This is a genomic window from Dyadobacter crusticola DSM 16708, from assembly GCF_000701505.1.
GTDB lineage: Bacteria > Bacteroidota > Bacteroidia > Cytophagales > Spirosomataceae > Dyadobacter > Dyadobacter crusticola.
Map to the genome: position 1 here is coordinate 57,672 of NZ_KL370786.1, position 82,381 is coordinate 140,052.

Genomic DNA, 82,381 nt, shown 5'->3' on the forward strand with positions numbered 1-82,381 from the left:
TCGCCCGCTAAAGAAAATCAAATTGGTACAGTCCACAAGAAAGCAGGCCCTGACTCCGACCATTACATTGGTGAGGAGCTGGGTAGCCTGAAAGCTTCACCGAACGGACGGTTGCTGGCAGCGGCTGTTTTCGGGCAGGAAAGCAGGCCTTTTGAACTGTATGATTTTGACAATCAAACCGGAACAATCTCGAACTTTCGAAGTTTGGGTAATTTTGCAGAACAGTACAGCCTCTCATTTTCACCTGATAATTCTAAATTATACCTGTCGCTCTTCAATGATCACGGCGCTTTTCAGTTTGATTTAAAAAAGCCAAATACTTCTCCATCGCAAATTCTCAGTCCGGACATAAAGAACGATAATCCAACTTACGTGGGCGGCTCCATGCAGCTTGGGCCTGATGGAAAGTTGTACATGGCCTGCATTGACCGTACAGGCTTGCTGGTAATCAATTCTCCCAACAGTAACATTGGTAACATCGATGTAAATGAACTTCATTTGGATTTGAAAGGCGGAAGGATATATCAAGGCTTGCCCAACTTTTTACAGTCAACATTTAATACCTCTCCGGAGCTGCCTTATAGCCCGGAAACTTCCGACTGTGGCCAGGATTTGCTCGTATTTCCTAATCCTTTGATAGGGAACAAGTTCACAGTTCAAATGGACAGCGCAGCCTGGCGACCGGCTTGCAAGCTCCTCCGGTTTAAAGCATATGTGGTTTCCGGTACTGAGCTGCTTTCAACAGATTATCAGATTAACGACAATTTCGAGGTCGACGCCACTTTCTGGCCGGCTGGATTATACATCCTGGTTTTCGAATACCCCCATAAAAGCGTGATCAGAAAGCTGGTGCGATTGTAAGCTGGCGCGATCTTTTTATCCCTCTGTTTCCGTGCCGCAAGGTACTCTCGTGCCTGGTTCCGGCACCTGCCTCTCCCATTGATTCCAAAACTTACACTTCGTCTTCATCCAAACAGCGTTTTTATGAGCAAAAAATTAACCAGCGATTCGCCGGATCTATCCAGATCGGATCTGTCCAGACCGGATCTATCCAGAAGTGAACGGGAGCATGATTCCAGACGTGACTTTCTTAAAAAATCTTCTATTCTAACTGCCATAGCGGTTGCACCATCTGCCGTTGTCAAAGCGGCTGAGTACGGTCTGGGTGGGAAAATCGCGGAGGCATTTGAAACAATGCCCGTCAATATGACCGTGAATGGCGTCAAAAAGCAACTTGCGCTTGAACCGCGGGCAACACTTTTGGATGTGCTCCGGGAGCAGCTGGATCTGACTGGGACCAAAAAAGGCTGTGATTACGGCCAGTGCGGCGCATGTACGGTGCATGTGGACGGTCAGCGGGTACTTTCGTGCCTGAGTCTGGCTGTGATGCTGGAAGGAAAGGAAGTCACTACCATTGAGGGACTGGCGAAAGGGGAGGAGCTGCATCCTATGCAACAGGCATTTATCAAGCACGATGGGTTTCAATGCGGGTATTGTACGCCCGGGCAGATCATGTCTGCCATCGGGTGCATCAAAGAGGGGCACGCTGAAAATGACGATGATATCAGGGAATATATGAGTGGAAATATCTGCCGGTGCGGGGCTTATCCCAACATTGTCAATGCAATTAAGGAAGTGAAAAACGGAGGGCTGAAATCATGATACAATTCCAATACGAACGCGTTACAACCTCCAAGGCGGCAGTGAGCGCATTGTCAAACAGTGCGAATGCAAAATTCATTGCAGGCGGTACAAACCTGGTGGACCTGATGAAGCGGAATGTCATGTCGCCCAGAAAGCTGATCGACATCAACGGTGTTCCCCTGAAACAGATCGAGCAAAAGAACGGGAAAGTTACCATTGGCGCTTTGGCGCTCAACGGGCAGGTCGCCGATAACAAGCTGATCCTGGAAAAGCACCCGCTGCTGTCGCAGGCATTAAATGCAGGTGCTTCCGCGCAGATCAGGAATATGGCAACTGTGGGCGGGAATATGATGCAGCGCACACGTTGTCACTATTTTTATGATACCGCGCTTCCATGCAACAAGCGCGAGCCGGGCAGCGGCTGCGGAGCTTTGCAGGGTTTCAACCGGATGCATGCCGTTTTTGGCGCCAGTGAACATTGCATTGCAGTTCACCCGAGCGACATGAGCGTGGCGCTGGTGGCACTGGATGCAACTGTGCTGGTGAGCGGGCCGAAAGGCGAAAGGCGCATTCCGTTTGCAGAATTTCACCGTCTACCGGGCGATCATCCCGAAAAAGATACCAATCTGCAACCCGGCGAGCTGATCACCGCCATTGAAATCCCCGATAATGTTTTCAACAAAAACGCGCATTATTACAAAGTGCGGGACAGGGCTTCCTATGCATTTGCATTAGTATCCGTGGCAGCTGCCCTTGATGTAAATGGAGGTACAATCAGGGAAGCCAGGCTGGCAATGGGCGGAGTAGCGCACAAGCCCTGGCGGTTGACGGAGGCAGAAAAATCGCTGGCCGGGAAACCGCTCAACGAGGAGAGTTTCCGGCAGGCAGCAACGATAGCAATGCAGGGCGCGAAAGCATACAAATACAATGCTTTTAAGCTCAAATTGGGTGAAAACGTGATTGTGGAAGCATTAAAACAAGCTGCTCAGAAGGCGTAAGCGGTTCCTAAAACAAAGAACATGATGGAAGAATCATTTTTCGATAAGAAAGACTATAAACCGCTGGACAGGGTAGACGGTCGCCTGAAAGTGACAGGCGCGGCCAGATACTCCGCCGAATACAACCTGCCCAACCTCGCCCACGCTGTACTGGTAAGCAGCAGCATTGCAAAAGGTTCTATCAAAAGCATCGATTCAAAAGCTGCCGAGCGTGCGCCTGGGGTGATCGCGGTGATCTCTCACGTGAACGCGATTAAGGTTCCGGGCTACCAGTCCAATGACGGGCATCCTTCGGAGCCACCGGTCGGAGGGCAGCCGCTGCGTGTTTTTATTGATAATAAAATACATTCAAACGGACAGCCCGTTGTAGTAGTTGTGGCAAATACTCTGGAAAAAGCCCAGCACGCGGCAACGCTGGTGAAAATCCAATATAATAAAGAGCAGCACAAGACTGATTTTGATTCGAATGTAAAAAGCGCGGTACTGCCGGGGCAGGCGAAGAAAAACCCGAAATCGCCAACAGCCGACTACGACAGAGGGGTTGCAGATGCGTTCCAAACTGCGCCATTCAAAGTAGAGGCAGAGTACGTTTTGCCAACAGAAGTGCATAACCCAATGGAGTTGCAGGCTATCACCGCGCATTGGGAAGCAGATGACAAGCTGACGATCTACGATAAAGTGCAGGGTACAAAGCCTACCCAGGCGAATTTTGCCAAAGAATGGAAGATACCCGAGCAGAACGTGAAGGTAATTGCCACTTTCGTCGGCGGTGCATTCGGGAATGGTTTGCACAACTGGCCCCACGAAACGGCCGCCATTATCGCCGCAAAACAGGTAAAGAGGCCGGTAAAGCTGGTTCTGACACGTGAGCAGATGTTTACGATGGTAGGGTACCGCCCCCGTACCTGGCAGAAGATAGAAATGGGTGCGACAAAGGATGGAAAGCTGGTGGCCATCAATCATCACTCGATTGGTCAGACATCCAGTTACGAGGAGTTTACCGAATCGACATTGCAGCAAACGCGCATGATGTACGCTTCGCCCAATGTGAGCACGCGCTACCGCATTCTGCCGCTCAACGTAGCTACACCTATCTGGATGCGCGGCCCCGGAGAGGCAACGGGCGCTTTCGCACTGGAATCGGCAATGGACGAAATGGCGCATGCGATCGGAATGGACCCGGTTGATTTCAGGCTCAGTAACTATACCGAAACTGATCCCGACAAAAACATGCCGTGGTCAACCAAGTACATGCGGGAATGTTACGAGGAGGGAAAAAAGCGGATTGGCTGGAATAAGAGGAAGATGCAGCCCGGCTCGGTCCGTGATGGGGAGTGGCTGGTAGGCTACGGAATGGGGACAGGTACTTTCGGGGCAAACCGCAACGCGGCTACCGTCAGAGCTGAGCTGGATATGGACGGTAACCTGGTTATGCAATGCGCTATTACAGATATAGGCCCGGGAACCGGCACCGCAATGGTGCAGATCGCCTCCGACAGGACAGGTATCCCTACTGAAAGGATTGTTTTTCAGCTGGGTAGCTCCGAATTCCCGAAAGCCGGCAACCAGGGCGGCTCTTCTACGGTAAACAGCGTAGGGCCGGCTGTGCAGGCTGCTTGTGACGCGCTCAAACAGCAGCTGATCACAATGGCGGCTGCGACTTCAGAGAGTGATTCAGCTTTCAGAAATGCTGCCGCAGGTGACCTGATGCTGGACGATGGGCAGCTGCGCCTTGGAGGGAAATCCGGGAAAAAGGTGACGATCAAGGATCTTTTTAAACAAAATAACATCAGCAAAATAGAGGCAACACAGGAGTCCAAACCTGATGATAACCGGACTAAATATTCGATGTACGCCTTTTCAATGCACTTTGCGGAGGTTCATGTGCATCCGTTTACAGGGCAGGTCAGGGTTAAGAAAATTGTTTGCTGCGCAGATGCAGGTACGATCGTTAGTCCAAAGACTGCTGCCAGTCAGATGATCGGCGGCGCAACAGGCGGGATCGGAATGGCGCTGACGGAGGATGCGGTGATGGACCATCGTTTCGGTCGTTATGTGACCAAAGATTTTGCAGATTACCACGTACCGGTACATGCCGACGTGCCCGATATCGACGTATATTTTGTTAATAAACCCGATCTGCTGGCTGATTCGGTCGGCAGTAAGGGACTTGGGGAAATCGCGATCATCGGTGTCGCGCCTGCCATTGCGAATGCAGTTTTCAATGCAACCGGCAAGCGAATCCGTGAGCTGCCGATTACACCGGACAAATTGATCTGAAAACCAAGAAGAGACGGGCAGCGATACCCGTCTCTTCTTGGTTAATACAAAATGAATGCAGCTTTATTCATCATCACCTTTTACGGGCTCCATCATTTTGTGCATGGTAACCGCAACAGCTGTGTCAGGCATAATGTGGCTTGACGCCACCATTGCTTTGTTCTTGAAACCTGACACGATTTTGTCATCACCGGCCATAAGCGCCTTGTAGCCATCTTTTGCAACTTCGGCAGGATTAGCCAGTGAACCTTCTTTGACCATCCGTGCATCTTCCTGGTTTGCTTTGCGGAAGAAATCAGTATCGGTAACCCCGGGAAGTAATGCGGTAATGGTCACATTCGTGTCTTTCACCTCGTACCGAACAGCTTCTGTGAAAGAGGTGACAAATGCCTTGGTAGCATGGTAAACTGCCTGCAATGGACCGGGCATTTCACCTCCAATAGAGGATACATTCAGGATCTTCCCTTCGTTACGGGCCACCATTTCTTTCAAAAAGCATTTCGTTAATGCCACGTATGCGCCGATATTCAGCTGGATAATGTCCAGCTCACGGTTGATGTCTGTTTCAATAAATTCCCCGTACTGACCCTGACCTGCATCATTTACTAGTGCATTGACAGTAATTCCCCGGCGTTTAACTTCCTCATAAACCTCAAAAGGCGCATCTCTTCTGAACAGGTCGGCGGTGATCGGAACCACATCCACCCCATATTGCTGGCTTAATTGCGATGCTGCATTTTGCAGTTCATCCTGGTTGCGTGCAACAATTACCAGGTTGAAGTTATCCTGGGCGAACAGTTTGGCTAGTTCGAGCCCGATCCCGCTCGTAGCTCCGGTGATCAGGGCATATGGTTTGTCTGACATAGTTGTTGATGATTAGTAATGACTATTTTGCCCCGCTTTATTAAAACCTTGCCAGGGGTGACATCATACAATAAACAATGTACGTTGCGTTAGTAAGTGACTGCTACCAACTTCTGAAAAATGAAGATCATATTGCTGCTGCTCTTAATTAGTACAACTGTACTCGCGCAAGAGCGTGCTCAGATCGATGTCCGATCCGTGACACTCCATAGTCCGGCGAGGCAATCGGCCGGCGTGCTGCTGGGCGCGAGTATGAGTGATTGTACAGAAGCTGTGGGCCCGCCCAACCGCATTTCCGACTATTACTCAGAAATTGAGGAGGATACCATGAAGGTTTTTCATTACGGAGAAAACCAGTTGTACTTCCTCCACGATAAGCTGGAAAGCTGGTCGGCTCTTCTCGATTTCAGTTATGGATTGAGGCAATGATCTGGTCAATGTTATCAAACCTGCGGGATCTCTTCGAGTACCTTGCTGGAAACAGGCACAGGTTCGCTCGCGCGGCGCCTTTTCAGATAGCGCACGTGCATGATACCGATAAGCAATGCAAGAATCCCCTGTACAAATACCGTAGCCTGCACACCGATATGCTGAGAAATGTAGCTTACCAGCAAGCTCCCGATCGGCATTCCGCCCGAGTAGGCCATCACGAAAATGCTGATAACCCGTCCCCGCATGGTCGGCGCAACCAGTGTCTGTATGAGCGTGTTGCTGATCGTCGTTTGCGACATCATTCCGAATGCGCCGATTGCGACAAAGGCGAGCGCCAATGGATAAAGGGTAGTGTAAGAAAATAACATAAGTCCCGCAGCAAAAACAAATGTGTTGATCGCCAGTATCCTGCTGAGGTTGGTTCCCGGTTTCAGGGTAGCGAGAAAAATGGCGCCGATCAATGCGCCGCATCCTATCGCACTGTCCAGCAGACCGAATGTGGATGCTGTTCCCCGGAAAATATCTTTGGCATAAATCGGCATCAGACTGGTAAATGGCAGCAGCAGCAAGCTTACCAGCGCCAGCATCGTGATAATGTAACGGATTTCGGGTGTTTGCCGGATGTAAGTTAACCCTTCTGCAAGTTCGCCGAGAATGTTTTTGGTGTGCTTGACTGCCTCAAACCTGGGCAGTTTGATCAGCAGCAACGAGCTGATTACCGCAATAAAACTCGTGGTATTGGCCGCAAAGCAAGCCACTTCCCCAAAACGCTCGATAGCAATACCTGCAATCGCCGGTCCGATGAGTTTCGATAAGTTCACCATCGACGAATTCAGGGCGAGTGCATTAGGCAGGTTCTTCTTGTCATCGACCAGCTCATATACCAGCGACTGCCGCGCCGGCACGTCAAATGCATTGATCAGCCCGAGAAACACGCTCAGGGAGATGATCTCCCAAACAGCGTAATTGTCAAAGAAGACGACCAGCGTCAGCGCAAGTGCCTGGACCATTGACAGAATCTGCGTGATTAGCAGCACCTTGTACCTGTTGTAACGGTCTGAAACCACTCCGCCCAGCGGGGTAAGTATTGCGGATGGAAAAAGCGTCGCGAAAATGCTGACGCCCAGCATGAACTTGGAATGTGTCAGCGAGTATATTACCCAGCTCACTGCGGTTTTCTGCATCCACGTACCTAAAAGAGAAATGGTTTGTCCGACAAAGAACAGCTTGTAATTCCGGCTCTTGAAAGCGCTTAACGCGACTATGTTCATGAAGTTTGCTGATGTATTGACCCTTCCGCTACCCCGGCGCGGACTGCGCCTTAACCAGACAAAATCCGTTCCTACCGAAAGCTTAACATCAATCCCGGTGCACAAAACAGCAGGAATGGAATGGCATGAATATTTAACTTGTGATTATTTCAATTCAATGACCATCAACAAACTTTAAGATACAGCTATGTTCGACGAACTATTTAACATGATCCAGCAAAGCGGCCAGCAGGCTGTTGTCAATAACAACCAGGTTCCCAACGAACACAATGAGGATGTGCTGCGCGAGGCACACACTGCCGTGGTTAATGGACTGGGTAACATGCAGGCTCCTGATCAGGTAAATGGGCTTGTCAATTCGGTACAAAGCGGCTCGGCTCAAAGTAACCCGGCAGTACAGCAGATCTCCAACAACTTCATGGGCAGCATCATGCAGAAGTTCGGCATCGATGCAGGCACTGCATCTTCCATTGCAGCAGCAATCATTCCGATCGTGATCAGTAAAGTGGTTGCAGGGAAAAGTGCGCAGGGCGGCGCCGGCGGATTTGACCTTGGCGGCTTGTTGGGCGGCTTAACCGGCGGGACTTCTTCGGGCAGCACCCAAGCCGGCGGCCTCGGCGGAAAGATCAGCAGCATTGGCAGCAAGTTCGGGCTTGATAAGGACAGGGACGGCGATGTTGATTTAAATGACCTGACTAAAATGTTTAAGTAAATCGGTCAGTTTCAGGAGTCGCCGGGCCCGGTAAGTATCCTTACTTATACTAGGATCTGACTCCTGAAATGCTTTCCCCAATTCCGCAGCTCATTCAGCAGGTCTTTGAGAGACATACCGAGCGGCGTTAATGCGTACTCGACAGCAACCGGCATGCTATCATAAAGCGTGCGGGTAATCAGCTTATTTTCTTCCAGAGCCTTCAATTCCTGTGACAGCATTTTTGGTGAAATATCCGGGATATCCCTGTGTATTTCACCAAACCGTTTGCTCCCGTAAGTCAGAGAAATGACAATCGGAATTCTCCATTTACCCTGAATCACCTCCATGGCGTCTCTGGCTGCTTTCAGCTCATACTGGCAAGTTGGTTCTGTACTTTTCATCTCAATATCTGGTTACAGTTACCTGCCGGTAAGTACTTACCAGCAGGTAACAACTATCTTTTGGTAAGTGAATGTAGATAGATTTGCTTCATTATCTAACAAAACAGTAAGTAAATCATGAAGCAAGCTATTGTCATTTTCGCCATGTTCATTGCTGCCAACAGTTTCGGGCAGAGCCGCAAACCCCGTACCTTTTTGCTGGTACACGGCGCCTGGTCCGGCGGTTGGGATTATGCGGCGGTTGATTCCAGTCTGCGCGCAAAGGGTGATATCGTATATCGCCCTACATTAACCGGCCTGGGAGAGCGGGTCCATTTGTCCAATGCAAACATCAATCTCGCTACTTTCGTCACAGATATCGTCAATGTGATCCGCTACGAAAATCTGCACGACGTCATTCTGGTGGGACACAGCTTTGGCGGGATGGTCATTTCAGGAGTGGCGGAAATTGTGCCCGAGCGGATCAGTCAGCTGATCTACCTGGATGCAATGGTACCCGATGACGGTCAGAGTGCAAAAGACGTGTGCGGGCCGCTTTGGGATTCGATGATGGTGCCTTTTGTAAAAGACAGCCTTGTTCTTTACCCGTTTGGCCAGGCAAGCGCGCAGGTGCCGGGCGATGTTCCGCAGCCGCTTAAAACTTACACCGAACCAGTGCGCATTACCAATCCGCTGGCAGCCAAGATCCCCGCCGCATTTATTGTAATGACAAAAAACGGTAAAAGCAGCGAACTGAATGATCCAATGGGCTTGAATAAGGCGCGTAAAAGAGGATGGAAGATTTTCAAGCTCGAAGGCGGCCATTATGCAATGCGTGAACAGCCCGAAAATTTGGTAAGAAAACTGCATGAAGTAATGGAAAGGGGAAAGTAGGAGCGTTTTACTTCCTGGCACTGGCATAGTTCTAATATCAGCAGTGGTATCACGACGCGGAACAGCCAGTGCCAAAAACAGCAAATGCATCATCAAACCAACCCAAATGGCTTTTCCCCGGACACGGAAGCGCCTCTTTCACCAGAAGCCTTCCAGGTAGAAGTGCAAACCACCGCTTTTTTACAAAATCATCTGTATACCATTGAAGAAAACCCTTTCCGGACTTTCTGGATGGCAGGATTTGAATGCAGTGATCAGCTGAATTCGTCAGGAGACCGGGTTGATCTGCTGGAAGTTACCGGACATCTGGATTTGGTGCGGGAGGATTACAACCGCGTTCGTTCGCTGGGGATCCAAACCGTGCGGGAAGGAATCAGGTGGAGCGTGGTGGAATATCTGCCTTACCATTACAATTTTGACGCTGTCGCAGAGATGATGCTCGCAGCAGATGAAACCGGCATTCAACAGATCTGGGACATTTGTCATTTTGGCTATCCCGCTGATCTGAGCCCATTGCACCCGCATTTTACACCAAGGTTTGTAGCGCTTTGCGAAGCTTTCACTGTTTTTTATACCAACCGATATCCGGACAAACCCTTGTTCGTGACCCCGGTTAATGAGGTAAGCTTTATTTGCTGGCTGGGAGGAGAAGTGGCTGGTACTGTGCCCTATGCTGTCCGGAACGGTTGGGAAGTAAAGTATGCATTGATGCGGGCGTACATTGCAGCCGCGAAAGCAATGAAGCAGCTCAGTACGCTCGTCAGGATTGTAACCACCGAGCCGCTGGCGAATGTGGTACCCGGCATTGATCCGACTGAGATGGAAATCGCCCGGGCGGCCATTGAAAATGAATACCAGTTTCAATCCGTGGATATGCTTTGCGGGAGGATCTGTCCCGAACTCGGCGGTAGTGAAGACCTGGTGGATGTGCTGGGTTTCAATTACTACTATAATAATCAATGGGTAGCCGACGATCATACATACCTCGGTTGGAATGATGCAGTTCCCGACCCCAGGTGGCGCCGGTTGGCCGATCTGCTTGAACCTGTGTACCAGCGCTACAACAAGCCCATACTGCTTTCAGAAACCAGTCACCCCAAAGAAGACAGGCCGATCTGGATTGAGATGATAGCAAACGAATGCGCCGAGCTGATCAGTCGCGGCGTTCCTTTACTGGGTGTTTGCCTGTACCCGATCATCGACCGCCCTGATTGGGATAACCTGGATATCTGGCATCATGCGGGCATCTGGGATACGGATTTTGAGAGTAAGCACAGCCGCATTTTGCACGAGCCGTCGGAACGGGCGCTCCTTGCAGCGCAGCAGATTGTTGCCGAAAGCAGGAAAATAGCGCGGGCATAATAATTGGATTACAGCAGCGTAAGGCGCATTGCGCCCCACTATCTATCTAAAACCAGACTAATACATGAACAATTACACAATGCTGCAATTCTTTGAATGGTACTATCCCGCGGACGGAAGTCTGTGGAACCACTTTGCAGCAGAAGCCGAGCGTCTTAATTCAATGGGTTTTGACGCTGTGTGGCTGCCTCCGGCACACAAAGGAATGGAAGGCGGCAAATCCTCCGGTTATGATTCTTACGATCTATACGATCTCGGCGAATTTGATCAGAAAGGCTCCGTGCGGACCAAATACGGAACAAAAGAAGAGCTGATTGCAGCTATTAAGAGAGCCCAGGAAGTGGGGTTAAACGTATATTCTGACATTGTGCTCAACCACATGGGCGGGGCCGACGAGAAAGAAACAGTGACTGTTCGGGAGGTTACGCCTGAAAACCGGAATGAGTTTGTAAGCGAGCCGAAACAGATTGAAGCTTATACCAGGTTTACCTTTCCGGGCAGGGCTGGCAAATACTCCGATTTTATATGGGATTACCAGTGTTTTTCAGGGGTTGATTATAATGCGACGACGGAGGAAACCGCCATTTACAGCATTCAGAATGAATACGGCCACGGCTGGCAGGATGTGCTGGATCTTGAAAACGGCAATTACGATTACCTGATGCTTTCTGACATTGATTTCAGGAACCCTCACGTACGTGAGGAGTTGAAGCGGTGGGGAGAATGGTATTATGAAACGGTGGGAATGGACGGATTTCGTCTGGATGCGATCAAGCACATGGACCCGCAGTTTTTTGTAGAATGGCTGGACCACCTGCGCGGCAAATATAACCGAGAATTTTATACAGTAGGAGAGTACTGGGCGCCTTACGATCTGCCTTCAATGCATAATTATATCGAGTCAACAGGCGGAAGAATTTCGCTTTTTGATGCGCCACTACAAGCCAATTTTTTCCGGGCTTCCAAAGAAAGGGAGAATTTCGATCTGAGGTCGGTCTTTGAAGATACCCTCATCCAAACGCGCCCTGAACTGGCGGTAACGCTCGTTGAAAACCATGATACCCAGCCTTTGCAGTCGCTGGAACAAACCATCGAGCACTGGTTCCGGCCGCTCGCGTATGCATTGATCCTGCTCAGGGAATCGGGGTATCCGTGCGTGTTTTACACCGATTTATACGGGTCAACGTATAGCGATGAAGGGAATGATGGACAGCAGCACGATATTACCCTCGAAAAACTGGAAGGTCTTGAAACGCTCTTGTATGTGCGCAGAAACATATCGTACGGCCAGCAGACCGACTATTTTGAAGCGCAGGATAGTATCGGCTGGGTTCGCGGCGGCGATGATGCGCATGAAAACTCAGGCTGTGCGGTAGTACTTTCCATTGGCGGCGACACTGCGCGAAATATGGAAATAGGCGAAAAGCACGCAGGAAAGACCTTTGTCGACTATATGGGGCATTTTGATCACGAAATAACAATCCCGGAGAACGGCTGGGCTGAGTTTCCGGTCAAAGGCGGCTCGGTGTCGGTTTGGGCGTTGAAAATGCAGTAGGGAAGTAATGCGTGCCGGCAAGCCAGTGATGTGTTATGGCACGGTATTTAGACCTTCCAGCCACATATTCATTCATCCGCAAAAAGACCGGCAATCTCGCCGGCAGGTTAAAAAACCAAATCACATGAAAATATTACTTTATGCAGACCTGCAAAAACCGCATCAGGAAGCGCTTGTCGAGCAGCTGCCGAAAGACGCAGAAGTTATTCTGAAAGAAAACCTCTCAGATGATCAGCTGAAAGAGGCAATCGGTTCTGCGGATATCCTGATCGGTAATCCGCCGGTGGAACTTCTTGAAAGCGCAACCGATACGCTCAAATTCTGGCAGCTTGAAAATGTTGGTTTTGAACAATATAAAGATCTTGATTTTCAGGGTAAAGTGGCAAATGTGGGCGATATGTCAGCTGCTTCGTGTGCGGAGACCATCGTAGCAGGGATCCTTGGATTTTACAGGGGAGTACATATCATGGTCAAAAACCAGCTTAAAAAGCACTGGGAAAGCGAGGCTGTCGAAAGCAGGCTGTCGCTGCTGGGAGAAAAACAAGTGATCATACTTGGTTCGGGCACGATTGCGCAACATGTAAAGAAGATCCTGGAAGCTTTTGAATGCAAAATTCAGATGACCGCCAAAAGTGATCCGGAAGCAGATATCCACTCGTTTGAGGAATTGTTGGCCGCACTGCCTGAGGCAGATCTGATCGTGAATACATTACCGGGCAACCTGGATAATTATGTATCCGAAGAATTCTTTGGTGCGATCAAAGAAGGCGCGCTTTACGCCAATGTAGGCCGGGGAAATACAACCGACGAAACGGCATTGATCGAAGCACTGGAAAGTGGAAAGCTGCTCGGCGCGGTACTGGACGTGACAGAAGTGGAACCTTTGCCGGAAGATTCGAAATTGTGGGAATTGGAAAATGTGATACTTACCCAGCATACAGGAGCAGCTCACAAAAACCGAGACCGGGATAAGGTCAGGAAGTTTGTGGAAAATGTGAAGCAGTTCCTGGACGGGGGAGAAGTGGAAGATGAGGTGAAGCTTTCTGACGGATATTAAATGCAATTGGAACTTATCAACGGTCAAACCAGCGCTTGAATGCGGGCGCTTTTTCGCGACTGATGTCAAGTTCGGTATTCAGCGGAGATTTCAGGCGCACGGAGAGTTTCTGATTTTCGTGCGGTGAAATACTTTGTACTGCATGCATATTGATGATAAACTGGCGGTTGGCCCGGTAAAATTGCTTCGGGTCGAGCAGTACCTCGATATCGTCGAGCGAGTTGTAATCGAGCAGGTATCTCTCGCCTGCAAAAGTCTGCAGATAGTTGAAGTTATCCCGGTAAAAACATGCAATATCCTTTGTATCAACAGGAACCCATTGATGGCGGACGCTCACAAGGAATTTTTCCTTGAATGCTGATTGCTGCATTTCGGGATTCGCGAGCATCTTAACGAGCTGGTCAAGGTTGAGAGGAAGTACCGGATTTACGCGGGTATTTTCCCTGAACTTGTCCAGCGCTTTTTTTAAGTCGCGTTCCATAACCGGTTTCAGCAGATAATCAATGCTGTTGACCTTAAATGCGCGGATCGCGTATTCGCTGTATGCGGTTGTGAAGATGATCGGACATTTGAGTGCGTAAAAGTCGAAAATATCGAGGCTGATCCCGTCGCTGAGCTGCACGTCCATAAAGATCAGGTCAGGTTCCGCATTTTCCAGGAACCATTTACGCGCGGTTTTCAGGCTTGGTAAAATTGCCGCGATCTCGATATCGTCGGCGAGCAGCGTGATCTTTCGTTCCAGTTGCCGTGCTACCAATGCTTCATCTTCAATAATTACTGCTTTCATTTCTTAAAGTTTCAAAGTTCAAGGTAATGTCTGGTCGGGTTTTACCAGCGGTACGTAAATGTGGAATGCTTGTTCAGTTTCCGTCCATCGCACAGACCGACTGGATAGAAACCGGTACAGCGATTGCAGGTTCTTCAATCCCTGCCGGTTACTGGTTTCAACAAACTTCTTCTTTTGCAAATTATTCTCTACAACCAGGCATTCATCCTCAATCCTGACCGTAATGACCAGCGGCTGCTCGGAGGACATACTGTTGTGCTTGATCGCATTGTCAATGAGGTTTTGAATGGTAACCGGTGCGATGAGCCAGGAGTGGTAAGGTGGGTCAATGTTTATTCTCACATCAAGTCCCTCCTGAAAGCGTGTTTTCTGAATGTGGATGTACTCCTGAGCAAATTCCATTTCCTCCGAAAGTGTTACCAGCTCGTTGTTCTGATTTTTGAGAATGTACCGGTAAGTCCAGCTTAATCCTTCCAGGAAATGGCTGGCTTTCGGCGCGTCTTCCCAGATCAGGCTGTCCAGCGAGGTGAGTGAATTGAACAGAAAGTGCGGGTTCAGTTGTTGTTTGAGGCTTTCGAACATCACCAGTGTTTTCTCCTTTTCGAGCTGATTAGCCCGTTCTTCCAATGCAAACAAGGTTTGCTGTCGCTTTTCGATCATCCGGATGCGCCTTCTGAAAAGATAGTAAGTGACAGCGACAATGGAGATCAATGCAAGCAGGATAAACCAGGGCCGCTTCCAGTAAGGCGCAGCAATGTTAAAGTCTATTTTATCTTTTGTGTAAAACCACTTTTTCCCATCCAAACTGGCAGCTGCCTGAAACGAATACCGGCCCGGCGGCAAAGAAGAAAACCGGACTGCATTGTTTGAACCGTTTGCAATCCATTCACTCTGAAGTCCGAGCAGGCGGTAGCGGTATTTGATTTTCTGCGGATTGAGATAGTAAGCTGCTACAAAGCGGATTTCCAGTGAATTCTGGTCCCAGCCAAGACTTACCGGCGCGACAGGCGCTTTCGTTGTACCCGAATTCGCCGGATTTCGGCGATAACCAGGTGTTTGAAAAACCGAATCATTTTCATTGACCCGCACATTGGTTACAAATACTTTGAGGTCGGTTTGGTTGCGGTTGATTTTTTCAGGATCAAAGAAGTTCAGACCATTATTGCCGCCCCAGTACACGACGCCATGATCTGCCTCATAAATGCTTCCGGAATTGAAGCGCTTGTTCTGTACATTATCCCAGATGTCAAACCATTCCAGGTTCTGGTCTGCTTCGCTGAACCGGTAAAGTTCCTCATCGGCCCCGATCCAGATTTTGCCGGTCTTGTCACGGTAGAGCAGCATAATTTGCGAGTTGCGCAATGCGGGGACAATGGGCTTTCGCACTAAGCCGCGTTTCGTCCGGGTTATTTCAAACAAACCTACGCTGCCTGCCCAGATGGTCGAGTCGTTTTTGGCTAAAAGTGCGGTAACGAGTCGCGATGGGCTGAAAGTGGTGTCGCGGTAAATGGTCCTGAAAGCTCGGTCGAGGTATAGCAAGCCTTTGTAGGTCCCGACCCAGATATTGCCCGACTTTTCAGTCAATGCAGTTTGCAAAATGTAATCAGAGCCTGTAAAATGTAACTCGCGTATGCTGTACGAAGGTTTTTCAATGAGGTAACAAGCAGCGTCGCCCAGCACCAGACTGCCGCTTTCGGTTTTGTGGATTGCGTAAATATGGTCTTTCCCGATTTTTTGTTCCAAAGCTTTCTGCGACGCACTTGATCCGTAAACGGGTTTCCTGAAAAGCAGGGTTTTCGGATCAAGGATCAATGGGCCGCCGGCGGCCGGGCCCGCTATTAAATTAGCTCCGTCAAACTGCAATGCATATACAGCAGGAAACCTGAATGGGTCGCCGGGCTGCTGTCCCGGCATTCGTCTGGTCAGCTTCCCGGTACGCGGGTCGAGCTTTGAAATACCTTCCGCTGTCGCAAGCCAGATATTACCCTGGTCGTCGCCGGTAATTGCGCGAACGTTATTGTTTTCTTCGGTAAAATCTTTCCCGTAGGTTCTCAGCCAGCTGATTGAATGCCGGTGCGGACTGAAAAACAGGATACCCTGCTTGGTGACCATCCACATAAGCCCGTCTGCATCCAGGTGACTGGCGTGGATTTCGCTGGCAGGTAGCTGGTTGCCGTGGAAGTACAGTACGGTACGCCGGAACTTACCCGTCTGCCGGTTATAGAGGAAGCTGCCCTTGCTGGTTGTCACGAGATCAAGCTGCCCGCGCAGCGGCAGCACCGAATTGACCACCAGGAAGTGCTGATCGTCTGGCTCGCCGGGAACATCAATGGCAATGGGACGGATTTTTCCTGTTCGGAAATCCAGCTCGAAAGTCTGCAGGCTTGCATTCGTGGCCCATAAAATATGGTTTGAAACGGGCGTGATCCTGGTTACATCGCGAAATGCGATTTTACGTACAGTCCCCGTCTTGAAGTTGTAGGCATAGAGCACGTTCGTGTTTCCGATAAATAGCTCATTTCCAAAACGCGCAAAGATTTTCCGGTAAAAGGCTTCGCCGGCGAGCCCGGCAACTGAATGCGGCGCAAATGCATTTACTATTGGATTATATTGGTACAAGCCGCGGCCCGAAATGATCCATATCCGGTTGTCGGGCGTGACCTGTAATACATTGAATTTGGTAGCGCTCTCCTGCATTTCAATCTGCTGAAAACCTGCCCGGTCGTTTTTGAAAACGCTGACTGAACTTTGACTGCTAAGCCAGATCTGACCACTTGTATCCATCGCCATATCCAGGTAATCTTCGCCGGCTGCTTCGAAATGTGTGACAGTTTTGCCGTCAAATCGCTGCACGTTTCTCCGTGAAAGCAGCCATAAAAAGCCATTTTTGTCTTTGATCACTTTGTGAATATCGCCCGTGCGGATTCCGCTGCCCTCATTGAGCATCTGTACGTTGAAGTCGGGCAGCTGCGCATTGGAGAGGTCGGCGATCAGTAGCAGAAAAGCGGTTATTAGTCGAAAATGCATGCGGCTACCCGGTTGATGCAGGCTCCCCAGGCCCGCTCGGAATCTGCGGTCCATTGGTTGCCAAAAGCTCTTTTTAATGTCCATAACCAGCAGGTGGCCAATTTTTCAAAAAGGGGCTGGTGCATTTCAGGCAAGTCTTTGATCAGGTTCTGCATCAATATCCTGAGCGATTCCGGCCGGTCTATCCGGCTGAGGATGATGCTGATCGTCTCGGTCAGTGCTACATTCAGGTCGGCTGCGCCAAACTCTTTACTTATCTTTTTCACAGGCCCCTGCAGTTTGGGATAGTCCAGAAACAGTTTTCCAAAAAATACATCTCCCATCATATCCGGCCGGATGTTCCTGAGGCTGAGCCAGTCTTGTTTGATAATCTTTATTTGCTCGATAGTGGGTTGAGCTTTGTTCATTAATCAAGAATATTAAATCCGCTTGAATTTTGCAAAACGGCGGGGTGCTTCCAACGAATTTATTATCAACAGGATAAAACAGGATCCGGAGCGTAGCAAATCCGGCACAAAGCGCATTTTCCGGCTTCAACTTTCATTATCGGAGCATTTTCAACGCTTCCTTAACGGATCACATCATCTCATCTGCGATTTCATGCGCTTCGTAAACTAAAATTTCTCCGCCGGCAGCACGCCATGATAGTTTTGGAGCATCAAAAATTCAGTCACATCTATATTAAACAACAAAGAGAAAATGAAGGAATTAGCCAAACTCAGAAAAATCACTTACGTATGTATGTTGCTGCTTTTCAATGCATGCGGCGAAAAAAATGAGCCTAAACCAATGGGCACTTTGATTTCGTACACCAACCTGCGCGACGACCATTTTGATCGCATCGACATCCTCGTAGATGGGAAGGTCAGGGGATTTATCACAAAGCCAACCACCGACAAGCCGGTATGCTGGGCGGAAAATTCAGCAACGGTAAGCAGCATTTCACTGGAAGCAGGCCGACACACAGTAGCTGCAAAACAATACCTCGCAGGTGAAATGGTAGGAGAGTGGGACGAGGATGCCATTGATATTACGCTCGATAAATGCAACAAAATACGCTGGACAGAGTAGCGATTGAACAATTACGAAAAACCTAAAACGATATTCTATTTGCCATGAAACCACTTTATTTAGCGCTAATCGCATTGCTGTTGGCCCTGCTCGCAGGTGCGCAAACGTCGACAATCAATTACCAGGGCGTAGCGCGCAGCCTCGACGGAGAGCCGCTTCGGTTTACCACCATCGCAATCCGGCTTAGCATTCTCGCAGCAAGCGGAAACACGCTTTACACGGAAGTCAAATCCGTGCAGACCAATGGCTTTGGTTTGTACAATATCTCAATCAATGACGGGACAGGAACCCGCGAGGGGCTTTTCGGGAATATCGACTGGTCTGCGCCCAGGTTCTTGAAGACAGAGATCGATGTTGAAAACGGCTCGGCTTTCACCGATCTTGGCACAACGCCCATTCAAAGTGTACCTGGCGCATTGGTTGCCCGGAATCTGGAAGGTGTTATCAATCCGGTCGAAGGAGATATATTGGAATTTCGGAATGGGAAATGGGCGCGCAAGCCGAAAAGCAAGCGGTACCACGTGGCCGGCATAGGCAATTACAATCTGGGTCAGGCTGTGTCGTTTGTCGGTCCCACGGCGACTGTCACAATCGAGCGAGACAATCCTACTATTACCATTCACATGACCCGGATATTCGGGTCTTCGATGCCCGACGGAGCGGGCGGACTGCTCCTTAACCTGGGTTACCGGAAGCAGGGCGGTTTTCCTTACGAATTCGACAATTCTCACCGGCTTACCGGCGTGCAGGTGGGCGGTATCATCCGAATGCCGGTGACGCTTTCAGGGACTTACCAAACCAATTTTCTGGAAGGAGAAACCTATGAGCTTGGCTTGATAGGGGCTGCGTTTGAGTACGAGAACTGGAACAACAACGGCAAGTCAATCGGCTACGTGGAAGTAAGCTAGTGAGCGTTCCACCTCTTTGTTTTCCCCAAAATCGTCAAGCAATGAAGTACTTTATCTCTTTGTTATTCTGCCATTTTCCTCTGATCGCTTCTGCTCAGCTAGTCAACAGTCACGCGCTGACAAGCTCGGGCGGCAACCAGGGACAAATCGGGGAACATTATTTCGAATACAGCCTGGGCGACCTGTTCACTGCCACCGGGCAGACAGGCAGTATGTACAACACCACCGGCATTATCCAGCCCGTAATGGGCCCCGCTGCATTGCCGGTGACACTGATCAGCTTTGAAGCAGCAAAGGAGGGTCAATCGGTTGAACTTCAATGGGCTACTTCTCTTGAAATCAACAGCGACAGATTTGATATTGAGCGGAGCACAACCGGGAAGGATTGGATCAGGCTCGGCTCTGTGAAAGCTAAAAACAGGGAAGGAAACAACACTATCACACACTATACCTTTTCGGATTACGAACCTTCCGGGGGGACTAATTTGTACCGTTTAAAGATCATTGATCACGACGCGAGCTTTACGTATAGTAAGATCCGTACAGTTGGAATAGAAATTGAACTCAGCGTTTATCCCAACCCCGCCTCTGATAAGCTTTTTAACAGAAGCGGGAATTGGAACCAGGTAAAATCAGTATCGATGGTGAACCTGAGCGGCAGAACGGTTTATTACTCAGCTGGTCCGGTCAGCCGGGAGCTTTCGCTAACGCATTTGCCAACAGGCAATTACACTGTTCAAATCACAGGAACAGGTTGGGAGATACGAAGAAAAGTGGCAGTAGCCAGGTAGTTGCGCCGCTGGCCCTAGCCTTCTAATGCATTGATAACCTGGGTGGTAGATACGACGGTCGCAAACTCTTCATTTAACTGTGCCAATGCGGTTTGATGCATTGTTTCGCCGTCGTAGTACTGTCCGTTGATACCCTTTTTACCAAAAGTAGCCGTGGCATCTGCGACTATAAAGGTTTCATAACCGTAATTTCCTGCCATTCTTGTCGTGGTAGAAACACAATGGTCGGTTGTAAGTCCCGCGATGACGAGCGTGTGAATTCCCTGCTGATCCAGCAGTTCTTTCAGATTCGTACCAATGAAAGAGCTATTGACAGATTTCTGAACGATCGTCTCACCTGGAAGTGGTTGTACAATTTCCTGGAACTCATGCCCGGGACTATTGATGCCATGTTTTGCGTCGGGGTTTACAGAGATATGTTGAATGTGGAAAAGCGGCAGCTGATTGGTGCGCCAATAATCAAGTAGCTTTTTCGCATTTTCTTCTGCATCCGGGTTATTTCGCGTCCCGCCCCAATAGGCTTGGTCTTCAAATGCTTTCTGAATATCGATCAGGATCAATGCGGGTGAGTCTGCTTTACTTAGGTTCATATAACTAATTTGATGTATTCCGGATAGAGGTTAAAATTCTATTTCCAGATCAAAAAACGTCTTCTGAGAGACAAGAACCAAGCACGAGTTAGTTAGCGAAGCCGAAAGGGTCGGTTTTGTAGACAGGTAGCACGATTAACTATTAAAAGGTTTGCCGTTTTTAAATCATCGGAAAGGGAAATGTCTGTGCTGATATCAAACTAATTTTACATAATTTTGAAGAGTTCATACTTCAACTCTTCTATCTATAATGAAATTTTTTACCTCCACAGAATCAGGTTCATTACCCAAGAAATCCTATCAAAAGCCGCGGCTTAAAAAATTGGGCAGCGTCGTACAACTTACAAAGTTGGGTAAGCTGGGGTCGCAGTTCGACGCCAATGAGCCCACTAGCAATAATTTTTCTGACGATTAAGGTTTTTAATTATAAATCTATCTTAGTAAAATCGGTTTGCTTTAAAATTCGTCAAACCACGTCAGAGATTATCCTGGCGTGGCTTGCCGAAAGAGTCCAGCCAAATGGATAGATAGATGATGCGGGAAACCTGCCAGATATAGCGCGGTTTTAGTTTGCCGTGAATGCGCTTGTTAAATACCACTGATACCATTCCGCTGAAAACCTGCCGGTCTACTATTTCCCAGATCGGGTGTGCGGGAGATGACATTTGTGGCCAGGCTGCGTTGTATAACTGCTGTGCCGCATGCAATCCATATTCAATAAAATTCGCTTTAGTATTCCTTGTCTGCACGGACCGGGGAATGATGCCCTGCATACCGTGCCTGATCAAGCCGCGTCCGCGTCCATTATCAAAGCTCAGGTTCACCGGCGTTGCCAGACATAGTTCAATTACATTCTTATCATAAAATGGAAATGCATACTGGTGCCCATAATATGCGCCGATATGGTTGGTCTGTTCATTGCAGATGACATTGGTGTGGTTCACTATCCCTTCTAGCGAGATCCCCTGGTCGGTCCGGATCGCATTCACAAGTCCCTGTGTTGATCGTTGTGCGCGCGGCGTGATCTGCTGCTTGAATTCCCGTGTTAGTGCGTCGGTGCGCATGGTGGGAGCGACCGGCTTTTTGGCGATTTTGTCAAATACAAAAGCGATGACAGCCTTTTCTGAAATGTTCAATTTTCGCTTGTATTCCCTCATTTTGGAGAGAATGGAAAATAGCGGCTCTTTCCGATAGCGGCTCCGGAAATCCCGAACAAGAAGCGAGAGCATGTATTTATCATAAAACACCTTACGACTTTCTCCCTCAGCAAACGACCGTTGTGTATTGTGATCGTAGAACTGCTCGCACGCGATCTTAAAAGCACTCAGATCGCCTGCTTGCATCAGCTCGTCGAGATAGTCGAAGCCGGTTGTCGCTACATTATCTCCCCCGTGGCCTGTCAGGATTAAATCACATCCCAGCCTTTGCAGCTCGTTTGAGATACTTAAATGGAAGCTGGAAGGCATAATGAACTGTTCAGGACGGTCGAAAATCGTATTGATCTTCACGATTGACCCCAGTACATCGTCCAGGGGAGTTACGCGGTGGTGATTGGTGTGCCACTGATTCACTACATCCTGAACAAAGCGTTCTTCTTCCGCCAGCGGCTGGCCCGTATCAATCTTGAAAGTGTTCAAAGCCGGCCTGCCTTGTTGCATCAAAGCCGATTGCGCTATGCAGGTCACTGTGGACGAATCCAGCCCGCCGCTCAAATGCGACCCGATGTTTTTTTTGTTTGCAGTTCTGCTGGTGACAGCACTCGTAAAAATGTCCCGGAATGAAGAGGAATAGTCTTCAATTCCGCCCATTTGATAAAATTTTTGAAAGTCTGGCTGCCAGTAACGTATTTCTTCCGTTTTCTCTGCGCTTACCTTTAAATAATGTCCTGGCAGAACACTGTAAACATCTTCATAAAACGTCTCGGCACCGTAAGGCAGATTCGTAACGTGCCAGGTAAGGTATTCCCGGAACTTATGCCTGTTGGGCCTCACCGGTACTTCATACAGTACATTCAATGCTTTGATTTCTGATGCAAATGCAAAAAAGCGGTTGGGCTGATGTACATAATAGAGCGGCTTTACGCCGAGTATATCCCGGGCACAGTACAGGGTTTGTGCATTACTATCCCACAACGCTAATGCAAAGTCCGCATTCGGCTCATCGAAAGCCGCAGGACCTTTCTGTGCATAATGGTTGGCAAATGGAGAGTTGGGGAAAACGCTGGAAAAAACATCCGCATCAGCAACTGCCGAAACGCGGCTATCATTTGTTGTCTCGACCGGCCCGCCGAATGTCATCAATACCCCATTTTCAATGTGGCTGGTGGCCAAACTACCGCGGTGCCCAAGCAATGCAGCTATGTTGTTAATGTCGGCTGGCCTGACCTCCTGGCCGTCAAATCGTATCATTCCGGCGATTCCGCCCATGTTGCTGCAAGTTTAATTGGGTCAGCAGCTGCGCCCAGACGATTGCTGCTCCATTTCACTCACAACGCGGATGGTCGCTTTATCTGAGTCGCGAAGCAGTGACTACAAAAGGCAAAGGTGTTATAATCGTCTTTTCTAATGAAGGTGAGGTTAAAAAATAGCCTGACACGTAAATGGCAAGGCTGTCCTGAGCAAGATTTTCAGGCAGATTGCAACTGCCCCAGGCGACGCCGTTCGATGCGAGCAACAGGCTACCGGTTGCCAGTCCGCCGCTTAGTCGCACAATTACGGGCGCATCAACTACCTGATTAGCTCGTTTTAGACCATCGAACCTACCTTAACATTTTGATACCGCAGGGTCGATTTTATCTTCCTTGCATTGCGACAAACTTAACAGGATTATCAAAGCGAGTAAACAGGGTTTCATATTTGGTGTCTGTTTAGAGAAATGTTGAAAGTACGTGTACTTGTGGCTCATAGAGTTTCCGATCTCATTGACCCATTTGAATCAGCTTTCGTTGGAACCTCAGAGGCAGTAGGCTCTTACATGCCAGTGCTTTACGAACTAACAAACTATCACCGCCATGATCAGAAACTATTTCGTTATCGGGTACCGGAACTTCCGGAAAGGGCATGTTTATTCGTTGATCAATCTTTTCGGTCTTGCAGTAGGTTTATCCAGTGTGATGCTGATCATCGCTTACATAGGTTACGAGCTATCATTTGACAGGCATTTTCCTCATTCAGACAGGATATACCAGCTCGTCATGGAATCGCGGGAGACCGATCCGATCGTCAGGACGTTACAAACGCCGGAGCTGCTGGGAAAAACCTTAAATGAGGAATTTTTTGAGGTTGAAACATCTACCGTTCTGTATCCATACAAACATACCTATCTGGTCAACAACCAGCCGGTGGAGCTCAATTTTGCACTTGTCAATCCTACTTTCCTTTAAGTTTTTGATTTGCCAGTCTTGGCAGGCAACAAGGCGGTGGCTTTGAAAGACGAGTCGGGCATTGTGCTGAGTAAGTCAACCGCGGAGAAGCTTTTTCCAGGGACAGATGCACTAGGGAAAACAATCAGCCGGAAATCATTCGGCGGAGGCGACACATATGATACATATACCGTAACAGCCGTGGTCGGGGATATCCCTGCAAACTCACATTTTTATGCCGAAGCTTTTGCGGCGCAGCCTTTTGGCAAAAAGACGCTGGATTTTACACGTTATTCCTCATTGCCGCAGTATGTGCTTCTAAAATCCAACACAGACGCACGCAAGCTGGAAGCGAAAATGCAGTCTGTTTTGGCTAAATACAAGCTTGCCAGAACAACGCATATTGAACTGCTGCCTTTGATTGACATTCATTTGCGGGCCGGAAAGGTAGATTTCCCCGATATGAAACTGAGCGACGTTCGCTACATCTATATTTTTGGTTGTGCCGCATTGCTGATCCTGCTGATCGGCTGCATTAACTATGTAAACCTGACCACCGCCCAGGCCTTGCAGCGCGTGAAAGAAGTGGGTATCCGCAAAACTTTGGGAAGCGGCCGGTTGCAGCTTGCGTTTCAGTTTATCGGAGAATCGTTTCTGTTTTTTATTGTTGCAAATGTGCTGGCACTTGTCCTTTCTGTTGTCGCTTTGCCGGCTTTCAATCAAATGTTGCAGGTTAACCTGCCAATCAGTGACCTGTTTGGATTTCAAAATATTTCCCTCTTTCTAGCTATTGCATTGGTGTCGGGCTTGCTGGCGGGCGCTTATCCTGCCATGTTTCTGAGCCGGTTGCAGCCTGCGGGCATTCTGAAAGATAAAAATGGCGGTCTCAGGATCAATTTCAGTCTGCGCAAAATCCTGATTGTTTTTCAGTTCAGTATTTCCATTGCGCTTATTGTTGCTACCATGATCGTCTGGCAGCAGTTGAAACTGTTTCATAGCCGCCCTTTGGGTTTTAATAAAGATCATTTGCTCCTGCTGCCGCCCATTCACCTCGACAATAAACCCGAAGCATTTAAAGCAAAGTTGCTGGACAATCCGAACATAATCTCAATCAGCCTTGCAGAACTGGATTTAGGTGATAAAATCGGCAATAGTTCAAGTATGTCAGATCTTGATGATAGTACGCGCAGGCTGGATTTCGGGTTTGTTTATGGTGATTCCGATTTCCTGAAAACAATGGGTATAAAGCTGGAAAGCGGCAGAGATTTTTCAAGCCGATTTCAGAGTGACAATGTGAATTATGATTCGCTGTATTCGGCCTCAAACAGCAAAAACGCGGATGAATGGCTCTATAAGCAACCTATTATCATTACAAAAAGCCTGGCAAAAGCGCTGAGGTTGAAAAATCCAGTGAATGAAGTAATCAGGCTTGGCGCATTGCAGGGAACGGTAATCGGTGTGGTCAGGGATTTTCAGGTGACCACATTGAAAGAGATAAGCCCTCTGCTGGTATACAAGCCGAAACAGCAATGGTTTAGCACAACCACTTATATCCGCCTTAACAACCGGAACATTCCCGAAAGCATTGCCTACATTGAAAAAGCCTGGAAGGAGTTTTTTCCTGATCGTCCATTCTCCTATTCTTTTGCCGACGACAAACTGCAAAGATTATATCAGACCGAAAACCGCCTGGCTTCCATTTTCAGCGCATTTTCCCTGCTGGCGATTGGGATTTCGACATTGGGCTTGTTCAGTCTGGCTGCATTGATGGTGAAACAACGCACCAAAGAGATCGGAATCAGAAAGGTTTTGGGCGCATCGGTTTCCGGCATTGCATTGCTGCTCTCCCGGGAGTTTATCATCCTGATCCTGGCGGCTGCGGTAATCGCTTCCCCGCTTGCCTGGTATGGAATGGAGCAATGGTTGCAGGATTTTGCCCACAGGATTGATATCCACTGGTCTATATTCCTTGCCGCCGCGATACTTGCATTACTTACCGGTGTGCTGACGGTTTCTCTTCAGACAATCAGAGCCGCTAGGTCCAATCCGGTGAATGCGTTGAAGACCGAGTAATTGATCGCGATGCTGTGGTGATTTTGAGCGCGGGTACGCTTTTTGTTGTGTTTTGTACAGGCTGTGCCTGTTTTGTTGGCACAGTAAAATTAATCACCACATAACAACCATTAAAAATGAAAATCGCATCAGCATTCATGACACTCGCAACCGTAGCAATGCTATGGGGCTGCGGGTCCAAATCGACCGAAACAACAGACACTACTGACTTTGCCGACAGTACCAACGAAGCACTAACCGACGGCGACTCGGCATCGGCTGTTGCAGAAGACGACACTGAATTTGCCGTTGAGGCAGCAAACGGTGGGCTGGCAGAAGTGGCACTAAGCAAAATTGCTCAGGAAAAAGCTACCAATCCAGAAGTGAAGGAGTTTGCAAAACAAATGATAACAGACCATTCGAAAGCAAATGAAGAACTGAAAACGATTGCGATGAGCAAAAACATCACGCTACCTACGGCTCCTAATGAAGAGAAGCAAAAAGCAGCATCTGATCTTGGCGCTAAAAGCGGAAGTGATTTTGACAAAGCTTATATCGCGCAGATGAAAAAAGACCACGACGCAACCGTGAAACTTTTTGAAGATGCTCAGAAAGAAGTGAAAGATGCAGAGCTGAAAGCTTTTATCGACAAAACTTTACCTGTTATCAAAGCACACGCTGAGCACGCGAAAGGTCTGGACAAGACAAAATAACATCCGGATAATTTGATATGAGCTGGCAGTCACGGTTGTGGCTGCCAGCTCTTTTTTTGTCCAACTGATCGGCATTCAACGTTAATGGCCTTATGTTGGAAATATTTCTTATTATTATCTTATGATGAGAGAATATAATTCTATTGTCAGATCGCTTTTGAGGATATGCTTTAACTCCGTTTAAAATGAAAACAATCTTTATGACTATGTTGCTGGCAGCGCAAATGATGCATGTTGCTGTGGCCCAGACCAAAAATGCAACAGCGCCTCCGCAGGCGAAGACCGCGAACGGCACAGTGGAAGGCGTTCTGGAAGCGTCGGGTGTGCGGGCATTCAAGGGAATACCCTTTGCAGCCCCGCCGGTAGGTGAGTTTCGCTGGCGTGAACCGCAACCGGTAAAAAACTGGCAGGGTGTTCGTAAAACAGTTAAATTCGGCCCGCGCGCAATGCAGAATGCAGTATTCGGAGATATGGGCTTCCGCTCTGATGGAATGAGCGAAGATTGTTTGTACCTCAATGTATGGACGCCGGCGAAATCGGCGCATGAGAAACTTCCCGTGCTGGTATATTTCTATGGCGGCGGCTTCGTAGCCGGTGATGGTTCCGAGGGACGCTACGACGGCGAAAGTATGGCTAAAAAAGGCATTGTGAGTCTGACAGTCAATTACCGCCTGGGCGTCTTCGGCTTCTACGCTTCCGAAGACCTGACCAAAGAATCACCCAACAAAGCCTCCGGGAATTACGGGTACCTGGATCAGGCTGCTGCACTGGCCTGGGTGAAAAAGAATATCGCTGCATTCGGGGGAGATCCTGATAAGGTAACTATCGCAGGAGAATCAGCTGGTTCGCTGTCGGTAAGCGCATTGATGGCGTCTCCACTTTCTAAAAACCTGTTTTCTGCCGCAATAGGCGAAAGCGGATCCGTGCTGGGCACATTGCCGCCGGTACCCCTGGCGCAGGCTGAGCAGGCAGGTGCAAAATTCAACGAGCAGGTTGGTAAGAAATCTTTGGCAGAAATGCGCGCGATTCCCGCCGAAGAATTGCTGAAAGCAACAGCTGGCCAGGGTGTACCCCGGTTTTCATCTGCGGTAGACGGCTACTTCTTTGCTGAGCCGCCACTGAAAACCTTCCAGGAAGGGAAGCAGTCGCAGGTGCCACTTTTAGCCGGCTGGAATTCGGAGGAAATGAATTACCGTATGATTTTGGGTAAAGAAGCGCCCACGTTGGACAATTACACCAAAGCGGTTCAAAAGCTTTACGGCGAGCAGGCCGATAAGGTTTTGAAAGAATATGCAGCTTCCTCGGACGCAGAAGTGGAACAAGTGGCTACTGACCTCGCAGGCGACCGCTTTATCGGTTTTGGTACCTGGAAATGGATTGATCTGCAAAGTAAAACCGGCGGCGGAAAGCCTGTTTACAGATATATGTACGGCCGCCCGCGTCCTGCTATGAGCGCAGAAGCTGGAAATGTAACTGCGAACCTGGCCGGCGGCGTTTCGAAGAGTACGGAACCTGCGGCCAAAGCGCCATTGCCCAAAGGTGCGGTGCATTCAGCCGAAATTGAGTACGCAATGGGCAATTTGTCGTACAACAAAGTGTACGCCTGGACACCGGAAGATCATAAAGTATCGGCCACAATGCAGGAATACTTCGCCAATTTCATCAAAACAGCAAACCCGAATGGAAAAGGCCTGCCGGAATGGCTGCCTGTGAAAGCCGGCGAGAATGCAAAATACATGTACCTGGATGTAGACAGCCGACTGGAAACTGAAAAGCACCGCGGCCGCTACGTTTTAATGGATGAAATGGCTGCCAAAAACTAGCCAAAACAGATTGCTGCGCCGATCCTGATCAATGGAAAGAAGACCTGAATTGCACCGGTGAAACCTGCGTTTTCAATTTGAACAGCCTGCTGAAAGATTGCGGATGTTCAAATCCCAGATGGTACGAAACTTCGCTGATCGTCATTTGGGTAGTCGATAAAAGTTCTTTTGATTTTTCGATCAGCTTTTGATGGATATGCTGCTGTGCGTTCAGCCCCGTGAGCGAACGCAGCATATCACTCAAATAATTGGGCGTGTAATGCAGCTGTTCTGCCAAATACTGAACGGTAGGAATGCCGCTTTCAAGTGACTTTTCATTGTCAAAGTATTCGTTCAGCAGATCTTCCAATTGTTGAAGCAAGTCACTGTTTACCGATTGCCTGGTCAGGAATTGGCGTTTGTAAAAACGTTTGGCGTAAGTCAGCAGGAGCTCCACCTGGGAAATAATGACTTCGTGACTGAAATCATCGATCCTTCCATTTAATTCCTGGCCGATGATCTGGTAAATGGCAAGCATTGTGGCCCTTTCCTGTTCAGACAAATGAAGTGCTTCGTGAATGGCGTAAGAAAAGAACCCGTAGGTTTTGATCTTGCGGGCGAGGGGATATCCCTGTAAAAAATCGGGATGGATGATCAGTGAATAGCCCTCGCTATCCTCATACGTATCTCCGCCCCCCAAAAGCTGGTTTGGCGCAACAAACAGCAGGCTTCCCTCATCAAAATCATAGTAGCCCTGTCCGTATTTAAACTTCCCGCCGAGCTTCGTAGTAAATGAGATTTTGTAAAAATCCATGATATAGCTCTGCGGAAGCTTCGACAATTCAACTTCCTCTTTGGTAGCATCGATCAGGCTGATCAATGGATGAACAGGCCCGGGAAGATCCAGCATCCGGTGTATCTCGGAGATTGTCTTTACTTTCCTGATGACCGGCGTTTCAGTTTTCATATTGGAAGATACTTAACAGGACCGGCAGCAGTTCAGCCGCCGGTCTTTGATTTATTTACAATTCAAATGTTTGGGATAAAGTTCTGGCTTTGATCACCAGGGCAAAGCGCCGTCGGGGCCTGTGAAAGTAGCAGTTGGTCCATCTTTTTCGAGCGCCACACGCACCGGCTCGCGCGATCCTACCTCAACAGAATCGGTACCCTGGAAATTGTTCAGGGCAGTGGCAGTAAATCCGGGACTTACCGCATTGACTTTGATGTTTTCCTTTTCCAATTCAATTGCAAAAGCCATAGTTACCGCATTAAGGGCGGTTTTGGAAGCCGCGTAAACCACGCCAAAATGATCACGGGCCCAGCAAGCCGGATCCGAAACCCACGTGAGCGAGCCCAGACCGCTTGATACATTCACAATGCGCGCATTTGCAGATTTTCTGAGCAGGGGCAGCAAAGCCTGCGTGACGGCGATCACCCCGAAAACATTAGTCTCCCAAACGGCACGTACCTCGTCGAGGGATGCTTTGGTGGCGCGGCCATCCTCGGTTGTTTCCTCCAAAGTGCGGCCTGGCTTTCCGGCGTGCGCTATTGCTGCATTGTTTACCAATAAGTCGAGGCGGCCGTGCTGCTTTTCAATCTGCGCTGCTGCCGCACTGATCGTCGCTTGCTGGGTGACGTCCAGTTCAATGGGAAATGCATTACTGCCCATCTCAGCAGCTGCTTTTTCTCCGTTGCCCAGCTTACGCGACCCTACATATACAATATAATTGTCAGCCGCCAGCGCCTTTGCGATCTGAAAGCCCACGCCCTGGTTAGCGCCGGTTACAAGTGCAACCAGCTGATGATGAGTTGAAGCTCCGGTTTGATTTTCCATAAATGTGAATGATTAATGAACAATGCAAAATTCACGAATCACTACACGGCCGGAATAACCGAATCAAGGACATTTGTAGCCTAAATATCAAATCCGAACTTCTTCTTCTTGTATGGTTTGATGGTTTTCGAGGCCATTATCAGCCTCTGGACTTTGACCAGATCGTCGTCGCTAATCTTTCCGAGATAATTAGCAGGATCTGATTGCAAAGCTGATTTGATATGATCAATCCGCTCTTCATGCAAGTCAGTACAATCTATGTACGATCTATGATCCAGGTATTTGCGGCCTGCAATATCAATTGGTATATGAAGACTCTTTAATTCATCTGAGAAATTCACGTTCTCATTCAATGCAGTGTTTATCAGGACAGTAGCCAAACTGACCTGATCATTTCCAATCGCAACAATGACAAATCGTTTTTCCTTCGGAGGAACAGTCCATTTCAGAAACAGCCTTATCACGCATCCAATCTCAACATTTCGCTCGGCAAACTCTTCTCGAAAGCTTTCAGGAAAGTGATCCCCTAAGCTCATTTAAACATTTGTTTTGTTTCAAGATTTTCTTGCAGGTAATTCAGCGTGTCCTCACTTGCGCCTCCAACTCTGCCGATTTCCAAAATGTCCATTTTATGGTTCAGCTTGACCGCATTGTAAGCATCGTCGTGGGATTTATCAGTTCGTTCCGAAAACGTCAGACTGCCAAACGAATCAATCGAATTGTCAATGCATAACATCTCTGATTCTGATAAATAGTTGAGGTTCGGCTCCGACACAGCTTTGAAAGAGTGTTCGCCGACCAACGTGAAATAGCTACTCCAATCTCCACTTGGAACGCTTTTCAATATGTCATATGCGTTCGATGGAACAGGTCCATATTTCATGGCAACATAGTCGTCATTAAGCAATGTTCTGCCAAAACGCCGGATGTGCTCCTGTTCTGCGAAGTATAAGATCTTGAAGATCTTATGATAGTCGGCAGTACCTAGTTTGGAAATGACATAAAGGAGAATGTTAATTAACTCCAGACGTCTCTCATCAATCTTCATAGTTATTAGCGGTGTATTAAAGCATTTAGAATAATATTTGGCGAATGGGTAAATCGCAGCTATTTACTTCTGGACGGGCTCTTGCCGGTATGCTCTTATGAAACAAAGTTATTGTTATTAATGGATTGTTAACAATCGCGCAAAGATTTATTAGCCACTTGCCGCTAACACCCCCCGCGGTTGTCCCAAAACCCCACGTAAGTTCTTTTAAACTATAAATAGTTTTGTGCGTATGATACCTTTTTAAACAAACAAAACATTGAAAATGAGAAAGCTGGTTTTATTTGCGCACATGTCGCTGGATGGTTTCGCGGGCGATCAAAATGGGGGCCTGGGCTTTCTGACCTATAATGAAGAGCTGCGACAATTCGCCGACGAGCTGGTTAAGACGGTTGGTGCACCTGTTTACGGCAAAAACACGTACCACCTGATGGAAGGGTACTGGCCCACTGTTTTGAACGATCCCAACGCAGACGCGCATTCGCTTGCGCACGCAAAATGGGTGGAGGAGGTCCCGAAGTTCGTTTTCTCGACAACTTTGGAAAGCGCAGATTGGAACAACACGACGCTGATCAGGGGCAATGTAGTGGAAGAAATAACCAGACTGAAACAGCAGCCGGGCAAAGACCTGGTGATATTCGGCAGCCCCGGACTGGCAAAAAGTTTAATGAATCTTGGCCTGATCGACGAGTACCAGCTGACCCTCCATCCTGTAATATTGGGACAAGGAAACAGCCTGTTCGACGGCAATACGCAAATAAGCAATCTTAAATTGATAGCTTCAAAAACGTTGAATTCTGGCGTTGTAACACTGCATTACACCAACCGCTAAAACAGCAAATCGCATTTAATCCGCTCATCGTGCCGGCAACTTCGTGCTACCTGCCTTTCGACCGGATCCGGTTTACAGCAATACCTTTTGAATGCATTGCAGTCACGAGGTATTGTTCGTTTTTTGCGCCGCGTAACAATGCGCTGGAACGTGCATCGCCTTCGAGGAGCAAGCCGCTTTTTGCGGGAGTTTGGGGTAAAAATCCACCTTTGCCGTTGCCGAGCAGCAGCAGGCCCGTCGAAGCATCCTGCCGGCCCATATTGACTTCATTCGGGTAGAAATTACCGGTCAGGATCACGTCGGGGTTCTGATCCGCATTCACGTCGGTGACCACAATGCCGAATACGGGAGCCACCTGTGCTTCAATGGGCAGAGCCTTCACTTCAAACTTCCCATTTCCTTTATTCTCAATGTACGCGCTTTGTAAAAAGGTCGCCTGTGCTGTGTACGCGTCTTTTTTCTCGTCGGCAGTCAGCAGCTCATCATATGTTGCTTTGGCGTAATCAATGTAATGCGGGTATTTCCTGCGGAACTGGATCACCTGCTGGTTCAATGCATCGCGCGGCACGCTGGGGTAGGCGATACCCTGCATATAGTAGCCCATCAGCGGATCAAAAGTGCCGTCATTGTTGAAATCTTTGGCGGTCACCGTTACCGGTTCTTTTACCGATGCGTGGTAAAATGTGTTGGTACCTTCATTGCCGGCGATGAAATCAATGTCGCCGTCGCGATCGAAGTCGCCCGCAGCCAAACTGTTCCACCAGCCGGAGTAGGATGCAAAAGCGTTTACGGCCGATTCTGATTCCTGAAATGTGTTTCTCTGGTTTGTGAATATGCGGACCGGCATCCATTCTCCGGCGATCACAAGATCGTCGCGGCCGTCACCGTCGGTGTCAGTCCATAATGCAGCGCAGACCATCCCCGCCGAAAGCAGCTCGGGGCAATGCGATTCTGTAATATCGGTAAATGCAAGCTTGCCTGATCTGGAATCATTTCGGAGCAAGTAACTGCGGGGCGGGAGCGGGTACTTGCCGGGGATCATGCGACCGCCGATAAACAGGTCAATGTCACCGTCTTTGTCAAAATCATTGGCTGCCACGCACGAGCCACTTACCGAAACGGGAGGAAAAATCCCCGGCTCTGCAAGCTTGAAATTCCCATTGCCGTCATTTAAATACAACTGAACTTCGTAAAATGCACGGTCACTTTCCGGCCGCTCGCTACCGCCGTTTACCACAACCAGATCCTGGTCTTTGTCTCCATCCGCATCGAAAAAGGCCGCCGAGATATTCTCATGCAGCGAATCCTCTGCGATTTCACGCTTCGTAAATGTCCCGGAAAGCTCCTGAAAGTAAATGCAGGGTTTGCCTTTCAAATAACTTGCTCCGGCAAAAATATCGTCTAAACCGTCACCATTCGCGTCGCCAACCGCCAGTGCAAAACCGCTTTTTGAAAGCATTTTATGCAATGCGGCAGTCTGCTTGAAGTCGATGAATGGCGATTTTTCGTGCCGGAAATCGATCTTCAAATGTTCGCTAACATCCATAAAAAGCGGTTCCGATACACTTTCAACATATTGAGGCAGGTCGCCCGCATCTTTTTGTGCCAGGCGCAAATGCTGATTCGCAGCTATTTTGTACAGTTTCTGCGACTTCCCGCCCGGCCAGGTTACCAGCAAACTGTCGATCGTTTTGCCACTCCCGAAACCAAAATGCAAGCCAGCGCCTACCGAGGAGATAAAGCCGCGCGTCACGTACATTTCAGCGAATTGGACCTGCTTTCCCTGCCAGATCGTCACGCTGCCGCCAATACCCGCCAGGTTACCTTTATTACCTTTCAGTGAAATAGAAAGAAAGTTGCCCTCCGCTTTTTCCCGGCTTTGATTTTGGTAAATAAATGGGTCTGAATCAATATTATTAACTACCAGATCCAGGTCTCCATCCCCGTCCAGATCGGCGTAAGCGGCACCGCTTGAGTAGGATAGCTCATCCAGTCCCCACGCTTTGGAGGTATTTTCAAATGCGAGGTTACCTGCATTTTTGTAGGCGTAGTTCGGGATTTTCACCTCGGGTACTTTTTGTATCAATTCCAAAGCATTCTGCTGCTTGAAGTTGTTGGTACCAAAGCTTGAAAAGTCTTCTTTGAACTGGATGAAATCGCGGTCTGTCACGTCGCGGCGGTAGCCGTTTGTAATGAAAATGTCTTTCAGTCCGTCGTTGTCGTAATCGGCAATGAGCGGCGCCCAGCTCCAATCCGTTTTCGAAATGCCCGCCAGCAACCCGATTTCCGAGAACTGCGGGGCGCCGTTTTGTTTGTCAAATGTGGCGAGGTTGAGTTGCAGCATATTCCGCATGTATTGCAGCTGGTAACCATACTGCTCCGAAATGCTCATTTCTTTGCGGTCGTAATCCTGGCCCGCGAGCATTTTCTTCTGTCTCAGGTTGTCCTCAGGCAACATATCCAGCTGGAAAATGTCGGGATAGGTATCATTATTAACGTCCGCAATATCCACGCCCATTCCGAACAGACTGGTGTGCGCGGTCGCTTCTTTGATCACATTCCTGAATGCAGGCTTCGTGCCCGCGCCGGCATTTAAATACAGCATATCGCTGCTGATGAAGTCATTAGAGCAATAAATGTCGGGGTAGCCGTCTTTGTTCAAATCGCTCACCGCCAGCCCGAGGCCCAGACCTTCGTATTTTACGCCGGCTTCACGGGAAATGTTGGTGTACCTGGGCAGGCCATTTTCACCAAAACCTTCATTGATATAAAACTTGCCTGTACTCGGGTAGGAGCCGTCGTGATATGTTTTTCGGATAAAATTCGGGTTTTGCAGATCGGGCGCGGTGTTCATTAAGTAAGCATCGAGGTCACCGTCCAGGTCTGCGTCGAAGAATGCAGTTTGGGTGGTGAATGCATTGTCATTCAGGCCGTAATCTTGCGCCAGCTCTTTGAAAGCAGGTATTCCGTCGGCCCCGTTTCCCTGGTTGACAAAAAGCAGGTTTTCGGAATCGGGCATTTTCAGATGTCTTGCGACGCTGATATAAATGTCGAGCAGACCATCCTGATTGATATCCACCATCGAAATGCCGCTGCACCAGCGACTGGTAGTCACCCCGGCTTTTTCAGTTATATCCTCAAATTCCCATTTTTGAGATACCGTATCAATTTTACTTAAATACAACTTGCTGCTCACCTGATTGCCGCCGAAGAAAATATCCGGCTTGCCATCCCCATTCACATCCCCGATCCCCACGCCACCGCCATTATAGAAATTGGTGAAGGTAAATGGGTTAATGGAATCGTTGGGTGTGAGTTGGTTAATGAAATTGATGTTTGTTTCGGTGGGAGTGTGGGATAGGAAAAGCGTGTCCTGCTTCTTGCTGCATCGGGCAAAAAGCAGGAACGTTAAAAAGAACAAGCAGGTTAAACGGAGTTGTCTTTCCATATCAAATGCCCCCTTTTGTCACCCTGAGCGCAGTCGAAGGGCTTGTGCAGAACGCTACCAGCATTGTGCAAAGCTAGTAGCATTGGACAGATTTCCTTCGACTGCGCTCAGGGTGACAAGGAGGCGGCCAACTTAGTTTACTAACATTAACTCCCTCAGTATCCCGGATTCTGGTCCTTCGCTTCGATTTTGGCATTGTTATCCACTTCCTGCTGCGGGATGGGCAGCAATTCGTGTTTGTTGGCCTGGAAATAGGCGATCGGTTCTGATTTCAGCTTGTTGTTTTTTCGCCATCTCAGGATATCACGGTTGCGGATCTGCTCGCCGCTGAGCTCCACCCGCCGCTCGTGCATCACCGCCGCAAACACCTGGTCTTTGTTACTCACCGGGTATTTCGCAGTAGGGTAGGCGGGCATCGAAACGCTCTTGCGGGCGCGTACCATATTCAGGTATTTCACCGCATTCGGGATGTTGCCAAGCTCGTTTTCCACTTCCGCCAGGGAAAGAAGGGTTTCCGCAAAACGCATAATGCGCTGATTGATCCCGCCGGTCAGAAACGATTCGTTCATTTTGTACATCAGCGAATATTTCTGCCAGCTTACCTTTTTTGTTACACCGTCCACCACCGACGAACTTCCGTTCTGCTGTCCGTCCGTGAGCGTGGAATTACCGTTGTTATACTTCTCGCCCGTGAAATAAAACGAGTCGTCATAGCGCGGGTCGGTCTTGGGATCTCCCTTGGTTGTTTTTTCAAAATCATTGAGCAGCGAATTGGAAGGGATCACATTCCGCCAGCCGATCGCCGAATACTCCTGCGTCCGCACGGTTTCGGTACCTGCTGTTGCGCCATTTCCGTCGCCGTCCCAGTTGTACACCCCGCCAGAAGGATAAAAGTTGACTTCGAAAATGGATTCTTTGTTGAATTCGGTCTCTTCCAGGAAGTTGTCGTTGTAATTATCCACCAGCGCATACACATTGGAATCGTATACTTTCATGAGTTCCGTTTTTGCATTGGCATAATCGCCCTGCTGCATGTAAACCCTGGCCAGCAGCATTTGTGCCGCGCCTTTGCTTGCTCTTCCCTGGTTTGCCGCATTGTATGTAGCAGGCAGCTGTCCCTGTATCTCCTGCAATTCTGCAATCAGGAAGGCATACACCTCGGCCTCGGCTGATCTGGGCAGGCTGCCGTCGACGGTTTGTACATAGTTTTTGTACAAAGGCACGCCGCCCCACATGCTCACCAGCTCGTAATACGCGTAAGCGCGCAGGAAGCGGGCTTCCGCGAGGAGGCGGGCTTTGTCAGCTTCTGCAATGTCGGCTACTTCGTTGGAGTTATCTACCACGGAGTTGGCGCGATGGATCAGGCGGTAATAAGCCTGCCAAACGGTGCTCATGACCGAGTTACCACTATCGTGCGTGCCGAGCAGCAGCTGGTTACGCGGCGTTTCAAGCTGCCCGCCTCCTGCCGCCGCATCGTCGCCGCGCAAGTCGTGCAGGAAAAACCATTCTCGCGCAACCAGGTTGTTGGATTTGAGCATCGAGTACACGCTGGTAACCGCGCTCGTGAGTTCCGCGCCATTTTTGTAAAAGTTATCGACGGTCACGCCATTCGGATTGGTCTTTTCCAGCACATCTTCGTTGCAGGAAAAGGTGATACCGAGTAAAAGCAGCGACGCTATGATGATTTGTTTTTTCATTTCAGTGCTTTTTCAAATGTGGTTAAAAGCCAAAACTTAATCCTGCCTGTAAGGTTCTTGGCTGCGGGTACATGCCGTAGTCAATGCCGTTGATCAGCTGCGTACCAGTCGCTGTGGACGAACCGTTTGCGCCGATCTCAGGGTCCAGACCGGAGTACTTGGTGAAAGTGAGCAGGTTGGTTGCCGACACATATACGCGGGCTCTTGTGATGGTATTCCGCGTCAGCGCCGACAGTCCTTTCGATGGAATAGTGTATCCGATGCTGAAATTTTTGATGCGCATATAAGAACCATTTTCGATGAAACGGTCGCTCGTTTTACTGTTATTGTTCGGGTCGCCGCTCACTGCACGTGGTACGTCAGTATTGGTATTCTCGGGTGTCCACGCATTCAGTACGTCAGTTCCCGCATTGAACAGCCGTAGCATTCCCTGCTCGATTACCTTGGTACCGTTGTATATCTTGTTACCCTGAACTCCCTGCAGATACAATGTAAAATCGAAACCCTTGTAGCTGCCGCCGAAGTTGCCGCCATAGCTGAACTTTGGAATAAAGCTACCCAGGTATTCGCGGTCGCTGTCATCGATCAGCCCGTCGCCGTTGATGTCTTTGAAGCGGATATCGCCCGGTGCTGCGGCTGGCTGGTACTTGGTCTGATCGTTTCCATCAATCGCATTGGCAGCATCGATCTCACCCTGGTTCTGGAAAATACCGTCTACTCTCCATCCGAAGAACGACTGGATCGGGTGGCCGGCTTCGGTTTTGGTAATGTCGAAGCCACCGAAATCGTCGTTTTTTCCGGAGAAAATCGTAGCGCTCTGTGTTGCCAGACTAGTTACCCTGTTTCTCGTAATATCCAGGTTGACAGAAGCATTCCACTTAAAATCGCCATCGTTTTTGTTGTAACCCAACTGGAATTCATAACCCCAGTTTTTCATCTTGCCAATGTTGGATAAGGGGGCAGACGAATAGCCCAGCGAGTTTGGAATGGGTACTTCGAGCAAAAGTCCGTCGGTATTGCGGTTGTAACGCTCGGCAGTGAATGTAATGCTGTTATTGAATAAGGCGAGGTCGATACCAAGATTGGTCATCGCCGTACTTTCCCATTTCAGCTCGGTGTTGCCAAGTGCGCTGAAGTACGATCCGAGCAGTTTGTTTCCGCCAAAGTAATAATTGGAATTGTCCGCCTGCACGAGTGACTGCCACGCATAACTTCCTATTCCGTTGAAACCGGTTTGTCCATAGCTCGCGCGGATTTTCAATTCAGAAATAGCCGGAACCGTTTTCAGGAATTCCTCTTCGCTGATCCGCCAGCCTAGCGAGAGGGAGGGGAAGGTACCCCATTTGTTGCCTGGCGCAAACCGCGAAGAACCATCGCGGCGGATAGATCCGCTGAGCAGATATTTGCCAGCATATTCATAGTTCAAGCGGCCCACGTAGGAAAGGAGCGCACTTTCGTCCAGCGTACTTGTAGCATTGGGATTGGAAATCCCTTGCATCTGGTCAATGTCATTGTTGGGCCGGTAACCCGATCCGTTCAATGTATTGGCGCGGAAAGTCTGCTTATCGATGATCGCTGTCACATTCAAAAGGTGTTTACCAAATGTTTTATCAAAAGTCAGCTGATTGGTAACCACCGGCGAGTAGTAGCTGGTCCTTCCGTTGCGGATTTCAAATTGTGTCCGCGACTTGTACCCGTCGTTATAGATTGGAAATTGCTCATTAGACAATGCGCTCACCACATCAGCCCCGAAACTGAACCGGTAACGCAGAAAGCTGGTGATATTCAGCTCGGCGAACAGGGAGCCAAGCAGTTTAAGGCGCTGATTACGTGTGACATCCATTTGTGCGATGCGCAATGGGTTATCGGGATCACTTCCGTCGGCTGCGGTGGGGGAACTGTACCCGCCGGGTTTTGTAGGATCGGTCACCGGCCAGTAAGGAAGGTTGCGGATCGCCTGCATTACCAGCGTCCGTCCGCCGCCAAAGCCTTGTTCGCCGCGGCTGTTATCGTAGGAGAAAGTAAGTGTCTGCCCGATTTTCAAAAACTTGGTGACCTGATGGTCCGAGTTGACGCGGAAATTGGCGCGTTTGTAATTGGTACCCACCAAAATACCTTCCTGGTCGAAATAGCCGGCAGAAGTAAAGAACCTCGATACGTTATTTCCGCCACTTACCGAGATTTGGTGCTGCTGAATGGGCGCTTTTCGGAATAGCACATCCTGCCAGTCCGTCTGCGTCTGCGCAAAGGTTTGCGTAGCACCTGCATAAATCGGCTCGTTGAGGTTAGAAAGCCTGCCGGGCAGCGCGATACCCGCATTGCCGAGCAGAGATTTGGCATATTGAATATACTGCTCAGTATTCAGCAGATCGAGCTTTTTCCATGCGGACTGTGTGCCAAAATACGTATCCACATTTACATGCAGCTTTCCGTCCTGAGAACCTCTTTTCGTTGTGATAATGATCACCCCATTGGAAGCGCGTGACCCGTAAATGGCCGCTGAGCTTGCATCTTTCAGCACTTCAAGGGACTCGATATCCTTCGGGTCAAGATTGTTGAGGTCGCCGGAAGGGATTCCGTCGATCACATACAGCGGCCCGGAAGCGTAGTTAATAGAGCCGACGCCACGAATTCGGACAATCGGCGTCTGGCCCGGGCTACCATTGTTGACCACACGCACACCCGGCACGCGGCCTTGCAGCGCCTGTTCCGCACTTACCACAGGAAGTGCCGTCAATTCCTTGGGCGAAACCGAGGATACCGCGCCGGTCAGTGACGACTTTTTCTGACTACCATAACCAATAACGACCATTTCTTCGAGTGCCTGGTTCTCGGTGGCGAGCTTCACATCAATGCGGGTTTGGGAACCTACCTCGATTTCCTGTCTGCTGTAACCAATAAAGCTGTACACCAGCACACTATTTTCCGAAGGCACCTGAATGGAATACTCGCCATTCGTATTCGTGCTGGTACCCACATTGGAACCCTTCAAGGTTACGTTCACACCCGGGAGCGCTTCACCATCTTCGGAAGTAACACGCCCTGAAACCTGCTTGTCGGCTGCTTTCGCAAATGCAATGTTTACGGATGCGATCAAGCACAGCGCCAACAATACCCAAGGCCTCACATTCTTCAAATACGACTGTACATTGTTTCTCATAGGATAATGGATATGGACTAAAAGAACAAAAACCTGTATTAGTCAAAGGTTGTACGATTAAAATAAAATCTCAACCCTACACCTATCCTATGTCACTATATGTTGATCAAATTGAACATTTGTTATAGTAATTCTCACAAAAGTGCTGAATCGCCGGATGTAGCTGGAAGCGGTTTTCGCCTGGATTGGATGTATTCGGAAGGCAGCATACCGAATTTTGCCTTAAAGGATTTGGTAAAGTAGTTGGGCGACGCGAATCCGGCGGCATAAGAGATTTGAGAAACGTTGAGGTCACTCTTCTCTGCTAGCAAAGCTGCTTTTTCGAGTTTGATGGTTTTGATAAATTCAATGGGCGTTTGTCCCGTCATTTCCAACAGTTTACTATATAAAGTCCCGCGACTCATTCCCAGCTGCTTACTCATTTTTTCAACGCCGAGCTCTGCGCTGTTGGTCAGGTTATCGTCAATGTAGGTGAGGATACTTTTCAGCAGCTTTTGATTTCCTGAAACAATCTCAGGTTCGGGCCTGATAATATCGATCTGCTTGGAATATGTGCTTTTCAGGAGCCTGTTCAGCAGGAGCAGGTTGTTGATCTTCGCATTTAAAATGTCGAAGTTGAAAGGTTTGGTGAGGTAATCATTTGCCCCGGAGCTCAATCCGCGCAGCTCGTGCTCCTCGCCGGTAGAAGCAGTAAGCAGGATCACGGGGATGTGCGCGGTCCGTTTGTCGGATTTAAGCTTGCGGCTCAGCTGGATTCCGTCCATTTCGGGCATGGCGATGTCGCTGATGATTATCTGTGGGTGCTGTGCAAGCGCTTTTTGCCAGCCCTCGAAGCCATTCGCCGCTTCAATGATCTTGTAATTGATTTCCAGATTACTTTTCAGATAATGCCTGAACTCGTCATCGTCCTCGATGATCAGAATGTCGGCCGGCATATCCGGCAGCAACTTTGGTATTTCAGGCGAAGTAAGCGCTGCGGGCTCGCGCAGCAGATCTGCATCCGAAGCAGGTACTATTATTTCCCTCGACGCGGATGCATTGAAATTTTTACAAGGCAGTTCTACAGTAAATGTGCTTCCCTCCCCGGGTGTGCTCTTCACTTTGATAAACCCACCATGCATTTGCACAAACTCCCTGACGATCGACAAGCCGATCCCGCTTCCCTGGTTTAAGACCGTCGACGAATCGTTTTGATAAAACCGCTCAAAGATCTTTTCAAGTTTGTCTGCCGGAATGCCCACTCCGGTATCTGAAATGATGATACTCAGCCACCGGTCCCAGCCGGCCCTCGCGTGTTCTGACATCAGGAGAGTCACATTCCCGCCCCTCGGAGTGTGTTTGAATGCATTCGACAGCAGGTTCAGGACAATGCGTTCCACTTTGTTGGCGTCGAAATCCATTTCCAGGCTACCAATCTCATGTGTTACTACAAACTCAATTCCTTTGGCTTGCGACAGATACCGGAATGACTCGGCCGTTTCGCAAACGAAAGAAACGATCTCGCCCGGCGTGGTTTCAAGTTGTGATTCGTGTTGTTGGAGGTTCTTGAAATCGAGCAGCTGGTCGACCAGGTTGAGCAGCCGCTTCGCGTTGCGCCGAATTCCCTGCAAATGCGGCGTATTTTCGGCTTCCGGGCCGCGGTTCACCAGGTGGTCCAGTGGCGCGAGTATGAGTGAAATTGGTGTCCTGAATTCATGGCTGAGGTTAGTCAGAAACTTGATTTTCATTTCATCCAGCTCTCTTTTTCGTCTGGCTTCTGTTTCCAGTTCTTCCTGCCTGAACTTCTTTTTAAGCTTCCGAATACCTCTGTGCCGCATCAGCAGCACCAGGCCAGCGAGAATTAAAATATAAAATATATAGGCGTAAACAGTCATATAAAATGGAGGCTCAACCACAATTTGGAGCGAGGTACCAGGTGCATTCCAGGTACCGTTCTGGTTTTTTGCCTGTACTTCAAACCGGTAAGTTCCCGGATTAAGGTTGGTATAGCCGGCTGTTTTAGCGAGTCCCGCATAATGCCATTCATCGTCAAAACCAATCAGGCGGTGGCGGTACATGGTTTGCGTAGCGTCGGAGAAATTAAGTGCCGCGTAGGTGAGGGTAAAATTTTGTTTGTAGTCTAATTGAATGGATTTTGCTACTGAAATGTGTTCGGCAAGAATATTCGAGTCAGCGGGTGTAATGGACTTGTTGCCTACGCGGAGTTCTTTCAAAATCACCGGAATCCGGTTGCTGTTCTGCCTGAGCAAGCGGGTATCGAGATAGTTGAAGCCACGAATCCCGCCGAAAAACAACTGATTGTCGCGCGTCCGGATACCGGCCCCCAAAACGAATGTATTGTCTTGCAGCCCATTGTGCTGCGTGTAGTTGATGAACCTTTTCGAAGTCTGGTCCAGGTAACTCAGCCCCTGATTGGTACTTACCCAGATCCGCCCCTGCGCATCTTCCAGTATTTTGTTGATTACTCCGCTGATAAGTCCCTGTTTTTGACCAAAAATCGAAAAACGACGCGTTTCCGGATTGTACTTCGCCAAACCCTCACCACCGGTGCCCACCCAGATATGTCCTTTACTATCTTCAAAGAGCGACAGCACATTGTTACCCGGCAGCGTACTGTTCAGTTTGTCGTAATGAATGGACTTATTTTGTTCAGGATCAAAAATTGCCAGCCCTGTTCCGTGTGAGCCGATCCAGATGTTGCCATTCCGGTCTTGTAAGATGTCCCGGATGTATCCGTTCAGCGGAATGGGGCGCTTTGCAACCGGCGTTCTTTCATCAAAAAGTCTGACGAACTTTTGTGTCTGCGGATCAAATACATTCACGCCGCCGCCGTTCGTACCGATCCAGAGCTTCCCGGTCCGATCGGCTTTCAAACAAAAAATATCATTGTTGCCGAGCGAGGATTCGTCCGCTGTCCACGTAAACTGCTGGTACCTTCCCGTGGCAATGTCCAACTGAAAAAGTCCGTCCTGGAACGTACCGATCCACAACTTGTCGCGGGCTGCTTCAAGCGATAAAACCGCGAGGCCCGAAGTGGCCAGTTTGTTTTTAGGCAGCAGCGGGACTCTGGTGAACAGGCTTGTTTTGCGGTGATACAGGTTTAATCCGCCGCCGTCGGTACCGACAAACAGATCGCCGTTTTCTTTCTCGGCGAATGCAGTCACGAACGGCGCAGTCAGTCCGTAAGGGTCGTAAGTGTCTGAGTTTTTTAAGCCGAAGATTGTGAGGTTTTTATCAAACTTGTTGACACCGCCTTTGTAGGTACCCAGCCAGAATATCCCCCTGTCATCAATGAGAATGCTGCGGACCGACTTATTGGTCAGGCTGTACGGATTGCGTGCGTCGGGTGCGTAGCGGGTTACTTTTCCCGTCCCGGTGTTCATCACGTTCAATCCGCCGTCGGTGCATATTAAAATTGTTTCGGGGCCTTCCGCAGCCACGGCGTAGATCATGTTGCTGCTGATCGTCTCTTCGTTATCGGCCTGGTATTGATAGGATTGAAGCAGTTTTCCGTCTGATGCCAGTTTATACAAACCATTAAATGTACCCACCCAGATATGTCCCAGCCGATCGCCGTAAAGCGCTTTGATCTGACTGTGATCCACGGATGCATGAGAGATTTTTCGAAAACGGTCTGTCTTGAAATTATAAACGAACAAACCGTTAGCGGTACCGACCCACATTTGACCTGCATGGTCCTTGTAGAGGCTTAAAACGAGCTGATTCCTGATCTCAGCGGGAACGTCGGCGCGCTGGCTCATGCGTGTGAGCTTGAATGTGACCGGGTCAACCCACACCAGTCCTTCAATGGTACCAACCCACAACTTGCCAGTGGGATCGCTTGTGATCGCCGAGACACTTTCATTCACACAAATGCGTTTGAACGCGTCCTTTTTCCTGTTATACAAATTAAGCGCCCCCTGAATTGTACCTACCCAGATCCGTCCTGCCTTGTCTTCGTGCAGGGAAGTGATATCATTGGAGGCGATGCTGGCCGGGTTCGCGCCATCGTTCCGGTAAACAGTAAATTCTGTCCCGTCATATTTGTTCAGCCCGTCATCTGTCCCGAACCAAAGTAATCCGTGGCGATCTTTAAGAATGGTGTGAACGGTGTTTGAGGACAAACCGTCTGCCGAAGTGAGCGCGGTGAAATTCAGCTGCGGACCATTTGCATTCACCTGCACCATCGAAAACAGGAAGGCGGCAAGAGAAATAATTATACAGGCATATAATTTCGACATGGCACTGATTATTTATGGCCTAAATAGCGGTAGAATGACCTTTTTTGAACATTTGTGATATTACTTTCAACAAATGTGTTCAACAATACAAACGCTAAGGCCTACATTTGCTCATTGATAAATTAAAAAATTAATCGGAAAAATGATGGGTTTTCAATCCCTGTAATAGAAGTACTATGACTGAAAAATATATTGTCACTTTGACAAATAATATGTTAAAAAGATCTTTGGCGCTCGGCCTGATGCTGTCCGGCGCGTACCTGAACCCAGCCGACGCACAAAACGCTTCCGCGAAAATCAAGCCGCTGGTTACCGATTTGTACACCGCAGATCCGTCTGCGCATGTTTTCAATGGAAAGATCTACATCTATCCCTCGCACGACATTGAAGCCAACGTACCGCAGGACGACGAAGGCGGACATTTCAATATGCGCGACTACCATGTTTATTCAATGGACAGTCCGACCGGCAAGGTTACTGACCACGGGGTTGCATTGGATTTGAAGGATATTCCCTGGGCAGGCCGGCAGTTGTGGGCGCCGGATGCGGCATTTAAAAACGGAACTTACTACCTGTATTTCCCTGCCAAAGACAAACAAGACGTTTTCAGGATTGGTGTTGCGACGAGCAAATCGCCGACAGGACCATTCAAAGCACAGCCCGAGCCGATCCCGGGCAGTTACAGCATCGACCCGGCTGTTTTTACGGATACCGATGGGACTACCTATATGTATCTCGGCGGGATATGGGGCGGGCAGCTGCAGCGCTGGCACACAGGAGCGTATGATAAAAGTTTATCGACTGATTTAGGCAAAGGCCACGAAAACGAGCCTGCGCTGAGTGCCAAAGTGGCGAAAATGAGCAAGGATATGCTGACGTTCGAAGAGCCGCTGCGCGATGTGCAGATCCTCGATGAGAACGGAAAGCCGCTTTTGGCAGGTGATAACGATCGTCGTTTTTTTGAAGGCGCCTGGATGCACAAGTTCAATGGTAAATATTATTTCTCGTACTCCACGGGCGACACGCATTTGCTTTGCTACGCCGAAGGCAGCTCACCTTACGGTCCATTTACTTACAAAGGGGTGATTATGAAGCCCGTTGAAGGCTGGACCACGCACCATTCCATTGTTGAGTTCAAAGGTAAATGGTATATCTACTACCACGATGCTGCTTTATCCGGCAAAACGCATTTGCGCAATATCAAGGTGCGGGAGCTGTTACGGGAAAAAGACGGTTCGATCCGGACGATAGAACCCTGAAAATTTCTGGTTTTGCACGCGAGATCGGCGGGGCAGCGGGCTTTTGTAAAAAGTGCTATCGTACATGCTTGCCAACAAATTCTTAAAAAGCTCAATTCAATCTGCTATGTTAATCGAAAGACGTGATTTCCTGTCCACATTGTCACTAGCGGGAGCGGCAACGCTATTTTCTGGCAACCCGCTTTTCGCTTCGACCAACCCGAAAAAAGATAAACTTGGCATCGCGCTCGTCGGCCTGGGCTATTACAGCACAGACCTGCTAGCACCTGCGCTGCAAATGACCGAGAAATGTTACCTGGCCGGCATTGTGACGGGCACACCGTCCAAAGCTGAGACCTGGAAGACCAAGTACAACATCCCGGAAAAGAACATTTACAGCTACCAGAATTTCGACAAGATCGCCGACAACCCGGACATTGACATTGTGTACGTGGTACTGCCGCCTTCCATGCACCGCGAGTTTGTTGTTCGTGCTGCAAAGGCTGGAAAACATGTTTTTTGCGAGAAACCAATGGCGCCTTCGGTGGCAGATTGTGAAGCGATGATCAGTGCTTGCAAAAGCAATAAGGTGAAGCTCGCGATCGGGTACCGCTGCCAGCACGACCCAAATATCCAGGCTTATATGAAAGTGGCCAAAGACCAGAAGTTCGGTAAAGTGAAAATGGTGAACAGCGCAGCCGGGTATTTCGACGCGCGTACCGATCACTGGAAACAAAAGAAGTCGCTGGGTGGTGGCGTAATGGGTGATATGGGCGTGTATGCATTGCAGGGCGCGCGACTCGCAACAGGCGAAGAGCCGATCAGCGTAATTGCGCAGGCTTCAACCACGCGGCCGGACATTTATAAAGAAGTCGAAGAAACGATGATGTTTATGCTGGATTTCCCGAGCGGTGCGCGTGCGGCCTGCCAGACGAGCTTCGGCATTAATATGAACTATTTGCAGGTCAACTACGAAAAGGGCTGGCTGAAAATGGAGCCACAGTCGGGGTACAATGGAAATAAAGGCAGCATGTCGGATGGTACCGTAATCAATTTCCCGATCAAAAGTCAGCAGGCGAAACAAATGGACGAAGACTGCCTTGCGATCATGAACAATACGGACCTGATCGCGCCGGGAGAAGAAGGTTTGCGCGATATCCGGGTTGTGGAGGCGATTTACAAGTCGGTAGCTTCCGGGAAGACTGTTAAAATATAATTCGTGAACCGGTCTCCACATTGTCTTTTCGTGCAAATCAGTATTTCCCATTTATGAAGTTTAGTATTCTTTTTTCTTTTCTGCTGCTTATTTCAAGTTCTGCTTTCTCTCAGCAGAAGCTTCTAAAACTTTGGTACAACACGCCTTCCGGTAAAACCTGGGAGAATGCGTTGCCGGTGGGTAATGGCAGGCTGGGAGGGATGGTGTATGGTAATGTGGCAGAGGAAAGGATACAGCTGAATGAAGGCACACTATGGTCTGGCGGGCCGAACAGAAATGATAATCCCGCTGCATTGGCTGCATTGCCGGAGATACGCAAACTGATTTTTGACGGAAAACAAAAAGAGGCAGAGAAGCTGGCTAACCAGGCGATTATTACAAAAAAATCGCACGGGCAAATGTTCCAGCCTGCCGGGGAGCTGCATTTGCATTTTAATGGTCAGGATCAATATGAGGATTATTACCGCGAGCTGGACATCGAGCGGGCTGTTGCCAAAACAACCTACAAAGTAGACGGCGTAACATTCACCCGCGAAGTACTGGCTTCTTTTCCCGATCAGGTGATCGTCATGCGGCTGACTGCCGACGAGCCAGGGAAGCTGAATTTTTCAGCTTCCTATTCGTCGCTGCACAAACAGCCGGAAGTGAAGGTTACCTCGGCAAAGGAATTGACGCTGGCAGCGAGGGCCGCGGATCATGAGGGGGTTCCGGGGGTAGTAAAGTTCAAAACGATTACGCGTATCAAAAACGAAGGCGGCAGTGTCTCTGCAAACGATACTGCGCTTGTGGTTAAGGATGCAAATGCGGCCGTTATCTTCATTTCGCTTGCCACGAATTTCACGAATTACCAGGTAGTGAGCGGGGATGAGAATGCTTTGGCCAAAGGTTATTTAGATAAAGCCTATACTAAATCCTGGGACGCGCTTCTGAAACAACATGTCGCGGCTTATCAGAAGTATTTTAACCGCGTAAAGCTTGACCTCGGTACCAGTGATGCTGCGAACCTGCCGATTGACGAGCGACTGAAAAACTTTCGCAATGTGAATGATCCTGCATTGGTGACACTGTATTACCAGTACGGACGTTATCTGCTGATTTCCAGCTCGCAGCCGGGCGGACAGCCTGCCAACCTGCAGGGAATCTGGAACAATAAAATGATGCCGCCCTGGGATAGTAAGTACACGATCAACATCAATGCACAGATGAATTACTGGCCGGCGGAGAAGACGAATTTGTCGGAGCTGCATGAGCCTTTTCTTAAGATGGTGAGCGAATTGTCGGAGACTGGTCAGGAAACGGCGAGGGTCATGTACGGCGCGCGGGGCTGGATGGCGCATCACAACACGGATATCTGGCGGGCAACCGGCGCGATCGACGGGGCGTTCTGGGGTATGTGGATCGCGGGCGGCGGTTGGACGAGCCAGCATTTGTGGGAGCATTACCTGTATACCGGCGATAAAAAGTTTCTCGCCAAGATTTACCCGATCCTGAAAGGTTCGGCTATGTTTTACACCGATTACCTGATCGAACATCCGAAATACCACCGGCTGGTGACCAACCCGGGCAGCTCGCCAGAGAATGCACCCGCAGCGCATGAAGGCTCTTCGCTGGATGCGGGTACCACAATGGACAATCAGATCGCATTTGATGTGTTCAGCTCCGCTATTAAAGCGGCGGAGATCCTGAAAAAAGATGCTGCATTCACCGATACACTTCGCCAGAAGCGCAAGCAGCTGCCTCCGATGCACGTAGGCCAGTACGGTCAGTTGCAGGAGTGGCTCGACGATGTGGACGATCCTAAGGATGATCACCGCCACGTGTCGCATTTGTACGGATTGTTCCCGGCGACACAGATTTCAGCGTACCGTACCCCCGAACTTTTTGCTGCCGCGCGCACCACATTGACGCACCGGGGCGACGTATCCACCGGTTGGAGCATGGGCTGGAAAGTGAACTGGTGGGCGAGGTTACAGGATGGAAATCATGCATTTAAGTTGATCCAGGACCAATTGACACCACCGAGCAATCGCGGCGGAGGAACTTACAATAACCTTTTCGATGCACACCCGCCGTTTCAGATCGATGGAAATTTCGGCTGTACTTCCGGGATTACGGAAATGCTCATGCAAAGTGCCGACGGTGCGGTTCACTTGCTGCCTGCTTTGCCAGATGTCTGGAAGGAAGGCAGCATAGGCGGGCTGCTGGCGCGGGGCGGTTTTGAGCTGGTCAGCATGCAATGGAGCGGGTCGAAACTGACGAAAGTGGAAATCCGCTCGAAGCTGGGTGGTAACCTCCGGTTGCGGGTTCCCAATGCATTGAAACTCGCAGACGGAACATTGAAAGAGGCTTCCGGAGAGAATACGAATGCATTTTACCAAACCGAAAAAACAGCGCCGCCGGTTATTTCTCCAAAAGCAAACAAGGAACCATCTACATTGAAAGAAACACTGCTCTACGATTTGCCGACGAGGCCGGGAAAAGTGTATTCGTTTATAGCCCAATAACCCCTTTTTACCTGCTGATCAATATGTACAGGCTTTTTCTCAGGACTGTCTTTACCTGCTTTTGCCTTGCGGCATTGCAAGCCGCTTCGGCGCAGTCCATTACTTTGGTGAATCCGATACTGACCGGCTTTTATCCCGACCCGAGTGTGGTACAGGTCGGCAAGGATTATTATCTGGTAAATTCAACGTTCTCTTATTTCCCAGGTATCCCTGTTTTTCATAGCCAGGACCTTAAAAACTGGAAGCAGATCGGTAATGTGATTGACCGGCCGGCGCAAATGGATTTCATGGGAGAGAAGCTGACGCGCGGACTTTTCGCGCCAGCGATCAGCTATCATAACGGCACCTTTTACGTCACCTGCACCGACATTGACCATGACGGGAATTTTGTAGTAACTGCTAAAAACCCGGCTGGCCCGTGGAGCGATCCGGTACGCATTCCGCAAGTCCGCGGGATTGATCCCTCGCTGTTTTTTGATGAGGATAATAAAGCCTATATCGTTTACAACAGCGACGCACCCGACCACAAACCGCTGTATCCGGGACACCGCACGATCCGCATCTATGAAATGGACCCGGTGACATTGAAGGTGATCGGAGTGGAGAAGCAGCTGGTCAATGGCGGGGTGGATCTCAGTAAAAAGCCGGTCTGGATCGAGGCGCCGCACATTATGAAGCGCTTTGGCTGGTACTATCTGTATGCGGCCGAAGGCGGCACTTCTGTGGACCATACCGAGGTGGTTTTTCGCAGTAAGTCTGTCTGGGGACCTTATGTTCCTTACGAGAACAATCCCATTTTGACCCAAAAAGACCTGCCCGAAGACCGCAAACACCCGGTTACCTCCGCGGGCCACGCCCAGTTTGTGGACGGGCCGGATGGTAAAACGTACGCCATTTTTCTGGCAGTGAGACCTTATGAAGGAGATTATTACAATACAGGCCGCGAAACTTTCATTGCGCCGGTGACCTGGAAAGACGAGTGGCCGATCATTAACCCGGATACCAAAGAAATCCAGTATCAATACAAAGCTGCATTTGCAGAGGTGAAACAGCCGGGCGCACGTCCGCAGGCCGGGAATTTCAGCTATAACCTCACTTTTGAGAAATCATTGGATCCGGCATTGCTCTTCATGCGGACAGTCGACAGCAGCTCTTTTTCACTTTCTGCGAAAAACGGGCTGACGCTCAAATTGAAGCCCGAAACCATCATGGACCTGGGTAACCCTTCATTCATCGGCAAGCGCCAGCAGCATTTGTACTGCACGGCCGAAACCGAGCTGAACTTTTCGGCGCGATCGGAACAAGAGAAAGCGGGCCTGACGATTTTCCAGGACGAGCGCCATTTCTACCTGATCAGCAAATCCGTGGACCAAAACAAACCTGTGATCCAGCTTTTTAAAAGTAACCCGAAGGACAAAGGAATGGAGCTGGTTGCTCAAATGCCGCTTGCGAATGTGGCTGCGGCGGTGAAGCTGCGCATTGTGGCCGAGGGCGGAACTTACAGTTTTTACTTTTCCAAAGGTAATTCCTGGCAGCTGCTCAAAGACAAGCTCGACGCCAAGTTCCTGAGTACCAAACAAGCGGGAGGATTTATCGGCTGTTTGTTTGGCATGTACGCCACTTCATCCGGGGAACCAACCACCAACTCAGCCGCATTCAAATACCTGAAATACACCGGAAATGATCCCATGTTCGGGAAGGTTTCAAAGTAAAGTTCAGCAAGATTATCAATTGTTTCAAATTCATTTCTATCATTCAAATCATATGCAAAAGTCAGTATCCGTATTGTTCCTGTTTTTGATGCTGCTGCTCGCCGGTACGAAGTCTCACGCCCAGTCCAACTTTACCAGCAAAACCATCGGTGTGGGGGTTGTAGTAAGTGACATGGAGCGTTCTATGGAGTTTTATGTCAATGGGATCGGCATGGTGAAAACCGGCAATTTTACGATCAATGCAGAATTTGGAAAAAGGGGCGGCTTAACAGGCGGTGAAGCCGTCGAGGTCAATATTCTGAAACTGGAAAACAGCCCCGAAGGCACGGATTGGAAATTGATGAGTTTTGGTAAAAAAGCAAATCATCCCAAGTCGAAATTCATCCAGGATGACACAGGTCCGCAGTACATCACCATCCAGGTTAAATCCTTGAAGCCCATCATTGCAAGACTGAAAGCGCAGAATGTGACTTTCCTTGGAAGCACACCTACGCCGCTGACCAAGGATTCGCACTTCGTCCTGGTTCAGGATCCGGACGGCACATTTGTGGAACTGATCGGGCCTCTCGAATAATAGATCATCAATAAGCTAACTTCCAAACCCATGAAACGACTTTTATCCATTCTAATGTGCCTCGTGCTGCTGGCTGCCGCGGGCCAGGCGCAGCAGATTTCGAAGGAAATGCCCAAAGGTTACGATACGGCGCAGGCCGGGGTTGCAGCGGGGAAGATTGATACGGTTCAGTATGATTCGAAAACGGTTGGGAACAAGCGTAAAGCGCTGGTATACAAGCCGCCGGGTTTTAATAAGAAGAAAAAATACCCGGTACTATATCTTCTGCACGGCATTGGCGGCGATGAAAAAGAATGGCTGAAAGGCGGCAACCCGCAGCTGATCCTGGATAATTTGTTAGCCGAAAAGAAGATCGAACCGATGATCGTGGTGATGCCGAATGGACGCGCCATGAAAGACGACCGCGCGACGGGCAATATCATGGCGCCAGACAAAGTGGAGGCTTTTGCAACCTTCGAAAAAGATCTGCTCACCGATCTGATCCCGTTCATCGAGAAAAAGTACCCGGTACTCACCGACCGTGAACACCGCGCAATCGCTGGCTTGTCGATGGGCGGCGGGCAGTCGTTGAACTTTGGACTGGGTAACCTGGATCAATTTGCCTGGGTGGGTGGGTTTTCTTCTGCTCCTAATACCAAGAAGCCCGAGGAGCTGATGCCGAATCCGGAAGAGGCGAAAAAGAAATTGAAACTGCTCTTTATTTCTTGCGGCGATAATGATCGGCTGATCACATTCAGCAAACGCACGCATGATTACCTTTTTGAAAACAATGTGCCGCACGTGTACTACATAGAGCCGGGCGTACATGATTTTAAGGTTTGGAAGAATGGGCTGTACCTATTTTCACAGTTTTTGTTCAAACCTGTCGACGTCGCTTCTTTGCCGAAGTACACCATTCTGGGCACGCCTGCTTCTACCAATATCCGCAATGCGCAGTACCCGCAGATTTTACCTGACAACCGCGTGGTATTCCTCACCAAAGCGCCCAATGCGCAGAAAGTACAGGTGGATTTGGGTAAAAAGTATGATATGGTTAAAGATACTGCGGGCTTCTGGTCGGTTACGACGGATTCCATTGGCGAGGGTTTTCATTACTATTCCCTGCTGATCGACGGCGTCGCGCTGGCTGACCCGGCGAGTGAAACGTTTTACGGGATGGGGCGAATGGCGAGCGGCATTGAAATTCCTTTCCGTGACGGCGGGTACTATGCCATGCGCGACGTGCCGCATGGTGATATCCGCATTAAAAAGTACCTGTCGAAAGGCAGCAATACATGGCGCGAAATGTATGTGTACACCCCGCCGGGCTACGACCAGTCTACCGAAAAGTATCCCGTATTATACCTGCTGCACGGCGGCGGTGAAGACCAGCGGGGCTGGGCAATGCAGGGCAAAACGAACCTGATCCTCGACAACCTGATCGCGGAAGGAAAAGCGAAACCGATGATTATCGCGATGCTCGATGGAAACCAGGGCAGTCCGATGGGACCGGGCAGTATGGCCACGGCGGGTGATGGTTTTCTCAAAGCTTTCGAAAGTGAATTGAAACAAGGCGCCATTCCTTTTGTCGAAAGCACTTTCCGCGTGCAGGCCGACGCTGCGCACCGGGCACTGGCTGGCTTGTCGATGGGCGGGATACAAACCTTGTATGCTGGGGTTAAAAATACCGATATGTTCTCGTCGCTGGGCGTTTTCAGCTCGGGCTGGTTTGCCAATAATGATGCATTATCAGGCCCGCATTACCAGTTTGCGAGAGACAATGCGAAGACGATCAACGGCAATCTGAAAAACTTCTGGATTTCGATGGGCGGAGAGGAAGATATTGCTTACAAAAACTGCAAGATCATGCTTTCGAAATACGATGAACTCGGGATCAAGTACCAGTACAGCGAGTATCGCGGGGGACATACGTGGCCAGTGTGGCGGCACGATTTGCACGGGTTTGCGCAGGTGGTGTTTAGGTAGCAGTCGGCTTTTGGCTGTTAGCTGTTAGCTGTTAACCGTTTGCTGTTTGCCGTTTGCATTTTTTGTCGCCTGGCGGCTTGTGCGCTCAGTGTCACAGAGCATTGTACTTTAAAAAAAGCTAATAGCTAACAGCTAATAGCCTCAAACAAACCAAACTATGAAAAGATCAACAATGACCAGCAACTTACTTTGCGGACTTGGTTTCGCTTTTATGCTTTTGAACCAAAACGATGCGTTGGCGCAGAAGACTTTGAAGGAGGCTTACAAGGATTACTTCCCGGTTGGGGTGGCAGTTTCGCACCGAGGGCTGACGGGGCCGGATGCTGAGTTGATTGTTAAACAATTCAGCAGCGTTACACCCGAGAATGCAATGAAAATGGGGCCGATCCATCCCGAAGAAAACCGCTACAACTGGCAGGATGCAGACGCGATCGTGGCATTTGCAGAAAAGAATGGATTGAAAATCCGCGGGCATACGCTATGCTGGCATAACCAGACGCCCCGCTGGTTGTTTACAGATCAGGAAGGGAGACAGGTTACGAGAGAAGTACTGCTCGATCGCCTGAAGCAGCATATCAATGCAGTGGCGGGACGCTATAAAGGAAAGATCTACGCGTGGGATGTGGTGAATGAAGCTGTGCCCGATACGAGCGAAAGCATTTACCGGAAGTCCAAGTTTTACGAGATTATCGGGGAGGATTACATAGAAAAAGCATTTGAATACGCCCACGCCGCGGACCCGAATGCAAAGTTGTTTTACAATGATTATAATACCGAAAGCGCCAAGAAACGTGAAAAGATATTTCAGCTCTTAAAAAAACTGAAAGCAAAGAATGTACCTGTCCACGGCGTTGGTTTGCAAGGACACTGGTCAATTTATGAGCCGACTCAGGCGGAACTGGAAAAGTCGATCTCCCAATTTGCCAGCCTGGGACTGGAAGTTCAGATTACGGAATTGGACGTTTCCGTTCACCCGAAAGAACACGAAAGGCGCGCTAAAAAAGAGACGGACAAAGGCGAACTGACGCCCGAGATGATCACGAGACAGACCGCCCAGTACAAAATGCTGTTTGATGTTTTCAGAAAATACAAAGGCACATTAACGGGCGTCACTTTCTGGAATGTATCGGATAAAACCACCTGGCTAGACAATTTTCCGGTACCGAACCGCAAGGATTATCCATTGCTTTTTGACCAAAATTACCAGCCGAAAGCTGCATTTGAGCAGGTTGTGAATTTTTAGGTTTGTTTGTCAGACTTGTTTTTTACTTCAAAGTACATTGCCAGTTTTAAATAGGCACACTTAATTACCCCGCACAAAAAATAACCCCGACCATTCCCGGCCGGGGTTATTTTTGCTCTTTTTGTCGCGAGATCAATTCGGATCAGAATTGCTTTTCTTGTCTTTGCGCTTCTTCTTACTGCTCTTATCTGACATATCGGATGTTCCTGCATTGTTGTTTCCGGCGCTTTCAGTCAGAGTGCTTTTGTCAGCATCCACGCCGGATGTGGTCGACTGACTTCCGGTAGTGCCGGTTCCCTGCGTATTGCTGTTGCTTTGCGTGGCGGGATTGGTATTGAAAGGGCTGCCATTCTGCTGTCCTGTGGGATTGATGGCGTTGTTTGTAGTGCTGTTGTTCTGAGTTCCCGTCGCAGCGTTGTCCTGCGTGCTGCTGTTGCTCTGCGTCGCCGGAATGTTGTCCTGGTTAGTATTACGCTGTCCGGTAGGATTGATGGCGTTATTAGTAGTGCTGTTGTTTTGCGTTCCCGAAGTGGAGCTTCCCTGCTGGGTTGTGGTGCTGGTTCCCTGTTTCGGCGTAGTCTGATTGGTTGTGCTTTGTGCGTAAAGCGTTCCGCCTGCTAAGAGCATTAATGCGGCGATTCCTGTTGTTAACTTCTTCATGATAAGTATGATGTTGATGAATACATAAGCCTTATCAATTACCGTTCCAGCAGTACTTCCCCACTTTTCAGATTGCCGGAAAGCGCATATAAGTGTTGAAATGCATGATCAAGGACGAATCAAGGAGGGGCAACTGGGTTGACGCGGTTGCCCCTTTGCTTTGATACCTGACTGCGGTTTACTTCACGAGTGTTGCTTCCAACTCCACGCAGAGCGTTTCAAAAAGTGTTTTTACTTCGACTACCGTTGAAACTTGCTTGATTTCATTCTTGGCGATCCACGCTGCGAATGTGTCGAAAACCGAGAAAAATTCGGGGTGGTTAGTTGTGTATACATTCAGGCGCGCGATGTTTTTGAGTTCGTATCCGGCCTGGCTTACTACCTGTTCGAGATTGTGGATAGCCAGGAGCAGCTGGGTGCGCATATCTGCATCGCTCGATGTTCCGTCGGGGTGCACTGCTGCCTGTCCTGCGCAGTATAAGGTGCTTTCAGCGTGCTTTACTTCCACGCCCTGGTTGTAGGAGCGTTCGTCCTGCCATTTCCAAGGGTTAATGATCGTTTTTTCCATTTTAAAGCTTGTTTGATTTCCGGTGCAAACCTAGCGATCACATCGAAAACCATCCCGTGACCTACATCACGACTTTGGTGTGCGGTAAGTCACATTACAGGTCCAGCCTGCTGAGCGTCTCGCGAGAAACACCCAGGTAAGCAGCAAGTTGCGTCTTGGGGAGGCGCTGCAGCAATGCAGGATGCTTTTGGACAAACTGCTGATAGCGCTCCTGGGCGCTGGACGTCATTAAAGAAAGAATACGGCGCTGGCCCGCAAGAAAGCCGGCCATTACTTTTTCCAGAAAAAAATGATCAATCTTGGGCAGACCGGCGCGTAATGCATTGAAATTGTCCAGCGACAAACACAATGCTTCCGTATCTTCAAGACACTCCATGGAAAGCGTGGCCTTTGTGCGATTGTAATAGGCTTCAAAATCATTGTCCCACCAATCTTCCATCGCGAAGGCGAGAATGTACTGTTTGTCGGTTTCTTCGTCAGTATACACCAGCTTCGTAAGCCCCGAAAGCAAAAAATAGTTATATGGTACCAGCTCTCCCTTCTGCACCATAAACTGGTGCTTTTTAAACTTACGGTAAACAAAATGCTTCTCAACGAATGCAAATTCCTCGTCCGTCAAGGGCAGCAGCTTTTCGATATGCTGCCGCAGCGATTGAGCTACCCACATTTTTTCGCCAGCCTCGCTGTTATCCTTCATTTATGTATATTGGTTGAAAGTTTAATGCGCGGTAATATGGAAGATTTACCTATAAAAAACTATAAATCTGCACTGGGACCTGAGCTGTCCGTTTCAATGTCGGGTTTGCTGATGATCATCAGCATATTGGTGATTTCGAAAGGAAGCTGGGCGGGTTTTGTGGTCGTAGCGGTTATCGCTGCATTCTTTCTGCACTTGTTTTTCAACACTTATTATCAAATCAAAGGAGATCAGATCAGGATCAGATCCGGGTTTCTGATGGATAAAACAATACCTGTCAAATCAATTACTAAAATCTCGGAAACGAAAAGCTTGCTGAGTGCTCCTGCTCTGTCTCAAAACAGATTAGAATTAAGATATAACCGGTTTGACCGCCTTATCATCTCGCCCAAAGACAGGACCGCTTTCATCGCCGATCTTCTCAGGATTTCAGAACATATTGATGTTCAAGTTCCGTAGCCCGCAAAACAACATTCCTGATTCTGATATAAGACCTTCTTCTGTTTTGATATAATGCTAAGATGCCAGTGGCGGAGGGAAAGCAAATTTTGTGGAAGTCAGGAAAGGCCGGCAATCTCAGAATGTGACAAAAGTATCCACGGCATTGAATTTGGGGGATAGAATTGTTACCAATCCGAGAAACGATTTAAAAATGGAGCAGCAATCTAAAAAACCGAACCCAAACGATCATCTCGCCAACGAGCGCACATTTCTGGCTTGGGTCCGCACCAGTATCGGCATCATGGGTTTTGGCTTTGTAGTAGTCAAATTTTCGCTTTTTGTCCGGCAGATTACCGCTGTGCTGGGGCACCAGGCTGAGGCTCCATCTACGGGTTACTCTCCGGTAATCGGGATTCTCCTGGTCGGCTTGGGTGCTGTGGCTACCTTGTTCTCTTATGTGCGGTACCACAGCACCAAGCGACAGCTGGAAGCAGGGCAATACTACCAATCGTCCCTTCTGATCCAGTTGATGACCGGCGTAATTTTCCTGGTGAGCGTGCTTTTAATATTTTACCTGGCAAAAAGTATTTAGCAGGTTCTTGTTATACACTCAGAAGGTCCAGGTTGCCTACTTCTCTTCGTGAAAGTTGAAAAGCACCTTGTCGTCTGTATCAATCCTCAGCATGTCCAGGCATTTGACACCATATTCATTTACAAAAGGCTCACAAGCAAACTTGGCTTTGAACAAGGTTCTCGAATCAAAGTCTTTCTGCGTCAGCGCTTTCTTTGTTTCGCTGCCATAATTGATCACCCAACGGTCGGTTCCGGTTACCGGGTGGAGCTCGATCGTCTTGTATGTGACATTGTTGCTGAGCGTCGTTTCACCTACTACCACTGTGCCTTTTGTCTCTGTCCACACCTGGCGCGTTTCGCCTGCCGAAGATGTCGCTTTGAGGTACAGCAATGCGGTATATGTACCATCTTCATTGAAATCATAAAACATATAGCTGCCGCCCGCACCGTCTTTGTAGGTTGAATTGTAGGAATCGTAAAAGTTGGTCGCAGACAAAATTCCAAATTGCCAGTACTTGGTAGGGGATATCAGCTCGGCCGGAACGGGTGTCCGGGGTGAATTGCCGTAATCGACAGACCCGCCGTCCGGCCCCAGGTCCGAATCTTTTTGCTTGCAGCTGACAGCAGATAATAATAGAAGAAGACTTAAAATGGATACTGAAATTTTCATGGCTATAATAAAAATGAATTTTCACATTGAATTAGATTCGAAACTTGCTGTATTAAACTCCACAGCATGCGTCGCGAAGGTGATCAGGGCAAAGTGATATCAAACTCCCCGCTGAATGAATTGGGCGACGGGTTGCATTCATCTTCGCTGTGCGCATCCAGCAATGCGCCGGTGAAAGTGCCCTTAGCGCGCTTGCCTGCCACATATTCGTCGATCTTAATCTGTCCCGTCGTAGAGTAGTAGCCGGATTCGGCCGGGCAGATTTTGGCAAAATAGTTATTGAACAGCTTGCCGTTAATCTTGTATTCCACCTGGCTCACTCCATGGTAGTCGGCCATATCTTGTTTGTAAGGGTACGTTCCGGCTCCTGATCCATAAACGCTCAGCGAGAGATAATCGGCTCCCGAAGAGCCTGCATTGACGGTGATCGACGAAATGGACCCGAGTTTTCCCTCCGAAAACCTTGCGTCGCTGTAAACTCTGGTCACCCCGTTAAATGTAAGTTTCAGCGTCGTTTTCCCGGAAGCGGGTTCGTCATTTTGCTGACAGGCGAACAGGCTCAGCAAGGCGAGCGTAATCAGATTAAATGTAATTTTCATGGCTAATAAATGATTTGTGATTTATGCCGCAAAAGTACCATCAGCTCCAACACAGCGCATTCACATAAAGATGTGATATTATCCAACCGCAAATTGAATTCACACGAACATGTGAGTGGCAATATTTTGACGGACACGTACATTTGCCCCATGGCATCTAATATCCTCATTTACGAAGACAACCGGCAGCTACGCGAAGGACTGGAACTGCTGATCGCCGGAACAGCCGGTTACCATGTTTCGGCTGCATTCCCGCATTATGGCAACATCGTCGAAGATGTGAAAACGCACGATCCGGACCTGATCCTGATGGACATCGATATGCCCCCGCACAGTGGTATCGAAGGTTTGAAGCAGCTCAGGGCAGCCCGGCTCTCCAATAAAGTGGTCATGCTGACGGTTTTTGACGATAATGAGCACGTATTCGAGGCAATACAGGCAGGTGCGGAAGGGTATATCCTGAAAAAAACGCCTCCCGGCAAACTGATTGAATTCCTGGGCGACGCATTGAACGGAGGCGCGCCGATGACGTCCTCCATTGCGATCCAGGTACTCAGGATGGTATCCGGCGCGCATCGCGGACCGAAGCAGGACTTTGAGCTTTCTGCAAGGGAGCAGGATGTGCTTGAGTTGCTGGTGGAGGGTTACAGCTACAAGCTCATCGCCGACAAATTGTTCATTTCACTGGATACCGTGCGGTCGCATATCAAGAAAATTTACGAAAAGCTGCAAGTCAATTCGAAAAGCGAGGCGGTAGCGAAGGCTTTGAAAAACCGGTAGCAATCAGAAGTTCAGCCGAATGCCTTTGCTCCGGCTCCGCAGACTGGTATTTAGTGGAAACCTCAGCATTACATCCGTGCCGTTTTCAGGGGATGAAGCGATTGTCAAATTGCCCGCCAGGGTTCCTGCCCGCTTTTTCATGTTGGAAAGACCGTTTCCGTCGGTGGCCGAGGTCACGTCGAAACCCACCCCATTATCTGTCACCCGCAATTCTATCATCCCATTCCGGTAATGCAGGCCGATCGCCACCTGCGTTGCATGCGCGTATTTGGAAATGTTGTTCAGTGCTTCTTTGTAAACCAGGAAGAGGTTGCGCCGGTCGTCCATCCGCAGTTTCAGCATCCGGTCATTTTCAGTATTGTCAAAGGTAAATGCAATTCCCTGCGGCTCGAAAACTGTCGCGGCATATTCCCGCATACGGGCTACTATCCGGTGCAGATAATCATTGTCAGGCTTGATGCTCCAAACAATATCGTCCATTGCATCCATCATCAGGCTGCTGCTGGTGCTGATCCGGCCCACATATTCCTTTTCACGCTCCTGAGCCGGCAGCAATGTATTTGAAACGACTTCACTCAAAATGGAGATCGATGTCAGGTTTGAGCCCATATCATCGTGCAGGTCACGTGCAACACCTTCCCTGATTTTTTGGATGGCGAGAATGCGTTTGAGACGCAGTATATAAAAAATGTAAAATGGCAATACTGCCGCCAGGACCAAAAGTGCAGTAAACCACCAGGTTTGCCAGAATGCGGGCTTAATGCGGATCGGCAGCTTTGTAATATGTGGAGAAAAAAGTCCGTCCTTATTCTGAGCCCGTACATTGAAAACATACTCACCCGGTTCCAGGGACGCAAAAGTGGCCGAGAAATTGTTTTCAGACCTGATCCAGTTGGTACCTGCTCCTTCGAGCCGATAATAGTAGGTGGGTTGCGGCTCGCTGCCGTACGCAAACCCTGAAAACGTGATCGTGATGAAATTCTGATCGTGATCCAGGATTACCTTCCCGGCTTTTTTGAGCGAGTCTAGTGGGAGGAACTGATTGAAGAGCTTAAAATCGGTAATCGTAACATCCGGTGCCGGTCGCGCGGAAACCATTTTGGCAGGATCAAAAATGACAAAGTTCTTTTCCGCACAAAATGCAAGCCTGCCGTCGGGCAACTTCGTAGAAGTGAACATGATATTTCCATAATTGGACATATTCGCCAGCCCGAGGCTATGGTCAAGCAAGTGAACCTGTCCCGTTTTCAGGTTCATTCTGCAAATGCCGGAAACAGTCGAAAGCCAAAGCTGCCCCTGCGCATCCTGCTGCACAGACGTAACCACGCCTGCCGGAAATCCATTGTACATATTCAGATTTCGTGCTCTTCCCGTTTTTAGGTTTAATAAATCAAAATTGGCGGTAGTTACCACCGCGAGCGTGCTGTCGTCGATCGGCAGTAAGTCTGAAACCCGGTCGGTTGTAGTTCCATTCCGGCTGCTGTTGTAATGCTTTTCTACACGCTTTGTGATGGTGTTATATTGATAGATACCTTGCCCGTCCGTCGCAATCCAGAGAATTCCTTTCCCGTCATTATACAGCTTTACAATAGGGTGGTCAAAATCTGCGATCTGCTGATAGCCGGTTCCGGTTTGCCTGATCAGTAACCCTGTGTGCGTTCCAAACCAAAGATCGCCTTCGGCACCCGCCGTAATTGACCGGATAGTAGCCTGCTTAAAGATGGCCGGATTGGTGAATGTGGAGCGGTTTCTCTGCCGGTCGAAATAAATCAGCCGCCCGTGCTGGCAGCCCAGAACCAGCATTCTGGAAAGGGGATCTTCAAAGATGTTCCATACAAATTTGTACCAATTATCCGCTGGCGGCACGCCCCGGTAAATGGCCTTCATCATTGCATCGTCTTGCCTTAACCGGAGCTGCGCATCGTATTGCAACGCCGTCACACCGCTTCCCCAGCTGCTAAAAACCAGTCTGTTATCGTGCAATGCTTTCACGCTCGTCAGGTTTGCGCCTTTCAGGTTGGTAATAGTGCCGTTTCGGACGTGATTTCCCAGGATAGCCATCGTATACAGACCATTGTCGGTAGCCAGCCACAAATTCTTGTCGCGGTCTTCGAAAATCTGACGGATCTGTTTGGCATTGATCCCGAAGTCTGCGTTCGAAGGGTCATAAAAAGATTCGAAACCCGCGTCTTCATCTTCTAACATATTGAAGATATCTATCCCTAACGCCCAGATAATCCCCTGCTTTTCCTCAAAAGATGTTATTTCAAAATAATTGGAATGCGACGCGGGCTGGCACTGCAATGGTTTCGCTTTCGGCTGCATTGGATCGATCAGGAAAATGCTCCCCGACGAAGCCTGCTCCGGCCAGTTGTGAATGATCAGCCGGCCCCGGCTATCAAGCAGGAAGTTGGTAATGCCCTGTATGAATGCTGCCTTTCTGAGTGTTGGTTGAAATTCAGACACGTCAGCCGCGGCGAAGTAACGCTTTTTGTCGGCACTGAATACCCCTAAACCACTGGTCGACCCGATCCAGATATTGCCAGCCGCGTCGCTCTGCAATGCAGTTGGTTTTAATGTTTCCGGGTAGTCAATTACAGCAGGGTTGACTTCAAAAGCATTTTTAACATGATTGTAGACGAGGATTTTCTCCCCGTAAATCATCAGAAAAATGTTCCCTTTCCGGTCGCGTCTCAGCTTGTAAGCATATTTGGATGATTGCGGCCCACCCGCAGGCACCGACGTAGCCTGGAATGTAAATCTCTCGGTGTCAAACCTTCCGATCTGAGTTCCCAGGCGAATGAGCAATTGCTTTCCATTGCCGATACTGAGCAGCTCATCTACCGGAAGCGGCGGGATCCTGTCGGGCCCGTCGACCCGGAACTGGTGGAAACTGTTGCCGTCAAACCGGTGCAGGCCATTCGGCGTACCAACCCACATATAGCCGTCGGACGTTTGAGCGACACAATGGATAAAGTTTGTCCGGAGCCCGCCATCTGCATTCACCCGGCTGAAATGGACTTCAAAAGCGAGGGCAGGGGGGCCTTGCGTGAAGAGCAGGGCACTTAAAAGCAGGATCCACGCAAAGGCTTGTTTTAGATAGAATATCATTTTGCGAGTAGAGGCAATGAAAAGCAGGAACTGTTGAGCGGTTTTAGTCCCGCAAAATTACAACAGTGATTAGGAAGTATCACGCTGATTCGGCAAGGACCTTTTTCGCGAGCAGAACCAGTATTCTTCACGGGCGTGCAGTTCAGGTTCGTTCAGGTGGGACTTACCACATCGGGCAATTATTGATATTGCGAGATCGCGGTTAATAAGAAGTGGATAGCCTCGTATTGCCAGAAACAAATCGGGTGATTATAATAGGCGAAATTTCAATCGGTATAAATTAAGACGATATTATTACAAATGACTTTTAACAGTGACATTCTTAACAAAATAGAACAGGATCAGGCAATTGCGCAATTGAAACAATCGGGAAAGGAATTCATGGTTCTTTTTGAAAATAGCCTGCTATCCATGGAAATATATAAGCCTGATTTAATCGACAAACAATCGCCGCACGACCGGGACGAGTTTTACATCGTTATTTCTGGTACGGGAAAATTCACATTCCGCGATCAAACGACCACTTTCAAGCCGGGCGACTTTCTTTATGTACCCGCATTCGCCGAACACAGATTCATAGATTTCACTGATGATTTTATCTGCTGGGTATTTTTCGTTGGCGATAAAGTAATGCGGTGAAACCGGATCGGGATGTTTAATGTACTTACAGCCAATGCTATTCAGGTTGCAAACGGAGCAGAATACGAATGGAATAAAGATGCGCAGCATGATCCATTTGCATTCCTGAATGGCTTGGTGGATTAATCAGATCTTCAAACGCGTTCTGCTACTTTACGAAAGATCTCAGATACTCCAAACCTGTGGTCCAGGTGAGATTTTCGTACTGTTTATTGCGTAACCGTTTGTGCTGGGTCGAAAACATGGAATACATGTATTGCGCCTGCTGCCATTTCGCGTACAATTCGTGTTCTCCGGCAGGGTTATCAGCTCTTTGCTTTTTGATAAACTGAGCAAATTCTTCCAGGCTTGACAGCTGTTGCAGCCTGAATTCCTGACCTGTTATCTCTTTTACGTCCGCCCATAACATGGCAGGACTTATCTGAAAGCTTGCAATCTGTAAGTCTCTTGCTGCATTATCATCCAGAGCTACTTCGGCTGTAAATGCAGCGGTATCATCCATTGTGGTGAAGTCCAGTTTCCAATCAACTTTCTCTCCCCAGTAAGCGATGCTTTTATCTTTTAGGTTTAATACTGGCGTATTGTATTTTAATATGTCAGCAAAGGCGCCATTGAAAATAGAAGAAGCTTTAATGTCGGTGCTATCAATGTAGCTTTTGAAATCTCGTCTTAGATCAAAGTTCCTGTTTTCTCCCGGTACCAGATCATTGTAATCCGTGCAAAAATCGGACGGGATAAATCTCGGAACACCTGCCTGCAAGGCACCATCCAGGATCCGTTTTTGCAGATCTACAATTACATCGCCCAGACCAGCCAATGCGGAAACCACACAGTGAATGCCCGCACAAGCTTTTGCGATTTCATCTACATTGTCCAGGTTCGCTTCAATGATCTTAACACCTGCTTCTTGAAGTGTTTTTATTTTTTCAGGATCAGTGGAATGCCGCACAAGGGCAATCACATCTGCATCTCTTTTGACCAATTCCTTACAAATTCGGTTCCCTAAATTCCCCGTAGCGCCAGCTACTAAAATTGCTTTTTTCATCATTTGGTTTTTAAAAAATCTGATCCTGCTACGCTAAAAAATTGAGTACAGCCTCTATTACCGCTTCCGGCTTTTCTTCAAACATGTAATGCCCGCTATCCAGCATTCCGATAACGTTTACATCTTTCGCAATGTAGGGTAACCCCATTTTCATATAGTTGTAGCTCACATAGCTGCCAATTCCCAACACCGGCATTGTAAGCTGGCCGTAGGTTTTGGAATCTTCGATATCCTGTGTAAATGATTGGTACCAGGCATTGGAAGCCCGGATGTTATCGGCCAGATTGTAAACGGATGCATAAACCTGCCTCTCGAATGCACTCATTTTCTGATCATCAATCATCACATATTGAAAGAGCCAATCCATCAGAAAGTGGAAGCGGCCTTCTAAAATCTTTTCCGGCAATTCCTTCACCTGGTTGAACCCCATCCACCAGGCATAAGGCATGTTGGCGTCCATCTTCTTTTCAAATGTGCCGGGATACGGGATAAGTGGCATTTGCATCATTCCCTCACTGGGGTGGGCGCCGTCTAAAACGATCAACTTTTCAGTGAAATCGGGATAATTGAAGGCGAAGCTCATAGCCACCATACCGCCAATGTCATGGCCCATGAGATGGACTTTCGTGAGTCCGAGTTGCTGGACCAGTTCGAAAATGTCGGTTGCCATGGTTTTCTTGTCGTAACCTGATACCGGTTTTTCCGAGCTTCCCATTCCCCTGATATCAACGATAATGACCGAAACTTCTTTGCAAGTTCTATGGCTACGGGCAGATACGAATACCAGGTTTGCGGCCAGCCGGGCAGGCAAATTAGTGGTGTGCCGCTTCCTCCCTCCACGTAATGCAATGTTACGCCGTTGACTGTTGCGTACGCATTGGTGAAGCCCGGGAAGTGCTTAATCAGTTCTTCGTCAGAATACTGATCCTGAACTGTGTTTGTTGTGTCGTTTGTTTGCGTCATTGATTTGATTATTGAAAGCTCAAATGTAGACGACCTACGAGGCGGGAAAACTACCAAGTGGTAGATAAGCGCATTACCGGATGTTTTTTCTGATCCTGCTCAACGCATTGGGTGTTATGCCCAATATGGCAGCTAGCTGTTTAACTGGTATTTTTTGTAAAACCTCCGGGTTATTCATGAATTCAAGGTACCGCTCTTCTGCTGTCATGGTTTGAAAATTCAGGATCTGATCGATCATTCTTACAGAAGTAGCCTCCCAGATTTTTCTCCCGAATTCTTCCCAGACAGCGACATGCCCGTACAAAAAGTCCATGTCTTTTTTATCAATCACCACCAGTTTTGAATCTTCAATTGCTTCGATATTGAACCTGGACGGTTTCTGCGGATTGAGGCTGGAAATCTCTGTAAAGAATTCATTTTTGAAAGAAACCCAGGTGGTGTTTTCCTGGTCGCCGAGGTTATAGAAAAAGCGTATTCCGCCGGATACAATAAAAAAGTACTGACTGGCAATCTGACCTTTGCGAAGGATCATTTTTCCCTTGGGTACCTGTCTTTCGCTGCACCTGGAAAGTACCAGTTGCAAATCCAGATCATCTATCCAGATAATTGTTTTAATAAATGCTACGAATTCTTCCATTGTGAAAAGTGGAGATACCTATTTGTTTTTGCTAATAAATTCCTTGCATAGCATTGCAAAATGCTTGGGGTCACTAAACCAGGGATCGTGTCCCGCAACTGGAAAGGTTTGCAATTCAGCATTTGGAAATAGCCGCATATACTCGTTTACCCAATCATAGTCACGGCTACGCGTTCCATTAAATATGAGAATCGGTACATGAATTCGAGCCAGGCTGTCAGCAATTGGCGCCGACATCAAACTGGCTATAGGCTCATGAAGTTGAATGCCTGATTCGACTTCCAGCATCTTCGAAATAACCATGGTGTCGCGTTCAATTATACCGCTCGGGCTTAGAGAATCAATAAGCGCGTTTTCTATCATAGGCTGCTTGTGCGGTTTGTTATATTTAAACTCACTATGCCTTTTGTACGGCTTTCCCTGTCCAGTCCATCTTACAGTTCCACTTAGAATAAGGCCTTTAACACTCTTTGGATAAGTATGAACGTAGAGCATCGCAAGTAAGCTTCCTCATGATGATCCGGCTAAAAATATTTTCTTTCTAGGAGCCAAGGTCGTAATAAGCCTTCGCAAGTCCTTCACATGATCCTGCCATGTGTAGCTTTCGCCGCGTTCACTTTTGCCACAGCCTCTCTGATCATAGTAAATGAGAGTAGCGCTTTCACTTAGCAGATCAAGCTCTGGTCGAAGATACTCGTGATGACATGCCGGCCCTCCATGTAGCACTACTACCACCTCGGATTTGTTGCCAAGCTTCCAATAAGTTAGTTGCGGATGACTTTTGATTAGTCCCTCCTGGCAGAATGCGGAACACAAACTAGCCAAGATTAAGAGGATGGACAGTATTACCTGCATTGCTAAGGAGTTTGATTTTTAGTCAATATAGCCGATCCAATGATTTTGATTCAAGCCAGGGTCTGCTTTTTTACTCAGTCAGTTTCTACGACCTCTTACGCAGCTGTCGATGTAATCCGCTCAATCTTAGAAGCATGTTAGACGTAGCCGATGCAGTGGAGTCTGCATGACCAATTTCGATAAGATTTAGCGATTCTTTATCACACTTTGAAAAGCGCTATGTGAGGATATGGTGGTCGAAGTACAAAAGCCGGCAGAAGAAAATCGCTCTAATTATTTGCTGGCTGATAGTACCGGGATATCTGAGCAGTGTGTATCGCGCAGGCATTCAGCTCTATTTATGAGGAGAATGGTGTTGACTTTTCCAGGTGATCGACCGTTGACTGTTTGTGACCAAGGATTAAAGAAAATGGAAGCTGGGGTTAACCTTTGGCTGCAAGAAATTGCCCTAAGATCTAATTGCGCTTATCACCAGGGCACAAAAAGGGTCAATTTCCGAGATGAAATTGACCTTTTGCAGAGGGGAAGAGATTCGAACTCTCGATACAGTTACCCATATACTACCTTTCCAGGGTAGCTCCTTCAACCACTCGGACACCCCTCTATTAAAAAAATGTAAGCACTTGCAGAGAGGAAGAGATTCGAACCGCGCGGCGGCCGCTCACGATGCAGTTACCCACATACCACCTTTCCAGGGTGGCCCCTTCAACCACTCGGGCACCTCTCTATTTTGTGGTTACGGGGTGCAAATATAACAAAGCTGATCTGTAATACAAATCTGGGATCGAATCAAATGCTCATTTCTCCCCGTAATGGCGTTCCCAGCAGTTCTACACACTTTTGGTAGTCAGTTTCAAGTCCGAAAACAAACATCATCTTCGTAATGGCAGCTTCGGCTGTAATGTCAGAGCCGCTTACTACACCCGCTTGCTGCAGGTACTTACTTGTTTGATATTGTCCCTGCGATACCCGGCCTCCGTCACATTGCGATACGTTAAATATCACGATCTCCTTTTCAATGGCCTTGCTGATCGCACTCAGGAACCATATATCGGTAGTCGCATTGCCGGCACCGAATGTTTCCAGCACAATACCGCGCAGGCCTTCAATGCCCAGAATTGCTTGAACTACCTCAGGACTAATGCCGGGAAACATCTTCAAAAATGCGACGCGGGTATTCAGGGAAGTGTGGACAAGCAATCCAGCGTTCTCCTGATAAGGTTTAATGTAGGGTAAATTGTAGTCGATACGTACGCCTGCCGTGGCGAGTAAGGGATAGTTTTCTGAGTGAAATGCATTGAAGTCAGAGCTCTCTTTCTTTTTCGAGCGGTTGCCGCGAAGCAGTGAGGAGTTGAAGTAAATGCAAACTTCTGCGATGATCGGGGTTCCGTCCGCATTTCTCGCAGCCGCCAGCTCCAGTGCCGTAATCACATTTTCTCTTGCATCCGAACGCGCCACGCCGATCGGCAGCTGCGCGCCTGTGAGTATCACAGGTTTGTTCAGGTTTTCCAGCAAATAACTCAGCGCCGACGCCGTGTACGCCATTGTATCTGTCCCGTGCAGGATTACGAAGCTGTCGTACTGATCATTATGCGAGCCGATAATCTGGGCAAGCTCAATCCAGATATCCGGGTTTACATTGGAAGAGTCAATGGGTTTTGGCAGTGAAAGAAAGGTGATCTCAAAGTCAAGCCGGCTTATTTCCGGGACTTTTTCAATAATCTGCTCAAAGTTGAACGGCACCAGCTGCTTGTCGCGGGTCTCGTAAACCATTCCCAGCGTACCGCCGGTATAAATAACAAGTACAGAACCCGAAGTAGGTGCTGGTGAAACAGGATTGATGTGGATTTTAGAATAACTCATATTTGACTTACCTGAGAAGACTTTGCGCGTTTTGGGTAGTCGCTGCAATGACTTCCGTTTTTGTAATTTGTTTCAAATCGGCCACGCGCTGGGCTACTACTTCGATGTATGAAACCTCATTGCGTTTGCCGCGGTAGGGGACAGGCGCGAGATACGGCGCATCGGTTTCCAGCACCAGGTGTTCCAGTTCCACAAATGGGATTACCTGATCGAGTCCGCCATTCTTGAAGGTAGATACGCCGCCGATGCCCAGCTTAAAGCCAAGTTCAATCGCTTTTTTAGCTTCGTCGAGATTTCCGGTAAAACAATGGAATATCCCTTTCAGACTGCTGTCGCCAAATTGCTCGATCAGCGCTACTGTTTCCCAAAATGCATTTCTGCTGTGTATGTCGATCCAAAGATCGTGCTTTCGGGCAAGCTCGCATTGATACAGGAATGCCTTTTCCTGTTGCTCCCGGAATGTTACATCCCAATACAAATCCATCCCTATTTCACCCACAGCGATAAAAGGATATTTAACCAGCCATTCCTCCATAATCAGTAACTCCTTTTCGAAGTCATCCTTGACGTAAGTCGGATGCAGGCCAATCATCGGCAGACACTTACCCGGATAATCCCGGGCGAGTTCCATCATCGGCGCGATTGTACCCGAATCACAGTTTGGCATCCATATCTGCTCTACACCAGCTGTCCAGGCGCGTTCCAGCATCTCGGACCGGTCGTCGTTATAGTCGTCGCTGTATATGTGTGCGTGGGTTTCGATCATGAAGGGAGGGGTGTTGAATGAATGATTGATTGAATGAGTGAATGAGTGAATGAGTGAGTTAGTTAGTGAATTCTTAATAAGTTACTCCGTGTGAAATCCATTGATTTTACCAAACAATCAAAAAGTCCCATTAGGGATTTAGGCTAAAACAAGCAACCCGTTAATTTCAAGCACAAAAAAAGTCCCTTCAGGGATTTAGGGCTAAAACAAGCAACCCGTTAATACCAAGCACAAAAAAAAGTCCCTTCAGGGATTTAGGGCTAAAACAAGCAACCCGTTAATTTCAAGCACAAAAAAAGTCCCTTCAGGGATTTAGGGCCTAGTCAAGCCCCCCTAATACTCCCTCCCTTTCCATACCGTCTTTCCTGGCAAGTAATAGTTTACCAGCATGATCAAACCGATGCTGACCATGTAGAACCAGAATAGTAGTGCTGCTTTCCATAAGTCAGGCTGTTTCAGCATAGCTATCGCGGTGATGGATATGAGCGTGATGAGCATGTAGTACTGGACAATGCTCACTATTGGGTTGATGGGGAACCACAGCGCTATCAGGAATAGCAAAGGTACGATCAGCGATGAGACAAAAAGGCTCAGCCTGGTCACCCAAAACGATTGCATTACCCCCTGCATCCACCTCCTCCGCTGTTTCAGCAGCTCGGGAAAAGTATTTACAGGCTCCGAAATGCTAAGTACTTCCTGCTTGTAAGCCATTTCAAAATCAAAGCTGCTGTTCGCAATCGCAATGAAGAGTGCGTAATCTTCTACGATCGAAAAGCCGATCTTCTCGTAACCTCCTATCGCAAAATAGGCTTCCCGGGTTACTGCCATGTTGTTCCCCATTCCGGTAATCGGAATTTTGAATAAGGAAAAAAAACGGGTTACAGTCAATGCGAAAAGCCATTCCATTGAAAGCAGGTCTGCCAGGAAATGCGACTTTTTCATTCTTGTCAGGCCGACTACCACGCCGGTGTTTGGCTTGAAGTGCGGGAGCATTTCTGCAACCCAGCCCGGCTTCACGGCAATGTCCGCGTCACAATAGAAAAAGTAATCGCCGGTTGCGAAATGTGCCAGCTGGGCCAACACATTGGCTTTCCCTTTCAGCCCCGCCATCTGAGTCGTGATTTTGTAGTATCTGAATCGGGGTTTGTCAATGCAAAATTGCTGTACGAGAAGTGCAGTATTATCGTCTGAATTGTCGTCACCTATCAGTATTTCAATCTGTCCTTCCGCAAATTGCAGGTCATTTAATGCATGCAGGCACCTTTCTATATTCTGCTCTTCGTTTCGAGCTGCTACAAGTATGCTGACCCGGGCGGGCCTATTTTCAATAGAATTAAATGCCATTCCACTTCATTGGTAAAGCTTCGAAAGAATACCCTTTCTCTGCATAATGTTCAAGGTACCTGGGTAAGGTAAACTGCATATTCTTGGCGGCTTTAATGCTGTCGTGAAACAGAACAATGGAGCCTTCGCGGGAATATTGTACCGATTTTTTCAAGCATGTTTCGGGTGCCAGATCCTGTGAAAAATCTGCACTCAGCACATCCCACATAATAATCTTCCGGTTTTCCAAAACAACTTTCGATTGCGTTTTCCTTATTCTTCCATAAGGTGGGCGGAACAAAACCGTAGATAAAGCCAGTTGCTCCTCGCATTTTTGGATATTATCGAGGTATTCCTGGTCATCGGTTTTCCACCCGTTCAAATGGTTGAACGTGTGATTACCAATAGCATGCCCGGCCGCCAGAACTTTCTTAAAAATCTCAGGGTGCTTACGTACGTTATCCCCAATGCAGAAGAACGTCGCCTTGGCATTGAAATTCTGCAAGGTGTCCAGGACAAATTCTGTGATATCCGGGATCGGACCGTCGTCAAAAGTGATGAAAAGCTTTTTCTCATCTGTCTTCACGCGCCAGGTAAACCCGGGGAAAAATGCCCGTAGCCAAAATGGGGAATTGTGTAAAAACATGAACTGTATGTCTGTTCAGACGAAATTTTCGACCAAATATAGGGGGAGTAAAAATAAGAAGCTGCCCGGTCCGGACAGCTTCTTGTTAAAAGATATTGGAAGACAGACTCAGATGTCTGTTATTGATCAGGCGTGTGCAAACACCGGATTGAACATAGATAATGCTTTTGCCTCCAAAAACGATTCTCCTGTCAGGAATTCATCCACAGCTCTTGCAGCCTCGCGGCCTTCACTGATCGCCCAGACTACCAGAGACTGTCCACGGCGGCAGTCACCGGCAGCAAACACTTTCTCATTGGTAGTGGACTGGTATCCATTGGTTTTGATATTTCCTCTTTCGTCAAATTCCAGTTCGAGGTCGGTAAGCAGACCTTCCTGCTGCGGGTGCAAAAAGCCGGCTGCAAGAAACGCCAGGTCGCAAGGAATATTCCGCTCACTGCCTTCCACTTCTTTCATGAGCATTCTGCCTGTCTCCGCATCTTTCTGCCAGTCCAGATCGACGATTTTCAATTCTTTCAGAACGCCATTTTCGTCACCGACAAATTCCTTGGTGTTAATAGACCAATGTCTGTCACAACCCTCCTCGTGTGAAGTGGAAGTACGCAGCATCATCGGCCAGTTCGGCCAAGGAGTACTTGCGTCCCTTTCTTTTGGCGGAATTGGCATCAATTCGATTTGTGTAACAGACCTGGCACCGTGGCGACCCGAGGTTCCAACGCAGTCCGAACCCGTATCACCACCACCTATTACGACAACATGCTTGTCTTTTGCGATAATCTGTCCATTCATGTAAGCCGCACCGCGGTGATCGAATTCAGGGCTGATACCGGCTACTCTTTTGTTTTGCTGGCTCAAAAATTCCATTGCGAAGTGCACACCTTTCAAATGGCGACCAGGAATTTTCACATCTCTCGGCACAGTAGAACCCATTGTCAGTACTACTGCGTCGAATTCGTTGGTCAGTTCATCTGCTTTGATATCAACACCCACATTTACATTGGTACGGAACTCAACGCCTTCTGCCTCCATTACCGCCAGTCTGCGGTCAATCACAGATTTGGCCAGCTTGAAATCGGGGATACCGTAACGCACCAGTCCGCCGATTTTATCAGCTCTTTCAAGCAGTACAACAGTGTGGCCAGCCTGATTAAGCTGGTATGCAGCTGCTAAGCCCGCTGGTCCTGAACCCACTACGGCTACTTTTTTGCCGGTACGTGTTTTAGGAATTCGTGGTTTTACAAGATCCAGCTCAAATGCTTTTTCTATGATCGCCTTCTCAATGTATTCAATCGCTACCGGCGGTTTATTAATGCCGAGTACACACGAAGCTTCACAAGGAGCGGGGCAAATGCGGCCGGTGAATTCAGGGAAATTGTTGGTCGAAGAGAGGATCTCGTAAGCCAGCGCCCAGTTTTCATCGTACACCGCGTCATTGAATTCGGGAATGATATTTCCGAGCGGACAACCATTGTGGCAGAACGGAATGCCGCAGTCCATACAACGGGCTGCCTGCTGTTTGGAGTTAGAGTCCGTAGGTGCCGTTTCAATCTCACTGTAATCCCTTATGCGCTCATCAACACTTCTCTTTTTAGGCAATTCCCTTTCAAACTCTAAAAATCCGGTTGGTTTTCCCATTATTAACTTCTTATTAAATCGTTATTCAAATTGATTAACTAACTGACAGAGAAAATGTTATTGGTGAACAACATCAACTACGATGTCTTTGTAAACCACATTCTTGTCTGCTATCTGTTGCGCGAGCGTGATACCGCGACCTTCCAATGCTTTTCTGAAATCCGAAGGCATTACTTTCACAAACTGCTTCACTGACTGCTCCCAGTTCTGGATCAGCTGGAATGCGATGTTGCTGGTAGTATATTGGAAATGTTTATCCAAATACTCGCGCAAAATGCCCTGATCTTCTGCATTAAGCGGTTCCAGCGAAACCATTTCCATATTCACTTTCTCCCGGAAATCGCCTGCTTTGTCAAGCACGTAAGCCACGCCGCCCGACATACCTGCTGCGAAGTTCCGGCCGGTTGATCCGAGGATAATCGCCAGACCGCCTGTCATGTATTCCAATCCATGGTCGCCCACACCTTCTACTACCACCTTGGCGCCTGAGTTACGCACGCAGAAACGCTCGCCGGCAGTTCCGCGGATGTAAGCGTCACCCGAAGTAGCACCATAGAATGCCACGTTACCGATGATGATATTTTCTTCCGGTTTGAATTTCGAATCGCGGTCAGGATAAACGATCAATTCAGCGCCGCAAAGTCCTTTTCCGAAATAATCGTTGGCATCACCTTCCAGTTCCAGGCGCACGCCATTTGTATTGAATGCACCAAAGCTCTGGCCGGCTGTACCGCGGAATTTGAAGTGAATGTTCCCTTTTGGAAGTCCTGCGCCGCCGTGCTTTTTAGAAATCTCGTTCGAAAGCATTGTTCCGAGCGAGCGGTTCAGGTTGTTTACCGGGAATTCGCCATAAATTTCTTCTTTATTTTCCAGCGCAGGTTTTGCTGCTTTGATCAGCTCGATGTCAAGGATACTGTCAATTCCATGATCCTGCTCTTCCTGCTTGAATTGTGCCACCGACAGGTCTCCTTCTTTGTAAAGGATCGCGTCGAAATTCAGGTTTTTATATTTCCAATGCTTGATATCGTTGCGTAATTCAAGATACTGCGCTTGTCCAACCATTTCGTTGACGGTACGGAAACCAAGCTGTGCCATGATCTCGCGCAGCTCCTGCGCCATGAAAGTGAACATGTTTACAACATGCTCCGGCTTGCCCGAGAACAATGCACGCAGCTCTTTGTTCTGTGTAGCCACACCTACCGGACAGGTATTCAGGTGACATTTACGCATCATAATACAACCTGCGGCAACGAGCGCGGCAGTAGCCACACCCCATTCTTCCGCACCAAGCAATGCAGCTATCGCGAGGTCGCGACCGGTACGCAGCTGTCCGTCCGCCTGAACGGTAACTCTGCCGCGCAGCTTGTTTTTAACCAGGGTCTGATGTGTTTCGGCCAATCCAAGCTCCCAGGGCAAACCTGCGTGGCGAATCGAGCTCAATGGGGACGCACCTGTTCCGCCATCGTAACCTGAGATCAGAATGTGATCCGCATGCGCTTTCGCCACACCGGACGCTACCGTACCTACGCCAGCTTCTGATACCAGCTTCACGCTGATCCTCGCCTGGCGGTTCGCATTTTTAAGGTCAAATATTAACTGCGCCAAATCCTCGATAGAGTAAATATCGTGGTGGGGCGGGGGGGAGATCAGACCTACTCCCGGCGTAGAGTGACGCGTACGTCCGATCCAGTCATCGACTTTGAAGCCTGGCAGCTGTCCGCCTTCCCCTGGTTTTGCACCCTGCGCTGTTTTAATCTGTAATTCGCCTGCATTGCTCAGGTAGTGGCTCGTTACTCCGAAGCGACCGGATGCAACCTGCTTGATCTGCGAGTTCATGCTGTCGCCATTTGGCAAAAGTTTGTAACGCAGCTCATCCTCACCACCTTCACCTGAGTTTGACTTACCGCCAATGCGGTTCATCGCAATAGCCAGGGTAGTGTGGGCTTCCCACGAAATCGATCCGAAGGACATTGCCCCCGTAGCGAAACGTTTGAATATGTTTTCTACCGGCTCTACTTCTTCTAGGGGAACAGAAGTCCCTTTCTTGAAGCGCAGCAGTCCGCGTAATGTTAATGCCTTGTGGCTCTGGTCGTCGATCAGCTTCGAGAATTTCTTGAACTGCTCGTAGCTGTTGTTCCGCGTGGCCTGTTGCAGCATGTGCACCGACTGCGGGTTGAATATGTGTGCCTCGCCACGTTGTTTCCATTGATATACACCGCCCACTTCCAGTCTCGGCTTGTGCTCGGGTGTTTCGTGGTAAGCTACTTTGTGACGCACCAGGATCTCACGTGCGATCTCCGAAATGCCCATTCCACTGATACGGGAAATGGTTCCGGTAAAATATTTGTCAACTACCTCTTTATTTAAACCAACACATTCAAAGATCTGAGCGCCCTGGTAAGATTGTAGTGTAGATATCCCCATTTTGGAGAAGATCTTCAATAGCTCTTTATTAACTGCTTTAATGTAATTGTAATGCAGTTTTTCGTCTGTAAATTCTCCATCGATCATGCTTTTCTTATTCATGTAAGAAAGCGTTTCGAATGCCATATACGGACAGATACCGGCAGCGCCGTAACCGATCAATGTAGCTACATGATGCGTTTCCCAAACATCCCCGGCTTCAACCAGGAGACCCACTTTTCCTCTCAATCCTTCGCGGATCAGGTGGTGGTGAATAGTCGCGGTAGCAAGCAACGAAGGAATAGGGGCGTGGTCAGAGTCGATCGCACGGTCAGACAGGATCAGGATTTCAAATCCATCCTCGATTGCATCCACCGCATAGCGGCAAATGCGGTCCAATGCTCTTTCGAGCGCCTTTCCGCCTTCGTCAGCACGGAAATAGGTGTTGATTGTTTTCGCCTGAAATCCATCTTTATCTACAAAACGCAGCTTGTCAAATTCCTGAACTGAAAGCAGCGGGTGCGGCAATGCAATCTGGCGGCAGTGTTTTGGAGTTTCGGTTAAGATATTTTCGTTACCTCCTACAAAAGAAATCAGCGACATGATAGACCGTTCCCGGATCGAGTCGATCGGCGGGTTGGTTACCTGCGCGAACAGTTGCTTGAAGTAAGTCGATAAGTGCTGGCTTTGCTCAGAAAGTACCGCCAAAGGAACGTCAGTACCCATTGAACCGATCGCTTCGAGGCCGGTCTGAGCCATTGGAGCCAGGATCATTCTCAGGTCTTCGGAAGTATACCCGAATGCAACCTGGCGTTTCAGCAACGAAGTCTCGTCGTAAGCACGGTAAGTACGGATCGGGTGGTCAAGCTGGTCAACGTGCAGCTTGTTTTCGTCAAGCCATTTCTGGTAAGGCTGCGCCGAGCAAACCGACGCTTTGATTTCCTCGTCAGGAATAATCCGGCCCTGCTCCATATCTACCACAAACATACGTCCGGGTTGCAGGCGGCCTTTTGTAACAACGCGCGATTGGTCTACTTCCAGAACACCGGCTTCCGAAGCCATGATAATGGTATCGTCGTCCAGTACCCAGTACCTCGAAGGGCGAAGGCCGTTCCTGTCGAGCGTAGCGCCCACCATTTTTCCATCAGTGAACGAAATGGAAGCAGGTCCGTCCCACGGTTCCATAATCGCCGCGTGGTATTCGTAGAATGCGCGTCGTTCAGGATCCATTTGCTCGTTTCCGTCCCAGGCTTCCGGGATCAGCATCATCATTACGTGCGGCAATGAGCGGCCTGATAAATGCAGCATCTCGATTGCATTGTCAAGATTGGCGGAGTCAGACTGGTTCCTGTCGCAAATTGGCAGGAGCATATCCATTTCCTCTTTGGTGAAAAAGTCAGAGTGGAAAGACTTCTCACCGGCACGGATCCAGTTTACATTACCCTTTACTGTATTGATTTCGCCATTGTGAGCGATATACCGGAAAGGCTGTGCCAGTTCCCAGGAAGGGAATGTGTTCGTCGAAAAGCGCGAGTGGACTACTGCCAGCGCAGAAACTACAGACTCATTTTCGAGATCAGGGAAATAGTATTTAAGCTGCGCGGTAGTCAGCTGTCCTTTGTATGAAATGGTGCGGCAGGAAAGCGACGAGTAATAGAAGCTTTTTGCGCCACCTTTTACAGTGTCTTTAATAAGCCTGGTTGAAACCTGACGCAGGATAAAGAGCTTTCTTTCAAAAGCCATATCGTCGTTGATATCATCCGGGCGTTTGATGAAAACCTGTTCCACAGCTGGCTCAACAGACAGAGACCCTTCGCCCAAAGTATTGTTAAGCGTAGGTACCTTTCTGTAACCCAGCAAATGCAAGCCAAGCTTTTTGATTTTGCGGTTCAGGATATCACGGCATTCTTCACGGATCGTTTCGTCGCCCGGAAAAAAGATCATTCCCACGCCGTATTCTCCGGCAGGTGGCAAATGGAAGCCGAGCTTGGTAGATTCCTCTACAAAGAATTCATGTGGCAGCTGAATCAGAATTCCGGCACCATCGCCTGTATTAGGGTCAAAACCGGTTGCGCCCCTATGTTCCATTCTTTCTAACATATGAATGGCGTCGGCCACGATCTGATGTGACTTGCGGCCCTTAATGTTAGCCCGGAAACCTATTCCACATGCATCATGCTCAAATTCCGGGCGGTACAGTCCCTGATTTTCTACCATTGATTCAGACATTTGCGACATTTAACTGAGATTGTAGCGTAATTACCAAATTCGTAATTAGAATTTGTTTAAATAACAGAGTTAAAAAAATTGCTAAACCACCATTGTGTTATGAATAGGGTAAAGCCACGCAAGATAATCATAAAAAATATTTGGCTTATTACCACAATGGCAAAATTTTCTATCAGTAGTTACTTTTTGATTATTTAGTTACAATTATTATGGAAATATTGATAAAAATTCAAAAAGCGTAGAAGAAACTTGGTAAAATGGAAATGAAAACGGCCGTTTTGCACGACTTGGAAGATTGCAAAATACTTCTTGGGAAAATGTAAATGGCGGGAGGAGGGAGGGCGGAGGTACAACACAACAAAGCCACTCCAGGTTCAGGTCTGGAGTGGCTTTTTCTTGCTTAGTACTCTGGCTTTCAGGGTTCTTTTGACTCGCTTACGCCTTCGTAGTCTTCGTCGTCGTAATCGTCGTCACCAGCTCCGAACTGGTTTTCCAGGTTATGCATGAACACTGCGTCGATTGCTTCTTCTTTCGTTGGCAAAATAGCCAGATCAGGAATTTTCAGGCCTTCCAGCAGATCTATGAAATCATCGTCGCGTGTCACGATCACGAGCAGGCCGAGATCATTGGCACAAAGCCAATTTATTTTCTTCAATATCGCAGTACCTGGCGCGTCTACTGATTTAACAGTCTGCATGTTGACGATCAGGCTGTGGTATCCCTCCCTGAAAAGTGACCGGGCTGTCTCTTCAAATGCGGCCGGTACATCGCCCGCAAAAGCAGGTTCTTCCAGTTCGATATAGACGTATTGTTCTTTCTTTTCCAGTTTAAAGTTCATTGTTAGTGTTGTTTGGTCAAAACAATAGTTTGAATGAAATTTTTCTAAATCAGCTTTTTACAGTGTTCTGAGGATTGCTTCCTCAATTCTTTTGAGCGGGTTGTCCAGATTGTTCTTCTGGAAACTGTTGCCGGTAACTTTCTCGAAAAGCTCGATATAACGCGCTGAGATTAGTTCTATGCGTTCATCAGTCATTTCCGGAACAGATTGTCCTTCTTTTCCCTGGAACCCGTTTTGGATCAGCCATTCTCTTACAAATTCCTTGCTAAGCTGCTTTTGGGGCAGTCCCGCCCGCTGGTTTTCCGCGTAAACATCCTGGTAAAAGTATCTGGAAGAGTCCGGCGTATGGATTTCGTCGATCAGGTAAATAACCCCGTCAAGCTGTCCGAACTCATATTTCGTATCCACTAATATCAGGCCCTGATCTGCGGCCATTTCGGTTCCTTTTGAGAAAAGGGCAAGCGTGTATTTTTCCAGCTGCTCATACTCGTCTTCGCTTACAAGTCCCTGTGCCAGGATCTGTTCTCTTGAAATATCTTCATCGTGGCCTTCGTGCGCTTTTGTCGTAGGTGTAATGATCGGCGTGGGCAGCTTGTCATTTTCTTTCAATCCCTCGGGCAGGGAAACGCCGCAGACAGTCCGTTTACCTAATGCGTACTCGCGCCACGCGTGGCCGGCAAGGTAGCCTCTCACGACCATTTCCACGGGGTAAGCCTGGCATTTCAGGCCGATGCTCACATTCGGATCGGGTACTTCCAGCAGCCAGTTGGGGACGATATCGGAAGTTGCATTCAGAAAATGCGCCGCGATCTGATTTAGTACCTGCCCTTTGTACGGTATTGCACGGGGAAGTATCACGTCAAATGCGGAGATCCGGTCGGTAGCAACCATCACAAGGCGTTTTTCGAAAGAATAAACGTCCCTGACTTTTCCTTTGTAAAATCCTGTCTGTCCTGGAAACTGGAAGTTGGTTCCTGAAATGCTATTCATGTTTTATATTAAAATTACCACTCTATTTCGTCGTTCTTCTTGGTCTGGCTGTTGTATTGCTTCCTGCGGAGCTGGTAAATATATTGGCTTTCGTTTGATTTCATGGCATCCAATATAGCCCTGGCCTGATCCTCAGACATATTCATCTGTTTCAGACTTTTCAGCAGTTCTTCTTTTTTTGCATCGTTGGTCAGCTCGCGGCCGTCAGCAGGCGGAGTCGGTTCTGCTGGCTGGTTTTCCTGCATTTTGTTTTGCTGAGCCGATTTCTGTTTCCTGGTAAGCACATCAGAGTCCGCCTCCTGACCTGAAAAGTTTTTTTTGAGAATAATGTAATTCAGTCGCGCCAGGTTATTGCCCGGTTCAAGCCGCAATGCAGTTTTCAGGCTTGCAAGTGCATTGGCCGTATCTTTCCTTTCCACTCTAATCAACGCGATCTGAGTGTTAGCAATGGACGCAATTGTTTGATCTTCAATATCACTTAATAGGAGGTAGTGCTTTAGTGCGACATTGTATTTCCGCATTCGGTAATAGGAGTGGGCGAGGTTAAGCCTGGCCGCGGGATCCGAGAAGAGGGAACCGTAAGTAATCTGACTGTAAAGGTCTGCGGAACGTGCGAATTCTTTGCTTTGGTAGGCTTGTTCAGCGTCAATCTTGCGCTGGTTAGCTTTCGTAATTGAATCGAACGTCCGGTTATCCCAAAGCCAGAGCAGGACATAAAGAATAAGAGCCGTCATATCGATCGTGCTATTGGAAGCGCAAAAATAGAAATTGATCGTTATAGTCGGAAGGTTCCGATGGTAATTAAAATATCGAGCAGGATCAGAATAAGGGCTGCTCCGAGGAAGTAATAGTATTTATTACTCACCACCGTGATCGTGCGCGAATCCACCAGGGTACCTTCCTGCTGGTTCACATCATTGATCAAGCGGTTCATTTCATTTTTCGAATTATTCAGCTCATAATAATTCCCCCGTGCTGCATTGGCCATTCCTTGTAAAAAAACCTCATCGACCCGACTGATAATCAGCTTATCGTTTTTGTCCATTAATGGTTTCCCGTCCCGCTGGATACTGATCCCGACTTTCGTTCCGACTCCAACTGCATAAAAGCCGATTCCGAAACGCCGAAGGTTATTGTAAAGCGAACCGCTGCATGCGGCAGCGTTCTCCCCGTCTGTAAAGAGCACGATCATCTTCGATCTTCCGGTTGGGTCCGACGCATTCATCAGCTTATCGTAAGCGAGTTCCACAGAGGGGCAAATGTTGGTGCCGCTTGTAGGTAGCAGGTCGGTTTGCAGGGACTGGATAAAGAGTTCAAGCGCATTGCGGTCATAAGTCAGCGGGACGTGGATAAAAGCCTCATTAGAGAAAACGATAATACCCACGCGGTTTGCCACTTCATTCTGCACAAAACGGTTGATCTCAAACTTCACCTTTTCAAGTCTCGACGGCGTCACGTCGGCAGCGTCCATTGACTTGGACAGATCCACAACCAGGAAAACATCTTTACCCTTGGCCTTGATGTCCCTTTCAGCCTCGCCGAAAGAAGGCCCGAGCAGACTAATGATCAAAAGTGAGAAGGTAATGGTCCGTAAAAAGAGCTTGATGATAAGAGTCCGCGCAGTGGTTTGCAGCTGTCGTGCAATGCGTACGGTACGGATAATGTATGCTACGTATACGAAAATGAAAAAAAAGACAAAAAAATATTCAGTGGTTCCAAAGGGATAATTCCAGTTCATAATGAACGTCTTGGGTAATTTAAGCTTCGCCAAAAATAGGCATTTGCAGCTTCTATTAAAGTTTTTTTGCCTGAATGTTTGCTTTTCTGAAACACAACCCTCTATATTTGCAACCCAGAACGGAAAGAAGGAGGGATGGGTGAGTGGCTGAAACCAGTAGTTTGCTAAACTGCCGTACTCGCAAGGGTACCGCGGGTTCGAATCCCGCTTCCTCTACACCTTATCTGGAAGTTTAAAATAAGAGGCCGAAGTCAAACAGATCGAGGCCAATACCGCGGGGAGTGGCGCAGCCCGGTAGCGCATCTGGTTTGGGACCAGAGGGTCGCAGGTTCGAATCCTGTCTCCCCGACAAAAGGCAGTCAGCCGTATCATACTGCTAACTGCCTTTTTCATTTACTGTCGGTTCCATAGCTCAGCTGGATAGAGCAACTGCCTTCTAAGCAGTAGGTCTTGTGTTCGAATCACAA

66 protein-coding genes and 4 tRNA genes (1 of these 70 running past the window's edge) are annotated in these 82,381 nt (G+C 48.6%); 31 read left to right on the forward strand and 39 right to left on the reverse strand.

Annotation, left to right across the window (positions count from 1 at the left end):
• The 4 genes from Q369_RS0122225 to Q369_RS0122240 all read left to right on the forward strand — a co-directional run.
• Positions 1 to 861, forward strand: the 3' portion of a protein-coding gene (locus Q369_RS0122225) for a hypothetical protein (RefSeq protein ID WP_031529933.1). It extends 606 nt beyond the left edge of the window; 861 of the gene's 1,467 nt are visible here — the last part of the coding sequence; its start codon lies beyond the left edge, outside the window; its stop codon occupies positions 859 to 861.
• A 123-nt stretch (positions 862 to 984) separates the two neighbouring features.
• Positions 985 to 1,662, forward strand: coding sequence for a (2Fe-2S)-binding protein (locus Q369_RS0122230; protein WP_084165821.1), 678 nt, complete (start codon positions 985 to 987; stop codon positions 1,660 to 1,662).
• The gene (locus Q369_RS0122235; RefSeq protein WP_031529935.1) at positions 1,659 to 2,642 is read left to right on the forward strand and encodes an FAD binding domain-containing protein; all 984 of its coding nucleotides are present in this window, start codon (positions 1,659 to 1,661) and stop codon (positions 2,640 to 2,642) included. Before Q369_RS0122230 ends, Q369_RS0122235 begins: the two co-directional genes overlap by 4 nt.
• Before the next feature lie 21 nt (positions 2,643 to 2,663).
• The gene (locus Q369_RS0122240; protein ID WP_031529936.1) at positions 2,664 to 4,922 is read left to right on the forward strand and encodes a xanthine dehydrogenase family protein molybdopterin-binding subunit; all 2,259 of its coding nucleotides are present in this window, start codon (positions 2,664 to 2,666) and stop codon (positions 4,920 to 4,922) included.
• 63 nt (positions 4,923 to 4,985) lie between these two features.
• Here the strand turns inward: Q369_RS0122240 and Q369_RS0122245 are convergent, their stop codons facing one another.
• Positions 4,986 to 5,786: an SDR family NAD(P)-dependent oxidoreductase gene (locus tag Q369_RS0122245; protein ID WP_031529937.1), complete on the reverse strand. Its 801-nt coding sequence runs from the start codon at positions 5,784 to 5,786 to the stop codon at positions 4,986 to 4,988.
• Between the two features lie 120 nt (positions 5,787 to 5,906).
• Between Q369_RS0122245 and Q369_RS0122250 the strand changes: the two genes are divergently transcribed.
• Positions 5,907 to 6,215, forward strand: coding sequence for a hypothetical protein (locus Q369_RS0122250; protein WP_031529938.1), 309 nt, complete (start codon positions 5,907 to 5,909; stop codon positions 6,213 to 6,215).
• Positions 6,216 to 6,229: 14 nt separating this feature from the next.
• Here Q369_RS0122250 and Q369_RS0122255 read toward each other — a convergent pair whose 3' ends face one another.
• Complete coding sequence (locus tag Q369_RS0122255; RefSeq protein ID WP_031529939.1) at positions 6,230 to 7,489, reverse strand: MFS transporter; 1,260 nt, start codon at positions 7,487 to 7,489, stop codon at positions 6,230 to 6,232.
• Between the two features lie 187 nt (positions 7,490 to 7,676).
• Here Q369_RS0122255 and Q369_RS0122265 point away from each other — a divergent pair, with 187 nt between their 5' ends.
• Complete coding sequence (locus Q369_RS0122265; protein ID WP_031529941.1) at positions 7,677 to 8,201, forward strand: hypothetical protein; 525 nt, start codon at positions 7,677 to 7,679, stop codon at positions 8,199 to 8,201.
• A 44-nt stretch (positions 8,202 to 8,245) separates the two neighbouring features.
• Here Q369_RS0122265 and Q369_RS0122270 read toward each other — a convergent pair whose 3' ends face one another.
• Positions 8,246 to 8,584, reverse strand: a complete 339-nt coding sequence (locus Q369_RS0122270; protein ID WP_031529942.1) for a winged helix-turn-helix transcriptional regulator — start codon at positions 8,582 to 8,584, stop codon at positions 8,246 to 8,248.
• A 117-nt stretch (positions 8,585 to 8,701) separates the two neighbouring features.
• Here Q369_RS0122270 and Q369_RS0122275 point away from each other — a divergent pair, with 117 nt between their 5' ends.
• From Q369_RS0122275 to Q369_RS0122290, 4 genes are all read left to right on the forward strand, one after another.
• Positions 8,702 to 9,457: an alpha/beta fold hydrolase gene (locus Q369_RS0122275; RefSeq protein ID WP_051664226.1), complete on the forward strand. Its 756-nt coding sequence runs from the start codon at positions 8,702 to 8,704 to the stop codon at positions 9,455 to 9,457.
• 84 nt (positions 9,458 to 9,541) lie between these two features.
• Positions 9,542 to 10,819 carry a glycoside hydrolase family protein gene (locus Q369_RS0122280; RefSeq protein WP_310589026.1) on the forward strand — a complete coding sequence of 426 codons (1,278 nt, stop codon included), beginning with the start codon at positions 9,542 to 9,544 and terminating at the stop codon, positions 10,817 to 10,819.
• A gap of 64 nt (positions 10,820 to 10,883) precedes the next feature.
• Positions 10,884 to 12,374 (forward strand): alpha-amylase, encoded by a 1,491-nt coding sequence (locus tag Q369_RS0122285; RefSeq protein WP_031529945.1) that lies wholly within the window; start codon positions 10,884 to 10,886, stop codon positions 12,372 to 12,374.
• 124 nt (positions 12,375 to 12,498) lie between these two features.
• Positions 12,499 to 13,431 carry a D-2-hydroxyacid dehydrogenase gene (locus tag Q369_RS0122290; RefSeq protein WP_031529946.1) on the forward strand — a complete coding sequence of 311 codons (933 nt, stop codon included), beginning with the start codon at positions 12,499 to 12,501 and terminating at the stop codon, positions 13,429 to 13,431.
• Between the two features lie 16 nt (positions 13,432 to 13,447).
• On the opposite strand, the gene Q369_RS0122295 is transcribed toward Q369_RS0122290, so the two are convergent.
• From Q369_RS0122295 to Q369_RS0122305, 3 genes are read right to left on the reverse strand one after another with little or no spacing between them, the layout of a single operon-like run.
• The gene (locus Q369_RS0122295) at positions 13,448 to 14,218 is read right to left on the reverse strand and encodes a LytR/AlgR family response regulator transcription factor (RefSeq protein ID WP_031529947.1); all 771 of its coding nucleotides are present in this window, start codon (positions 14,216 to 14,218) and stop codon (positions 13,448 to 13,450) included.
• A gap of 18 nt (positions 14,219 to 14,236) precedes the next feature.
• A complete protein-coding gene (locus tag Q369_RS0122300) occupies positions 14,237 to 17,245 on the reverse strand; it encodes a sensor histidine kinase (protein WP_031529948.1) in 3,009 nt (1,002 codons plus the stop codon).
• A complete protein-coding gene (locus tag Q369_RS0122305; protein WP_031529949.1) occupies positions 17,230 to 17,652 on the reverse strand; it encodes a globin domain-containing protein in 423 nt (140 codons plus the stop codon). The genes Q369_RS0122300 and Q369_RS0122305 overlap by 16 nt, the downstream gene beginning before the upstream one ends.
• A gap of 292 nt (positions 17,653 to 17,944) precedes the next feature.
• Here Q369_RS0122305 and Q369_RS0122310 point away from each other — a divergent pair, with 292 nt between their 5' ends.
• From Q369_RS0122310 to Q369_RS0122320, 3 genes are read left to right on the forward strand one after another with little or no spacing between them, the layout of a single operon-like run.
• Positions 17,945 to 18,316 carry a hypothetical protein gene (locus tag Q369_RS0122310; RefSeq protein WP_031529950.1) on the forward strand — a complete coding sequence of 124 codons (372 nt, stop codon included), beginning with the start codon at positions 17,945 to 17,947 and terminating at the stop codon, positions 18,314 to 18,316.
• 44 nt (positions 18,317 to 18,360) lie between these two features.
• The gene (locus Q369_RS0122315) at positions 18,361 to 19,224 is read left to right on the forward strand and encodes a DUF8740 domain-containing protein (protein WP_031529951.1); all 864 of its coding nucleotides are present in this window, start codon (positions 18,361 to 18,363) and stop codon (positions 19,222 to 19,224) included.
• A 41-nt stretch (positions 19,225 to 19,265) separates the two neighbouring features.
• Positions 19,266 to 20,015, forward strand: coding sequence for a T9SS type A sorting domain-containing protein (locus tag Q369_RS0122320; RefSeq protein ID WP_051664230.1), 750 nt, complete (start codon positions 19,266 to 19,268; stop codon positions 20,013 to 20,015).
• Positions 20,016 to 20,029: 14 nt separating this feature from the next.
• Here Q369_RS0122320 and Q369_RS0122325 read toward each other — a convergent pair whose 3' ends face one another.
• Positions 20,030 to 20,605 carry a cysteine hydrolase family protein gene (locus tag Q369_RS0122325; protein ID WP_031529953.1) on the reverse strand — a complete coding sequence of 192 codons (576 nt, stop codon included), beginning with the start codon at positions 20,603 to 20,605 and terminating at the stop codon, positions 20,030 to 20,032.
• Between the two features lie 476 nt (positions 20,606 to 21,081).
• A complete protein-coding gene (locus Q369_RS0122335) occupies positions 21,082 to 23,031 on the reverse strand; it encodes an asparagine synthetase B family protein (protein ID WP_031529954.1) in 1,950 nt (649 codons plus the stop codon).
• A 584-nt stretch (positions 23,032 to 23,615) separates the two neighbouring features.
• On the opposite strand from Q369_RS0122335, the gene Q369_RS0122340 reads away from it, so the two are divergent.
• The 4 genes from Q369_RS0122340 (at position 23,616) to Q369_RS0122355 (ending at position 28,554) form a co-directional block, all read left to right on the forward strand.
• Positions 23,616 to 23,987: an ABC transporter permease gene (locus tag Q369_RS0122340; protein ID WP_031529955.1), complete on the forward strand. Its 372-nt coding sequence runs from the start codon at positions 23,616 to 23,618 to the stop codon at positions 23,985 to 23,987.
• A gap of 9 nt (positions 23,988 to 23,996) precedes the next feature.
• Positions 23,997 to 26,039 (forward strand): ABC transporter permease, encoded by a 2,043-nt coding sequence (locus Q369_RS0122345; protein WP_374754361.1) that lies wholly within the window; start codon positions 23,997 to 23,999, stop codon positions 26,037 to 26,039.
• 116 nt (positions 26,040 to 26,155) lie between these two features.
• A complete protein-coding gene (locus Q369_RS0122350) occupies positions 26,156 to 26,731 on the forward strand; it encodes a DUF4142 domain-containing protein (protein ID WP_031529957.1) in 576 nt (191 codons plus the stop codon).
• A 185-nt stretch (positions 26,732 to 26,916) separates the two neighbouring features.
• The gene (locus tag Q369_RS0122355) at positions 26,917 to 28,554 is read left to right on the forward strand and encodes a carboxylesterase/lipase family protein (protein ID WP_031529958.1); all 1,638 of its coding nucleotides are present in this window, start codon (positions 26,917 to 26,919) and stop codon (positions 28,552 to 28,554) included.
• Between the two features lie 28 nt (positions 28,555 to 28,582).
• On the opposite strand, the gene Q369_RS0122360 is transcribed toward Q369_RS0122355, so the two are convergent.
• The 4 genes from Q369_RS0122360 to Q369_RS0122375 all read right to left on the reverse strand — a co-directional run bounded on the left by Q369_RS0122360 (position 28,583) and on the right by Q369_RS0122375 (position 31,415).
• Positions 28,583 to 29,500, reverse strand: a complete 918-nt coding sequence (locus Q369_RS0122360; RefSeq protein WP_031529959.1) for a helix-turn-helix domain-containing protein — start codon at positions 29,498 to 29,500, stop codon at positions 28,583 to 28,585.
• Positions 29,501 to 29,593: 93 nt separating this feature from the next.
• Positions 29,594 to 30,367: an SDR family NAD(P)-dependent oxidoreductase gene (locus Q369_RS0122365; RefSeq protein ID WP_031529960.1), complete on the reverse strand. Its 774-nt coding sequence runs from the start codon at positions 30,365 to 30,367 to the stop codon at positions 29,594 to 29,596.
• A gap of 80 nt (positions 30,368 to 30,447) precedes the next feature.
• Positions 30,448 to 30,903, reverse strand: coding sequence for a hypothetical protein (locus Q369_RS0122370; protein ID WP_031529961.1), 456 nt, complete (start codon positions 30,901 to 30,903; stop codon positions 30,448 to 30,450).
• Positions 30,900 to 31,415, reverse strand: coding sequence for a Panacea domain-containing protein (locus tag Q369_RS0122375; RefSeq protein ID WP_031529962.1), 516 nt, complete (start codon positions 31,413 to 31,415; stop codon positions 30,900 to 30,902). The genes Q369_RS0122370 and Q369_RS0122375 overlap by 4 nt, the downstream gene beginning before the upstream one ends.
• A gap of 265 nt (positions 31,416 to 31,680) precedes the next feature.
• Here Q369_RS0122375 and Q369_RS0122380 point away from each other — a divergent pair, with 265 nt between their 5' ends.
• Positions 31,681 to 32,247, forward strand: a complete 567-nt coding sequence (locus Q369_RS0122380; RefSeq protein WP_031529963.1) for a dihydrofolate reductase family protein — start codon at positions 31,681 to 31,683, stop codon at positions 32,245 to 32,247.
• Positions 32,248 to 32,293: 46 nt separating this feature from the next.
• Here Q369_RS0122380 and Q369_RS0122385 read toward each other — a convergent pair whose 3' ends face one another.
• The 4 genes from Q369_RS0122385 to Q369_RS0122400 form a co-directional block, all read right to left on the reverse strand.
• Positions 32,294 to 35,695, reverse strand: a complete 3,402-nt coding sequence (locus tag Q369_RS0122385) for a VCBS repeat-containing protein (protein WP_051664233.1) — start codon at positions 35,693 to 35,695, stop codon at positions 32,294 to 32,296.
• A 155-nt stretch (positions 35,696 to 35,850) separates the two neighbouring features.
• Complete coding sequence (locus Q369_RS0122390; protein WP_031529965.1) at positions 35,851 to 37,392, reverse strand: RagB/SusD family nutrient uptake outer membrane protein; 1,542 nt, start codon at positions 37,390 to 37,392, stop codon at positions 35,851 to 35,853.
• 22 nt (positions 37,393 to 37,414) lie between these two features.
• Positions 37,415 to 40,552 carry a SusC/RagA family TonB-linked outer membrane protein gene (locus Q369_RS0122395; RefSeq protein WP_031529966.1) on the reverse strand — a complete coding sequence of 1,046 codons (3,138 nt, stop codon included), beginning with the start codon at positions 40,550 to 40,552 and terminating at the stop codon, positions 37,415 to 37,417.
• A gap of 134 nt (positions 40,553 to 40,686) precedes the next feature.
• Positions 40,687 to 44,793, reverse strand: a complete 4,107-nt coding sequence (locus tag Q369_RS0122400) for a hybrid sensor histidine kinase/response regulator transcription factor (protein ID WP_084165823.1) — start codon at positions 44,791 to 44,793, stop codon at positions 40,687 to 40,689.
• Positions 44,794 to 45,035: 242 nt separating this feature from the next.
• Here Q369_RS0122400 and Q369_RS0122405 point away from each other — a divergent pair, with 242 nt between their 5' ends.
• From Q369_RS0122405 to Q369_RS0122435, 7 genes are all read left to right on the forward strand, one after another.
• Positions 45,036 to 46,052, forward strand: a complete 1,017-nt coding sequence (locus Q369_RS0122405) for a glycoside hydrolase family 43 protein (protein ID WP_051664275.1) — start codon at positions 45,036 to 45,038, stop codon at positions 46,050 to 46,052.
• 106 nt (positions 46,053 to 46,158) lie between these two features.
• On the forward strand, positions 46,159 to 47,247 hold the full coding sequence (locus Q369_RS0122410) for a Gfo/Idh/MocA family protein (RefSeq protein ID WP_031529969.1): 1,089 nt from the start codon (positions 46,159 to 46,161) through the stop codon (positions 47,245 to 47,247).
• A 53-nt stretch (positions 47,248 to 47,300) separates the two neighbouring features.
• The gene (locus Q369_RS0122415) at positions 47,301 to 49,751 is read left to right on the forward strand and encodes a glycoside hydrolase family 95 protein (protein ID WP_031529970.1); all 2,451 of its coding nucleotides are present in this window, start codon (positions 47,301 to 47,303) and stop codon (positions 49,749 to 49,751) included.
• A gap of 23 nt (positions 49,752 to 49,774) precedes the next feature.
• On the forward strand, positions 49,775 to 51,463 hold the full coding sequence (locus tag Q369_RS0122420) for a glycoside hydrolase family 43 protein (protein ID WP_031529971.1): 1,689 nt from the start codon (positions 49,775 to 49,777) through the stop codon (positions 51,461 to 51,463).
• Positions 51,464 to 51,551: 88 nt separating this feature from the next.
• On the forward strand, positions 51,552 to 52,037 hold the full coding sequence (locus Q369_RS0122425; protein ID WP_374754362.1) for a VOC family protein: 486 nt from the start codon (positions 51,552 to 51,554) through the stop codon (positions 52,035 to 52,037).
• 30 nt (positions 52,038 to 52,067) lie between these two features.
• Positions 52,068 to 54,002, forward strand: a complete 1,935-nt coding sequence (locus Q369_RS0122430) for an alpha/beta hydrolase-fold protein (RefSeq protein ID WP_031529973.1) — start codon at positions 52,068 to 52,070, stop codon at positions 54,000 to 54,002.
• Positions 54,003 to 54,213: 211 nt separating this feature from the next.
• On the forward strand, positions 54,214 to 55,245 hold the full coding sequence (locus tag Q369_RS0122435) for an endo-1,4-beta-xylanase (protein WP_229206944.1): 1,032 nt from the start codon (positions 54,214 to 54,216) through the stop codon (positions 55,243 to 55,245).
• A 132-nt stretch (positions 55,246 to 55,377) separates the two neighbouring features.
• On the opposite strand, the gene Q369_RS0122440 is transcribed toward Q369_RS0122435, so the two are convergent.
• The 3 genes from Q369_RS0122440 to Q369_RS0122450 all read right to left on the reverse strand — a co-directional run bounded on the left by Q369_RS0122440 (position 55,378) and on the right by Q369_RS0122450 (position 57,170).
• Complete coding sequence (locus tag Q369_RS0122440) at positions 55,378 to 55,905, reverse strand: hypothetical protein (protein WP_031529975.1); 528 nt, start codon at positions 55,903 to 55,905, stop codon at positions 55,378 to 55,380.
• 178 nt (positions 55,906 to 56,083) lie between these two features.
• A complete protein-coding gene (locus tag Q369_RS0122445; RefSeq protein ID WP_031529976.1) occupies positions 56,084 to 56,473 on the reverse strand; it encodes a RidA family protein in 390 nt (129 codons plus the stop codon).
• A gap of 94 nt (positions 56,474 to 56,567) precedes the next feature.
• Positions 56,568 to 57,170, reverse strand: coding sequence for a Crp/Fnr family transcriptional regulator (locus tag Q369_RS0122450; protein WP_229206923.1), 603 nt, complete (start codon positions 57,168 to 57,170; stop codon positions 56,568 to 56,570).
• 36 nt (positions 57,171 to 57,206) lie between these two features.
• On the opposite strand from Q369_RS0122450, the gene Q369_RS0122455 reads away from it, so the two are divergent.
• Complete coding sequence (locus Q369_RS0122455) at positions 57,207 to 57,629, forward strand: PH domain-containing protein (protein WP_169739282.1); 423 nt, start codon at positions 57,207 to 57,209, stop codon at positions 57,627 to 57,629.
• Between the two features lie 91 nt (positions 57,630 to 57,720).
• Complete coding sequence (locus Q369_RS0122460) at positions 57,721 to 58,203, forward strand: YidH family protein (RefSeq protein WP_229206924.1); 483 nt, start codon at positions 57,721 to 57,723, stop codon at positions 58,201 to 58,203.
• A gap of 36 nt (positions 58,204 to 58,239) precedes the next feature.
• On the opposite strand, the gene Q369_RS0122465 is transcribed toward Q369_RS0122460, so the two are convergent.
• Together Q369_RS0122465 and Q369_RS0122470 are read right to left on the reverse strand one after the other, a co-directional pair.
• The gene (locus tag Q369_RS0122465) at positions 58,240 to 58,854 is read right to left on the reverse strand and encodes a hypothetical protein (protein ID WP_031529980.1); all 615 of its coding nucleotides are present in this window, start codon (positions 58,852 to 58,854) and stop codon (positions 58,240 to 58,242) included.
• Positions 58,855 to 58,937: 83 nt separating this feature from the next.
• Positions 58,938 to 59,453 carry a hypothetical protein gene (locus Q369_RS0122470; protein WP_031529981.1) on the reverse strand — a complete coding sequence of 172 codons (516 nt, stop codon included), beginning with the start codon at positions 59,451 to 59,453 and terminating at the stop codon, positions 58,938 to 58,940.
• 150 nt (positions 59,454 to 59,603) lie between these two features.
• On the opposite strand from Q369_RS0122470, the gene Q369_RS0122475 reads away from it, so the two are divergent.
• Entirely contained in the window at positions 59,604 to 60,233 is a 630-nt protein-coding gene (locus Q369_RS0122475; RefSeq protein ID WP_031529982.1) for a response regulator, read from the forward strand.
• 3 nt (positions 60,234 to 60,236) lie between these two features.
• On the opposite strand, the gene Q369_RS28025 is transcribed toward Q369_RS0122475, so the two are convergent.
• On the reverse strand, positions 60,237 to 63,344 hold the full coding sequence (locus Q369_RS28025) for a sensor histidine kinase (RefSeq protein ID WP_035333768.1): 3,108 nt from the start codon (positions 63,342 to 63,344) through the stop codon (positions 60,237 to 60,239).
• 300 nt (positions 63,345 to 63,644) lie between these two features.
• Between Q369_RS28025 and Q369_RS0122485 the strand changes: the two genes are divergently transcribed.
• The gene (locus Q369_RS0122485; protein ID WP_031529984.1) at positions 63,645 to 63,983 is read left to right on the forward strand and encodes a cupin domain-containing protein; all 339 of its coding nucleotides are present in this window, start codon (positions 63,645 to 63,647) and stop codon (positions 63,981 to 63,983) included.
• Between the two features lie 148 nt (positions 63,984 to 64,131).
• Here the strand turns inward: Q369_RS0122485 and Q369_RS0122495 are convergent, their stop codons facing one another.
• From Q369_RS0122495 to Q369_RS0122570, 17 genes are all read right to left on the reverse strand, one after another.
• Positions 64,132 to 65,031 carry an NmrA family NAD(P)-binding protein gene (locus Q369_RS0122495; RefSeq protein ID WP_229206925.1) on the reverse strand — a complete coding sequence of 300 codons (900 nt, stop codon included), beginning with the start codon at positions 65,029 to 65,031 and terminating at the stop codon, positions 64,132 to 64,134.
• A gap of 25 nt (positions 65,032 to 65,056) precedes the next feature.
• Positions 65,057 to 65,839, reverse strand: coding sequence for an alpha/beta fold hydrolase (locus Q369_RS28030; protein WP_205624350.1), 783 nt, complete (start codon positions 65,837 to 65,839; stop codon positions 65,057 to 65,059).
• Positions 65,840 to 66,064: 225 nt separating this feature from the next.
• Positions 66,065 to 66,628 (reverse strand): Crp/Fnr family transcriptional regulator, encoded by a 564-nt coding sequence (locus Q369_RS0122505; protein WP_031529986.1) that lies wholly within the window; start codon positions 66,626 to 66,628, stop codon positions 66,065 to 66,067.
• Between the two features lie 18 nt (positions 66,629 to 66,646).
• Entirely contained in the window at positions 66,647 to 66,991 is a 345-nt protein-coding gene (locus Q369_RS28540; RefSeq protein ID WP_157488285.1) for an alpha/beta fold hydrolase, read from the reverse strand.
• A 147-nt stretch (positions 66,992 to 67,138) separates the two neighbouring features.
• Entirely contained in the window at positions 67,139 to 67,483 is a 345-nt protein-coding gene (locus Q369_RS29970; RefSeq protein WP_031529988.1) for an alpha/beta fold hydrolase, read from the reverse strand.
• 517 nt (positions 67,484 to 68,000) lie between these two features.
• A tRNA-Ser gene (locus Q369_RS0122520) sits at positions 68,001 to 68,087 on the reverse strand.
• A gap of 22 nt (positions 68,088 to 68,109) precedes the next feature.
• Positions 68,110 to 68,210, reverse strand: a tRNA-Ser gene (locus Q369_RS29145).
• Positions 68,211 to 68,272: 62 nt separating this feature from the next.
• A complete protein-coding gene (locus Q369_RS0122525) occupies positions 68,273 to 69,346 on the reverse strand; it encodes an asparaginase (RefSeq protein WP_031529989.1) in 1,074 nt (357 codons plus the stop codon).
• A 7-nt stretch (positions 69,347 to 69,353) separates the two neighbouring features.
• Positions 69,354 to 70,112, reverse strand: a complete 759-nt coding sequence (locus Q369_RS0122530; protein WP_031529990.1) for a TatD family hydrolase — start codon at positions 70,110 to 70,112, stop codon at positions 69,354 to 69,356.
• A gap of 333 nt (positions 70,113 to 70,445) precedes the next feature.
• Positions 70,446 to 71,456, reverse strand: coding sequence for a glycosyltransferase (locus tag Q369_RS0122535; protein ID WP_031529991.1), 1,011 nt, complete (start codon positions 71,454 to 71,456; stop codon positions 70,446 to 70,448).
• Positions 71,446 to 72,081, reverse strand: a complete 636-nt coding sequence (locus Q369_RS0122540) for a polysaccharide deacetylase family protein (protein WP_031529992.1) — start codon at positions 72,079 to 72,081, stop codon at positions 71,446 to 71,448. Before Q369_RS0122540 ends, Q369_RS0122535 begins: the two co-directional genes overlap by 11 nt.
• A gap of 126 nt (positions 72,082 to 72,207) precedes the next feature.
• Positions 72,208 to 73,716, reverse strand: coding sequence for a glutamate synthase subunit beta (locus tag Q369_RS0122545; RefSeq protein ID WP_031529993.1), 1,509 nt, complete (start codon positions 73,714 to 73,716; stop codon positions 72,208 to 72,210).
• A gap of 57 nt (positions 73,717 to 73,773) precedes the next feature.
• Positions 73,774 to 78,357 (reverse strand): glutamate synthase large subunit, encoded by a 4,584-nt coding sequence (gene gltB / locus Q369_RS0122550; RefSeq protein WP_031529994.1) that lies wholly within the window; start codon positions 78,355 to 78,357, stop codon positions 73,774 to 73,776.
• A gap of 406 nt (positions 78,358 to 78,763) precedes the next feature.
• Positions 78,764 to 79,186, reverse strand: a complete 423-nt coding sequence (locus Q369_RS0122555) for an STAS domain-containing protein (RefSeq protein WP_031529995.1) — start codon at positions 79,184 to 79,186, stop codon at positions 78,764 to 78,766.
• 57 nt (positions 79,187 to 79,243) lie between these two features.
• Positions 79,244 to 80,176 (reverse strand): phosphoribosylaminoimidazolesuccinocarboxamide synthase, encoded by a 933-nt coding sequence (locus Q369_RS0122560; RefSeq protein WP_031529996.1) that lies wholly within the window; start codon positions 80,174 to 80,176, stop codon positions 79,244 to 79,246.
• Between the two features lie 14 nt (positions 80,177 to 80,190).
• A complete protein-coding gene (locus Q369_RS0122565; protein WP_031529997.1) occupies positions 80,191 to 80,910 on the reverse strand; it encodes a hypothetical protein in 720 nt (239 codons plus the stop codon).
• 41 nt (positions 80,911 to 80,951) lie between these two features.
• A complete protein-coding gene (locus Q369_RS0122570) occupies positions 80,952 to 81,914 on the reverse strand; it encodes a vWA domain-containing protein (RefSeq protein ID WP_031529998.1) in 963 nt (320 codons plus the stop codon).
• Positions 81,915 to 82,043: 129 nt separating this feature from the next.
• Here Q369_RS0122570 and Q369_RS0122575 point away from each other — a divergent pair.
• Positions 82,044 to 82,130, forward strand: a tRNA-Ser gene (locus Q369_RS0122575).
• A gap of 59 nt (positions 82,131 to 82,189) precedes the next feature.
• A tRNA-Pro gene (locus Q369_RS0122580) sits at positions 82,190 to 82,263 on the forward strand.
• Positions 82,264 to 82,381: the final 118 nt, after the last annotated feature.

What these genes read in the sequence shown, in the direction of transcription:
- Q369_RS0122265 (WP_031529941.1), top strand. Translation starts at nt 7,677, where the DNA reads ATGTTCGACGAACTATTTAACATGATCCAGCAAAGCGGCCAGCAGGCT.
- Q369_RS0122535 (WP_031529991.1), bottom strand. Translation starts at nt 71,456, where the DNA reads ATGGCATTTAATTCTATTGAAAATAGGCCCGCCCGGGTCAGCATACTT.
- Q369_RS0122405 (WP_051664275.1), top strand. Translation starts at nt 45,036, where the DNA reads ATGCTGTCCGGCGCGTACCTGAACCCAGCCGACGCACAAAACGCTTCC.
- Q369_RS0122365 (WP_031529960.1), bottom strand. Translation starts at nt 30,367, where the DNA reads ATGGAAAATCAAACCGGAGCTTCAACTCATCATCAGCTGGTTGCACTT.
- Q369_RS0122430 (WP_031529973.1), top strand. Translation starts at nt 52,068, where the DNA reads ATGAAACGACTTTTATCCATTCTAATGTGCCTCGTGCTGCTGGCTGCC.
- Q369_RS0122495 (WP_229206925.1), bottom strand. Translation starts at nt 65,031, where the DNA reads ATGATGAAAAAAGCAATTTTAGTAGCTGGCGCTACGGGGAATTTAGGG.
- Q369_RS0122255 (WP_031529939.1), bottom strand. Translation starts at nt 7,489, where the DNA reads ATGAACATAGTCGCGTTAAGCGCTTTCAAGAGCCGGAATTACAAGCTG.
- Q369_RS0122570 (WP_031529998.1), bottom strand. Translation starts at nt 81,914, where the DNA reads ATGAACTGGAATTATCCCTTTGGAACCACTGAATATTTTTTTGTCTTT.
- Q369_RS0122305 (WP_031529949.1), bottom strand. Translation starts at nt 17,652, where the DNA reads ATGAACAAAGCTCAACCCACTATCGAGCAAATAAAGATTATCAAACAA.
- Q369_RS0122270 (WP_031529942.1), bottom strand. Translation starts at nt 8,584, where the DNA reads ATGAAAAGTACAGAACCAACTTGCCAGTATGAGCTGAAAGCAGCCAGA.
- Q369_RS0122240 (WP_031529936.1), top strand. Translation starts at nt 2,664, where the DNA reads ATGATGGAAGAATCATTTTTCGATAAGAAAGACTATAAACCGCTGGAC.
- Q369_RS0122315 (WP_031529951.1), top strand. Translation starts at nt 18,361, where the DNA reads ATGAAACCACTTTATTTAGCGCTAATCGCATTGCTGTTGGCCCTGCTC.
- Q369_RS0122555 (WP_031529995.1), bottom strand. Translation starts at nt 79,186, where the DNA reads ATGAACTTTAAACTGGAAAAGAAAGAACAATACGTCTATATCGAACTG.
- Q369_RS0122230 (WP_084165821.1), top strand. Translation starts at nt 985, where the DNA reads ATGAGCAAAAAATTAACCAGCGATTCGCCGGATCTATCCAGATCGGAT.
- Q369_RS0122360 (WP_031529959.1), bottom strand. Translation starts at nt 29,500, where the DNA reads ATGAAAACTGAAACGCCGGTCATCAGGAAAGTAAAGACAATCTCCGAG.
- Q369_RS0122340 (WP_031529955.1), top strand. Translation starts at nt 23,616, where the DNA reads ATGATCAGAAACTATTTCGTTATCGGGTACCGGAACTTCCGGAAAGGG.
- Q369_RS0122390 (WP_031529965.1), bottom strand. Translation starts at nt 37,392, where the DNA reads ATGAAAAAACAAATCATCATAGCGTCGCTGCTTTTACTCGGTATCACC.
- Q369_RS0122560 (WP_031529996.1), bottom strand. Translation starts at nt 80,176, where the DNA reads ATGAATAGCATTTCAGGAACCAACTTCCAGTTTCCAGGACAGACAGGA.
- Q369_RS0122350 (WP_031529957.1), top strand. Translation starts at nt 26,156, where the DNA reads ATGAAAATCGCATCAGCATTCATGACACTCGCAACCGTAGCAATGCTA.
- Q369_RS0122320 (WP_051664230.1), top strand. Translation starts at nt 19,266, where the DNA reads ATGAAGTACTTTATCTCTTTGTTATTCTGCCATTTTCCTCTGATCGCT.
- Q369_RS0122420 (WP_031529971.1), top strand. Translation starts at nt 49,775, where the DNA reads ATGTACAGGCTTTTTCTCAGGACTGTCTTTACCTGCTTTTGCCTTGCG.
- Q369_RS0122565 (WP_031529997.1), bottom strand. Translation starts at nt 80,910, where the DNA reads ATGACGGCTCTTATTCTTTATGTCCTGCTCTGGCTTTGGGATAACCGG.
- Q369_RS0122485 (WP_031529984.1), top strand. Translation starts at nt 63,645, where the DNA reads ATGACTTTTAACAGTGACATTCTTAACAAAATAGAACAGGATCAGGCA.
- Q369_RS0122395 (WP_031529966.1), bottom strand. Translation starts at nt 40,552, where the DNA reads ATGAGAAACAATGTACAGTCGTATTTGAAGAATGTGAGGCCTTGGGTA.
- Q369_RS0122465 (WP_031529980.1), bottom strand. Translation starts at nt 58,854, where the DNA reads ATGAAAATTTCAGTATCCATTTTAAGTCTTCTTCTATTATTATCTGCT.
- Q369_RS29970 (WP_031529988.1), bottom strand. Translation starts at nt 67,483, where the DNA reads ATGCAGGTAATACTGTCCATCCTCTTAATCTTGGCTAGTTTGTGTTCC.
- Q369_RS0122290 (WP_031529946.1), top strand. Translation starts at nt 12,499, where the DNA reads ATGAAAATATTACTTTATGCAGACCTGCAAAAACCGCATCAGGAAGCG.
- Q369_RS28540 (WP_157488285.1), bottom strand. Translation starts at nt 66,991, where the DNA reads ATGATAGAAAACGCGCTTATTGATTCTCTAAGCCCGAGCGGTATAATT.
- Q369_RS0122545 (WP_031529993.1), bottom strand. Translation starts at nt 73,716, where the DNA reads ATGGGAAAACCAACCGGATTTTTAGAGTTTGAAAGGGAATTGCCTAAA.
- Q369_RS0122295 (WP_031529947.1), bottom strand. Translation starts at nt 14,218, where the DNA reads ATGAAAGCAGTAATTATTGAAGATGAAGCATTGGTAGCACGGCAACTG.
- Q369_RS0122275 (WP_051664226.1), top strand. Translation starts at nt 8,702, where the DNA reads ATGAAGCAAGCTATTGTCATTTTCGCCATGTTCATTGCTGCCAACAGT.
- Q369_RS0122325 (WP_031529953.1), bottom strand. Translation starts at nt 20,605, where the DNA reads ATGAACCTAAGTAAAGCAGACTCACCCGCATTGATCCTGATCGATATT.
- Q369_RS0122235 (WP_031529935.1), top strand. Translation starts at nt 1,659, where the DNA reads ATGATACAATTCCAATACGAACGCGTTACAACCTCCAAGGCGGCAGTG.
- Q369_RS0122415 (WP_031529970.1), top strand. Translation starts at nt 47,301, where the DNA reads ATGAAGTTTAGTATTCTTTTTTCTTTTCTGCTGCTTATTTCAAGTTCT.
- gltB (WP_031529994.1), bottom strand. Translation starts at nt 78,357, where the DNA reads ATGTCGCAAATGTCTGAATCAATGGTAGAAAATCAGGGACTGTACCGC.
- Q369_RS0122470 (WP_031529981.1), bottom strand. Translation starts at nt 59,453, where the DNA reads ATGAAAATTACATTTAATCTGATTACGCTCGCCTTGCTGAGCCTGTTC.
- Q369_RS0122455 (WP_169739282.1), top strand. Translation starts at nt 57,207, where the DNA reads ATGGAAGATTTACCTATAAAAAACTATAAATCTGCACTGGGACCTGAG.
- Q369_RS0122285 (WP_031529945.1), top strand. Translation starts at nt 10,884, where the DNA reads ATGAACAATTACACAATGCTGCAATTCTTTGAATGGTACTATCCCGCG.
- Q369_RS0122505 (WP_031529986.1), bottom strand. Translation starts at nt 66,628, where the DNA reads ATGGAAGAATTCGTAGCATTTATTAAAACAATTATCTGGATAGATGAT.
- Q369_RS0122385 (WP_051664233.1), bottom strand. Translation starts at nt 35,695, where the DNA reads ATGGAAAGACAACTCCGTTTAACCTGCTTGTTCTTTTTAACGTTCCTG.
- Q369_RS0122440 (WP_031529975.1), bottom strand. Translation starts at nt 55,905, where the DNA reads ATGAAGAAGTTAACAACAGGAATCGCCGCATTAATGCTCTTAGCAGGC.
- Q369_RS0122475 (WP_031529982.1), top strand. Translation starts at nt 59,604, where the DNA reads ATGGCATCTAATATCCTCATTTACGAAGACAACCGGCAGCTACGCGAA.
- Q369_RS0122410 (WP_031529969.1), top strand. Translation starts at nt 46,159, where the DNA reads ATGTTAATCGAAAGACGTGATTTCCTGTCCACATTGTCACTAGCGGGA.
- Q369_RS0122300 (WP_031529948.1), bottom strand. Translation starts at nt 17,245, where the DNA reads ATGCATTTTCGACTAATAACCGCTTTTCTGCTACTGATCGCCGACCTC.
- Q369_RS0122525 (WP_031529989.1), bottom strand. Translation starts at nt 69,346, where the DNA reads ATGAGTTATTCTAAAATCCACATCAATCCTGTTTCACCAGCACCTACT.
- Q369_RS0122450 (WP_229206923.1), bottom strand. Translation starts at nt 57,170, where the DNA reads ATGAAGGATAACAGCGAGGCTGGCGAAAAAATGTGGGTAGCTCAATCG.
- Q369_RS0122245 (WP_031529937.1), bottom strand. Translation starts at nt 5,786, where the DNA reads ATGTCAGACAAACCATATGCCCTGATCACCGGAGCTACGAGCGGGATC.
- Q369_RS0122310 (WP_031529950.1), top strand. Translation starts at nt 17,945, where the DNA reads ATGAAGGAATTAGCCAAACTCAGAAAAATCACTTACGTATGTATGTTG.
- Q369_RS0122540 (WP_031529992.1), bottom strand. Translation starts at nt 72,081, where the DNA reads ATGTTTTTACACAATTCCCCATTTTGGCTACGGGCATTTTTCCCCGGG.
- Q369_RS0122280 (WP_310589026.1), top strand. Translation starts at nt 9,542, where the DNA reads ATGCATCATCAAACCAACCCAAATGGCTTTTCCCCGGACACGGAAGCG.
- Q369_RS0122400 (WP_084165823.1), bottom strand. Translation starts at nt 44,793, where the DNA reads ATGTCGAAATTATATGCCTGTATAATTATTTCTCTTGCCGCCTTCCTG.
- Q369_RS0122370 (WP_031529961.1), bottom strand. Translation starts at nt 30,903, where the DNA reads ATGAGCTTAGGGGATCACTTTCCTGAAAGCTTTCGAGAAGAGTTTGCC.
- Q369_RS0122250 (WP_031529938.1), top strand. Translation starts at nt 5,907, where the DNA reads ATGAAGATCATATTGCTGCTGCTCTTAATTAGTACAACTGTACTCGCG.
- Q369_RS0122380 (WP_031529963.1), top strand. Translation starts at nt 31,681, where the DNA reads ATGAGAAAGCTGGTTTTATTTGCGCACATGTCGCTGGATGGTTTCGCG.
- Q369_RS0122445 (WP_031529976.1), bottom strand. Translation starts at nt 56,473, where the DNA reads ATGGAAAAAACGATCATTAACCCTTGGAAATGGCAGGACGAACGCTCC.
- Q369_RS0122335 (WP_031529954.1), bottom strand. Translation starts at nt 23,031, where the DNA reads ATGGGCGGAATCGCCGGAATGATACGATTTGACGGCCAGGAGGTCAGG.
- Q369_RS0122425 (WP_374754362.1), top strand. Translation starts at nt 51,552, where the DNA reads ATGCTGCTGCTCGCCGGTACGAAGTCTCACGCCCAGTCCAACTTTACC.
- Q369_RS0122375 (WP_031529962.1), bottom strand. Translation starts at nt 31,415, where the DNA reads ATGAAGATTGATGAGAGACGTCTGGAGTTAATTAACATTCTCCTTTAT.
- Q369_RS28025 (WP_035333768.1), bottom strand. Translation starts at nt 63,344, where the DNA reads ATGATATTCTATCTAAAACAAGCCTTTGCGTGGATCCTGCTTTTAAGT.
- Q369_RS0122355 (WP_031529958.1), top strand. Translation starts at nt 26,917, where the DNA reads ATGAAAACAATCTTTATGACTATGTTGCTGGCAGCGCAAATGATGCAT.
- Q369_RS0122530 (WP_031529990.1), bottom strand. Translation starts at nt 70,112, where the DNA reads ATGATCGAAACCCACGCACACATATACAGCGACGACTATAACGACGAC.
- Q369_RS0122435 (WP_229206944.1), top strand. Translation starts at nt 54,214, where the DNA reads ATGCTTTTGAACCAAAACGATGCGTTGGCGCAGAAGACTTTGAAGGAG.